This window comes from Sphingomonas sanguinis, assembly GCF_019297835.1.
GTDB lineage: Bacteria > Pseudomonadota > Alphaproteobacteria > Sphingomonadales > Sphingomonadaceae > Sphingomonas > Sphingomonas sanguinis_D.
In genome coordinates this window covers 3,290,001-3,403,234 of record NZ_CP079203.1, presented here as the reverse complement: position 1 = coordinate 3,403,234, position 113,234 = coordinate 3,290,001, and the positions used below count along the sequence as shown (strand labels likewise).

Annotated in this window: 101 protein-coding genes, 1 tRNA gene, 2 rRNA genes and 1 other RNA gene (2 of these 105 cut by a window edge); 58 read left to right on the top strand and 47 right to left on the bottom strand. The window is 66.6% G+C overall.

The genetic code is table 11. The annotated features are described in order from the left end of the window. The 7 genes from miaB to KV697_RS15910 form a co-directional block, all read left to right on the top strand. A protein-coding gene (gene miaB, locus KV697_RS15940; protein WP_219019025.1) for a tRNA (N6-isopentenyl adenosine(37)-C2)-methylthiotransferase MiaB crosses the window boundary here: on the top strand, window positions 1–821 show its 3' portion. The gene continues 502 nt to the left of window position 1, outside the view; 821 of the gene's 1,323 nt are visible here — the last part of the coding sequence; the start codon falls outside the window, past its left edge; it ends in the stop codon at window positions 819–821. Window positions 822–1,235: 414 nt separating this feature from the next. Continuing rightward, window positions 1,236–2,234 carry a PhoH family protein gene (locus KV697_RS15935; protein WP_219019024.1) on the top strand — a complete coding sequence of 333 codons (999 nt, stop codon included), beginning with the start codon at window positions 1,236–1,238 and terminating at the stop codon, window positions 2,232–2,234. Between the two features lie 14 nt (window positions 2,235–2,248). Then, complete coding sequence (locus tag KV697_RS15930; RefSeq protein ID WP_219019023.1) at window positions 2,249–2,515, top strand: type II toxin-antitoxin system VapB family antitoxin; 267 nt, start codon at window positions 2,249–2,251, stop codon at window positions 2,513–2,515. After that, a complete protein-coding gene (locus tag KV697_RS15925) occupies window positions 2,515–2,928 on the top strand; it encodes a type II toxin-antitoxin system VapC family toxin (RefSeq protein WP_219019022.1) in 414 nt (137 codons plus the stop codon). The genes KV697_RS15930 and KV697_RS15925 overlap by 1 nt, the downstream gene beginning before the upstream one ends. Further along, the gene (gene ybeY / locus KV697_RS15920) at window positions 2,925–3,440 is read left to right on the top strand and encodes an rRNA maturation RNase YbeY (RefSeq protein WP_219019021.1); all 516 of its coding nucleotides are present in this window, start codon (window positions 2,925–2,927) and stop codon (window positions 3,438–3,440) included. The genes KV697_RS15925 and ybeY overlap by 4 nt, the downstream gene beginning before the upstream one ends. Window positions 3,441–3,449: 9 nt before the next feature. Continuing rightward, complete coding sequence (locus KV697_RS15915; RefSeq protein WP_219019020.1) at window positions 3,450–4,355, top strand: hemolysin family protein; 906 nt, start codon at window positions 3,450–3,452, stop codon at window positions 4,353–4,355. A 123-nt stretch (window positions 4,356–4,478) separates the two neighbouring features. Next, on the top strand, window positions 4,479–4,790 hold the full coding sequence (locus tag KV697_RS15910) for a GNAT family N-acetyltransferase (protein WP_219019019.1): 312 nt from the start codon (window positions 4,479–4,481) through the stop codon (window positions 4,788–4,790). Between the two features lie 68 nt (window positions 4,791–4,858). On the opposite strand, the gene KV697_RS15905 is transcribed toward KV697_RS15910, so the two are convergent. Beyond that, window positions 4,859–5,131, bottom strand: coding sequence for a hypothetical protein (locus KV697_RS15905; RefSeq protein WP_219019018.1), 273 nt, complete (start codon window positions 5,129–5,131; stop codon window positions 4,859–4,861). A gap of 296 nt (window positions 5,132–5,427) precedes the next feature. Continuing rightward, complete coding sequence (locus KV697_RS15900; protein ID WP_219019017.1) at window positions 5,428–6,261, bottom strand: hypothetical protein; 834 nt, start codon at window positions 6,259–6,261, stop codon at window positions 5,428–5,430. A gap of 237 nt (window positions 6,262–6,498) precedes the next feature. On the opposite strand from KV697_RS15900, the gene KV697_RS15895 reads away from it, so the two are divergent. Beyond that, window positions 6,499–7,824 carry a PQQ-dependent sugar dehydrogenase gene (locus tag KV697_RS15895; protein WP_219019016.1) on the top strand — a complete coding sequence of 442 codons (1,326 nt, stop codon included), beginning with the start codon at window positions 6,499–6,501 and terminating at the stop codon, window positions 7,822–7,824. A 17-nt stretch (window positions 7,825–7,841) separates the two neighbouring features. Next, window positions 7,842–8,333, top strand: coding sequence for a lasso peptide biosynthesis protein (locus KV697_RS15890; protein WP_219019015.1), 492 nt, complete (start codon window positions 7,842–7,844; stop codon window positions 8,331–8,333). A 12-nt stretch (window positions 8,334–8,345) separates the two neighbouring features. On the opposite strand, the gene KV697_RS15885 is transcribed toward KV697_RS15890, so the two are convergent. Together KV697_RS15885 and KV697_RS15880 are read right to left on the bottom strand one after the other, a co-directional pair. Then, window positions 8,346–8,648: a polyhydroxyalkanoic acid system family protein gene (locus KV697_RS15885; RefSeq protein ID WP_076710944.1), complete on the bottom strand. Its 303-nt coding sequence runs from the start codon at window positions 8,646–8,648 to the stop codon at window positions 8,346–8,348. Beyond that, the gene (locus tag KV697_RS15880; RefSeq protein ID WP_219019014.1) at window positions 8,645–9,076 is read right to left on the bottom strand and encodes a VOC family protein; all 432 of its coding nucleotides are present in this window, start codon (window positions 9,074–9,076) and stop codon (window positions 8,645–8,647) included. The genes KV697_RS15885 and KV697_RS15880 overlap by 4 nt, the downstream gene beginning before the upstream one ends. A 142-nt stretch (window positions 9,077–9,218) precedes the next feature. Between KV697_RS15880 and lnt the strand changes: the two genes are divergently transcribed. The 3 genes from lnt (at window position 9,219) to KV697_RS15865 (ending at window position 12,929) form a co-directional block, all read left to right on the top strand. After that, window positions 9,219–10,757 carry an apolipoprotein N-acyltransferase gene (gene lnt, locus KV697_RS15875; RefSeq protein ID WP_219019013.1) on the top strand — a complete coding sequence of 513 codons (1,539 nt, stop codon included), beginning with the start codon at window positions 9,219–9,221 and terminating at the stop codon, window positions 10,755–10,757. A gap of 41 nt (window positions 10,758–10,798) precedes the next feature. After that, complete coding sequence (gene metK, locus KV697_RS15870; protein WP_219019012.1) at window positions 10,799–11,998, top strand: methionine adenosyltransferase; 1,200 nt, start codon at window positions 10,799–10,801, stop codon at window positions 11,996–11,998. Window positions 11,999–12,137: 139 nt separating this feature from the next. Beyond that, window positions 12,138–12,929, top strand: a complete 792-nt coding sequence (locus KV697_RS15865; RefSeq protein ID WP_219019011.1) for a hypothetical protein — start codon at window positions 12,138–12,140, stop codon at window positions 12,927–12,929. 5 nt (window positions 12,930–12,934) lie between these two features. Here KV697_RS15865 and KV697_RS15860 read toward each other — a convergent pair whose 3' ends face one another. After that, a complete protein-coding gene (locus tag KV697_RS15860) occupies window positions 12,935–13,753 on the bottom strand; it encodes a formate/nitrite transporter family protein (RefSeq protein WP_219019010.1) in 819 nt (272 codons plus the stop codon). A gap of 64 nt (window positions 13,754–13,817) precedes the next feature. Here KV697_RS15860 and trmB point away from each other — a divergent pair, with 64 nt between their 5' ends. Next, complete coding sequence (gene trmB / locus KV697_RS15855) at window positions 13,818–14,498, top strand: tRNA (guanosine(46)-N7)-methyltransferase TrmB (RefSeq protein WP_219019009.1); 681 nt, start codon at window positions 13,818–13,820, stop codon at window positions 14,496–14,498. Window positions 14,499–14,569: 71 nt separating this feature from the next. Here the strand turns inward: trmB and KV697_RS15850 are convergent, their stop codons facing one another. After that, window positions 14,570–15,346, bottom strand: coding sequence for a prolyl hydroxylase family protein (locus tag KV697_RS15850; protein ID WP_219019008.1), 777 nt, complete (start codon window positions 15,344–15,346; stop codon window positions 14,570–14,572). A 142-nt stretch (window positions 15,347–15,488) separates the two neighbouring features. Further along, window positions 15,489–15,665: a hypothetical protein gene (locus tag KV697_RS15845; RefSeq protein ID WP_219019007.1), complete on the bottom strand. Its 177-nt coding sequence runs from the start codon at window positions 15,663–15,665 to the stop codon at window positions 15,489–15,491. Window positions 15,666–15,672: 7 nt separating this feature from the next. On the opposite strand from KV697_RS15845, the gene KV697_RS15840 reads away from it, so the two are divergent. Both KV697_RS15840 and KV697_RS15835 read left to right on the top strand, forming a co-directional pair. Further along, on the top strand, window positions 15,673–16,305 hold the full coding sequence (locus KV697_RS15840) for a hypothetical protein (protein WP_257575372.1): 633 nt from the start codon (window positions 15,673–15,675) through the stop codon (window positions 16,303–16,305). A gap of 295 nt (window positions 16,306–16,600) precedes the next feature. After that, window positions 16,601–17,869: a methyltransferase family protein gene (locus KV697_RS15835; RefSeq protein ID WP_219019006.1), complete on the top strand. Its 1,269-nt coding sequence runs from the start codon at window positions 16,601–16,603 to the stop codon at window positions 17,867–17,869. A 112-nt stretch (window positions 17,870–17,981) separates the two neighbouring features. Here the strand turns inward: KV697_RS15835 and KV697_RS15830 are convergent, their stop codons facing one another. Both KV697_RS15830 and KV697_RS15825 read right to left on the bottom strand, forming a co-directional pair. Further along, window positions 17,982–19,355 carry a glutamate--cysteine ligase gene (locus tag KV697_RS15830; RefSeq protein ID WP_219019005.1) on the bottom strand — a complete coding sequence of 458 codons (1,374 nt, stop codon included), beginning with the start codon at window positions 19,353–19,355 and terminating at the stop codon, window positions 17,982–17,984. 45 nt (window positions 19,356–19,400) lie between these two features. Further along, a complete protein-coding gene (locus KV697_RS15825) occupies window positions 19,401–20,144 on the bottom strand; it encodes a 16S rRNA (uracil(1498)-N(3))-methyltransferase (RefSeq protein WP_219019004.1) in 744 nt (247 codons plus the stop codon). Window positions 20,145–20,222: 78 nt separating this feature from the next. Here KV697_RS15825 and ppk2 point away from each other — a divergent pair, with 78 nt between their 5' ends. From ppk2 to KV697_RS15810, 3 genes are all read left to right on the top strand, one after another. Continuing rightward, window positions 20,223–20,978 carry a polyphosphate kinase 2 gene (gene ppk2, locus KV697_RS15820; protein WP_219019003.1) on the top strand — a complete coding sequence of 252 codons (756 nt, stop codon included), beginning with the start codon at window positions 20,223–20,225 and terminating at the stop codon, window positions 20,976–20,978. Window positions 20,979–21,058: 80 nt separating this feature from the next. Continuing rightward, window positions 21,059–22,069, top strand: a complete 1,011-nt coding sequence (locus KV697_RS15815) for a glycosyltransferase family 2 protein (RefSeq protein WP_219019002.1) — start codon at window positions 21,059–21,061, stop codon at window positions 22,067–22,069. 32 nt (window positions 22,070–22,101) lie between these two features. After that, entirely contained in the window at window positions 22,102–23,109 is a 1,008-nt protein-coding gene (locus KV697_RS15810) for a glycosyltransferase family 2 protein (RefSeq protein WP_219019001.1), read from the top strand. Here KV697_RS15810 and KV697_RS15805 read toward each other — a convergent pair. After that, window positions 23,106–23,315 carry a hypothetical protein gene (locus KV697_RS15805; protein ID WP_219021531.1) on the bottom strand — a complete coding sequence of 70 codons (210 nt, stop codon included), beginning with the start codon at window positions 23,313–23,315 and terminating at the stop codon, window positions 23,106–23,108. The two genes, KV697_RS15810 and KV697_RS15805, sit on opposite strands and share 4 nt — an antisense overlap. Window positions 23,316–23,354: 39 nt before the next feature. Here KV697_RS15805 and ubiA point away from each other — a divergent pair, with 39 nt between their 5' ends. The 8 genes from ubiA (at window position 23,355) to glgX (ending at window position 36,752) form a co-directional block, all read left to right on the top strand. Next, on the top strand, window positions 23,355–24,263 hold the full coding sequence (gene ubiA, locus KV697_RS15800; RefSeq protein WP_219021442.1) for a 4-hydroxybenzoate octaprenyltransferase: 909 nt from the start codon (window positions 23,355–23,357) through the stop codon (window positions 24,261–24,263). Between the two features lie 89 nt (window positions 24,264–24,352). Next, window positions 24,353–25,663 carry an Nramp family divalent metal transporter gene (locus KV697_RS15795; protein ID WP_219019000.1) on the top strand — a complete coding sequence of 437 codons (1,311 nt, stop codon included), beginning with the start codon at window positions 24,353–24,355 and terminating at the stop codon, window positions 25,661–25,663. 93 nt (window positions 25,664–25,756) lie between these two features. After that, on the top strand, window positions 25,757–28,189 hold the full coding sequence (locus tag KV697_RS15790) for a glycogen/starch/alpha-glucan phosphorylase (protein WP_219018999.1): 2,433 nt from the start codon (window positions 25,757–25,759) through the stop codon (window positions 28,187–28,189). Beyond that, entirely contained in the window at window positions 28,186–30,339 is a 2,154-nt protein-coding gene (gene glgB, locus KV697_RS15785) for a 1,4-alpha-glucan branching protein GlgB (RefSeq protein ID WP_219018998.1), read from the top strand. Before KV697_RS15790 ends, glgB begins: the two co-directional genes overlap by 4 nt. A 77-nt stretch (window positions 30,340–30,416) precedes the next feature. Next, on the top strand, window positions 30,417–31,679 hold the full coding sequence (gene glgC / locus KV697_RS15780; protein WP_219018997.1) for a glucose-1-phosphate adenylyltransferase: 1,263 nt from the start codon (window positions 30,417–30,419) through the stop codon (window positions 31,677–31,679). An 8-nt stretch (window positions 31,680–31,687) separates the two neighbouring features. Then, entirely contained in the window at window positions 31,688–33,142 is a 1,455-nt protein-coding gene (gene glgA / locus KV697_RS15775) for a glycogen synthase GlgA (protein ID WP_219018996.1), read from the top strand. Continuing rightward, window positions 33,139–34,791, top strand: a complete 1,653-nt coding sequence (locus KV697_RS15770) for an alpha-D-glucose phosphate-specific phosphoglucomutase (protein WP_219018995.1) — start codon at window positions 33,139–33,141, stop codon at window positions 34,789–34,791. Before glgA ends, KV697_RS15770 begins: the two co-directional genes overlap by 4 nt. A 164-nt stretch (window positions 34,792–34,955) precedes the next feature. Next, window positions 34,956–36,752: a glycogen debranching protein GlgX gene (gene glgX / locus KV697_RS15765; protein WP_219018994.1), complete on the top strand. Its 1,797-nt coding sequence runs from the start codon at window positions 34,956–34,958 to the stop codon at window positions 36,750–36,752. Here the strand turns inward: glgX and cyoD are convergent. The 5 genes from cyoD to KV697_RS15740 form a co-directional block, all read right to left on the bottom strand. After that, window positions 36,749–37,132: a cytochrome o ubiquinol oxidase subunit IV gene (cyoD, locus tag KV697_RS15760; RefSeq protein ID WP_056436502.1), complete on the bottom strand. Its 384-nt coding sequence runs from the start codon at window positions 37,130–37,132 to the stop codon at window positions 36,749–36,751. The two genes, glgX and cyoD, sit on opposite strands and share 4 nt — an antisense overlap. Beyond that, complete coding sequence (locus tag KV697_RS15755) at window positions 37,129–37,764, bottom strand: cytochrome (ubi)quinol oxidase subunit III (protein WP_056436499.1); 636 nt, start codon at window positions 37,762–37,764, stop codon at window positions 37,129–37,131. Before KV697_RS15755 ends, cyoD begins: the two co-directional genes overlap by 4 nt. Beyond that, window positions 37,761–39,773 (bottom strand): cytochrome o ubiquinol oxidase subunit I, encoded by a 2,013-nt coding sequence (gene cyoB, locus KV697_RS15750; RefSeq protein ID WP_219018993.1) that lies wholly within the window; start codon window positions 39,771–39,773, stop codon window positions 37,761–37,763. The genes KV697_RS15755 and cyoB overlap by 4 nt, the downstream gene beginning before the upstream one ends. Continuing rightward, window positions 39,770–40,603 carry a ubiquinol oxidase subunit II gene (gene cyoA, locus KV697_RS15745; RefSeq protein WP_257575371.1) on the bottom strand — a complete coding sequence of 278 codons (834 nt, stop codon included), beginning with the start codon at window positions 40,601–40,603 and terminating at the stop codon, window positions 39,770–39,772. Before cyoA ends, cyoB begins: the two co-directional genes overlap by 4 nt. Window positions 40,604–40,707: 104 nt before the next feature. Further along, on the bottom strand, window positions 40,708–41,151 hold the full coding sequence (locus tag KV697_RS15740; RefSeq protein ID WP_219018991.1) for a hypothetical protein: 444 nt from the start codon (window positions 41,149–41,151) through the stop codon (window positions 40,708–40,710). 77 nt (window positions 41,152–41,228) lie between these two features. On the opposite strand from KV697_RS15740, the gene KV697_RS15735 reads away from it, so the two are divergent. Next, window positions 41,229–42,071 carry an HpcH/HpaI aldolase/citrate lyase family protein gene (locus KV697_RS15735; RefSeq protein ID WP_219018990.1) on the top strand — a complete coding sequence of 281 codons (843 nt, stop codon included), beginning with the start codon at window positions 41,229–41,231 and terminating at the stop codon, window positions 42,069–42,071. A 105-nt stretch (window positions 42,072–42,176) separates the two neighbouring features. On the opposite strand, the gene KV697_RS15730 is transcribed toward KV697_RS15735, so the two are convergent. The 9 genes from KV697_RS15730 to KV697_RS15690 all read right to left on the bottom strand — a co-directional run bounded on the left by KV697_RS15730 (window position 42,177) and on the right by KV697_RS15690 (window position 54,022). After that, window positions 42,177–44,174, bottom strand: a complete 1,998-nt coding sequence (locus tag KV697_RS15730; RefSeq protein WP_219018989.1) for an acetyl-CoA carboxylase biotin carboxylase subunit — start codon at window positions 44,172–44,174, stop codon at window positions 42,177–42,179. Window positions 44,175–44,323: 149 nt separating this feature from the next. Further along, entirely contained in the window at window positions 44,324–45,346 is a 1,023-nt protein-coding gene (bioB, locus tag KV697_RS15725; RefSeq protein WP_219018988.1) for a biotin synthase BioB, read from the bottom strand. A 14-nt stretch (window positions 45,347–45,360) separates the two neighbouring features. Next, the gene (gene scpA / locus KV697_RS15720; protein ID WP_219018987.1) at window positions 45,361–47,616 is read right to left on the bottom strand and encodes a methylmalonyl-CoA mutase; all 2,256 of its coding nucleotides are present in this window, start codon (window positions 47,614–47,616) and stop codon (window positions 45,361–45,363) included. A gap of 72 nt (window positions 47,617–47,688) precedes the next feature. Next, the gene (locus tag KV697_RS15715; protein WP_219021441.1) at window positions 47,689–48,447 is read right to left on the bottom strand and encodes an enoyl-CoA hydratase-related protein; all 759 of its coding nucleotides are present in this window, start codon (window positions 48,445–48,447) and stop codon (window positions 47,689–47,691) included. An 8-nt stretch (window positions 48,448–48,455) separates the two neighbouring features. Next, the gene (gene mce / locus KV697_RS15710; protein ID WP_219018986.1) at window positions 48,456–48,875 is read right to left on the bottom strand and encodes a methylmalonyl-CoA epimerase; all 420 of its coding nucleotides are present in this window, start codon (window positions 48,873–48,875) and stop codon (window positions 48,456–48,458) included. 156 nt (window positions 48,876–49,031) lie between these two features. Next, window positions 49,032–50,558: an acyl-CoA carboxylase subunit beta gene (locus tag KV697_RS15705; protein WP_219018985.1), complete on the bottom strand. Its 1,527-nt coding sequence runs from the start codon at window positions 50,556–50,558 to the stop codon at window positions 49,032–49,034. A 279-nt stretch (window positions 50,559–50,837) separates the two neighbouring features. Beyond that, window positions 50,838–51,770 (bottom strand): 50S ribosomal protein L11 methyltransferase, encoded by a 933-nt coding sequence (locus KV697_RS15700; RefSeq protein WP_219018984.1) that lies wholly within the window; start codon window positions 51,768–51,770, stop codon window positions 50,838–50,840. After that, a complete protein-coding gene (locus KV697_RS15695; protein ID WP_219018983.1) occupies window positions 51,760–52,455 on the bottom strand; it encodes an SDR family NAD(P)-dependent oxidoreductase in 696 nt (231 codons plus the stop codon). The genes KV697_RS15700 and KV697_RS15695 overlap by 11 nt, the downstream gene beginning before the upstream one ends. 184 nt (window positions 52,456–52,639) lie before the next feature. Beyond that, window positions 52,640–54,022: a methyl-accepting chemotaxis protein gene (locus tag KV697_RS15690; protein ID WP_219018982.1), complete on the bottom strand. Its 1,383-nt coding sequence runs from the start codon at window positions 54,020–54,022 to the stop codon at window positions 52,640–52,642. Between the two features lie 130 nt (window positions 54,023–54,152). On the opposite strand from KV697_RS15690, the gene sdhC reads away from it, so the two are divergent. The 6 genes from sdhC to KV697_RS15660 all read left to right on the top strand — a co-directional run bounded on the left by sdhC (window position 54,153) and on the right by KV697_RS15660 (window position 61,283). Then, the gene (gene sdhC, locus KV697_RS15685) at window positions 54,153–54,638 is read left to right on the top strand and encodes a succinate dehydrogenase, cytochrome b556 subunit (RefSeq protein WP_306822656.1); all 486 of its coding nucleotides are present in this window, start codon (window positions 54,153–54,155) and stop codon (window positions 54,636–54,638) included. Next, window positions 54,638–55,021: a succinate dehydrogenase, hydrophobic membrane anchor protein gene (gene sdhD / locus KV697_RS15680; protein WP_219018981.1), complete on the top strand. Its 384-nt coding sequence runs from the start codon at window positions 54,638–54,640 to the stop codon at window positions 55,019–55,021. Before sdhC ends, sdhD begins: the two co-directional genes overlap by 1 nt. Then, on the top strand, window positions 55,021–56,829 hold the full coding sequence (sdhA, locus tag KV697_RS15675) for a succinate dehydrogenase flavoprotein subunit (RefSeq protein WP_056433568.1): 1,809 nt from the start codon (window positions 55,021–55,023) through the stop codon (window positions 56,827–56,829). The genes sdhD and sdhA overlap by 1 nt, the downstream gene beginning before the upstream one ends. 490 nt (window positions 56,830–57,319) lie before the next feature. Beyond that, a complete protein-coding gene (otsB, locus tag KV697_RS15670) occupies window positions 57,320–58,093 on the top strand; it encodes a trehalose-phosphatase (protein WP_219018980.1) in 774 nt (257 codons plus the stop codon). A gap of 11 nt (window positions 58,094–58,104) precedes the next feature. Beyond that, a complete protein-coding gene (locus tag KV697_RS15665) occupies window positions 58,105–59,871 on the top strand; it encodes a glycoside hydrolase family 15 protein (protein ID WP_374011372.1) in 1,767 nt (588 codons plus the stop codon). Then, window positions 59,868–61,283, top strand: a complete 1,416-nt coding sequence (locus KV697_RS15660; RefSeq protein WP_219018978.1) for an alpha,alpha-trehalose-phosphate synthase (UDP-forming) — start codon at window positions 59,868–59,870, stop codon at window positions 61,281–61,283. Before KV697_RS15665 ends, KV697_RS15660 begins: the two co-directional genes overlap by 4 nt. An 81-nt stretch (window positions 61,284–61,364) precedes the next feature. On the opposite strand, the gene KV697_RS15655 is transcribed toward KV697_RS15660, so the two are convergent. Both KV697_RS15655 and KV697_RS15650 read right to left on the bottom strand, forming a co-directional pair. After that, window positions 61,365–62,468 (bottom strand): mechanosensitive ion channel family protein, encoded by a 1,104-nt coding sequence (locus tag KV697_RS15655; protein ID WP_219018977.1) that lies wholly within the window; start codon window positions 62,466–62,468, stop codon window positions 61,365–61,367. Between the two features lie 197 nt (window positions 62,469–62,665). Further along, window positions 62,666–63,355: a hypothetical protein gene (locus KV697_RS15650; protein WP_219018976.1), complete on the bottom strand. Its 690-nt coding sequence runs from the start codon at window positions 63,353–63,355 to the stop codon at window positions 62,666–62,668. A 127-nt stretch (window positions 63,356–63,482) separates the two neighbouring features. Between KV697_RS15650 and KV697_RS15645 the strand changes: the two genes are divergently transcribed. From KV697_RS15645 to KV697_RS15630, 4 genes are all read left to right on the top strand, one after another. Further along, the gene (locus KV697_RS15645; protein ID WP_219018975.1) at window positions 63,483–64,151 is read left to right on the top strand and encodes a response regulator; all 669 of its coding nucleotides are present in this window, start codon (window positions 63,483–63,485) and stop codon (window positions 64,149–64,151) included. After that, on the top strand, window positions 64,148–65,506 hold the full coding sequence (locus KV697_RS15640; protein ID WP_306822655.1) for a sensor histidine kinase: 1,359 nt from the start codon (window positions 64,148–64,150) through the stop codon (window positions 65,504–65,506). The genes KV697_RS15645 and KV697_RS15640 overlap by 4 nt, the downstream gene beginning before the upstream one ends. A 26-nt stretch (window positions 65,507–65,532) precedes the next feature. Beyond that, a complete protein-coding gene (gene treF / locus KV697_RS15635) occupies window positions 65,533–67,113 on the top strand; it encodes an alpha,alpha-trehalase TreF (protein WP_374011371.1) in 1,581 nt (526 codons plus the stop codon). A gap of 181 nt (window positions 67,114–67,294) precedes the next feature. Beyond that, entirely contained in the window at window positions 67,295–68,578 is a 1,284-nt protein-coding gene (locus KV697_RS15630) for an Hsp70 family protein (RefSeq protein WP_219018973.1), read from the top strand. Window positions 68,579–68,711: 133 nt separating this feature from the next. Here KV697_RS15630 and KV697_RS15625 read toward each other — a convergent pair whose 3' ends face one another. After that, on the bottom strand, window positions 68,712–71,102 hold the full coding sequence (locus KV697_RS15625; RefSeq protein WP_219018972.1) for a TonB-dependent receptor: 2,391 nt from the start codon (window positions 71,100–71,102) through the stop codon (window positions 68,712–68,714). Between the two features lie 312 nt (window positions 71,103–71,414). Then, window positions 71,415–73,673: an NADP-dependent malic enzyme gene (locus KV697_RS15620; protein WP_219018971.1), complete on the bottom strand. Its 2,259-nt coding sequence runs from the start codon at window positions 73,671–73,673 to the stop codon at window positions 71,415–71,417. Window positions 73,674–74,001: 328 nt separating this feature from the next. On the opposite strand from KV697_RS15620, the gene mutS reads away from it, so the two are divergent. Further along, the gene (mutS, locus tag KV697_RS15615; protein ID WP_219021438.1) at window positions 74,002–76,572 is read left to right on the top strand and encodes a DNA mismatch repair protein MutS; all 2,571 of its coding nucleotides are present in this window, start codon (window positions 74,002–74,004) and stop codon (window positions 76,570–76,572) included. Window positions 76,573–76,968: 396 nt separating this feature from the next. On the opposite strand, the gene ssrA is transcribed toward mutS, so the two are convergent. Next, window positions 76,969–77,319: a transfer-messenger RNA gene (ssrA, locus tag KV697_RS15610) on the bottom strand. 37 nt (window positions 77,320–77,356) lie between these two features. On the opposite strand from ssrA, the gene KV697_RS15605 reads away from it, so the two are divergent. Beyond that, window positions 77,357–77,788 (top strand): RrF2 family transcriptional regulator, encoded by a 432-nt coding sequence (locus tag KV697_RS15605; RefSeq protein ID WP_219018970.1) that lies wholly within the window; start codon window positions 77,357–77,359, stop codon window positions 77,786–77,788. A 176-nt stretch (window positions 77,789–77,964) separates the two neighbouring features. On the opposite strand, the gene mscL is transcribed toward KV697_RS15605, so the two are convergent. Further along, complete coding sequence (gene mscL / locus KV697_RS15600) at window positions 77,965–78,417, bottom strand: large conductance mechanosensitive channel protein MscL (RefSeq protein ID WP_219018969.1); 453 nt, start codon at window positions 78,415–78,417, stop codon at window positions 77,965–77,967. Between the two features lie 108 nt (window positions 78,418–78,525). On the opposite strand from mscL, the gene KV697_RS15595 reads away from it, so the two are divergent. From KV697_RS15595 to KV697_RS15580, 4 genes are read left to right on the top strand one after another with little or no spacing between them, the layout of a single operon-like run. Further along, window positions 78,526–79,119: a LemA family protein gene (locus tag KV697_RS15595; protein ID WP_219018968.1), complete on the top strand. Its 594-nt coding sequence runs from the start codon at window positions 78,526–78,528 to the stop codon at window positions 79,117–79,119. Between the two features lie 10 nt (window positions 79,120–79,129). Next, window positions 79,130–80,029, top strand: a complete 900-nt coding sequence (locus tag KV697_RS15590) for a TPM domain-containing protein (RefSeq protein ID WP_219018967.1) — start codon at window positions 79,130–79,132, stop codon at window positions 80,027–80,029. A 1-nt stretch (window position 80,030) separates the two neighbouring features. Beyond that, a complete protein-coding gene (locus KV697_RS15585; protein WP_219018966.1) occupies window positions 80,031–80,696 on the top strand; it encodes a TPM domain-containing protein in 666 nt (221 codons plus the stop codon). Then, window positions 80,693–81,226, top strand: a complete 534-nt coding sequence (locus KV697_RS15580) for an NUDIX hydrolase (protein ID WP_219018965.1) — start codon at window positions 80,693–80,695, stop codon at window positions 81,224–81,226. The genes KV697_RS15585 and KV697_RS15580 overlap by 4 nt, the downstream gene beginning before the upstream one ends. Before the next feature lie 425 nt (window positions 81,227–81,651). On the opposite strand, the gene KV697_RS15575 is transcribed toward KV697_RS15580, so the two are convergent. The 3 genes from KV697_RS15575 to KV697_RS15565 all read right to left on the bottom strand — a co-directional run bounded on the left by KV697_RS15575 (window position 81,652) and on the right by KV697_RS15565 (window position 85,718). After that, on the bottom strand, window positions 81,652–81,933 hold the full coding sequence (locus KV697_RS15575; protein ID WP_042491340.1) for an ETC complex I subunit: 282 nt from the start codon (window positions 81,931–81,933) through the stop codon (window positions 81,652–81,654). Window positions 81,934–81,945: 12 nt separating this feature from the next. Beyond that, a complete protein-coding gene (gene hrpB, locus KV697_RS15570; protein ID WP_219018964.1) occupies window positions 81,946–84,396 on the bottom strand; it encodes an ATP-dependent helicase HrpB in 2,451 nt (816 codons plus the stop codon). A gap of 311 nt (window positions 84,397–84,707) precedes the next feature. Next, window positions 84,708–85,718, bottom strand: coding sequence for a polyprenyl synthetase family protein (locus KV697_RS15565; protein ID WP_219018963.1), 1,011 nt, complete (start codon window positions 85,716–85,718; stop codon window positions 84,708–84,710). Between the two features lie 110 nt (window positions 85,719–85,828). Here KV697_RS15565 and KV697_RS15560 point away from each other — a divergent pair, with 110 nt between their 5' ends. After that, the gene (locus KV697_RS15560) at window positions 85,829–86,107 is read left to right on the top strand and encodes a chorismate mutase (protein ID WP_056433511.1); all 279 of its coding nucleotides are present in this window, start codon (window positions 85,829–85,831) and stop codon (window positions 86,105–86,107) included. Then, entirely contained in the window at window positions 86,107–86,778 is a 672-nt protein-coding gene (locus KV697_RS15555) for a thymidylate kinase (RefSeq protein WP_219018962.1), read from the top strand. Before KV697_RS15560 ends, KV697_RS15555 begins: the two co-directional genes overlap by 1 nt. A gap of 389 nt (window positions 86,779–87,167) precedes the next feature. Here KV697_RS15555 and KV697_RS15550 read toward each other — a convergent pair whose 3' ends face one another. Continuing rightward, window positions 87,168–87,761: an NADPH-dependent FMN reductase gene (locus tag KV697_RS15550; protein ID WP_219018961.1), complete on the bottom strand. Its 594-nt coding sequence runs from the start codon at window positions 87,759–87,761 to the stop codon at window positions 87,168–87,170. Window positions 87,762–87,872: 111 nt separating this feature from the next. Between KV697_RS15550 and KV697_RS15545 the strand changes: the two genes are divergently transcribed. Then, on the top strand, window positions 87,873–88,721 hold the full coding sequence (locus KV697_RS15545; protein ID WP_219018960.1) for a MipA/OmpV family protein: 849 nt from the start codon (window positions 87,873–87,875) through the stop codon (window positions 88,719–88,721). On the opposite strand, the gene KV697_RS15540 is transcribed toward KV697_RS15545, so the two are convergent. Together KV697_RS15540 and KV697_RS15535 are read right to left on the bottom strand one after the other, a co-directional pair. Continuing rightward, window positions 88,716–88,901, bottom strand: coding sequence for a hypothetical protein (locus KV697_RS15540; protein WP_219018959.1), 186 nt, complete (start codon window positions 88,899–88,901; stop codon window positions 88,716–88,718). The two genes, KV697_RS15545 and KV697_RS15540, sit on opposite strands and share 6 nt — an antisense overlap. 58 nt (window positions 88,902–88,959) lie before the next feature. Further along, window positions 88,960–89,169 (bottom strand): cold-shock protein, encoded by a 210-nt coding sequence (locus KV697_RS15535; RefSeq protein WP_042491318.1) that lies wholly within the window; start codon window positions 89,167–89,169, stop codon window positions 88,960–88,962. Between the two features lie 266 nt (window positions 89,170–89,435). Here KV697_RS15535 and KV697_RS15530 point away from each other — a divergent pair, with 266 nt between their 5' ends. The 4 genes from KV697_RS15530 (at window position 89,436) to nusG (ending at window position 92,891) form a co-directional block, all read left to right on the top strand. Then, window positions 89,436–91,481: a carbon starvation CstA family protein gene (locus KV697_RS15530; RefSeq protein ID WP_219018958.1), complete on the top strand. Its 2,046-nt coding sequence runs from the start codon at window positions 89,436–89,438 to the stop codon at window positions 91,479–91,481. A 10-nt stretch (window positions 91,482–91,491) separates the two neighbouring features. Further along, window positions 91,492–91,674: a YbdD/YjiX family protein gene (locus tag KV697_RS15525; protein ID WP_219018957.1), complete on the top strand. Its 183-nt coding sequence runs from the start codon at window positions 91,492–91,494 to the stop codon at window positions 91,672–91,674. 472 nt (window positions 91,675–92,146) lie between these two features. Beyond that, window positions 92,147–92,344 (top strand): preprotein translocase subunit SecE, encoded by a 198-nt coding sequence (gene secE, locus KV697_RS15520; protein ID WP_042491311.1) that lies wholly within the window; start codon window positions 92,147–92,149, stop codon window positions 92,342–92,344. 10 nt (window positions 92,345–92,354) lie between these two features. Next, window positions 92,355–92,891: a transcription termination/antitermination protein NusG gene (gene nusG / locus KV697_RS15515; RefSeq protein WP_042491307.1), complete on the top strand. Its 537-nt coding sequence runs from the start codon at window positions 92,355–92,357 to the stop codon at window positions 92,889–92,891. A gap of 188 nt (window positions 92,892–93,079) precedes the next feature. Here nusG and KV697_RS15510 read toward each other — a convergent pair whose 3' ends face one another. The 3 genes from KV697_RS15510 to KV697_RS15500 are packed head-to-tail and all read right to left on the bottom strand — an operon-like array spanning window position 93,080 to window position 95,607. Next, window positions 93,080–93,667, bottom strand: coding sequence for a hypothetical protein (locus KV697_RS15510; RefSeq protein ID WP_219018956.1), 588 nt, complete (start codon window positions 93,665–93,667; stop codon window positions 93,080–93,082). Then, complete coding sequence (locus KV697_RS15505; RefSeq protein WP_219018955.1) at window positions 93,664–94,827, bottom strand: M48 family metallopeptidase; 1,164 nt, start codon at window positions 94,825–94,827, stop codon at window positions 93,664–93,666. The genes KV697_RS15510 and KV697_RS15505 overlap by 4 nt, the downstream gene beginning before the upstream one ends. A 12-nt stretch (window positions 94,828–94,839) precedes the next feature. Further along, the gene (locus tag KV697_RS15500) at window positions 94,840–95,607 is read right to left on the bottom strand and encodes a hypothetical protein (protein ID WP_219018954.1); all 768 of its coding nucleotides are present in this window, start codon (window positions 95,605–95,607) and stop codon (window positions 94,840–94,842) included. Between the two features lie 244 nt (window positions 95,608–95,851). On the opposite strand from KV697_RS15500, the gene rplK reads away from it, so the two are divergent. Further along, window positions 95,852–96,283, top strand: a complete 432-nt coding sequence (gene rplK, locus KV697_RS15495) for a 50S ribosomal protein L11 (RefSeq protein ID WP_007407063.1) — start codon at window positions 95,852–95,854, stop codon at window positions 96,281–96,283. A gap of 4 nt (window positions 96,284–96,287) precedes the next feature. Continuing rightward, a complete protein-coding gene (gene rplA / locus KV697_RS15490; RefSeq protein WP_056433483.1) occupies window positions 96,288–96,980 on the top strand; it encodes a 50S ribosomal protein L1 in 693 nt (230 codons plus the stop codon). 370 nt (window positions 96,981–97,350) lie between these two features. On the opposite strand, the gene KV697_RS15485 is transcribed toward rplA, so the two are convergent. Next, on the bottom strand, window positions 97,351–98,250 hold the full coding sequence (locus KV697_RS15485) for a sugar kinase (protein ID WP_219018953.1): 900 nt from the start codon (window positions 98,248–98,250) through the stop codon (window positions 97,351–97,353). Window positions 98,251–98,389: 139 nt separating this feature from the next. On the opposite strand from KV697_RS15485, the gene uxuA reads away from it, so the two are divergent. Genes uxuA through KV697_RS15470 form a run of 3 tightly spaced genes read left to right on the top strand, consistent with a single transcriptional unit; the run spans window position 98,390 to window position 102,374 of the window. Continuing rightward, on the top strand, window positions 98,390–99,592 hold the full coding sequence (gene uxuA, locus KV697_RS15480; RefSeq protein ID WP_257575370.1) for a mannonate dehydratase: 1,203 nt from the start codon (window positions 98,390–98,392) through the stop codon (window positions 99,590–99,592). Then, complete coding sequence (uxaC, locus tag KV697_RS15475; protein WP_219018951.1) at window positions 99,589–101,001, top strand: glucuronate isomerase; 1,413 nt, start codon at window positions 99,589–99,591, stop codon at window positions 100,999–101,001. Before uxuA ends, uxaC begins: the two co-directional genes overlap by 4 nt. Next, window positions 100,998–102,374 (top strand): mannitol dehydrogenase family protein, encoded by a 1,377-nt coding sequence (locus KV697_RS15470; RefSeq protein WP_219018950.1) that lies wholly within the window; start codon window positions 100,998–101,000, stop codon window positions 102,372–102,374. The genes uxaC and KV697_RS15470 overlap by 4 nt, the downstream gene beginning before the upstream one ends. A 135-nt stretch (window positions 102,375–102,509) precedes the next feature. Here KV697_RS15470 and KV697_RS15465 read toward each other — a convergent pair whose 3' ends face one another. From KV697_RS15465 to KV697_RS15450, 4 genes are all read right to left on the bottom strand, one after another. Further along, complete coding sequence (locus KV697_RS15465; RefSeq protein WP_257575369.1) at window positions 102,510–102,854, bottom strand: hypothetical protein; 345 nt, start codon at window positions 102,852–102,854, stop codon at window positions 102,510–102,512. 12 nt (window positions 102,855–102,866) lie between these two features. Further along, on the bottom strand, window positions 102,867–104,414 hold the full coding sequence (locus tag KV697_RS15460) for a L,D-transpeptidase family protein (RefSeq protein WP_219021437.1): 1,548 nt from the start codon (window positions 104,412–104,414) through the stop codon (window positions 102,867–102,869). A gap of 187 nt (window positions 104,415–104,601) precedes the next feature. Further along, on the bottom strand, window positions 104,602–105,894 hold the full coding sequence (locus tag KV697_RS15455) for a sigma-54-dependent transcriptional regulator (protein WP_219018948.1): 1,293 nt from the start codon (window positions 105,892–105,894) through the stop codon (window positions 104,602–104,604). Next, on the bottom strand, window positions 105,891–107,657 hold the full coding sequence (locus KV697_RS15450) for a sensor histidine kinase (RefSeq protein WP_219018947.1): 1,767 nt from the start codon (window positions 107,655–107,657) through the stop codon (window positions 105,891–105,893). Before KV697_RS15450 ends, KV697_RS15455 begins: the two co-directional genes overlap by 4 nt. Window positions 107,658–108,064: 407 nt before the next feature. Between KV697_RS15450 and KV697_RS15445 the strand changes: the two genes are divergently transcribed. The 3 genes from KV697_RS15445 to KV697_RS15435 all read left to right on the top strand — a co-directional run bounded on the left by KV697_RS15445 (window position 108,065) and on the right by KV697_RS15435 (window position 110,740). Next, window positions 108,065–109,369, top strand: coding sequence for an MFS transporter (locus KV697_RS15445; protein ID WP_219021436.1), 1,305 nt, complete (start codon window positions 108,065–108,067; stop codon window positions 109,367–109,369). Window positions 109,370–109,406: 37 nt separating this feature from the next. Then, the gene (locus KV697_RS15440; protein ID WP_257575367.1) at window positions 109,407–110,231 is read left to right on the top strand and encodes an alpha/beta fold hydrolase; all 825 of its coding nucleotides are present in this window, start codon (window positions 109,407–109,409) and stop codon (window positions 110,229–110,231) included. 284 nt (window positions 110,232–110,515) lie between these two features. Further along, window positions 110,516–110,740 carry a DUF4142 domain-containing protein gene (locus KV697_RS15435; protein WP_257575366.1) on the top strand — a complete coding sequence of 75 codons (225 nt, stop codon included), beginning with the start codon at window positions 110,516–110,518 and terminating at the stop codon, window positions 110,738–110,740. Between the two features lie 129 nt (window positions 110,741–110,869). On the opposite strand, the gene KV697_RS15430 is transcribed toward KV697_RS15435, so the two are convergent. From KV697_RS15430 to KV697_RS15420, 3 genes are all read right to left on the bottom strand, one after another. Continuing rightward, window positions 110,870–110,946, bottom strand: a tRNA-Met gene (locus KV697_RS15430). 120 nt (window positions 110,947–111,066) lie between these two features. Then, a 5S ribosomal RNA gene (gene rrf / locus KV697_RS15425) occupies window positions 111,067–111,181 on the bottom strand. A gap of 138 nt (window positions 111,182–111,319) precedes the next feature. After that, window positions 111,320–113,234: ribosomal RNA gene (locus tag KV697_RS15420) — 23S ribosomal RNA — on the bottom strand; it runs 876 nt beyond the window's last position.

The window sequence follows — 113,234 nt, the reverse complement described above, 5'->3', positions numbered from 1 at the left end:
CCTATACGCGCGGCGCGGAGGTCAGCCGGTCCTTCTCGGCCATCGTCGACGAGGCCAAGTCGCTGGTCGATGCGGGCGCGCGCGAGATCACGCTGCTCGGCCAGAACGTCAATGCGTGGAACGACGCCGACGATCGGGGCCTGCACGGCCTGATCCGCGAGCTGGACCGGATTCCGGGGCTGCACCGCATCCGTTACACGACCAGCCACCCCAACGACATGACGCAAGGGCTGATCGACGCGCACCGCGATGTCGAGAGCCTGATGCCCTTCCTCCATCTGCCGGTACAGTCGGGCAGCGACCGCATCCTGAAGGCGATGAACCGCCAGCATACGCGCGACAGCTATATGCGGGTGATGGACCGGGTGCGGGCCGCGCGGCCCGACATCGCGCTGTCGGGCGACTTCATCGTCGGCTTCCCCGGTGAGACCGAGGCGGACTTCGCCGACACCCTCAGCCTGGTCGACGCGATGGGCCATGCCCAGGCGTTCAGCTTCAAATACTCGCCCCGCCCAGGCACCCCCGCCGCGACGATGGCGGATCAGGTTCCGGCCGAGGTGATGGACGACCGGCTCCAGCGCCTGCAGGCCGCGCTCAACCGCGACCAACATGCGTTCAACCTCGCCAGCGTCGGGCGGACCTGCACCATCCTGCTGGAGCGGCGCGGCAAGCTGCCCGGCCAGATGCTCGGCAAGTCGCCCTGGCTGCAATCGGTCCACCTGATCGGCGACCACCAGATCGGCGACCTGGTCGACGTCGAACTGGTCGCGGCGGGCCCGAACTCGCTGACCGGACAGGCCAAGGTGAAGGCGGCGGCGTAAGCCCCAAACTCCGTTCAGGCTGAGCGAAGTCGAAGCCCACGCCCATGCCTCCGCGATTTTGTTCGCGCGGAGGCGCGGAGACGCGGAGGTGTCCGGCTCGTCGATGGTTCATCCGGCCCTCGCGACCGGGAGACCTCTATTGATACGCCTGAAGCAGACAGGCCGAGATCGCGGCGGGATACACCCTCTCCGCGCCTCCGCGTCTCCGCGCGAACAAATCTTCTTAGTCGCGCAGAGGACGTAGAGAAAGAAGAAGGTCTCCCGACCGCCACGCCGGGTTCTTCTTCTCCGCGCCCTCTGCGCCTCTGCGCGCCAAAAACCTTACAAACGTCACACCTATGTCACGCAATTTCGCTGGCGTTCCGATCCTCGCCACCCCATCTTGGGCGAACCCACTGACGGTGAAAGGACCGCATGAGCCGCAAGCCCCTCCCCGCCCAGGCCGGTGAACGCAGCCGGGCGGAACTCAGCTTCGACAAGCCGCAAGTGCTGGCGCAGCTGTTCGGCCAATATGACCGCAATCTGGTCGCATTGGAGAATCGATTGGGCGTCTACATCACCGCGCGCGGTAACCGCGTCGGGCTGGAGGGGACCGCCGAGCAGGTGGCGCTGGCCCGCGACGTGCTGAACGATCTTTATGCCCGCATCCAGCGCGGTGAGGAGATCGATACCGGCCTGGTCGACGCCTCGATCGCGATGGCGTCCGAACCCACGCTCGACGGTATCCTCAGCGCCGAGCGCAGTTCGACCCCGTCGGTCATGATCCGCACGCGCAAGAAGACGATCGTGCCGCGTACCCCCGCCCAGGCGCATTATATGAAGGAGCTCGTGTCCAACGACATGATCTTCGCGCTCGGCCCGGCGGGCACCGGCAAGACCTATCTGGCGGTGGCGCAGGCGGTGGCGCAGCTCATCACCGGATCGGTCCAGCGCCTGATCCTGTCGCGCCCGGCGGTCGAGGCGGGCGAGAAGCTGGGCTTCCTGCCCGGCGACATGAAGGAGAAGGTCGACCCCTATCTCCGTCCGCTCTACGACGCGTTGCACGACTGCCTGCCCGCCGAACAGGTGGAACGGCGGATCGCCAGCGGCGAGATCGAGATCGCGCCGATCGCCTTCATGCGCGGCCGGACGCTGGCCGATGCCTTCGTCATCCTCGACGAGGCGCAGAACACCACGCCCGCCCAGATGAAGATGTTCCTGACCCGCTTCGGCCAGAACAGCCGCATGGTCATCTGCGGCGATCCCAACCAGGTCGACTTGCCCGGGGGCGTCGCGGCCTCGGGGCTGGCCGATGCGGTGCGTCGTCTGGAGGGGGTCGAGGGCATCGCGATGAGCCGCTTCACCGCCGCCGATGTCGTCCGTCACCCGATCGTCGGGCGGATCGTCGACGCCTATGAAGGGCCGAACGCCTGAGATAGGATGCGGTCATGGCCGAACGCGATCCCTATCCCCCGCTGACGCTGGGCACCGAAACACGCGAGCAGGTTGCCCGCGCGGCCCGGCGTCTGGGCGTCAGCGAGGAGGAGGCGATCCGGCGGGCCTTGGCGGAGATGTTGGGCAAGCCAGAACCCGTGCCGACACGGCCCAACCTCCGCGAATGGCTCGCCGAATATCGACGGCAGCATCCTTTGCCGCCTCCCACTGGTTTGGCGGCTGACAAGGCTTTCTACGACGATCTATCCGGCGGACTATAGTGACTTTGTTCGTCGACGCATCGGCGTTGGTCGCCATCCTGGCAGAGGAACCGGGATGGGAGGCGTTTGAACGACGCGTTGCAGAAGCGGATATTCTGCTTTGGTCAGCCATGTCACGGTATGAAGCGATCCTGGGTTTGCGGCGTTCGCGCGGGATTACGCTGGCCGATGCGGAGCGTGACGTGGATGCTCTGGCGACGGCCTTTCGTTTTCAGATGATCGCGATCGGCGAAATCGAGGGCCAAGCCGCGCTCAATGCCCATGCCCGCTACGGCAAGGGGCACCATCCCGCCCGTCTCAATATGGGCGATTGTTGCGCCTATGCTTGCGCGCATAGCCAAAGCGCGGAACTCTTGTACAAGGGCGACGATTTCGCCCTTACAGACCTGGCTGATCCGGAAAGGCCCCGATGATCGAGATTGCGCTGATCCACGAAGAGCCCTGGTCGGGCGACGAGCAGAGCTGGGAGGCGCTGGCCACCCGCGCCGCGCGCGCCGCGATCGAGCGGACGCCGTACGGGCCACTGCTGACCACGCCCGCGCTGATCGAGATTTCGGTGCGGCTGACCAGCGATGACGAGGTTCATGCGCTCAACCGCCAATACCGGCAAAAGGACAAGCCGACCAACGTCCTGTCCTTCCCGATGGTCCAGCCCGATCTGATCGAGACGGTGACCCAGAACTCGGACGATGGCGAGGTGCTGCTGGGCGACATCGTGCTGGCCTACGGCGTCTGCGTCGCGGAAGCGGCCGAGCGCGGGATTTCGGGCGAAACGCACGCCACGCATCTTCTGGTGCATGGCGTGCTGCATCTGCTAGGCTATGACCATATGAACGATGACGAGGCAGAGGCGATGGAGGCGATCGAACGCGACGCGCTGGCCAGTCTCGGCATCGACGACCCTTATCTAGTGCGCGAGGACTGACACCCCCCGATGGCCGACGGCCCCAGTAGCAGCACCGGCAACGGTGACTCCAACGAATCCAGTATCTGGCACGGGCTGAAAAGCCTGATCTTCGGCGGCGAGCAGGAAGAGTCGCTGCGCGACCAGCTGGAAGACGCGATCGACCGGCATGAGGGCGATCCCGGCCCCGATGCCAAGGGCGACCTGACCCCGCTGGAGCGGCAGATGGTGCGCAACCTGCTGCACTTCGGCGAGCGCGACGCGGGCGATGTCGGTGTGCCCCGCGCCGACATCATCGCGGTCGAGGAACAGACGACCTTCGATCATCTCGTCCAAATCTTCGCCGAGGCCGGGCACAGCCGCCTGCCCGTCTATCGCGAGACGCTCGATTCGATCATCGGCATGGTGCATATCAAGGACGTGTTCAACATCCTCGCGACCGGCGCGGAGCATCCCGCCACCATCGCCGGGCTGATCCGCGATCCCCTCTATGTGCCCATGTCGCGCGGGGCGCTCGATCTGCTGGCCGACATGCGCCAGAAGCGGGTGCATCTGGCCGTGGTGCTCGACGAATATTCGGGCACAGAGGGCCTCGTCACCATTGAGGATCTGATCGAGGAAATCGTCGGCGAGATCGAGGACGAGCATGACGACGCCCCGCAGGCGCTGCTCGTGCCACTCGACGGCGGGGCGTGGGATGCCGACGCCCGCGTCGGGCTGGAGGAGGTCGGCCGCGCTGTCGACCCGCAGCTCGAAGAGGCCGAGGACGATGTCGATACGCTGGGCGGCCTGACCGCCGTGCTGGCGGGCCATGTGCCCGAGGTCGGCACCTGCATCGATCATCCCAGCGGCTGGCGGATAGAGGTGACCGAGGCTGACGAGCGCCGCATCCACCGCCTGCGCCTGCATCCGGCGGTGGCGACCGTCGACGAATGATCCGCGCGTATCAGGCGGAGGATCGCGACGCTTGCCTGGCGCTGTTCGACGGCAACAGCGCCCCTATTTCGCGCCGTCCGAATGCGCGGACTTCGTCCATTTCCTCGACCATGAGGCCGGGCAATGGGGGTTCAGGTCGCGGAGCGGGACGGCCGCCTCATCGGCTGCGGCGGCATGGCGATCGGGGCGAACGACGGAACCGCACATTTCTGCTGGGGCATGGTCGACCGCACACTACGCCGACAGGGCATCGGCACTGCGCTGGTCCGAACCCGGCTGGACAGGGCAATCGAAGCAGGCATCCGCGAAGCCCGGCTGGATACCAGCCAACATAGCCGGACGTTTTACGAGCGGCTGGGCTTTCGTACCGAGAAGCCGACGGCGGACGGATATGGGCCGGGGCTGGATCGCTGGGATATGGTGCTGACGCTTTGAAGGCCCGTTCTGAAGCGAGGTAACGGGCGGTTCGTCTAATGACCCAACAAACCGCCCATCTATGGTCTCTACGCCTGCTGGTACCGGAAGCGCATCAGACTGGCGGTCTGGGAACCATCGCGCGGCGCGGCACAGCGCACGGCCGTCTCGCGTTCGACGCAATCGTCATAGCTCGAATAATAGATGTCCAGACGGGGCCGCCCCGCAACGTCATATCCGGAGCAGCGAATCTCCACCTCCTGCTCGCAGGTCGGCATGGCGAGGGCGGGCGTCGCCGTTCCTGCAATGGCAACTGTCGCCAGTGCGGCGAACCCCGGAATGGACAGCGCAATCTTCTTCATCTTGGCCTCCCTGAACATGCCCCATGGCATGGCCGAGTGTAGGCGCGGGCCTGTGCCGGACAACGGCCGATGCGTTCGTTTCGGAGAGGATGCCACTACCCACCCCAAAAATCAGCCGATCGATCACAGACGCCATCTTATTGCATTATCCCGATCGAGCCGCCTGCCCTATGGTCCACTGGATAAGAACATTGAAGACCAAGCTCCCGAGTTCGAGGGCGCGGGAAAACTCCCTGACTTTCGCGCCTTCGACGGCCGCCGGTGCGCTCCCCGTGGCACTGGCGGCCAAATTTCTGTCAGGACTGGAGCAGCGTGCCGACGTCGCGTGCCGCCACGACCCAGCGGTAAAAGGCGTCGTCCAGATAATAGCGGAGCTGAACCGGCTCCATCGTCACCTTTTTGGCATTGCCGACACAGGGGCGGGCCTGGTCGAGCACCATTAGCGTCAAGCGCTCCTGCAACGCAGAATCGCCATGCGCCTGCACCATTCGGGTCACCAAATCAGGGCGCAGCCGCGTCATGCAGATGCCGATCTGGAACAGCAGTCGATCGGTCGGGATACGCCGCGCGTTGCGCCCGGCTTCCCGCATGTTCAGTCGTTGCTGAACGACCGGATTGTTCACCTCCGCCTCGCTCAGCGTCGCATCGGGGGCGTAGCGGGCCATCGCCTCTTCCAGCAGCGCGCCGCGATCATACAGGTTGCGGCACGTCACGATATCGAGCTGCGCGACCGGATTGCACTCGCCCAACTGCGGCGGCGCGCTGGCGAAGGGCAGATCGGAATAGCAGCTCGCATTGGCGCGGATGATCCGGTCCAGCGCGTAGGTCTGCGGCGCGCTGTTCATTTCGCCGTCGATCAGCGGCCCCAGCATCTTCGCATCGATATTCTTCGCACATTTGGCGAAGGCCGCAGAACGACTGGCGACCATGGCAAAGCTTTGCCCGGTGATGATCTTGTTGATCCCCGGCGGCGGCGGTGCCTTGCGATCGTTATTGCCCTGCACGACGACATCGGCTGGCTCACCAGCCTTTTCCTTTGCCGGAGCCTGGGTCTTTTCCTGCGGCGAAGCCGCGACCTGTGCCGTCGGCAGCAGCAGGATCGTCGCCAGGACCATGATTTTCTTCAACACCCCAACACCCCCCAAACGATGAAATCGCAACAGCTATGCCCCCGAATCGCGCATTTTGCGAGAATTTTTCGGAAGGCTCGGAAATACTTGGATTTACTCACTAAGACGCTACGCGCATCTTGATCCTTGCCGATCATATCTGACGCGGGCATGAATTGATCGCGCGTCCCGGCAAAAAAGCAATCCTCACGCACCTTGGTTCTTCCCCCCACGCGCCGCGCCGCCTATCCTCGTACCATGCGCAAACACGTCCTGATCGTCCTTGGCATCATCATCCTGATCGGCATCGGTGTCGTCACCTGGCTCGCCTGGCCCGACACGGCGCGGTTGAGCGTCGATCAGGTCGCGGGCGCGCGTCCGACGATCGAGGCGCCGCGCGAGCAGACCATCCCGACGGTCGACATCGCCAAGCCCATCGGCTGGGCGAACGGCGCCAAGCCCAGCGTGGCGCCGGGGCTGGCCATCCAGCCCTTTGCCAGCGGCCTCGACCATCCGCGCTGGCTGTACCAGCTGCCCAATGGCGATGTGCTGGTCGCCGAGACCAACTCGCCGCCGCGCCCCAGCGCCGGGATCGTGGCCCGCGTGATGAACTTCTTCCTCGGCCGGGCGGGCGCCGCAGTGCCGTCGGCCAACCGGATCACCCTGCTGCGCGATACCAATGGCGACGGCGTGGCGGACGTGAAGACGCCGTTCATGACTGGACTGAACTCGCCCTTCGGCATGGTGCTGTTCGATGGGCAGCTCTACATCGCCGACACCGATGCACTGGTCCGCGTGCCGTATCGCGACGGCGAGACGAAGATCACCGCCACGCCCGAAAAGGTCGTGCCCCTGCGTCCGGCGGGCAATCACTGGGCGCGCAACGTCATCGCTTCGGGCGACGGCAAGACGCTGTTCGTATCGGTCGGATCGTCGAGCAACATCGCCGAGAACGGCCTGGATGCCGAGAAGAACCGCGCCGCGATTCTGCAGGTCTGGCCGCAGGACAAGAACTGGCGCATCTATGCGGCAGGGCTGCGTAACCCGACCGGCATGGCGCTGAACCCGGTCAATGGACGGTTGTGGACCGTCGTCAACGAGCGCGACATGCTCGGCTCCGATCTGGCGCCCGATTATCTGACCCAGGTCGAGTTCGGCGATCACTTCGGCTGGCCCTGGTATTATTGGGGCGGCTATCCCGACAACCGGGTCCAGCCGACCAATCCGCCGCTCCAGCAATATGTGAAGCGCCCCGACTATGCGCTGGGTCCGCACGTCGCCGCGCTGGGCCTGACCTTCTCCGAAGGTGCCAAGCTGGGCGACCGGTTCGCGCGCGGGGCGTTCATCGGCGAGCATGGCTCGTGGAACCGCAAGCCGCCCTCAGGATACAAGGTCGTGTTCGTGCCCTTCGCGGGCGCGTTCCCAGTGCCGAACGCCAAGCCAGTCGAGGTGGTCGGCGGCTTCCTGAACGCCAAGGGCGAGGCGCAGGGGCGGCCCGTGGGCGTGATCGTCGACAAGACCGGTGGCCTGCTGGTCGCCGACGATGTGGGCAATGTGGTGTGGAAGGTCAGCGCGGCGAAGTAAGGTCCGGCGAGCGGGGCGTGACGATCACGCCCGCTTCGCTGATGGACATCGCGGTGGGTGTCCGATCGTTCCTGTTGCCGCATTGGCATCGGTGGCATGCGCTTTGGGGCCCGCCAGAACCGGCAACCCCGTCGCAATGGACGTGCATGAGGTCCAGTTTGCTTCTCGCCCGCGTCTTTGAGCGCTGCGGGATTCGTGCCGTCATACGCAGTGGCCGCTCCCGTTATGACGCCGATTGCGTACCGATGGACCGCGGACTGTTCGCGGCCGGTACGTGGGAGAGCCACGCATGGATCGAAGTCGCTGGTTTCGTGGTCGACATTACCGCCGATCAGTTCGGGCACGCGCCTGTGGTGATGACGTCGGCGTGTAACCCGACCTATCGAGCGGCGGACGATCAGCGATACCAGCTGCCGCAAACCCCGGCCGCGCTGGCGGCGGTGGACGCGATCTGGCCGCTTTGGCGCGATAGCGAAATCGGAAAAGCGGGCGATCAAATAAGCGGATGAACGCCGCCCGCTCTACTTCAACAGCTTCGGCGCCTCCGACCGGATCACCGCTTCCAGCTGACTGGAGAAGAGCGACAGGAAGGCCGGCAGGTTCACCACCGCATGGACTTTGTCCTCATACACCGTCGCCTGCGCACCGATCGACTGGCCCATCGCGCCGACGGTGAAGTGCATCGTGTCGCCGTCCCAGCGATGTTCCACAGTCGCGCCGCCGGGGATCATGCGGCCGATCTTGCCGATGCCGCCGTCCAGACGCTGGCGCACGCCCTCCTTGCCGAGCTTATGCGGGATATCGAGTGAAATGGGGGCGCTCATGCGGTCATCTCCGTGGCGAACAGCATCGCGTCGTCGGCAAAGGCCTTGAACTCCAGCGCGTTGCCGCTGGGGTCGCGGAAGAACATCGTCGCCTGCTCGCCGGGCTGACCCTTGAAGCGGACATAGGGCGCGATGCCGAAGGCCACGCCCGCCGCCTCGACGCGCGCGGCCAGCTTTTCCCAGTCGGCCATGGTCAGGACGACGCCGAAATGCGGCACCGGCACCTGATGGCCGTCGACCGCATTCTCGACCGCGACAGGCTTGGCGGCCGGATCGAGGTGCGCGACGATCTGGTGCCCGAACAGGTCGAAGTCGATCCAATGGTCGCTCGACCGGCCCTCGGGGCATCCCAGCACCGAGCCATAGAAGTGGCGGGCTTCGGCCAGATCATGGACCGGAAAGGCGAGATGAAAGGGGCGCAGGGTCATGAAACGAAGCTAGGGTGGCGGGGTGGATTTTTCCAGCTTTCGCGACGGGATGCCTCTCCACCATCACGTCAACGATGGTGGAGAGGCATTGCCGCCACATCCCGCATTGCTCCTGTCACAGGGGCTTGCCATAGCCGTGCCCGTGACCCGCTATCCCGCCCTCCTCGCGCTGCTTGCCGGTGCCGTCGCCGCCTGTGGCTTTGCCCCGCTCGACCTTTGGCCGCTGTTGCTGGTCGGGCTGATCGTCCTGCTCGCACTGGTGCAGGATGCGCCGAGCATCCGGAGCGCGCTGTGGCGCGGATGGGCGTTCGGGGTCGGGCATTTCACCGTCAACAACAACTGGTTCCAGCACGCCTTCGACTTTCAGGACAAGATGCCGCCGGTGCTGGGCTATTTCGCGGCGGTCGGACTGGCGCTCTACCTCGCCATCTTCCCGATGGCGGCAGCGGGTGTGGCTTGGCGCTTTCGCGGGCGGCGGCCGGATGCGGCCTATGTGCTGATCTTCGGTGCGGCGTGGATCGCGACCGAATATCTGCGTGCGCGGCTGTTCACCGGCTATGCCTGGGACCCTTTTTCGGTGGCGTGGCTGCCGGTGATCGGGGTGGCGCGGATGAGCGCGTTCGTCGGCACCTATGCGCTGTCGGGGCTAACCGTCGTGCTGGCGGGCGCGATCTGGCTGGCGCTTCGGCGGCACTGGCATCTGGCCGCGGTGATGGTTCCCGCCACCGGGCTGGCCGCACTGTCCGCCCCGCTCACCCGCGCGCCCGAGCCTGCCCCCGATGCGCCTCTGGTCCGCGTCGTCCAGCCCAATGTCAGCCAGGACCAGCGCGGGCAGAGTGACGGGCCGTTGCTGCTCGAACGCCTTACCGAGCTGTCGGGGCGGCCCGGCCCCCGCCCGCGCCTGATCGTCTGGCCCGAGGGCGTCGTGCGCGACATGATCGAGGACGGCTACCCCGAATGGGCTTATTTCGGGTTCAACTATGCGCCGCCATTTTGGACCCGCCGCCAGATCGCCCGCGTGCTCGGGCCCCGCGACACCGCGCTGGTCGGGGGGACCGCATTGCTCTTCTCGCCCGACCGCGCGCGGGTGAGCAGCGCGACCAACAGCGTCTTTGCGATCAGTCCGCGCGCGCAGATCACGGGGCGTTACGACAAGGCGCATCTGGTGCCTTACGGCGAGTATCTGCCCATGCCGTGGCTGTTAAAGCCGCTGGGCCTGGCACGGCTGGTGCCCGGCGACATGGACTTCACCCCCGGCCCCGGCCCGCGCAATCTGCGCGTGCCGGGCTTCGGGCCGGTCGGGGTACAGCTCTGCTACGAGATCATCTTCTCGGGCCAAGTGGTCGACGAAGCACATCGCCCGCGCCTGCTCTTCAATCCGTCCAACGATGCCTGGTTCGGCCGCTGGGGCCCGCCGCAGCATCTGGCGCAGGCGCGGATGCGGGCGATCGAGGAGGGGCTGCCGATCATTCGCGCCACCCCGACCGGCATCTCGGCGATCATCGCCGCCGATGGCCGCCTGATCGCCACCGTCCCGCACGAGACGGCGGGCGCGGCCCAGGCCCCCCTGCCCGCCGCGCTGCCGCCAACGGTTTTTTCACGGGTCAGCAATATGCTCGCCCTCGTGATCGCCATGGCGCTGGCCGCGATCGGCGTTGCCATCCGCCGCCGTCGCCGCTAGAGGACATATAAAGCTATCTTTATATCCTTATGAGGACGGGAATGCGGAACTCGTACATCTTTACCTCGGAATCGGTTTCCGAAGGTCACCCCGACAAGGTCGCAGACCAGATCAGCGACTCGATCGTCGACCTGTTCCTGTCCAAGGATTCGGAAGCGCGCATCGCGTGCGAAACCCTGACCACCACCAACAAGGTCGTGCTGGCGGGTGAAATCCGCTGCAAGGGCGTGTTCGAAAACGACCAGTGGGCCGAGGGCGCGCTGGAAGAGATCGAGCGGACCGTGCGCGATACCGTCAAGCGGATCGGTTACGAGCAGTCGGGCTTCCACTGGCAGACCTTCGACTTCTCGAACAACCTGCACGCCCAGTCGGCGCATATCGCGATGGGTGTGGACGAGAGCGGCAACAAGGACGAAGGCGCGGGCGACCAGGGCATCATGTTCGGTTACGCGACCGACGAGACCCCCGGCCTGATGCCCGCGACCCTCTATTACAGCCACAAGATCCTGGAAAAGATGGCGGCCGACCGCCACTCCGGCGCGGCGCCGTTCCTGGAGCCCGACGCCAAGAGCCAGGTCACGCTGCAATATGAGAATGGCGTGCCGGTCCGCGCGACCGCGATCGTCGTGTCGACCCAGCATTCGGCCGAACTGTCGAACGAGGCGGGCCAGGCCAAGCTTCGCGACTATGTAAAGTCGGTGCTGACCGACATCCTGCCTGAAGGCTGGCTGCCCGAAGAGAAGCAGATCTACGTCAACCCGACCGGCCTGTTCGAGATCGGCGGCCCGGATGGTGACGCCGGCCTGACCGGCCGCAAGATCATCGTCGACACGTACGGCGGCGCAGCCCCGCATGGCGGCGGCGCGTTCAGCGGCAAGGACCCGACCAAGGTCGACCGCTCGGCGGCCTATGTCGCACGCTACCTCGCCAAGAACGTCGTCGCGGCGGGTCTGGCCAAGCGCTGCACCATCCAGCTCTCCTACGCCATCGGCGTCGCCGAGCCGCTGTCGGTCTATGTCGACCTCCACGGCACCGGCCAGGTCGAGGAAGCCAAGCTGGAGGCCGCGCTGCCGAAGCTGGTTCGCCTGACGCCGAAGGGCATTCGCGAGCATCTGAAGCTGAACGCGCCGATCTATTCGAAGACCGCCGCGTATGGCCATTTCGGCCGCGAAGCCGAAGGCGCGCTGTTCACCTGGGAAAAGACCGACCTGGTCGACCAGATCAAGGCCGCCGTCGCCTGATCCGACGCACCGGCAAGTGAAAAACGCCCGTGCGGGGATGCCCGCGCGGGCGTTTTTCTTTTTCGGGCAATGCGCTTGCCCTTTGGGACACGGCACGTCAGCCTCCCTCCGATCGGTAGGGGGATGGACGATGCTGGCGATGGCGATTCTGGTAGCGGCAGCGCAGGTGGCGGCGGCACCGCCCGTCATCGCAACCCAGGACAGCCGTTCCGAGCAACAGCGTCTCGCCGACGCCTCGATCTTTGGCGCGATGATCTACGCCTTCGATCGCGCGGCCTGGGTCAGCACCGACTCGCTGATGGAGGTGGTCCCCAGAGACCAACTCGTGGGTGCGGGCGGCTATGTCATCGAGCCGGTCGACAAGGACACGCTGCGTGCGACCTATTTCAAGGGCGACGCCGCCAGCGCGCGTGCCTTTTTCGTCGCCGATGTGCGCGGCGGAAAAGTCGTCCGGCACGACATCCTGCCCGAGCCTGCGCCGTTGACGCCCGTACAAATGATCCTCGCCCGCGCCCGCGAAATCGCCAAGCAGGAGGCCGGGGCGAAGGGCTATCGCCCCTGTACCGCCGCACCGTTCAACACCGTCGTCCTGCCGTCCGTAAATGGTGGCCCGGTTACCGTCTATCTGCTCTCACCACAGGTCACGAACGCCAACTATATGATGGGTGGCAATTACCGCGTGACGATCGCGCCGGATGGGCGGATCGTCGGCAGCCGCGCGTTCAACACCAGCTGCCTCAACCTGAAGCTGCCCGACCGAGACACGGAGAAGGTCGCCGGGCTGTTCGTCAGCCATCTGCTCGATCCGGTGCCGACCGAGATTCACGTCTTTGCCTCTTACAGCGTCCAGCAGCCCGTCTTTGTGCTGACACCCGATAAGCGAACATGGCAAGTGCGGGGTCGGGACATCTCGATCCTTTCCCCGCGCTGAGGCCGCTACCCCCGCGTCTCGCCCTGCACCTGTCCGTGGGCGAGCAGGGTGAACAGTCCCGCGCCGCCGACCAGATTGCCGAGGATCGCCGGGATCAGCAGGCCGAACACGGTCCGCGCCAGATCGGCATGGCCGGTGAACAGCAGCAGGAACGCCTCGTCCGCGCCGACGATCGAGTGGCTGAACCCCGCGATGGAAATGACATAGGTGATCGCCAGGATGATCCAGAAGGCCTGGGTCCGGCCATTGGGCAGGATCCAGGCGACGACCGCGATCAGGAACCCGGCGGGGATGGCATTCACGAACGTATCCCATCCGCCCAGCTCCAGAATACGCGCCGATACCGACACCATTGCCTCGCGTATCTCGGCATTGCCCAAGGCCCCCGCCGCCACCATTCCGGCGGCCAGCGCGGTGCCGATCAGATTGGCGACCAGCACGATGGCCCAGAGTCGCAGAGTTCGCCGGAGGGCCCAGACCGAGGGCTTCGTCACCAAAGGCAGCATCGCGGTGATCGTGCTTTCGGTGAACAGCTGCATCCGCCCCAGAATGACGACCAGGAACCCCACCGGATAGCCGAGCGCGGCGACCAGCCCGCGCCACGGCGCGTCGGGCAGCCCCGCGTGCAGCGCGCCCTCGGCGATCAACGAGCTGTGGATCGCGATCCCCGCCGCCAGCCCCGACCAGAACAGCGCACCGGCGGGCCGGTCCAGCTCGCTCTCCCCCGCCTCGCGCACCGCACGGTGGAGATCTTTGGCATCGGCGGCCTTTTGCGCCTTGCCCTCGTCTTGCGAGCCATCGGGTTGGGGAGCATCGTCATCCATGGTGCCAGGGCAACGAGCGGCCCCGCCCTTGGCTCCCTCCCCGACCCGCGCTAAAGGCCCGGCGATGAACGATCCGACGACGATCCGCCGCCTTTACGGTCGGCGCCAGGGCCATAAGCTGCGCCAAGGCCAGGCCGCGCTGGTCGAGGAGATGCTGCCGACGCTCAGCGTGCCCGAGGAAGGCCCGCTGGATGCCATGCGCCTGTTCGGCGAGGATCGGCCGCTTCAGGTCGAGATCGGCTTCGGCGCGGGCGAGCATCTGGCCGGACAGGCCGAGGCGACGCCGGGCACCGGCTTTATCGGCTGCGAGCCTTTCCTGAACGGCGTGGTCGGCGCGCTCGGTCATATCCGTGACCGCGAGTTGACCAATGTCCGCCTGCACATGGGCGACGCGCTGGAGGTGATCGAGCGGCTGCCCGATGCCAGCCTGAGCCGCGTGTACCTGCTCCACCCCGATCCCTGGCCCAAGGCCCGCCATGCCAAGCGGCGGATGATGAACCACGGCCCGCTCGACACCATCGCGCGCAAGCTGAAGTCGGGCGGCGAATTCCGCCTCGGCACCGATGACCCGACCTATTGCCACTGGTCGATGATGATCATGAACGGCCGGGACGATTTCGAATGGCAGGCGCGCACGCCCGCCGACTTCCTCACCCGCCCCGCCGACTGGCCCGAGACGCGCTACGAACGCAAGGCCCGCCGCCAGGGGCATGAGGTGTGGTATTTCCGGTATATCCGGCGGTAAGCCGTACCCAGCTTCGCTGCACCCTCTTCAGCAAGCCAACAGAGATAAGGGGTATAAAACGAAAAGAGAGGTTAGCGACGGCCCTTGATGGCACGCTTGACCTTCGCTTTCGCGTTGCGCTGCGGGGCCGCGGCGGGCGGGACATAGCCGACCGGACCAAGCCAGGCGCGTTCGCGGAACCACTTGGTGATGATATATTTGTCGCCCCGGATCACCGGCTTGCCCTGATGCAGCGTATAGCGGTTGGGCTTGCCGTCGAGGCCGACATTGTTCCAGCATACCGCCATGCCCTGGCGCGGTTTGAAGTCGTGCTGGAGATAGGCGAAGCCAGTCTCGCCGCCCTCCTCCGGCTCGTTGAGGTAGATCATCGCCGTCCAGGTGCGGTTGCCGCAACGGTGACGATTGCTCGCCGTATCGGGATGGTGATCCTCGAAATAATCGTGATGCAGCTTGAATTCCTGCCCAACGGCATAGCGCTGCCCCTGAATCGGCTCGCCGCACTCCGGAGGTATTCCGAGCAACAGGGACAGCTTCAGGTCGAGCAACTGAATGACAGGCGCAGTGTCGTCTAGGACGCACGTCTCGCTGCTGCGCACTGTCGCGTCGAAAATGCACGTTTCGCTGGTGCGCGCGTTCGGTTCGCCATAGGCGACGCGAGACGGCGCTTTGTTGGCGTCGATGGCGCGCATCAAAACGTCGCATTCCTCAGGTGTGAGGAAACCGGGCATCGTCCACAATTCGACATGCGGACTGGGGAAACGCTCCGAACCCCGCAGCATGTCCTCGGTGATGAGCGAGGCGATGAAGGCGGCATCGCTGTCGGCGGCGATCGGTTGCTGAACGGTCACGCACTATCTCCGTTGCGGTCGCAAAACGCCCCCGCAGTATGGCGGGCGTAGGCGGACAGGGTAAAATGCGCGTTAATGACGTTTGAGCAAAGCGTGGGTCTGAGATTCCACCATGCTCGGCGAATGGAATAGCCCTGGACGCCTACCGGTGCAGCGTTCCACTTCCATGGTCCGTGCGCACCGCGCCGAGCAGGCCGGGCATGGCCGCGATCGGGCGCAGGCCCCGTCGGGTCATCTCGGCCTGGATCGCCTGAGCCTCGCCGCCGCCGGGTTCGGCACTCGCCATCGCAAAGGCCAGCAGCAGCGACTCGTCGTCCATGAATTCCATGAGATCGGGGTCCAGCATCGGGTTCATCACCATCCTCCCAGTCTATATCTGCATCAATAACAAGCGGATCGCCCGCTGGTTGCGAGATGCCGCCGGTTTCGGAAAGGATGCGTCGCGCCCTCTGGCGGGTATGAATGGCCTCGTTATAGACGGCGGCCTCGAAATTCTGGGGCAAGAGATGGTCGATGACAGCTGGGGCGTGACGCCGCCGCGTGGCGGACTGCGCGTGCGAACGAATGACAGTTTGGAAGAGCGCGCCGCCGCACGGGCCAAAGCGCGCGAGGCGCGGGCGGGCGAGCGGGGCGCTCTGATGGCCGGGCGGATGGAGGCCCGCGCTGCGCTGCGCGAACGCGAGACGCTCGCCCGCGAAGCCGAACGCGCCGCCCGTCGCGAGGCCGAGGAAGCCGCCGCCGCCAGGGACCCCCATGCCGCCGCCGCCAAGCGCCACCGCACCTCGGGCCGCAAGGATGTGGTGCGCGAGCAGCGCGATACGCGGGGATACGCCACGGTGGTCGACGAGGGGCGGATTCGCGAATTGTCGAAGCGGGGCGCGTCCCTGTCGGGGCTGGCGGCAGCGTTCGGGATTACGGCCGAAAAGGTCGCGCAGATTCTGGCGACGGCGGAGGAATGATCCTTTTGAAACCGATCGACATTCATCTCCCCTCTCCCCTGGAAAGGAGAGAGGGTTGGCGAAGCTTGCCAGCGTGCTGGCTAGCGCAGCTTGGGTGAGGGGTTGAGCGAGCCGAACGGCTCGCGCGCTCGCCTTTGCGAGCGCTCCACCCCTCACCCAGCTCCGACTAAGCCTTTGCTTTCGCAAAGGCCAAGTCTGCGCAACCCTCTCCCCTCTGCGAGGGGAAGAAGGGCATAGCTGCCTGTCGATCCACCCTAACGCCTTGCTTACCGAATTACGCTAAAGCCCGCATTCCATGGCCGATTCCGCCCCGCACTCCCCGCGCCCGCCGCGTCCCCGCTCCGCCGTCAGCCGGGGTGTCGGGCTGGCCGGGCTGGCGGGTTCGCTGGGCTGGATCGCTTATGCCCGGTGGCGGCATCTCGACGGGCCTTATGCGGCGTTGCTGCATCTGGTCTGTGCGGGTGTGCCGATGCTGCTCTGGTCGGTGCTGGTCGACAAGGTGCATCGCCATGCCTCGACCGGGATCGACTGGGCGAATCCCCGTCCCGCCCGCGAGACGCTGGACATCAGCCTGACCAAGCTGGCCGGGCTGTGGGCGACATTCGGCGGGATCGCGCTGATCTTCGCGACGGGGCGCTTCTATTGGCAGGGGATTTTCGCCTTTGCGATGTGGTGTCTGGGCTGGATCGCGCCGGTGCTGTTCCTGCTGTCCATTCCCTATGTGATCTGGCTCGACCGGCGGCTGTTCGAACCGAAGGACGGCGCGTGGATGCTAGGCGCATGGCTGACTGGGCAGCCGGGCGTGGATCGGCACGCCATCTACGCGCATCTGCGATCCTGGGCGGTGAAGGCGTTCTTCCTGCCCTTCATGCTCGGCGTCGTGCCGGGCGGGTTCGGCATGTTCGTGCGGACCGACCTGAGCGTCGCGCTGCACGATCCGGTGGCGCTAGCCAATGGGCTGATCACACTGATGTTCCTGATCGACGTTGCCTTTGCGACGATCGGGTACATGCTGACCATGCGGCCGCTCGATGCGCATATCCGCTCGGCCAATCCTTATGCGGCGGCCTGGGCGGCGGCGCTGATCTGTTATCCGCCGACGATCCTGATGGGCGATAACGGGCCGCTCAACTATCGGCCGGGGACCGCCGAGTGGAGCTACTGGTTCGCGGGGCACCCGATGGTGCTGGCGGTGACGGGCACGGTGCTGGTCGCCCTGACCGCCATCTATGCCTGGTCGACCGTAGCGTTCGGCATCCGCTTTTCCAACCTGACGCACCGGGGCATCCTGACCCACGGGCCCTATGCGGTGTCGCGGCATCCGGCCTATCTGTCGAAGAACATTTTCTGGTGGATCGCGACGATCCCGATCCTGTCGACCGGGACCTGGGTGGACGCAGCCCGCAGCACGTTGCTGCTCGGGGTGGTCAGCGGAATCTATTACTGGCGGGCGCGGACCGAGGAGCGGCATCTGTCGGCCGATCCGGCGTATCGGGATTATTATGACTGGATGGAGCGGTATGGAGTGGTACCGCGATTCTTCAGATGGGTTTTGGGGCGGTAGGTTTTCCCTTGGCCTTCGACTTCGCTCAGGCTGAACGGAGTTTGGGGATTTATAGGTCATCCATACCAAACCGCCGTTCAGGCTGAGCGAAGTTGAAGCCCACGCTGCTCCATCAGAAACTCGCCTCGCCATAAACCCGCGAGATGTCGCCATTCCACTCACCATGATAGCGGTCGAGCAGCACCTGCGCAGGCACCTTGCCCGAGCGGACGATCTCGCGCAGCGGATCGAGGAAGCCGGTCTCGTTATCCCCCGCCCCGTTCAACCGCCCGCGCGCCGCCAACCCGGCATGCGCGATATCGAGCACCTCGCCCGCGATGTCACGCAGACGCCCGCCACCCGGCAGCGGCGCATCCAGTGCCAGTTCGGGCACCGAGTCGCGCAAGCTCTGCCGCTCGTCCAGCGACCAGCCCTTGACCAGATCCCAGGCCGCATCGAGCGCGCCGCCGTCGTACAACAACCCGACCCAGAGCGCGGGCAGCGCACAGATGCGGTTCCACGGACCGCCATCGGCCCCGCGCATCTCCAGGAAGGTCTTCAGCCGCACCTCGGGAAAGGCGGTCGAGAGGTGATCATTCCAGTCGTCGATCGTCGGCAGTTCGCCGGGCAGGACCGACAGCTCGCCCTTCAGGAAGTCGCGAAACGACAGCCCCGCCGCATCGATATATTTGCCGTCGCGGTAGACGAAGTACATCGGCACATCGAGCGCATAGTCGGCGTAACGCTCGTAGCCGAACCCGTCCTCGAACACGAAGGGCAACATGCCGGTGCGCGCGGGGTCGGTGTCGGACCAGATATGGCTACGGAAGGACAGCATGCCGTTGGGCTTGCCCTCGGTAAAGGGCGAGTTGGCGAACAAGGCGGTCGCCAGCGGCTGGAGCGCGAGGCCGACGCGGAACTTCTTCACCATGTCCGCCTCGGACGCGTAGTCGAGGTTCACCTGGATCGTCGACGTCCGCAGCATCATGTCGAGGCCGAGCGACCCGACGCGCGGCATGTGGCGTAGCATGATCGCATAGCGACCCTTGGGCATGATCGGCAGCTCGGCGCGGGTCTTGTCCGGCCACATGCCCAGCCCCAGGAAACCGACGCCCAGCTTGTCGCCCGCCGCCTTGACCTGTTGCAGGTGACGCCCCGTCTCAGCACAGGTCTGGTGCAGATTGTCGAGCGGCGCGCCCGACAGCTCGAACTGGCCCGCAGGCTCCAGGCTGATCGATCCGTCCGCGCCGGTCAGCGCGATGACGTTGCCGCCTTCCAGGACCGGCTGCCAGCCATATTGCTCCAGCTCGCCGAGCAGCGCGCGGATGCCCGAGGCCTCGTCGTAGGAGGGCGCGTGATGGTCGCCCAGCGCATAGACGAACTTCTCGTGCTCGGTCCCGATCCGCCAGTGATCGCGGGATTTTTCTCCCCGCGCGAAGCTCGCGATCAGCTGATCGCGCGACTCGATGATGGCGCCCTTGGCGGTGCTCGCGGTCTTGGTGCTCATGAACCGCGCCTTACGCGGGCGGAAGCCTTCACGCCATAGGCTGAATCAACGCCAGTCGCCCGCCGCCGCCATCCAGAGCGACACCGCCGCCGCCGCCGCCGTATCGGCACGCAGGATGCGGGGGCCGAGGCCGATGCCGATGGCCGACGGATGCGCGCGGATCGCCTCGCGCTCCTCGGCATCGAAGCCGCCTTCGGGGCCGATCAGGATCGCCGCCGCCCCCGAATGTGCGCGCATCGCCTCCAGCGCAGGGAGACCGCCGGTTTCGTCGGCGAAGAACAACGCACGGCCCTCGGGCCAATCGCGCAGCAGCGCGGCCAGCTTCACCGGTTCGGCGACTTGCGGAAGCGCGGTGCGGCCGCATTGCTCAGCCGCCTCGATCATGTGGGCGCGAAGCCGTTCGGTATTGGGCTTGTCGACCACGGTGCGGCGGGTGACGACCGGCACCAGTTTTGCCACGCCCAACTCGCACGCCTTTTCGGCCAGCCAGTCGACCCGGCCCTTCTTCAACGGCGCGGCGCACAGCCACAGATCCGGCACCGCCTCCCGCTCGCGCAGGCGCGTCGTCACGTCCAGCGTCAGGTCGCGCTTGCCGACCGACGCCGCGACGCCCAGCCACTCGCCGGTCCGGTCGTCGAACAGCTTGACCGGATCGCCGACCTTGGTGCGCATCACCGACACCAGATAATGCGCGGCGGGTCCGTCGATGCGGATCGGTCCTTCGCCCAGCATCTGGTCGACGAACAGGCGGGGCGTGGATTGCGGCGGCCAGGCGGGGGTAGCGGTCATGGGCTGCGCTTACACGCCCACGCCGCATCATGCCACTTTTGCCGCGCGGTCGCGTTCTTCGGCGCAAAGGAGGTGACGATGGCGAAACATTATCAGGAGGAGCTGGAGGCGCTGCAGCTCGCGCTGGTCCGCACCCAGATGGCGATGATCGGCTCCGACGAGCGCGTCGTCATCGTGCTGGAGGGCCGCGACGGTGCGGGCAAGGACGGCACGATCAAGCGGATCACCGAACATCTCTCGGTCCGCGCCACCCGCGTCGTCGCGCTGCCCAAGCCGTCCGACCGCGAACGTACGCAATGGTATTTCCAGCGTTATGCCGGCCACCTGCCCGCCGCCGGGGAAATCGTGATCTTCAACCGCAGCTGGTACAACCGCGCGGGGGTCGAGGTCGTGATGGGCTTTTCCACCGCCACCGAGCAAGAAGCATTCCTGCGCGACGCCCCCGATTTCGAGCGGATGCTGGTCGAAAGCGGCATCAAGCTGGTCAAGATCTGGCTCGACATCTCGAAGAAGGAGCAGGAGGAACGGCTGGAGGCACGGCGCACCGATCCGCTCAAGGCGCTGAAAGTGTCCGACATGGACAAGGTGGCGCAGGCGAAATGGGCCGATTATTCGGCGGCGCGCGACACGATGCTGACCCGCACCCACACGCCCTTCGCGCCCTGGCATATCGTGCGCGCCGACGACAAGAAGGACGCGCGCATCGCGATCATCCGCCATATCCTGCATGGCATCGCCCCCGCCGACATCGCCGATGAGGTGAAGGCGCCCGATCCCGACATCCTGTTCCCGTTCGACATGGCGGCACTGGAGGACGGGCGGCTGGCGAAATAGGGTTATCGCCGCGTTAGCCAAATCTTCACGGGGCGGGGGGTAATCCGGGCGCAAATCCCCAGCGTCGAGGACTGCCCAGGATGTTGCCCCCTGCCCCCCGTATCGCTGCGACGCTGATCGTCCGCAACGAGGAGCGCTGCCTCGCGCGTTGCCTGGAAAGCGTCGCCCCGTTCGTCGACCGCATCGTGGTGCTCGACACCGGCTCGACCGACCGGACCGTCGCCATCGCCAAGGCGGCGGGGGCCGAGGTGCATCACCTGCCCTGGCCCGACGATTTCGCCGAGGCGCGCAACCATGTGCTGGCCTGCGCCGATGCCGACTGGAACCTGATGCTCGACGCCGACGAGTGGATGAGCGCGGGCGGCGAGCAGCTGCGCCGCTGGTGCGCCGGGCCGCCACGGCTGGGGTCGGTCTGCATCGAGAACGCGGTGGACGGCAGCCCCGACCCGACGCGCAGCTGGATTCCCCGCCTGTTGCCGCGCGGCGCCTATTATCAGGGGCGTATCCACGAACATGTCGTCTCATCCCTCCCGATCGTCCGCACCCCGATCCATGTCGGGCATGACGGCTATCTCGCGGCGCAGAAGGCGAAGAAGATCGATCGCAACTATCAGCTATTGCAGCGCGAACTCGCCGCGCAGCCGGACAATCCCTATCTGATGTTCCAGTTCGGCATGGAGGCGCAGGCGCGGCGCGACCTGCCGACCGCCTGCGACTATCTGGAGCGCGCACTGGCGACCGCGCCGCGCGATGCCGGTTGGCGGCACCCGCTCGTGACGAGCGCCATGACGTTGATGGCCTATATGGGGCGGCGCGACGAGGCACTGGCGCTGGCCGATGCCGAGTTTCCGCATTGGCCGGACTCGCCCGACTATTTCTATGTGCTGGGGGACATATTGTTCGACCGGGCGCTGGCCGATCCCGCACAGGCGATCGACCATTGGCTGCCGCTGGCGCAGATCGCCTGGGAACGCTGTTTGGCGATCGGCGAGCGCCCCGACCTGGACGGCAGCGTGGCGGGGCGCGGCAGCTATCTGGCGCAGCAGAGCCTCGACATCGTCCGCTCGCAGCTGGCGACGCTGGCCGCGTGACGTCGCCCGTGACTCAAGGCTCAACCCACGCCATGCCCCCTTCCCCATCGATCGCCGCGACGCTGATCGTCCGTAACGAAGCACGCTGCCTCGCGCGCTGCCTGGACAGCATCACGCCCTGGGTCGACCGCATCGTCGTGCTCGACACCGGATCGACCGACGACAGCGTGGCGATCGCGCAGGCCGCCGGAGCCGAGGTGCATCATCTGCCCTGGCCGGACAGCTTTTCGATCGCGCGCAACCATCTCCTCGATCTGGCCGACAGCGACTGGTCCTTGATGCTCGACGCCGACGAATGGCTGATGACGGGCGGCGAAGCCTTGCGCGACTGGTGCAACGGCCCGGCGCGGCTTGGGCGGGTGTGCATCCACAACCAGCATGACGATGGCGAAACCGCGACGCGCAGCTGGATCACTCGGCTGATACCACGCGGTGCGCGCTATGAGGGCCGCGTACATGAGCAGGTCGCCTCGCCGTTGCCGCGTGTCGCCCTGCCGGTGCATCTGGGTCATGACGGCTATCTGGCGGCGCAGATCGCGCCGAAGCGCCATCGCAACCATATGCTGCTGCAACGCGATCTGGCCGAGCAGCCGGACGACCCGTATCTTCATTACCAGATCGCCCGCGACGCCCGGATGCGCGACGATCTGGACAGCGCCTGTACCCATTTCGCGCAGGCGCTGGCGTTGACCCCGACGCAGGCGAACTGGCGACACGAGCTGGTCTGGACCGCGATCACGATCCAAACCCAGGCGGGACGGCTGGACGAGGCGCTGGCGCTGGCCGACCGGGAGATGCCGCTTTGGCCCGAATCCCCGGATTTCTTCTTCGTGCTGGGCGACCTGCTGCTCGATCGTGCGATGGCCGATCCGGCGAATGCGATCGCACATTGGCTACCGCTGGCGGAGGGGGCGTGGCAACGCTGTCTGGCGATCGGCGAGCGGCCCGAACTGGAAGGCAGCGTGGCGGGACGCGGCAGCCATCTGGCGCAGCATAATCTGCACGTGATCCGCTCGCAGCTCGCGATGCTGGCCGCCTAGCGCCGCCGCCGGATCGCCCACCACATCACAGCGAGCACCATACCGACGAGCAGCACCACGCCGCCGACCATACCCGCCACGCGCAGGATCGCCCAGAACAGCGCCTCGACGAAACGGCCGACCGCGACCGACAGGCCGATCATGAAACGGAAGCGCGCGGGAGGATCACGTTGGCCACGATAGCCGCGAACGGGCTTGCGCGCCACGGGTCGCGCCCATAGGCCACCGCGATGACCATCGAGCCCATGACCGTCGAGATCGTACCCGATAGCGAGCATAAGGGACTGGTCGGGCGTCTGCCGCCCCGGCTGAGGGGGCTGGCGCTGCTGGCGCGGTTCGACCGGCCGATCGGCTGGTGGCTGCTGTTCTGGCCGGGCGTCTGGGCGATCGCGCTGGCGGGCGGACTGCCGGATCGCTGGCCGCTGGTCCTGTGGTTCCTGCTCGGCTCGATCGCGATGCGTGGGGCGGGCTGCGTGTTCAACGACATCGTCGACCGCGATCTGGACGCTCAAGTGGCGCGGACACGGGCGCGGCCGATCCCGTCGGGGCTGGTGTCGGTGAAGCTGGCGGCGATCTGGCTGGTCGCGCTGTGCCTGATCGGGCTGGTCGTGCTGGTGCAGCTTCGCCCGCTGGCCGCCATCGTTGCGGTGGCCAGCCTGGCCCCGGTCGCGGCCTATCCGTTCATGAAGCGGATCACCTGGTGGCCGCAGGCATGGCTGGGCATGGTGTTCAGCTGGGCCGCGCTGGTCGGCTGGGCCGAGGTGGCGGGTTCGCTCTCGGCGCCACTGTGGCTGCTCTATGCGGGGTCGATCGCCTGGGTGATCGGCTATGACACCATCTATGCGCTGCAGGACCGCGAGGACGATGCGCTGATCGGCGTGCGCTCCTCGGCGCTGCGCATGGGGGCGCATGTGAAGCCGGGGGTCGGGGCGTTCTATCTGGCGGCGGTGCTGTGCTGGGCGGGGGCGATCTGGCTGGTGCGGCCCGATCCACTGGCTGTCGCGGCGCTGGTTCCCGTGGCGCTGCATCTGGGCTGGCAGGTGGCGACGCTGAAGCCCGACGACGGCGCGGGCGCCCTGTACCGGTTCCGGTCGAACCGTTTTGCCGGGTTGCTGATGGCGCTGGCCTGCGCAGTCGTGGGGTCGTCCCTTTAAATCCTCCCCGGCACGGGGAGGATTGTTGACCTGCGGCAACGCTTTGGCGGGTTGTCGGTTCTCGGAAACTCCGTCACATCTGAAGGTCGATGACCGTAGCCACGCCCGCCACCCGCTCGCTTGCCGAAAGCCATCGTTCGATCGCCATACCGGAGGGCGCGTCCTTCCTGCGGCGGTTGTTCGCCTTTGCCGGGCCGGGCTATCTGGTCGCGGTCGGCTATATGGACCCGGGCAACTGGGCCACCGACATCGCGGGCGGATCGGCCTATGGCTATGCGCTGCTGTCGGTCATCCTGCTGTCCAACATCATGGCGATGATCCTGCAGGCTTTGTCGGCGCGCCTCGGCATCGCGGCCGGGCTGGACCTGGCACAAGCATGCCGGGCGGCTTACTCCAAGCCGGTCTCGCGCATCCTCTGGCTGCTCTGCGAGATCGCGATCATCGCCTGTGATCTGGCCGAGGTGCTGGGCACCGCCATCGCGCTGCAACTGCTGTTCGACCTGCCGCTTGTGTGGGGCGTGCTCATCACCGGGTTCGACGTCTTCCTCATCCTCGCGCTCCAGCGTTACGGGTTCCGCAAGGTCGAGGCGTTCATCATCGCGCTGCTCCTCATCATCGGTGGTTGTTTCCTCTATGAGCTGATCGCCTCGCGCCCCGATCCCGGCGCCGTCATGGCGGGCTTCATCCCCACTGCCCGCATCGTGACCGACCCGGCGATGCTCTATATCGCGATCGGCATCCTCGGCGCGACGGTGATGCCGCATAACCTCTACCTCCACTCCTCGGTGGTGCAGACCCGCGCCTTCAACCTGACGACCGAGGGCAAGCGCGACGCGATCAAGCTGGCAACGATCGACAGCACCGTTGCCCTGTTCTTCGCCTTCTTCATCAACGCCGCGATCCTGATCGTGGCGGCGGCCACCTTCCATGTCGCAGGCCGCACCGATGTCGCCGAGATCGATCAGGCATACCGGCTGCTCGCCCCGATGCTGGGCGCGGGCGCGGCGAGCGTGGTGTTCGGCGTGGCGCTGCTCGCCTCGGGCCAGAACTCGACCGTCACGGGGACGCTCGCCGGGCAGATCGTGATGGAGGGATTCCTCGACCTGCGGCTCGCCCCCTGGCTGCGGCGGCTCATCACGCGCGGGCTTGCGATCGTGCCCGCCGTGCTGGTCGTGGGGGCCAGCGGTCAGGCGGGCGCGACGAAGCTGCTGGTCCTCAGCCAGGTGATCCTCAGCCTGCAACTGCCCTTCGCCGTGGTGCCGCTGGTCCGCTTCACCGCGAACAAGGGGATGATGGGGCCCTTTGCCAGTCCCGTATGGCTGCGCATCTTAGCGTGGATCATTGCGGCAATTATCATCGGCCTTAACCTGACCTTGTTGTGGGGTCTGGCAACGGGCTGATCTCGTTTTCGCAGTTGCGAAGGAATGCCGCGTGACTTCACCCCTTACGCGGCTAATCTGGGTGCAACTGGATCGACAGGGACGCCCGAATCAATGACGACCACCATCACCACCCTGCATGTCGACGACACCGGGCCGCTGGCCGACGCCATTGTCGACACGCTGGTGCACCGGATCGGCAAGGACGCCGCCAATGCGCGGCGGCACGACTGGTTGGCCGCGACCATCCTGACCGTCCGCAACGACATCATCGAGCGCTGGATGGCCTCTACCCGCGAAGCCCATGCGGCGGGGGCCAAGCGGGTCTATTATCTCAGCCTGGAGTTCCTGATCGGCCGGCTGCTACGCGATGCGCTGTCCAACATGGGCGTGATGGCGCAGGTGGCGGGGGCGCTCCAGACCCTGGGCGTCGATCTCACCGAGCTGGAGGAGATGGAGCCCGACGCGGCGCTGGGCAATGGCGGCCTCGGCCGACTGGCCGCGTGCTTCATGGAAAGTCTCGCCAGCCTCGATCTGCCCGCCTATGGCTATGGCATCCGTTATGTGAACGGCATGTTCCGCCAGCGCATCGACGATGGCTGGCAGGTCGAACTGCCCGAAACCTGGCTCAGCCATGGCAACCCCTGGGAGTTCGAGCGTCGCGAGAGCGCCTATTTCGTCGGCTTCGGCGGCGAGGTGATCGGCACCGAGAGCGGCGCGGTCCACTGGAAACCCGCCGAGGCGGTCGAGGCGGTGGCGGTCGACACGCCCGTCGTCGGCTGGCGCGGCAAGCGGGTCAACACGCTGCGCCTGTGGACGGCGCAGGCAATCGACCCCATCCGGCTCGATCGCTTCAACGCGGGTGATTATACCGGCGCGCTGGCGGGGCAGCTGGCGGCGGAGACCTTGGTCCGCGTCCTCTATCCCTCGGACAGTTCGCCCGCGGGGCAGGAATTGCGGCTGCGGCAGGAATATTTCTTCTCCTCTGCCTCGCTCCAGGACATCGTCCGGCGGCATATCCAGTATTTCCACGACATCCGCACCCTGCCCGACAAGGCGGCGATCCAGCTCAACGACACCCACCCCGCCGTCTCGGTCGCCGAGCTGATGCGCCTGCTGGTCGATCATCACGATCTGGGCTTCGACGAGGCGTGGGACATTACCCGCCGCACCTTCGGCTATACCAACCACACGCTGCTGCCCGAGGCGCTGGAAAGCTGGCCGCTCCACCTGTTTGAGCGGCTACTGCCGCGTCACATGCAGCTGATCTATGCGATCAATGCCAAGCTGCTGCGCGAGGCCCGTGGCCTGGAGGGCATGGACGACCGCGCCATCGCCGCGATCAGCCTGATCGACGAAGGCGGCGAGCGCCGGGTGCGCATGGCGAACCTGGCCTTTGCGGGCAGCCACAGCGTCAACGGCGTCGCCGCGCTCCACACCGAGCTGATGAAGAAGACGGTCTTCGCCGACCTGCATCGCCTCTATCCGACGCGGATCAACAACAAGACCAACGGCATCACCCCGCGCCGCTGGTTGCAGCAATGCAATCCGCAACTGACCGCGCTGATCCGCGAGGCGATCGGACCGGGTTTCGAGGATGACGCGGAAAAATTGATAGCGCTCACGGAATTTGCTCAGGACGCGAATTTCAGGGAACGCTTTCTGGCGATCAAACGTTCCAACAAGGTGGGGCTGGCAAATTATCTCCGGGAATCGAGCGGGCTGCGCATAGACCCCGATGCGCTGTTCGACGTCCAGATCAAACGCATCCACGAATATAAGCGCCAGTTGCTCAACATCATCGAAACGGTGGCGTTGTACGACCAGATCCGCAGCCATCCCGAGCGTGACTGGACGCCGCGCGTCAAGCTGTTCGCGGGGAAAGCGGCCTCCAGCTACCACAACGCAAAGCTGGTCATCAAACTGGCCAATGACGTGGCCCGCCGGATCAATTCGGACCCCAGCGTCGGTCATCTGCTGAAGGTCGGGTTCATCCCGAACTACAATGTCAGCCTGGCCGAGAAGATCATTCCCGCCGCCGATCTTTCCGAACAGATTTCGACCGCAGGCATGGAGGCGTCGGGCACCGGCAACATGAAGTTCGCCCTCAACGGCGCGCTCACCATCGGCACGCTCGACGGCGCCAATGTCGAGATCAAGGAACATGTCGGCGACGATCATATCGTCATCTTCGGCCTGACCGCCGACGAGGTCGCCGCCAAGCGCCGCGACGGCTACAACCCGCGCGAAGTGATCGAGGGTAGCCCGGAGCTGCGCCAGGCCGTCTCCGCCATCGCCTCGGGCGTGTTCTCGCCCGACGATCCCGGCCGTTATGCCGGATTGATGGGCGGGCTGTATGATGGCGACTGGTTCATGGTCGCCGCCGATTTTGATGCCTATGCCGCCGCGCAACGCAGCGTCGACACACGCTGGCAGGACCAGGCGGGCTGGGCGACCTCGGCCATCCATAATGTCGCGAAAGTCGGATGGTTCTCCTCCGATCGCACCATCCGGCAATATGCCGAGGAAATCTGGAACGTGATGTGAAGCCACCCCGTGCCGCTCTGGATGCCCTGATCGAGGGCCGCAACGCCGATCCCTTCGCGTTGCTGGGGCCTCATGAAGGGCCGGGCGGCACGTTCCTGCGGGCGCTGGTGCCGGGTGCGGAGGCGGTCAAAGCCTTCGACCTGTCCGGCAAGAGCCTGGGCGAATTGAAGCGGGTCGATACGCGCGGTCTGTTCGAGGGCGCGGTCGACGGCCCGGCCCAGCCGGTCAAATATCATGCGCGCGGATCGGGCGCGGAATGGTGGATCACCGATCCGTACAGCTTCGGCCCCGTGCTCGGCCCGCTCGACGACTTCCTGATGGGCGAAGGCAATCACTTCCGCCTCTATGACAAGATGGGCGCGCATCTGATCGAGCATCAGGGCGTGGCAGGCGTGCACTTCGCCGTCTGGGCCCCCAATGCCGAGCGGGTCGCGGTGGTCGGCGACTTCAACGACTGGAACCCCGGCCGCCACGTCATGCGCCGCCGCCTGGATGTCGGCGTCTGGGAAATCTTCATCCCCGATATCGGCGAGGGCCGCGCCTACAAGTTCGCCATCACCGGCCCGCATGGCGCGGAACAGCCGATGAAGGCCGACCCCTTTGCCTTCGCCGCCGAGTTGCGACCCAAAACCGCCTCGGTGACGACCGCGCCGCCCCAGCATGTCTGGAAGGACGCCCCCCACCGCGAGCATTGGTCGAAGATCGACCCGCGCCGCGTGCCGATCAGCATCTATGAGGTTCATGCCGGGTCGTGGGACCGCGACGAGAATGGCTGGTATCTCAGCTGGGATGCGCTGGCCGACCGGCTGATCCCCTATGTGGTCGAGATGGGGTTCACCCATATCGAATTCCTGCCCATCTCCGAGCATCCATACGATCCGAGCTGGGGCTATCAGACGACCGGGCTCTATGCTCCGTCGGCCCGGTTCGGCGATGTCGAGGGCTTCTCGCGCTTCGTCGACGGTGCGCACCGCGCCGGGGTGGGCGTGATCCTCGACTGGGTGCCCGCCCACTTCCCCACCGACGCGCATGGCCTGTCGCATTTCGACGGCACCGCGCTCTACGAGCATGAGGACCCGCGCCAGGGTTTCCACCCCGACTGGAACACCGCCATCTATAATTTCGGGCGGCGCGAGGTTTCGAGCTTCCTGGTCAACAACGCGCTCTTCTGGCCCGAGCGTTATCATATCGACGGGCTTCGCGTGGATGCCGTCGCCTCGATGCTCTACCGCGATTACAGCCGCAAGGACGGCGAGTGGGTGCCCAACGAGCAGGGCGGCCGCGAGAATTGGGAAGCGGTCGAGTTCCTCCGCCAGGTTAACCGACAGGTTTACGGCCAGCATCCCGGCGTCTTCACCGTCGCCGAAGAGTCCACCGCCTGGCCGGGTGTCTCGGCGCCCGCGCATGACGGCGGGCTGGGCTTCGGGTTCAAGTGGAACATGGGCTTTATGCACGACACGCTCCAGTATATGGCGCGCGAGCCGGTGCATCGGCGGCACCATCATGGCGAGATCCTGTTCGGCCTGCATTACGCCTTCGACGAGAATTTCGTCCTGCCGCTCAGCCATGACGAGGTGGTGCACGGCAAGGGCAGCCTGCTGACCAAGATGGCGGGCGACGACTGGCAGAAATTCGCCAACCTGCGCGCCTATTACGCCTTCATGTGGGCCTATCCGGGCAAGAAGCTGCTGTTCATGGGCCAGGAATTCGCCCAGCGCGAGGAATGGTCGGAAGACCGTCCGCTCGACTGGCATCTGCGGTGCAGCCATGCCCATGAGGGCGTCCGCTCGCTGGTCCGCGACCTCAACCATCTCTACCGCGACACGCCCGCGCTCCATGCCCGCGACTGCGAGCGCGAGGGGTTCGAATGGCTGGTCGCCGACGACAGCGCGCACTCGGTCTTCGCCTGGCTGCGCAAGGCCCCCGGCAAGCCGCCGGTGGCGGTCATCGCCAACATGACGCCGGTCGCCCGCGCCCCCTATCGCCTGCCGCTGCCGCAGGACGGCCGCTGGACCGAGGTACTGAACTCCGACGCGACCCAATATTGGGGCTCCGGCCTGGGTAATATGGGCGGGGTGGATGCGAAGGACGGCGCGGCCTGGGTGACGCTGCCGCCGCTCGCCACCGTCATCCTGCGTTTCGACGGCTGAACCGCAATCGAATTTGCCTGGAATAACAACGCGCCGATCAAGCGTTGCGACACTAACATACGGACAGGAGACGGACGATGGACCTGAGGCGCGGACAACCGCTGGCGCGCGATGCCATGGCCTATGTGCTGGCGGGCGGCCGTGGCAGCCGCCTCATGGAAATGACCGACACCCGCGCCAAGCCCGCCGTCTATTTCGGCGGCAAGGCCCGGATCATCGACTTTGCCCTGTCCAACGCGATCAACTCGGGCATCCGCCGCATCGGCGTGGCGACCCAGTACAAGGCGCATTCGCTGATCCGCCACCTCCAGCGCGGCTGGAACTTCCTGCGCGACGAACGCAACGAGAGCTTCGACATCCTGCCCGCCAGCCAGCGGATCAGCGAATTCCAATGGTATGAGGGCACCGCCGACGCGGTGTTCCAGAATATCGACATCATCGAAAGCTATGCGCCCGAATTCATGGTCATCCTGGCGGGCGACCATGTCTACAAGATGGACTATGAGCTGATGCTCCAGCAGCATTGCGACAGCGGTGCCGACGTCACCGTCGCCTGTCTGGAAGTCCCCTGCGCAGAGGCCAGCGCGTTCGGCGTGATGCATGTTGACGAGACCGACCGCATCGTCGATTTCGTCGAAAAGCCCGCCGATCCGCCCTCCATTCCCGGCAATCCGGGCGTGTCGCTGGCGTCGCTGGGCATCTATGTCTTCCGCACCGCCTTCCTGTTCGAGCAGCTGCGCCGCGATGCCGCCACCCCCGGCTCGTCGCGCGACTTCGGCAAGGACATCATCCCCTATCTGGTCGAGCACGGCAAAGCGCAGGCGCACCGCTTCTCCGCCAGTTGCGTCCGTTCCGACGACGAACCCGGCGCCTATTGGCGCGATGTCGGCACGGTCGATGCCTATTGGGAGGCCAGCCTCGACCTGACCGACGTGGTGCCGCAGCTCGACCTCTACGACCGTAGCTGGCCACTCTGGACCTATGCCGAGATCACGCCGCCCGCCAAGTTCGTCCATGACGTCGAGGGACGGCGCGGGTCGGCGGTGGCCAGCCTCGTCGCGGGCGACTGCATCGTGTCCGGCTCGACCATCAACCGCTCGCTGCTGTCGACGGGGGTGCGCACGCACAGCTTCGCCTCGCTCAACGAGGCGGTCGTCCTGCCCTTCTGCCAGATCGGACGCGGCGCGCAGCTGCGGCGCGTGATCCTCGACCGCGGCGTCAGGATTCCCGACGGGCTGGTGGTCGGGGAAGACCCGGTGCTCGACGCACACCGGTTCCGGCGCACCGACAAGGGCATCTGCCTGATCACCCAGCCGATGATCGACCGTCTGGCCAACTGAAAGTCCCCATGACCCTTTCCGTCCTGTCGGTCGCCTCGGAGGCGTTCCCGCTCATCAAGACCGGCGGCCTCGCCGATGTGGTCGGCGCGCTGCCCGAGGCGCTGGCGCCGCACGACATCGCCGTCACCACGCTGATCCCCGGTTTCCCCAAGGTGATGCGCGCGATCGGTGAGGACGCGCCGCGCGTCCATCACTGGACGCACATCATCGGCACCGAAGCATATTTGCGCGAGGCGATGATCGGCACGCACCGACTGCTGGTGATCGAGGCGCCGCAGCTTTGGGAGCGCGAGGGGCTTCCCTATGTCGATACCGACGGCAATGACTGGCACGACAATTGGCGGCGCTTCGCGGTGCTGGCGCGGGCGGGCGCGGACCTCGCCTCGGGTGCGGTGCCGGGTTATGACTTCGACCTGCTCCACGCGCATGACTGGCAGGCGGCGCTCGCCCCCGCCTTTCTCCATTACGCGCCCGGCCCCGGCAAGGTCGCCAAGAGCATCGTCACCATCCACAACATCGCCTTTCAAGGCTCGTTCGCGGCCCACCATTTCCCCGATCTGGGCCTGCCCCCCGAGGCGTGGAGCGTCGACGGCGTCGAATATTACGGCCAGATCGGCTATCTGAAGGCGGGATTGCGGACGGCGGATGCGATCACCACGGTCAGCCCGACCTATGCCGAGGAAATCCACCGGGTTCAGTATGGCATGGGGCTGGAAGGGCTGATCGCCGCGCGTGCCGAGTGCGTCAGCGGCATCGTCAACGGTATCGACCCCGCCATCTGGAGTCCCAAGGCCGACCCCGCCCTGCCCGCCCCCTTCACCGTCGACACGCTGGACGATCGCATCGCCAACAAGCGCGCGGTCGAGCAGGCGTTCGGGCTGGACGAGGATGACAGCCCGATCTTCACCGTCATCAGCCGCCTGACCTGGCAAAAGGGCATGGACGTGCTGGTCGAGGTGATCGACGATCTGGTGGCGCTGGGCGGACGGCTGGTCGTACTCGGCACCGGCGACCCGGCGCTGGAGATCGCCTTCGCCACCGCCGCCCTTCGCCATCCGGGCCGCGTGGCGGTGCGCATCGGCTATGACGAGCCGGTCTCGCATCTGCTCCAGGGCGGCTGCGACGCGATTTTGATCCCCTCGCGCTTCGAGCCGTGCGGGCTGACCCAGCTTTACGGCCTGGCCTATGCCTGCGTGCCCGTCGTCGCGCGCACCGGCGGGCTGGCCGACACGATCATCGACGCCAACGAGGCGGCGCTGGCCATGGGTGTTGCGACCGGGCTTCAGTTCGATACTGTCACCACCGACAATATCGTCGCGGTCCTGCGTCGCACGATGAGACTTTATGCCGACCAAGACCAATGGCGGACCATCCAGGTCAATGGCATGAACGCCGACTATAGCTGGCACCATAGCGGCCGCCACTATGCAGAACTCTATCGATCCGTGCTGGGGAACCCATGATCAAGACCGTCGCGACCGAGCCTTATCTCGACCAGAAGCCCGGCACCTCGGGCCTGCGCAAGAAGGTTCGCGTCTTTCAGCAGCCCAACTATGCCGAGAATTTCGTCCAGTCGGTGTTCGACGCGCTGGGCGATGAAAAGACCGGCCAGACGCTGGTGATCGGCGGCGACGGTCGCTTCCTGAACCGCGAAGTGATTCAGGTCGCGATCCGCATGGCGGCGGCGAACGGCTTTGCCCGCGTCGTGGTCGGCCAGGGCGGCATCCTTTCGACCCCGGCGGCCAGCAATGTGATCCGCCAGCGCAAGGCATTGGGCGGTCTGGTCCTGTCGGCCAGCCACAATCCCGGCGGGCCGGACGAAGACTTCGGCATCAAGTACAACATCTCCAACGGCGGCCCCGCGCCGGAGAAGGTGACCGACGCGATCCACGCCAACACCAAGTCGATCAGCCGCTGGCTGACCGTCGAGGCCGACGACATCGACCTCGACACGCTGGGCGAGGTGACGGTCGGCGACATGGTGGTCGAGGTGACGGTCGGCGACATGGTGGTCGAGGTGATCGATTCGGTCGCGGACTATGCCGCGCTGATGGAAAGCCTGTTCGACTTCGCCGCGATCCGTCGCGCGGTCGAGGGCGGCTTCACCATGTCGTTCGACGCGATGAGCGCGGTGACCGGGCCGTACGCGACCGAGATTCTGGAGAACCGGCTGGGCTTCGCCAAGGGCACGGTAAAAAACGGCACGCCGCTTCCCGATTTCGGCGGGCATCACCCCGACCCCAATCTGGTCCATGCCAAGGAATTGTACGACCGGATGATGGCGCCTGACGCGCCCGATTTCGGCGCGGCGTCGGACGGCGACGGCGACCGCAACCTGATCATCGGACGCGGCCGCTTCATCACGCCATCGGACAGCCTGGCGATGCTGGCGGCGAACGCGCATCTCGCGCCCGCCTATGCGGGGGGCCTGAAGGGTATCGCCCGCTCGATGCCGACCAGCGCCGCCGCCGACCGCGTGGCCGAAAAGCTGGGCATCCCGGCGTACGAGACGCCGACCGGCTGGAAGTTCTTCGGCAATCTGCTCGACGCGGGCATGGCGACCATCTGTGGCGAGGAAAGCGCGGGCACCGGCTCGGACCATGTGCGCGAGAAGGACGGACTGTGGGCGGTGCTGCTCTGGCTCAACATCCTTGCCGCCTCGAGCAAGTCGGTCGACCAGATCGCGCGCGATCACTGGGCGACCTATGGCCGCAACTATTATGCGCGCCACGACTATGAGGGCGTCGAGAGCGAGCGCGCCGATGCGCTGATGGCCGATCTGCGCGCCAAGCTGGCCACCCTGCCGGGCGAGACGTTCGCGGGGCTAACGGTCGAGACGGCGGACGACTTCGCCTATACCGATCCGACCGACCAGTCGGTCAGCCGCAACCAGGGCATTCGCGTGTTGTTCGTGGGCGGCAGCCGCGTCGTGTTCCGCCTGTCGGGCACCGGCACCAGCGGCGCGACCCTGCGCGTCTATCTGGAACGTTATTCGGCCGATCAGCTCGACCGCGAAACGCCGGAGATGCTGGCGGACATCATCGCGGCGGCGGACGAGATTGCAGGGATCACCCAGCATACCGGCCGTACCGAACCCGATGTGGTGACATAAGGCCCCTACAATTCCTCCCCTGCAAGGGGAGGTGGCAGCGCAAAGCGCTGACGGAGGGGTGTCCCCGGTTTCGAGGTCATACCGCACGCACCAGCGGTGACACCCCTCCACCAGCTTCGCTGGTCCCCCTCCCCTTGCAGGGGAGGATTTGAAATGATCGCACCATGACGAATCAGTCTGCCCAGCCCCTTGGCGCCACCCCCGTCCCCGGCGGCACCCGCTTCGCCGTGTGCTCGACCGCCGAGCGGGTGGAGCTATGCCTGTTCGACGGCGCAGACGAACGCCGTCTCACGATGACCCGCGACGGCGATGTGTGGGTCGCTACCGCCCCGGGCACGAACCATCTCTATGGCTACCGCGCCCACGGTGAATACGACCCGGCCCGCAACCTGTGGTTCGACCCTGCCAAGCTGCTGGTCGATCCTTACGCGCTCGAACTCGACCGCCCCTTCATCCAGTCGCCGCGTCTGGCGGCCTATGGCGAAGACACCGCCGACATCGTCCCGCGCGCCCGTGTCGTCACGCCGCTGAATGACACCCCCGCTCCGCCGCTGTTCCGGCCGGGCGGACTGATCTACGAACTCAATGTGCGCGGCTTCACCATGCGCCACCCCGCCATCCCGCCCGAACAGCGCGGCACCTTGGCGGCGCTCGCCCATCCCGCCGTGCTGGACCATCTGCGCAAGCTGGGCGTCGCGGCGGTCGAGCTCATGCCGATCACCGCCGCCATCGACGAGCGCCATCTGCCACCGCTCGGCCTGCGCAATGCCTGGGGTTACAATCCGGTGGTGCCGATGGCGCTGTGCCCGGAGCGGGTGCCGGGCGGCGTCGCCGAATTGGTCTCGACCGTCGCGGCGCTGCGGCAGGCCGGGATCGGCATCATCCTCGACCTGGTGTTCAACCATATGGGCGAAAGTGACGTCCATGGCGGCACGCTCTCCTTTCGCGGGCTGGACCCGGATGCCTATGCGCGGACGGACGGCACGCTCATCAACGACGCAGGCACCGGCAACACGCTCGACGCCAGCCGCCCCGGCGTCCGTGCGATGATCCTCGACAGCCTGCGCCATTTCGCGCGGGCAGGCGTGGACGGCTTCCGCTTCGACCTGGCGCCGGTGCTGGCGCGCGGACCAGGCTTCGACGCCCGCGCGCCGATCTTCGCCGAGATCGCCGCCGACCCGATCCTCTCGACCCGCGTCATGATCGCCGAGCCCTGGGACATCGGCCCAGGCGGCTATCAGCTCGGAGCTTTCCCCGAGCATTGGCTGGAGTGGAACGACAAGTACCGCGACCAGGTCCGCCGCTTCTGGCGCAGCGACGGTAGGGCGGGCGATCTGGCGACGCGAATCGCAGGCTCGGCGGATGTGTTCGCCAGCGCCGCCAGCCGCTCGGTCAACTTCGTCGCGGCACATGACGGCTTCACCCTCGCCGATCTGGCCGCCTATGCCGGGCGCCACAACCACGCCAATGGCGAGGACAATCGCGACGGGCATGGCGACGAGGTGTCGTGGAACCATGGGCAGGAAGGGCCGACAGACGATCCCTCCATCCGCGCCGGCCGCACCCGTTCGGTCCGCGCGATGCTCGCGACCCTGTTCCTGTCGCGCGGCACGCCGATGCTGACCGCAGGCGACGAGTTCGGCCGCAGTCAGAACGGCAACAACAACGGCTATGCCCAGGACAACGAGACGACATGGCTCGACTGGGAGGCTCGCGACGAGGCGCGGGAGGATTTCGTCGCACAGCTCAGCGCCTTCCGCAGAGATACGCCGGTGGACTGGACCGACTGGCTGGCCGGGGCCGAATGGCGCACCCTGTCCGGGGTGCCGATGACGCCGGGGGATTGGGACAAGGGCGACGGCTTTGCCCTTCATCTGCCGATGGGCGACCAGAGCCTGATCCTGCGCTTCGACCGCACGCATGGCGTCTCCGCCATCCGGGGCACTGCACTGGAAAGCTAAGGCGTCGCCATCGGTCCCATCAGATTGTGGTTCAGATGCCCCATGATCCAGATCGAGCCCAGCAGCACCAGTGCCACGATCAGGATGCCGAACAATAGCGCCAGCACATTGTTGCTGTTGTCCGGCCCGGTCGTGATGTGGAGGAAGAACACCAGGTGCACCCCCATCTGCCCGATCGCCAGCGCGACCAGTGCGGCGGGGACGGCGGGCCCCCAGACGATATCGAACTGAACCAGTGCAAAGGACGCCGCCGTCAGGATCGCGGCGGCGACCAGCCCGATCGCATAGCTGCGGATGCCGCCTACGACCGAGTCCTTCTCGCTCTCCACGCCCGGCGCGGTTTCGTCGCGGGCCATTTCCTCGTCGGGCCGCTCGCTCATCCGCGCACTCCCATCAGGTAAACCATGGTGAACAGCGCCACCCAGATGATGTCGAGCGCGTGCCAGAACAGGCTGAAGCACAGGATGCGGCGCAGGATATCCTCGCGGAACCCCTTGGCCCAGGCCTGCGCCATCATCGTCGTCAGCCAGAGCATGCCCAGCAGGACGTGCAGCCCATGGCATCCGACCAGCGCAAAAAAGGCCGACAGGAACGCACTGCGCCCCGGCCCTGCCCCCTCGCCGATCAGGTGCAGGAACTCATAGGTCTCCAGCGCCAGGAAGCCCGCACCGAGCAACCCGGTCGCCGCCATCGCGATCTGGAACCAGCGCATGTCGCGCGCCAGCGTGGCAATCCCCGCCAGCCCGCAGGCGAAGCTGGACAGGAGCAGCAGCACCGTCTCCGTCTCGACCAGCTTCAGCTCGAACAGGTCCTTGCCCGAGGGACCGCCCGCCGTCGCATCCTTCAGAACCGCATATCCGGCAAAGAAGCAGGCGAACAGGATGAAGTCCGACAGCAGGAAGATCCAGAAGCCATAGGACACCACCACCCGCTTGGGCGCGGGGCCGTCCGGGTTCGGCTCGGCCGAACGGCCCAGCTTGTTGGGATCATGCGTCTGCGCCGCCCCGCTCATGACAGTGCCTCTTCGGGCAGGTCGAGCAGCGTCGCCTTGCTGCGGCGGCGGGCCTGGTCCAGCCGTTCGACCTCCTCGACCGGGATTTCATACTCGGCCTTGTCCCGCCATGCGAAGACGATGAACGTCCCCCACGCGCCGAAGAAGCCCAGAACGACCAGCCACCAGATATGCCAGATCAGCGCAAAGCCCATGGCCGTGGCAAAGAAGGCCGCGACGATCCCCGTCGGCGAATTGCGCGGCATCTCGATCGGCTCGTAATCGGGGCGATCGGACAAGGCGCGGTTCTCGCGCGCCTTCGCCTTGATGCCCCAATAGGCTTCCTCGCCCTTCACATCGGGCAGCACCGCAAAGTTGAAGGCGGGCGGCGGCGAGGTGGTGATCCATTCCAGCGTGCGCCCGTCCCAGGGGTCGCCGCTTTCGTCGATCCGGTCGGCCCGCGTCTTGATCGAGACGTAAAGCATCATGACCTGACACGCGATGCCGGCGGCGATCAGCAGCGCGCCGACGCCCGCGACCAGCAGCCAGGGATGCCAGCCCGGCACGTCATAATGCTGCATCCGGCGCGTCATGCCCATCAGGCCGAGGACATAGAGCGGCATGAAGGCGACGTAGAAGCCGCTGATCCACAGCCAGAAGGCGCGCTTGCCCCAGGTCTCGTCCAGGGTGAAGCCGAACATCTTGGGGAACCAGAAGGTGAAGCCCGCAAAGGCGCCGAACAGCACGCCGCCGATGATGACGTTATGGAAATGCGCGACCAGGAACAGCGAGTTGTGCAACACGAAATCGGCCGGGGGCACCGCCAGCATCACGCCGGTCATGCCGCCGATCACGAAGGTCACGATGAACCCGATCGACCACAGCATCATCGACGTATAGCGGATGCGCCCGCCATACATGGTGAACAGCCAGTTAAAGACCTTCACCCCCGTCGGCACCGCGATGATCATCGTCGTGATGCCGAAGAAGCCGTTTACATCGGCCCCGGCCCCCATGGTGAAGAAATGGTGCAGCCAGACCATGAAGGACAGGATGCAGATCACCATGGTCGCGATGACCATCGATCGATAGCCGAACAAAGGCTTGGACGAGAAGGTCGAGATGATCTCGGAAAACACCCCGAAGGCGGGCAGGATGAGGATGTAGACTTCCGGGTGCCCCCAGGCCCAGATGAGGTTGACGAACATCATCTGGTTGCCGCCCGCTTCGGGCGTGAAGAAGTGGAAGCCGAGATAACGGTCGAGGATCAGCATGCCGAGCACGGCGGTCAGCACCGGAAAGGCCGCGACGATCAGCAGGTTGGAGGCCAGTGACGTCCAAGTGAACATCGGCATCCGGCTGTAACCCATGCCGGGTGCGCGCATCTTCAAGATGGTGGTGACGAGGTTCACGCCCGATAGCAGCGTCCCCATCCCCGATATCTGGAGCGCCCATAGATAATAATCGACGCCCACGCCGGGCGAGAAACGCAGCTCCGACAGCGGCGGATAGACCAGCCAGCCGGTCTTGGCGAACTCGCCGATGACCAGGCTCATATTGATGAGCAGCGCGCCGCTGGCGGTCAGCCAGAAACTCACAGAGTTGAGCGTCGGGAATGCCACATCGCGCACGCCCAGTTGCAGCGGCACGACGAAATTCATCAACCCGATCATGAACGGCATCGCCACGAAGAAGATCATGATCGTGCCATGCGCCGAGAAGATCTGGTCGTAATGATCGGGCGGCAGATAGCCTTCATTACCGTAGGCGATCGCCTGTTGCGACCGCATCAGCAGCGCGTCCGAAAAGCCGCGCAGCAGCATGACGCCCGCCAGCAGACAATACATGACGCCGATCCGCTTATGGTCGACGCTCGTGATCCATTCGTTCCAGATGTAGGGCAGATGCCCACGCCGCCACACCCAGATGAAGACGCCCAGCAGGACCAGCCCGATGACGCCCGCCGACACCAGGGGCAGCGGTTCGTGGAACGGGATCGAGTCCCAGCCGAGCTTGCCCGTGAAACTCATTGCTCGCGCCCGTCCTTGGCTTTTTCACCCTCGGGCGCGCCGTTCCTCATGACGATCTGGTCGTAAAGGCCAGGCTGGAGCCTGGGATAGCTGGCGGGGCGGACGTTGCGGCTGGGATGCGCCATGGCGACGAACTCATTCCAGTCGAGCGTCTTGCCCTGTCCTCCCTGCGCGGTCGCGACGAAGCGATCGAAGCTGGCCTGCGGCACCGCATCGACGAAGAAGTCCATATCGGCAAAGCCCTCCCCGCTATAATGCGCCGACAGCCCGCGATAGCGCCCGGCGTTGTCGGCGCGCAGGTGGAGCGTCGAGTCCATGCCCGACATGGCGTAGATCTGGCTGCCCAGCTGCGGCACGAAGAAGCTGTTCATCACGCCTGCCGAGGTGATGCGGAACTTGACCGGCGTGCCGACCGGCACGACCAGCCGGTTTATCGTCGCGATCCCCTGTTCGGGATAGAGGAACAGCCATTTCCAGTCGGTCGCGACGACCTCGACGGTCATCGTCCTGGCCTTGGACGCGATGGGCTTGGGCGGGTCGAGATCGTGGCTGCCGATCCAGGCAATGCCGCCCAGGAACATGATCGCCAGCGCGGGGATCGACCAGACCAGCAGCTCCAGTCGCCCCGAATAGGCCCATTCGGGCAGATGCTTGGCACGGGTATTACCCGCCCGGAACCACCAGCCGAACGCGAAGGCCAGGATGATGACCGGCACCACGATGGCCAGCATCACCGCCAGCGAGTTGAAAAAGATGCTGCGCTCGCCCGCCGCGATCGGCCCGGCGGGGTCCAGGATGCCCGGCTCACAGGCGGAAAGGACGACGCACAACCCAAGGCACGCAAAACGCGCGGGAATTTGGGCGAGGCGCGGATCGCGGAACATTCACCGAGTGAACGGCGGCCTGCTGCTTTCGTTCCGCCCCCGCAAAGGGATCAGGCGGCGAGTCTTCGCCCCTCGCTGTCGTCGCTGTCATTGGCGGGTCGCTCCACCCGGCGCGGGCGAGCGGTCCGGCTCGCGGACATCCGCCCGGCCCAGCGGCCGAAAACAGGCCAGCGCGCCAGCATCGAGGAGGACAGCACCGCCACCATGGCCAATTCGGCCACCCCGCCCCATTCGATTGCCGAGGCGAGCATGACCAGATCGCCCATCGGCGCGGCCGCCGCGGCCAGCATGCGAATCTCGTCGATTTCGAACCAGATGGCGAGGCCCAACAGCGCGATCCCCAGCGCCATCATCGCCCAATGCCCCGGACGGACCCGGCCGAGCAGCCGCGCGGGGGCCTCGACCAGCATGGCCGCCAGCCAGCGGCTGATGGGCAGATCCGGCCAGACGTAAAGCGTGATCGTCAGCCCCAGCAGCAACAGCGTCGCGATCATATCATCCCCCCTCGAGGTTTCGATTATGGAGCGCCCCCGCCATTTTACCAGAGGCGTGACGCCGCTATGCTCGCACCATGACCCTGCGCAGCGCCCTGTTCCTCCCCGCCTCCAACCCCCGCGCCATCGCCAAGGCGCGTAGGCTGGACAGCGATGCGGTGATCCTTGACCTGGAGGACGCGGTCGCGCCCGACGCCAAGGCCGTGGCGCGCGGCGCGGCGGTGGCGGCGGTGCGCGAGGGGGGCTTTGGCGAGCGGGTGCTCGTCGTGCGGACGAACGGGTTCGACAGCCCCCATGCAGCCGAAGACCTCGCCGCGCTGGCAGAAACGCCTCCGGCGGCTGTGCTGATCCCCAAGGTCGACGATGTGGCGACGCTGGCCGCCGCACGGGCGGCGCTCGGGCCGGACGTGCCGCTCTGGGCGATGATCGAGACGTGTCGCGGAATCCTGTCGCTAGGCGCGATCGCAGGGGCCGCGAGGGAGTTGGGGCTGACCGCCCTGATCGCGGGGACGAACGATCTGGCGAAAGAGATGCGCCTGCCCTCGCCCCCCGCGCCCGAGGCGTTGCTGCCCTTGCGCGTCCAGATCGTCGTCGCCGCCCGGAGCGCTGGGCTGGTCGCGCTGGACGGCGTATGCAACGCCCTCGACGCACCCGATCGGCTGGCGGCGGAATGTGCCGAAGGGCGGCGTCTGGGCTTCGACGGCAAGACGCTGATCCATCCCAATCAGATCGCTGCGGCGAATACCGGATTCGGCCCGGACGCGGCCGAGATCGCTTGGGCGCGGAGGGTGGTGGAGGCCTTCGCCGATCCCGCGCAAGCGGCGCTGGGCGCGATCCGGCTGGATGGCCAGATGGTCGAACGCCTGCATCTGATGGAGGCGGAGCGAATCTTGGCGCTTGTCCAGCGACCGGCCGAATGATCCGCCCTCACCCTTCCCACCCGCTTGCAGCGGGCGGGCCCCTTCCCTCTCCCGCCGGGAGAGGGAGGGAGGCGCAAAGCGCCGGAAGGGTGAGGGTGTGTCGGCTTACTCCAACTCCAAAATCACCGCATCCACCGCAAGGCTGTCGCCGGTTTTCGCGGAGATTGCCTTGACGGTGCCCGTCTTGGCGGCGCGGAGGATGTTTTCCATCTTCATCGCCTCGACCACCGCCAGCGGCTGTCCGGCCTCGACCTTGTCACCCTCGGCGACGTCCAGCCGGACGAGCAGGCCCGGCATCGGGGCGATGAGGAACTTCGACAGGTCGGGCGGCACCTTTTCGATGAGGTGCTGCGCGTAGGGGGCGGCGCGGGCGGGGAGCACGCGGACCAAGTGGCTGGCCCCGCGCGTGGTCAGCTTGAAGCCGGTGCGGGTCTTGGCGATGCGGACGTGGAGCGTCTCGCCCGCTTCATCCTCGACCGCGATCATCCGGTCGCCGGGGGTGTAGGCGATGGCGAGGTCGAGGTCCGCACCATCGACACTGATGCTATCGGTCGAGACGTTGACCTGATGATCCGTGCCGCCGATCCGCACCGTCCAGTCGGCGGGCGGTTGCAGCCGGTGACCGAGTTGGCCGTCGATGCGGCGGGCGCGGTCGGCCTCGGCGGTGGCGGCGAAGGCGGCGACGGCGGCGAGGGTCTGGGTCAGTTCGGCAGAGGCGGGCGCGCCGTGGAAGCCCTCGGGATATTCCTCGGCGATGAAGCCGGTCGACAGCGCGCCGCTTCGGAAGCGCGGATGCTGCATCAGCGCGGACACGAAGTCGATATTGGTCCCCGGCCCGACGATCTCGAACGCGTCGAGCGCGGCGATCTGCGCGTCGATCGCGGCTTCGCGGGTCGGCGCCCAGGTGACCAGCTTGGCGATCATCGGGTCATAGAACATGCTGACCTCGCCACCCTCGGCCACGCCGTCATCGACGCGCACGCGCACGTCGTCATCGGCATGCTCGGCGGGCGGGTTGTAGCGCACCAGCCGCCCGGTCGAGGGCAGGAAACCGCGATACGGGTCCTCGGCATAGACGCGGTTCTCGATCGACCAGCCGGTCAGGGTCACATCGTCCTGGCCGAACGCCAGCGGCTCTCCGGCGGCAACGCGGATCATCTGCTCGACCAGATCGAGCCCGGTGATCTCTTCGGTGACGGGATGCTCGACCTGGAGCCGGGTGTTCATCTCGAGGAAGTAGAAGCTCTGGCCGGTGGTATCCGCCCCCGACACGATCAGCTCGACAGTGCCCGCCGAATAATAGCCGACCGCGCGCGCCAGCGCGACCGCCTGCTCGCCCATGGCGCGGCGCATCTCGGGGGTGACGAAGGGCGACGGGGCTTCCTCGACCACCTTCTGGTGGCGGCGCTGGACCGAGCATTCGCGCTCGCCGAGATAGACGATATTGCCGTGCTGGTCGCCGAGGACCTGGATTTCGATATGGCGGGGGCTCTCGATGAACTTCTCGATGAAGACCCGGTCGTCGCCGAAGCTGGCGAGCCCTTCGCGCTTGGTCGCCTCGAAGCCCTCCCGCACATCCGCCTCGGACCAGGCGAGTCGCATGCCCTTGCCGCCGCCACCCGCGCTGGCCTTCATCATGACGGGGAAGCCGATGTCGGTGGCGATGCGCACCGCCTCTTCCGTATCGGCGATCTCGCCCAGATAGCCGGGGACGACGTTGACGCCTGCGGCCTTGGCGAGCTTCTTGGATTCGATCTTGTCACCCATCGCGGCGATGGCGTTGGGCGGTGGGCCGATGAACGCCACGCCCGCCTCTGCGCAGGCGCGGGCGAAGCTCTCGCGCTCCGACAGGAAGCCATAGCCGGGGTGGATCGCGTCCGCACCGGTCGCGTGCGCGGCGGCGAGGATCAACTCGGCCTTGAGATAGCTTTCGGCGGCGGGTGCGGGGCCGAGGCGGACCGCTTCATCGGCCAGCCGGACATGCGGTGCGCTGGCGTCGGCGTCGGAATAGACCGCGACGGTCGCGATGCCCATGGCCCGCGCCGTGCGGATGACCCGGCACGCAATTTCCCCGCGATTGGCGATCAGGATTTTCTGGAACACGGGGAAACCTCTCCTTTTATGTCGTTGGTCCGTGTCACTTGTTCCCCGGCGAAGGCCGGGGTCCAGTTTCTTTATGGCCGGTGGCGCGCCATCTTGAGTTCACCGCAACTGGGCCCCGGCCTTCGCCGGGGAACAGGGCCGTGGAAGGGTCACTCCGCCGCGACCCGCATCGGCTCGGCACCTTCCATCGGCTTCAGGCCCAACTTGGCGAACAGCGCCGCATCCGCATCGTCGCCCGCATTGCCCGCAGTCAGCAGCTTGTCGCCGGTGAAGATCGAGTTCGCCCCCGCCATGAAGCACAAAGCCTGCGTCGCCGCCGACATGCTCTCGCGCCCCGCCGACAGGCGGACCATGCTCATCGGCATGGTGATGCGCGCGACCGCGACGGTGCGGACGAACTCGATATCGTCGATGCGCGCCAGCGGCGTGTCGGCCAGCATGTCGCCCAGAACCGTGCCCTTGACCGGGACCAGCGCATTGACCGGCACGCTTTCGGGATGGCGCGGCAGGGTGGCGAGCGCATGGACGAAGCCGACCCGGTCGCCGCGCGTCTCGCCCATGCCGACGATGCCGCCGCAGCAGACCGAAATCCCCGCCTCGCGGACGTTGGACAGCGTCTCCAGCCGGTCCTCGAAGCAGCGCGTCGTGATGACGTTGGCGTAGTTTTCGGGCGAGGTGTCGATGTTATGGTTGTAATAATCGAGCCCCGCCTCGGCCAGCCGCTGCGCCTGGGGGGCGTCGAGCATGCCGAGCGTCATGCAGGTCTCCAGCCCCATGGCCTTCACGCCCTCGACCATGGCGACGACCTTGTCCATGTCGCGCTCCTTGGGACTGCGCCACGCCGCGCCCATGCAGAAACGCTGCGAGCCCGCCGCCTTGGCCTCGGCCGCCGCCGCTAGCACGGCCTGAACGTCCATCAGCTTTTCGGCCTTCACGTCGCTTTCGGCGGACGCGCTTTGCGAGCAGTAGCCGCAATCCTCGGGGCAGCCGCCGGTCTTGATCGAGCAGAGCGTGCACAGCTGCACCTCGTCCGCCGCATGATGCGCACGGTGGACCTCGGCCGCGCGGAACAGCAGCTCGGTGAAGGGCAGGTCGAACAGCGCGGCGATCTCGGCGCGGGTCCAGTCGGTGCGGAGGCTCGCCTCGGGGCGGATCGCGGTGGTCGTCGTCATCACGTCGTGTCCTGTCATTCGCCCGTCTCGGGCGGCATATTATGGCCCAGCAGCCTCAGCACATCTTCGGCCGCTTTCACAAGATTGGTGCCGGGGCCGAAAATCGCCTGCACCCCGGCATCGTAGAGCGCCTGATAGTCCTGCGCGGGAATAACGCCACCCGCGATGACCTTGATATCGGCACGGCCCGCGTCGCGCAGATGGCCGATCAGTTCGGGGATCAGCGTCTTGTGCCCGGCCGCCAGGCTGGAGGCGCCGACCACGTCGACGTCACGGGTCAGCGCCACTTGCGCGGCTTCCTCCGGCGTCTGGAACAGCGCACCGGGCACCACCTCAAAGCCCAGATCGCCGAACATCGAGGAGACGAGGTTCGCGCCCCGGTCATGCCCGTCCTGGCCCATCTTGGCAACGAACAGCCGGGGCTTGCGGCCCAGACGCCGCTCGACCGCCTCGACGCCCCGGATCAGGCGCGCCCAGCGCTCGTCCTCGGCGTAAGCACCGCCATATACACCCGATACCGGGGTCGGCTGCGTACCGTAACGGCCGAATACATCCTCCAGCGCGGCAGAAATCTCGCCCAGGGTCGCCCGCGCCCGCGCCGCTTCCACGGCGAGTGCCAAGAGGTTCGCCCCCATTCCTCCCCCGGCGGGGGAGGTGGCAGCGGCGTCAGCCGCTGACGGAGGGGTGTCCACGCTCGAGAGGGGTGACACCCCTCCGTCATCGCTGCGCGATGCCACCTCCCCTTGCAGGGGAGGAATTCGGGCGGCGTTACGCAAGGCATCGAGTGCCGCTTGGGCCGCCGCTTCGTCGCGCGCGGCCTTCACCGCCGCGATCCGCGCCACCTGACCCGCGCGCACCGCGTGGTTGTCGATATCGAGAATCTCGACCGGCGCTTCATCCTGAAGCCGGTATTTGTTGACCCCGACGATGACATCCTCGCCGCGATCGACCTTGGCCGCACGTGCCGCTGAGGCTTCCTCGATCATCGCCTTGGGCCAGCCCGCCGCGACCGCCTTGGCCATGCCGCCCTCGGCCTCGATCCGCTCGATCAATTCCCACGCACCATCGACCAGGCTCTGCGTCAGGTTCTCGACATAATAGCTGCCACCCAGCGGATCGACGACCTTGGTCATCCCCGTCTCCTCCTGCAGCACGATCTGCGTGTTGCGCGCGATCCGGGCGGAAAAGTCGGTGGGCAGCGCGATGGCCTCGTCCAGCGCATTGGTGTGCAGGCTCTGCGTGCCGCCCAGCATCGCCGCCATTGCCTCGATGGTGGTGCGGATGACGTTGTTATACGGGTCCTGCTCAGTCAGCGACACGCCCGACGTCTGGCAATGGGTGCGCAGCATCTTGGAGCGCTCGTCCTTCGCCCCCAGTTGCGTCATCGCCCGGTGCCACAGCACGCGCGCGGCACGCAGCTTGGCGACCTCCATGAAGAAGTTCATGCCGATCGCGAAGAAGAAGGACAGGCGGCCCGCGAACTTGTCGATATCCAGGCCCGACGCCACGCCATACTTCACATATTCCATGCCATCGGCGATGGTGAAGGCCAGCTCCTGGAGCTGCGTCGCCCCGGCCTCCTGCATGTGATAGCCCGAGATCGAGATGCTGTTGAACTTCGGCATCTCGGCCGAGGTATAGGCGAAGATGTCCGAGATGATCCGCATGCTCGGCTCGGGCGGATAGATATACGTATTGCGGACCATGAACTCCTTGAGGATGTCGTTCTGGATGGTCCCTTCCAGCTTCGAGCGGTGAACGCCCTGTTCCTCAGCCGCGACGATGAAGAAGGCCAGCACCGGGATCACCGCGCCGTTCATCGTCATCGAGACCGACATGGCATCGAGCGGAATGCCGTCGAACAGGATCTTCATATCCTCGACCGTGTCGATCGCGACGCCCGCCTTGCCGACATCGCCCGTCACGCGCGGGTGGTCGCTGTCGTAACCCCGGTGCGTCGCCAGATCGAAGGCGACCGACAGCCCCTTCTGCCCCGCCGCTAGATTGCGGCGGTAAAAGGCGTTCGACTCCTCGGCGGTCGAGAAGCCCGCATATTGCCGGATCGTCCAGGGGCGGCCTGCATACATGCTGGCGCGCACGCCGCGCGTGAAGGGCGCGAAGCCCGGCAGGCCGGGATCGGTCGTCACATCCTCGGCCGTATAGAGCGGCTTGACCGTGATCCCCTCGGGCGTCTGCCAGTCGAGATCGCGACCCTTCACCTCCTTGGCGGCAAGGGCTTCCCACTCGGACAGCTCAGGGCGTTCGGCCATCGGCCACTCCTCATCCACTCTTATTTTGTTTCACTAGAGCGAAATCATCGTGCGCGCGCAAGAGGCGGCATCTTACCGCCCCAGGAAACGCGGCGGGCGCTTTTCGAAAAAGGCCCGGCCGCCTTCCTCGCCGTCCTGCGTCGCGCGGGCGGCACGCTGGTCCTCCGCCTCGCGGGTCAGCGCGGTGGCATAGTCGCTGTCGAACCCGGCATGGAGCGCGCGGCGCATCAGCCCCAGCGCGACGCTCGGTCCCGCCGCCAGCCGCCCGGCAAGGACCAGCGCTTCGGCATCGAGCGCATCGTCGGTCACGACCTTGTGGACCATGCCCCAATCGAGCGCACGGGTCGCCGGAACCCGCTCGCCCAGCATCATCATCTCGGCGGCACGCGCACGGCCGATCAGGCGGGGCAGCATCCAGCTCGCCCCGCCGTCGGGCACCAGCCCGATATTGACGAAGGCGTGGAGGAAATAGGCATTCTCGCTCGCGACGCAGAAATCGGCGGCGAGCGCCAGGCTGCACCCGATCCCCGCCGCCGCGCCCCGCACCGCGCTGACCACGGGAATGGGCAGATCGGCGAGCGCCAGCATCGCGGGGTTGTAATGCTCGACCAGCGCGGTGTGGACGGTATCGGGGCCGACATCGCCGCCCGATATGTCCGCCCCCGAACAAAAGGCCCGCCCCTCGCCCGCGACCAGCACCGCGCGGGCATCGCCTCGCTCGTTCAAGGCCTGCCGGATCGCATCGAACAGCGCGGGCGGCGCGGCGTTCAGCCGCTCGGGCCGGTTGAGGGTCAGGACCAGGACATCGCACCGGCGTTCGACGCGCAGCATGGCTTCGCTCAATGCCCCTCTCCCGGCGTTTCCATCAGTTCGACCAGCACCCCACCCATGTCGCGCGGATGGAGGAAGACGACCGGCGTGCCATGCGCACCGATGCGCGGCTGGCCCAGCAGCGTCGCGCCTTTTTCCTGAAGCTCGGCGACGGCGGCGGCCATGTCGGCCACCTCGAAGCAGAGGTGATGCTGTCCACCCGCCGGGTTCTTCCTGAGGAAGTTGGCGATGGGCGAGCTTTCGTCCAGCGGCTGGATCAGTTCGATCTGCGTATTCGGCGCGTCGATGAAGCACACCCGCACACCCTGCGGCGGCAGGTCGAACGGCGCACCGATCGCGTTGGCACCCAGGATATGGCGATAGGTTTCGACCGTCTTGTCGATCGAAGGGGTGGCGATGCCGATATGGTTGAGATGGCCCAGGGTCATGCGCGCTTCCGATCGGTTTGCGTGACGAGAGCGCCAGCCCTCCCCCATCCCCTCCCGCTTGCGGGAGGGGCGTGTTTGGGGGCAGCTCTCGCCCAGAGCTTCTCCCCTCCCGCAGGCGGGAGGGGATGGGGGAGGGCTCCCCCGCCCGCGACCAGCTCAGAGCGGCAGATTGTCATGCTTCTTCCACGGGTTCGCGAGGTCCTTGTTGCGCAGCTTGCGCAGACCCAAGGCGATACGGCGGCGGGTCGAGTGCGGCTGGATCACCTCGTCGACAAAGCCCTTGCTGGCCGCCACGAACGGGTTGGCGAAGCGTGCCTCATATTCGGCCGTGCGCTCGGCGATTTCCTCCGGCGTCTTGCCGCGGAAGATGATCTCGACCGCGCCCTTGGCGCCCATCACTGCGATTTCGGCGGTCGGCCAGGCATAGTTGAGGTCGCCGCGCAGATGCTTGGACGCCATCACGTCGTACGCGCCGCCGTAAGCCTTGCGGGTGATGACCGTAATCTTCGGCACCGTCGCCTCGGCATAGGCGAAGAGCAGCTTGGCGCCATGCTTGATGATGCCGTTATGCTCTTGGGCGGTACCGGGCAGGAAGCCGGGTACGTCGACGAAGGTCACGATCGGAATCTCGAACGCGTCGCAGAAGCGCACGAAGCGCGCCGCCTTGCGGCTGGCATTGATGTCGAGCACGCCCGCCAGCACCATCGGCTGGTTGGCGACGAAACCGACCGTCCGCCCCTCGATCCGGCCGAAACCGGTGATGATGTTGGCGCCGTGGGCGGGCTGCACCTCGAAGAAATCGCCCTCGTCGACGACCTTGGCGATCAGCTCGTGCATGTCATAGGGCTGGTTGGCGCTGGCCGGGATCAGCGTGTCGAGGCTTTCCTCGATACGGTCCCAGGCGTCGGCGGTCGGCCGCTCGGGCACGCCTTCGCGATTGTTGGCGGGCAGGAAGTCGATGAAGTCGCGCGCCGCCAGCAGCGCCTCGATATCGTCCTCGAACGCGACGTCGGCGACCCCGGTCTTCGTCGTGTGCGTCACCGCGCCGCCGAGCGCTTCCTGGGTGACGACCTCGTTCGTCACCGTCTTCACCACATCGGGTCCGGTGACGAACATATAGCTCGAATCCTTCACCATGAAGATGAAGTCGGTCATCGCCGGGCTGTAGACCGCGCCACCCGCGCAAGGGCCCATGATGAGGCTGAGCTGCGGCACCACGCCCGATGCCAGCACGTTGCGCTGGAACACCTCGGCATAACCGCCGAGGCTAGCCACGCCCTCCTGGATGCGCGCACCACCGCTGTCGTTCAGGCCGATGACGGGCGCGCCGACCTTCATCGCCATGTCCATGATCTTGCAGATCTTCTGCGCATGGCGCTCGGAGAGCGAGCCGCCGAAGACGGTGAAGTCCTGGCTGAAGACGAAGACCAGCCGCCCGTTGATCGTGCCCGAGCCGGTCACGACGCCGTCGCCGGGGATGACCTGTTCGGTCATGCCGAAGTCGGTGCAGTTATGCTCGACGAACATGTCGAGTTCCTCGAAGCTGCCCTCGTCCAGCAGCACATCGAGCCGCTCGCGCGCGGTCAGCTTGCCCTTGGCGTGCTGCGCGGCGACGCGCTTTTCGCCACCACCGGCCCGCGCGCCTTCGCGGCGGCGTTCCAGTTCGACCATCGTCGATGCCATGACCTCTCCTTACGTCTTTGCCGGGGCTTATGCCCGACTGGCGTAGGGGATGGCAATCGCGGGGATTTCCGTTTTCGTAAGGGGAAGGAGGGTGAACTAAGCTCCCCCTCCCGCAGGCGGGAGGGGGTTGGGGGGAGGGTTGGGAGTCTCACCGAGACCATCGCTCGTGGCCTTGCCCTCCCCCAGCCCAGTTTCAGGTAAACGATGCCCCGCATCGTTTAGGTCATGCCGGGGGCATGACCGACCTGAAACTCGCCTGCGGGAGGGGAGTAAAGAAGGTCAGATATCCAACGCCCAGCCGTTCCGCCCCTTGGGATCGAAAGGCGCGTTCGGCACGAATCGCTCCGCTCCCGCCCGCAACCGCAACACGCTCCAGTCGCCGCGCCGGTCGACCGTCTCCAGCGCACAACCGCACGCCTCATAGGCGGCGACCACATCGGCGCGCTGCGTCTCCAGCAGGCCCGCCAGCACCAGAGTCGCCCCCGATCCCGCGATCGCCGCCAGTTCGGGCGCCATGGAGATCAGCGGACCGGCCAGGATATTGGCAATGACCAGATCATAGGGCGCGCCCGCCATGATCGGGTCGGCCAGCGCCCCATCGGCGACGATCAGCTCGACGCCGTCCACGCCGTTGATCGCCGCATTCTCGGCGGTCACGTCGATCGCGATGGGGTCGATATCGGTCGCGACGACCTTGGCCTCGGGCCAGAGATGCCGCGCCGCAAAGGCGAGCAGGCCGGTGCCGGTGCCGACATCGATGGCGTTCCCAACCGTCTGCGAAGCCATCCCGTCGAGCATCGCGAGGCAACCGCTGGTGGTCTCGTGATGCCCGGTGCCGAATGCCCGGCCCGCCGGGATATGGAAACCGCGCAAGCCCTCCGGCACCGCCTCGTCGCCGGTGTGGACGAAGAAGCGCCCGACCGAGAGCGGCGCCAGCCCCGCCTGGCTCATCGTCACCCAGTCCTGCGCCGCCAGATGCTCGACCGTGGCGGGATGGTCGCCCGCGCTCGGCACCAGCGCGCGGATCGCTTCGATGGTGGCGGCATCTGGCTCGGCCTCGAAATAGGCGTCGAGTCGCCAATGCTCGCGATCGTCCTCCACCTCCTCGGTGGTCATGATAACCGCCTCGATCGCCAGGTCGTCGGCGGCGTCGATCGCCTCCGCCTCGTCGCGGGTGCAGGGCAGGGTCAGCTTCCAGCTGTCAGCGGACATAGCTGGCTCCATTCAAGTCGAGGACCGCGCCGGTCATCGAAGGGGGTGCGTCGATGCACAGGAAACGGACGGTTGTGGCGACTTCCTCAGGGCTGGCGACCCGGCCCAGCGGAATGTCGGCGAGCAGCTTGTCGCCGCCCCGGCTGGCCAGATAATCGTCCGCCATGCCGGTCATGGTGAAGCCGGGGCAAACGGCGAAGGCCAGGATTCCTTGCGCGGCATAGCCCCGCGCGATGGTCTTGGTCATCGCGACCATACCGCCCTTGGACGCGGCATAATGCCAGTGGGCGGGCGAGTCGCCGCGATAGGCGGCGCGACTGGCGATGTTGACGATGCGGCCCCCGACGCCCCGCCCCTGCCAGTGCAGCACGGCCAGGCGGCACAGCTCGGCCGAGGCGGTCAGGTTGATCTGCATGGTCCGCGCCCAGCTGTCCGACCAGTCATCGGCGTCGAGCGGGCTGGCCTCGAAAATCCCGGCATTGTTGACAAGGATGTCGATCGCGCCGCCCGCTTCGGCCAGCGCGGCGGCCCAGAGCCGCGCGGCGGCGCCCTCCTCCGACAGGTCCGTCGCGATGCCGGTGCGTGTGGCATGGCCCAGGACCCGCGTGTCGGGCAGGTCGCCCAGGCTCGATGCGATGGCTGCGCCGATGCCTCGGCTGCTGCCCGTTACCAATATCGTCGTCATGCCCCTGCCGTGCCGGGCGAGGGCCGATGCGTCAACCAGCTGGATCGATCCTCCCCGGCACGGGGAGGGGAACCGCCGCGAAGCGGTGGTGGAGGGGGCGTGCCGCTAGGGGTACCCGTTGAGGAAGCCCCCCTCCGTCAGGGCTACGCCCTGCCACCTCCCCGTGACCGGGGAGGATCAGGGATCAGGCCGCGACTCGCGCGACGAACTGGCTGGCGCTAGTCTTCAGGTCGCCCAGCTGCGTATCGAGATGGTCGAAGCCGCGCCCGACCCGGTCGATCTCCTGCGCGACATGCTCGGTATCCTGGCGGATCGCGGCGATGGTGTGCGACATCGAGTCGGCGGCCAAAGCGGTTTCGTCGACCGCCGCCGTGATCGCGGTGACGGTCTGAGCCTGCGCCTCCATGGCGTGGCGGATGCGCTCGGCCGAGACCTGCACCTCATGGACCGTGGCCTTGATCGAGGCGTTGGTCTCGACCGTCGAGCGGGTCGCGGCCTGGATCGCGGCGATCTTGGTGGCGATGTCGTCGGTGGCGCGCGCGGTCTGGCTGGCGAGGCTCTTCACCTCCTGCGCGACGACCGCGAAGCCCCGGCCCGCATCGCCCGCGCGCGCCGCCTCGATGGTGGCGTTGAGCGCAAGGAGGTTGGTCTGCCCGGCGATGTCGCGGATCAGGCCCAGGATCGATTCGATCGACTTGGCATGGTCGGACAACATCTCCGACATGCCGACCGCCTGCCCTGCCTGATCGGCGGCGCGGTTGGCAACATCGGCAGCCTGGTCGACCTCGGTCCGGGCATCCTCGATCGCGCGGATCAGCCCGGCGGCGGTCTGTGCCGCCTCGCGCATCGCGACGGCCGACTGTTCGGCGGCGGCGGCGACTTCGCTCGACTTGCCCAGCATCCCGCGCGTCGACATCGACGCCTCCTGCGCCTGGCGTCGCAGATCCTGCCCCTCGACCGACGCATTTTCCACCACCGCGGCGATGCCGTTGCGGAAGTCCCCCGCCAGCCGCTCGCGCTCGCGCTCGGCGCTCCAGTCGGCAAAGCCCGCGAATAGCTCGACGGTCAGCTCGGTCTCCATGCCGAACAGGCGGAGCAGCGTGTCGATCATCACCTCGCGGCGCGGGTCGTCGAGGGGCACCTCTTGCAGCAGCACCTTCAACGCCGCCCGGTCGCTGGCGCAGGACATGGCCAGCACATCCATCGGCGGCACCCCGGCGCCATAGGCCGAGGCGACCGAACGCCCCAGCGACTCGACCCAGTCGCGTCCCGACAGATTGCAAAAGCGGTTGCGCAGATAGGCGCGCCCTGCCGTCAGCTGCCGCTCGCGGTCCAGCTTGGTCCAGTCGGGCTCCCCCGGATTGGCAAGGCGCCAGTGATTCCAATACGCCTCGGTCACCTCATCAGCGCGCGCCTCGATGGCAGGCCAGAGATCGGCGGCGAGGCGCGTCAGCGAGCCGTCGCCTCCGTCGAAGGCACGAACCCGCGCGTCGAGATCGATCCCCGCGGTAATCTCGGTGGGCGGCGGCAGATCGGTCCTGGCAACATTATTTTCCCGCTCGGGCATATCGGCTTCCGCTTTCAGGCAATCGGAACGTGATCGCGCCGACTGTGCCGCGCAAAGCGTTAAGGGCGGGTTAGCCGCGTTCGCCTCCTGCCGTTCCCATCGCCTCAGGGCACGAATCTCGCCTCGCGGCTTGCATCCTGACGACGTCTTCACCATAGGCGTATCCGCAAACCAGCCCGACTTTAGACTGTTCGAGGATCTGCCCTTGGCCGCCCGCAACACCGCACGCCCGCTCTCCCCGCACCTCCAGATCTGGAAATGGGGTCCCAACATGCTGGTCTCCATTCTGCATCGTGCCACCGGCACGGGCATGGCGACCGTGGGCGCGGCGCTTCTCGTCTGGTTCCTGGCGGCTATCGCTGCCGGTCCCGAAAGCTATGCGACGTTCCGCGACGTCTTCACCGTATCGTCGGGCAAGCTGAACATCCTGGGCTATGTGGTCGGCATCGGCCTGACCGCCTCGCTGTTCCAGCACATGGCCAACGGCATCCGCCACCTGTTCATGGATGTGGGGGCGGGCTTCGAGCTGAAGTCGAACAAGCTGCAGGCGCAAGCCACCATCATCTTCGCCGTCGTAATGACGGTGGCCTTCTGGCTCTATCTGGGGATCAAGTGATGCGTTCCGGAACCGCGATCGGCCGCGTGCGCGGCCTGGGCTCGGCCAAGTCGGGCACCCATCACTGGCTGAACCAGCGCCTGACGGCGGGATCGAACTTCCTGCTGGTCGTCTGGCTGCTGATCTCGATCCTGCGTCAGCCTTCCTACGACTATGCCGCGATGCGGCTGTGGCTGGCCAATCCCTGGGCCGCCATCCCGATGGTGATGCTGGTCGCCTCGGTCTTCTATCACATGCGCCTCGGCCTCCAGGTCGTGATCGAGGATTACGAGCAGGACCAGAACCGGGTCGCGATGCTCGTCGTCATGAACCTGTTCGTCTTCACGATCGCCGCCGTCGCCATCTTCTCGATCCTCAAGATCGCCTTCGGAGCCGCTGCCTGATGTCCGCTGCCGCCTACAAGATCATCGACCACACCTATGACGCCGTCGTCGTGGGTGCGGGCGGCTCGGGCCTGCGCGCCACCATGGGTATCGCCGAGGCGGGTCTGAAGACCGCCTGCATCACCAAGGTGTTCCCGACGCGCAGCCATACCGTTGCCGCGCAGGGCGGCATCGCCGCCTCGCTGGGCAACATGGGTCCGGACCACTGGACCTGGCACATGTACGACACCGTCAAGGGGTCGGACTGGCTGGGCGACCAGGACGCGATCGAATATCTGTGCCGCGAGGCGCCCGCCGCCGTGTACGAGCTGGAGCATGCGGGCGTGCCGTTCAGCCGCACCGAAGAGGGCAAGATCTATCAGCGCCCCTTCGGCGGCATGATGCAGAATATGGGCGAGGGTCCGCCTGCGCAGCGCACCTGCGCCGCCGCCGACCGTACCGGCCACGCCATGCTGCACGCGCTGTACCAGCAGTCGCTGAAGTATGACGCGGACTTCTTCATCGAATATTTCGCGCTCGACCTGATCATGGACGATCAGGGCAATTGCCGCGGCGTCATCGCGCTGTGCATGGAAGACGGCTCGATCCACCGGTTCCGCGCGCATAACGTCGTGCTGGCGACCGGCGGCTATGGCCGCTGCTATTTCTCGGCCACCTCGGCGCACACCTGCACGGGTGACGGCGGCGGCATGGTGCTGCGCGCAGGCCTGCCGCTCCAGGACATGGAGTTCGTGCAGTTCCACCCGACCGGCATCTACGGCGCGGGCGTCCTCATCACCGAGGGTGCGCGTGGCGAAGGCGGCTACCTGACCAACTCCGAGGGCGAGCGCTTCATGGAGCGCTATGCGCCGTCGGCCAAGGATCTCGCCAGCCGCGACGTCGTGTCGCGTTCGATGGCGATGGAAATCCGCGAAGGGCGCGGCGTCGGCAAGGAGGGGGATCATATCTACCTCCATCTCGATCATATCGACCCGAAGGTCCTGGCCGAGCGCCTGCCCGGCATCACCGAGACCGGCAAGATCTTCGCCGGTGTCGACCTGACCCGCCAGCCGCTGCCCGTCACGCCGACCGTCCACTATAATATGGGCGGCATTCCGACCAACTATCACGGCGAAGTCGTCCGCCTGAAGGACGGCAACCCGGATTCGGTCGTCCCCGGCCTGTTCGCGGTCGGCGAAGCGGCCTGCGTATCGGTGCACGGCGCGAACCGCCTGGGCTCCAACTCGCTGATCGACCTCGTCGTGTTCGGCCGTGCGACCGGCCTGCGCATCAAGGACACGCTGAAGCCCGGCACGCCGCATGCGCCGCTGCCCGCCGGTTCGGAAGAGCTGGCGCTGGGCCGCCTGGACCACTTCCGCAACGCCGCCGGCAGCTCGACCACCGCCTCGGTGCGCAGCGAGATGCAGAAGACGATGCAGCGCCACTGCGCCGTGTTCCGTACCGACGAGCTGCTGACCGAAGGCCGCCAGATGATCCGCGCCACCTATGACCGGATGAAGGACATCGGCATCAAGGATCGCTCGCTGATCTGGAACACCGATCTGGTCGAGACGCTGGAGCTGGACAATCTGATCAGCCAGGCGGTCGTGACGATGGAATCGGCGCTGAACCGCAAGGAAAGCCGCGGCGCGCATGTGAACGAGGACTTCCCCGATCGCGACGACGCCAACTGGATGAAGCACACCGTCGCGACCTTCGACGGATGGGGCGGCCAGGGCGGCGGGGTCGAGATCGACTATCGCCCGGTGCATGATTACACGCTGACCGACGATATCGAGTATATCAAGCCGAAGAAGCGGGTGTACTAAGGCCTGTATCCAAGGTTCGGAAAAGAGGGGCTGGCGAGCGATCGCCAGCCCTTTTTTCTTCTTACTCCCCTCCCGCAGGCGGGAGGGGTTGGGGGAGGGAAAGTCACAAGCGATGTCGCCCGTGGGAACGACCCTCCCCCCATCCCCCTCCCGCCTGCGGGAGGGGGTGTGCCAAGCGGCAAGCGCCGGAATTGATCCACACCGCCAGCCCCCTTCTTCTCCCCTCCCGCAAGCGAGTTTCAGGTCGGTCATGCCCCCGGCATGACCTAAACGATGCGGGGCATCGTTTACCTGAAACTGGGCCGGGGGAGGGAAAAGCCACAAGCGACGTCGCCCGTGGAAAGGCCCCTCCCCCATCCCCCTCCCGCTTGCGGGAGGGGGTGCGCCCAGACTCCAGCGATGGAACCTGCTTGTTCTCCCGGCGCCCCCCCTTCCGTAATCATTTCGGCAGCGCAGCGGAACGCCAGCGGCGGGGATGGGTTCACTTGGCATGTCCGCATCCGCTATGCTTTCGCCCATGCTGGCCGACCTTGCCCCGCCCCCGCCCCGCCTGTCCGCCACCGACAGCCTGTTCCTCGACTTCGACGGCACGCTGGTCGACCTCGCCGACAACCCGGAGGGGGTGCATGTCAGCACCGAGCTCGCCGACCGGCTGGACGCGCTGGCCGCACATATGCCGGGCCGTCTCGCCATCGTCAGCGGCCGTTCGATCGCACAGCTCGACGCGCTGTTCGGCCCCCAAGCCGAGCATTTCACCCTCGCTGGGAGTCACGGCGCCGAACGCCGCTCGCCGGAGGACGGCCATGTCCAGCCCGACAAGCCCGACCATCTTGCCACCGCGACCGACGAAATGCGCGCCGTCGCCGAGGCCAACGACCTGTATTTCGAAACCAAGAGCTTCGGTGCGGGCCTCCATTATCGCCGCAATCCGCAAGCCGAACCGCTCGCGATCCGCGAAGCCACCGCCATCGCCGAGCGTCACGGCCTGACCTTGCAACCCGGCAAGATGATGGTCGAGATCCGCCTGCCCGGCGACAAAGGCCGGGCGATCGAGACGCTGATGCAGGCCCCCGCGATGCAGGGCACGGTCCCGATCTTCTTCGGCGACGACGTGACCGACGAGGACGGCTTCGCCGCCGCCGCCGCGCTGGGCGGCGCGGGTGTGCTGGTCGGCCCGATGCGTCAGACCGCCGCCCGTTACCGCCTGCCCGATGTCGCCGCCGTCCATATATGGCTCGCCCAAGCGCTGGAGAATGCCAAGTAATGCAACAGGACATGAACCTCTGGCCGATCGGCAATTGCCAGGTTTCCGCGCTGGTCGATTCGGCAGGCCGCTTCGTCTGGGGCTGTGTGCCGCGCGTCGATGGCGACCCGGCCTTTTGCGCATTGCTCGGCGATGGCGAGCCGGAGACCGGCTATTGGGCGATCGACCTGGAGGACCGGGTCTCGACCACGCAAGGCTATCTGCGCAACACGCCGATCCTGGTCACCACGCATATGGACGACCGGGGCAACGGCATCGAGATCACCGATTTCTGCCCGCGCTTCTCGCGTGAGGGCCGCGTCTACCGCCCGACCAGCTATGTGCGGATCGTCCGGCCGATCGGCTCTCCGCGTATTCGCATCGCGCTCCGCGTGGCCACCGACTGGGGCAATCCGACCGAGCGGACCCAGGGGTCCAACCATATCCGCTATCTGATGACCCAGCAGACGCTGCGCCTGACCACCGACGCACCGGTCGGCCATATCGCCGCCGAACAATGGTTCCGCCTCGAACGCCCGATCCACATGTTCCTCGGCCCGGACGAGAGCTTTGCAGGCGTGCTCAGCGAGGCGAGCCGCGCCATGCTGGAGCGCACCACCCATGAATGGCATCACTGGGTGCGCGGTCTCGCCACCCCCGTCGAGTGGCAGGCGGTGGTCATCCGCGCCGCGATCACGCTGAAGCTGTGCCAGCATGAGGAAACCGGCGCGATCGTCGCCGCGCTGACGACCTCGCTGCCCGAACATGCCGATTCGGGGCGCAACTGGGACTATCGCTACTGCTGGATTCGCGACGCCTATTACACGGTACAGGCGCTCAACCGATTGGGTGCGCTAGACGTGCTGGAGGGGTATCTGGAATATCTCCGCAATATCGTCGATGCCGCGCGCGGCGGACATATCCAGCCGCTTTACGGCGTCGGTGGCGAAGCGACCCTGGTCGAGCGGATCGAGACCAAGCTCCCCGGCTATCGCGCGATGGGACCGGTGCGCATCGGCAACCAGGCCTATGAGCAGATCCAGCACGATGCGTACGGCCAGATCGTGCTGTCCGACGTGCAGGCGTTCTTCGACACCCGCCTGTTCCGCATGTCGGGCGTCGAGGACTTCCACTCGCTGGAGCGCGTCGGCGAACGGGCCTGGGCCAAATACGACCAGCCGGACGCGGGGCTGTGGGAACTGCGCACCAAGAGCCACGTCCATACCTATTCCGCCGCCATGTGCTGGGCGGCGTGCGACCGCCTCGCCAACGCCGCGCAGGCGCTGGGCCTGGAGGAACGCCGCGCCTTCTGGCAGGAGCGGGCTGACCTGATGCGCGAGACGATCGAGCAATCGGCGTGGCGCGAGGAAACGCAGCGCATGTCGGCGACCTTCGGCGGCGACGATCTGGACGCCAGCATCATCCAGCTGCTCGACCTGCGCTTCCTGTCGCCCGACGATCCCCGCTTCCGCTCGACGCTGGATGCGGTCGAAAAGGGACTACGCCGGGGCAGCCACATGCTGCGCTATGCGACCGAGGATGACTTCGGCCTGCCGCATACCGCCTTCAATGTCTGCACTTTTTGGCTGATCGAAGCGTTGTATGTCACCGGGCGTCATGAGGACGCCCGCGCGCTGTTCGAGGAGATGGTGGCGCGCTGCACCCCCGCCGGGCTTCTGTCCGAGGATATCGACCCGAATACGGGCGAGCTGTGGGGGAATTATCCGCAAACCTATTCGCTGGTCGGCCTGATCAACTGCGCCGTCCTGCTGAGTAAACCATGGAGTGCCGTGCGATGAGTCGCCTGATCGTCATCTCGAACCGGGTCCAGCCGCCCACCACCGGGCCGGGCGGAAATCAGGGCGGGCTGGCGGTCGCACTCCTCGCCGCCTTGCGCGAACAGGGCGGCATCTGGTTCGGCTGGTCGGGGGAAACCACCGACCAGTTCAGCGGCCATATCAACTTCCAGCAGGGCGGCGGCGTGACGACTGCCACCATCGACCTGGAAGAGCAGGATATCGACGAATATTATAACGGTTACGCCAACCGGACGCTCTGGCCGCTCTTCCACTACCGGATCGACCTGACCGAGTTCGAGCGTGATTTCGATTCCGGCTATGCCCGCGTCAACGATCGCTTCGCCGAAACGGTGCAGCCGCTGATCGAGCCGGACGATCTGGTCTGGGTGCATGACTATCATCTGATCCCGCTGGGCCGCGACCTGCGCAAGCGGGGGTTCAAGAACCGGATGGGCTTTTTCCTCCACATCCCGTGGCCGCCGGTACGGCTGCTGATGTCGCTGCCCAGCCATCGCAAACTGGTCGAGTCGCTGTTCGCCTATGACGTGGTGGGTTTCCATACCGAGGACTGGCTGGACAGCTTCCGTGACTATGTGACCAAGGAACTGGGCGGGACGCTCGGCGAGAATGGCGAAGTGACGTGGAACGGCAAGACGATCCAGGCGATCCGCGCGCCGATCGGCATCGAGACCCGGGAGTTCGAGGACGCCGCGAACGGCCATGATGCCCGTTTCGCGCGCGAGCGCATGTATATGTCGGCCACGGGGCGCAGCCTGATCGTCGGCGTCGACCGGCTGGATTATTCCAAGGGACTGGCCGAGCGTTTCCTGGGTTACGAGCGCTTCCTGGCACAGAATCCGGAACGGCGGGCGCTGGTCTATATGCTTCAGATCGCACCGCCCAGCCGCGAGAAGGTGAATACCTATCAGGAGATTCGCGCCAATCTCGATTCGCTGTCGGGGCGGATCAACGGCGAATATGCCGATATCGACTGGGTACCGATCCGCTACGTCAACAAGGGCTTTCCCCGGCCGGTGCTGGCGGGCATCTACCGCGCGGCGCGGATCGGGCTGGTCACGCCTTTGCGCGACGGGATGAACCTGGTTGCCAAGGAATATGTCGCGGCGCAGGACCCGGAAGACCCCGGCGTGCTGATCCTGTCGCGCTTCGCCGGTGCCGCCGAGCAGCTGAAGGACGCGGTGCTCATCAACCCGTACAGCGCCGAGGAAATGTCCGACGCGATCGTCCAGGCGCTGGCCATGCCGCGCGCCGAGCGTATCCGGCGCTGGGAAAGCCTGATCGACAATGTCCGGCGCGAGGACGTGTTCTGGTGGTGCGAACTTTTCCTCGCCGCGCTGCGCGGGGATGGGGTGAAGGAAGAAGCCAAGGCGATCGAGGCGGCGGCATCCTAAAAATTCCTCCCCTTTAAGGGGAGGTGGCGCGCATAGCGCGTCGGAGGGGTGTCCCCCTCTCGATAGCGTGACACCCCTCCGTCAGGGCTGACGCCCTGCCACTTCCCCTTGCACGGGAGGAATTTGCGGATGGTGCTCCAGCCGTCGCCGGGGCAAGGCCTCCGGCATCTCGCGCCGGATATAGTCCAGCAACCCTTCCCGAATCTCACAGCGCAGATCGAACGCGATCGCGGCATCGCGCGCGGTCATCAGGCCGCGCACCTCGATCGAGTCCGGCTTCACATCCGTCACCTGCATGTTGAAGAACCGCCGGTCCCAGCGCGGGCTGGCCTCGACCAGCTGACCCATCTTCTCGCGCAGGCGTGGAATGTCTGCCGCCGGATCGAGATACCAGAAGACCGATCCCAGCAACTGGCTGGTCTCGCGCGTCCAGTTCTGGAAGCTGTTCTCCAGGAACTTGGCGACGGGCACGACCAGCCGCCGCTCGTCCCAGATGCGGACCACGACGAAGGTCAGGTGGATCTGCTCGATCCGCCCCCATTCATTGTCGATGATGACCACATCGTCGAGGCGGATCGGCTCGGTAAAGGCCATCTGCACGCCCGCGATCAGGTTCTTGAGCGCAGGCTGCGCGGCGGCACCGACGACCAACCCTGCGATACCCGCCGAGGCCATCAGCGTGACGCCGATGGTGCGGATGCCCGGCACGCTGAGCAGCATCAGGCAGACGGTCAGGAACACGATCAGGAAGATGCCGATCCGCCCCAATATCTCCGCCCGCGTCCGCTTTCGCCGGGCGCGGAGATTGTCCTCGACGCTGATATCCGCGCGCAGATAGACCACGCCCTGAAGCGCGCGCAGCGCGGATACCGCCAGCCAGCCGAGCAGGGCGGGCACACAGAAACCCAAGGCCTGCCGCCAGATTTCACGCCCGTCGCTCGACATCGGAACGAGACGCATCGCGAAGCTGACCGCGATGGCGATCGCGACCCAGCGCAGGGGCTGACGGATATGGGCCAGGACCAGATCGTCGCTCTGGCTGGCCGTCCGCCGCGCGGCGTGCCCGGCGATCCGCATCGCGATGCTATGCACCAGCACGGCGACCAGGATCGCGACCGCAATGATTGTTACGTTTTGGAGCCACAGCCATTCGGCCGGAATGTCGAGCGATCGAAGCCAGCGCATGGGGAGCTAAAGGGTGGGAGGGGCGAAGGTTCCTTGTGGGGGCGGGATTCCCTTGGCCTTCGACTTCGCTCAGGCTGAACGGACATAGGTACTGAAACCCGTTCAGCCTGAGCGAAGTCGAAGGCCACGCCACTACCTTGCCCCAAGACAAAAACGCCCCCCGACCAAAGCCGGAAGGCGTCTTCGTCAAATCCCGATCACCGCGCCGGACGCACCGCCCCGGTGGGGGCAGGAGCCGGAGCACCGGCGGGCGGCGGGGGCGGCGGAACCGGCGCACCCTGTGGTGCCGCACCGTTCACCGGCGCAGGCGGAGGTGGCGGGGGCACGGCACCCGGTGCGCAACCACCCGGCGGGGGCGGCGGCGGGGCGCCCGGACCACCCGGGGCACCGGGTCCGCCCGGACCGCCGGGGGGCGGCGGAGGCGGCGGCGGGCCGTCACCACGCGGGCCACCGGGGCCGCCATCGGGGCCACGCGGACCGCCCGGCGGGGGCGGAGGCGGGCCGACCGGGGTGACCGTCCCCTGCGGGCCAACCAGATATTGGGCGTGCATGATGCCGTCGTCATAGCGGCCCTGCACCATCACATTGCTGCCGACCGCCGGCATCGCGTCGCGGTTGCTGGCGACCATCGCCCGGCCGGTGCCGTCCTGCACCACGAAACGGTCGCCGAAGACTTCGGCCACCCGCCCCTTGGCGGTGACGACGCCGCTGGTCGAGGCCAGCTTGGCGATCGGCGTCTGGACGGTCGGCGCCATGGTGACGCTGGGCCGGGTCATCGAGACGGCGGCGGCGCCACCGCCAGCACCCAGTGCGATCAGGACCGCAGCGGCGGCGGCCAGCGGTGCCTTGCCCTGCAAGCGGGGGGTCGGAATATGGAAACGAGACATTGTCGATCTCCTTGGTTGATGGAGATGCTTTTAGGTGATTCGCCCCGATGCCCGCTGAACCGCGCGGTTCAGATTGGGTTTAGGCTATGCGACGATAGCGGGGCGATAAGGGGATAACGGACACGTCATGCGGATTCTGCTGGTCGAGGATGATCCCGCACTGGGCCCCGCCATCGCGCGAGCCTTGCGTGCCGAGCAATGCGCGGTCGACCTGTTCGACAGCGGCGTCGATGCCGGCCATGCGGGCGATACCGAAATCTATGACGCCGCCGTGCTCGACCTGGGCCTGCCCGATGGGGACGGCATGACCTTGTTGCGTCAATGGCGAGAGGCGGGTCGCGCCCTGCCCGTGCTGATCCTGACCGCACGCGATGGCTGGTCGGACAAGGTGGCCGGGTTCAAGGCGGGCGCGGACGATTATCTGACCAAGCCTTTCCGCATCGAGGAACTGGTCATGCGCCTGCGCGCGCTGGTCCGCCGTGCGGCGGGCCATGCCCAGCCGCGCCTGACCTGCGGGCCCCTCTCCTTCGACAGCCAGACCGGGCAGTTCGAGCTGGACGGCCTGCCGCTGAAGCTGACCGCGTTCGAGTGGCGCGTCCTGTCCGCGCTGATGCTGCGCAAGGAGGCGGTCATTCCCCGGCTGGAACTGCTGGAGCGCGTCTATGAAGGCGATGCCGATGTCGATTCCAACAGCCTGGAGGTGATCGTCGGCCGCCTGCGCAAGAAGATCGGTGCCGACCTGATCGAGACGGTGCGGGGCATGGGCTATCGCCTGACCGCCGGAGACGCGGCGTGAGGCTGCCCCAGTCGATACATGGCCGGATGATCCTGATTTCGGGCGCGGCGATTCTGGCAGCGTTGCTGCTGGCGGGCTGGGGGCTGGCGGGGGCGCTGGAGGGGATCGTCACGCGCGGGCTGGACCAGAGGCTCGATTCGGAGATCGCCGTGCTGGCGTCGGCCGTCGACAGACAGGGTAAGGTGGACCGGGGGCGCATCGACCAGCGACGCGGTTTGCTGGAGCCCGAACCCGGCTGGCGCTGGCGGATCGCGGGACCGGACGGGGTGATCGGATCGGGCGACTTTCCGCCACTCGCCGCGCCGCATCCGCCGGGGCCTGTCGAGGGCGGTCGGCCCCCTGCCCCTCCGCCCGGCGGTCCCACGCTCGTCGAGCCGCCCCGCCCCGCCGAGGGCCGCACCGAACAGGGCGTCCGCGTCCATGCCCGACAGGTCACCATCCCCTCGACACGCGGGGCGGTGACGATCACCGCCGCCGCGCCGCGCGCGGTCGTCGCGCGGCCGATCCGTGCCGCGCTGGTGCCGCTGCTCGCGATGCTGGCGGGGCTGGGCGTGCTGCTCGCCGCCGCCAGCCTGATCCAGCTGCGGCTCGGCCTGCGCCCCTTACGGCGGCTGCGCGAACAGGTCGCCGCCATCCGTACCGGCGAGCGGACCCGCGTCGACGAGGATCAGCCTGCCGAACTCCAGCCGCTCGCCGCCGAGCTGAACGCGCTGACCGCCGACAGCGAGCGCGCGCTGGCGGCCGCCCGCGCCTCGGCGGCCAATCTGGCGCATGCGCTCAAGACGCCGGTGGCGACGCTGGCGCTCGATCTGGCGGACGATCCGCCCCGCGCCGCGCAGGTCGCGCGGATCGATGACACCATCCGCCACCACCTCGCGCGCGCGCGGGTGCAGCTGGGCACGAGTCGCGCCGCAACGCTGCTGCGCCCCGCAATGGCCGACCTTGCCGATGCGATCGCACGCATCCATGCCGAACGCGGCGTGCGCATCACCACCGACATCGCCGACGATCTGTCGGTCACGATGGACGCGCAGGATCTGGACGAGGTGGCGGGCAATCTGGTCGACAATGCCGCCCGCCATGCCCGCAGCCAAGTGACCATCGCGGCGATGGTGGAGGGGCGGCAGGTTCGCCTCAGCGTCACCGATGACGGCCCCGGCATCCCCCAGGCCGACCGGCTTCGCGCGACGCAAGCCGGTGCGCGGCTGGACGAGCGTGGCGACGGACATGGCTTCGGCTTGGCGATCGCGCGCGAACTGGCCGAACTGCATGGCGGTCGGCTAGTCCTGGACGAAGCACCGGGCGGCGGCCTGTCCGCCAGCGTCCTGCTGCCCCGCGCCGCGCGCGCCGAATAATCAGGCCGAATAATCAGGAGAGGATGATGATCGCCAACCGCTTGCGCCCGCTGGTCCTGCTGCCCGCACTGGCCCTGCTGCTCCAGGCGCAGAACGCGCCGCCCTCCCCTGCCGATATTTATGGCCCGCTCTTCGGCGCGGTGCAGGAGGCGCAGGTGTTTCCCGACGGCAAGACCTTTGCCGACGCGGTGCCGCGCGAGGACCCGAAAGCGATCATGGCCGCCTATGCCCGCGAAAAGCCGGTCGGTAAGGCGGCGCTGGCCGCCTTCGTCCACCAATATTTCTCGGTGCGCGGCGACACGCAAGGAAAGCCGCCGCTCCGCGAGCGAATCCGCGAACTCTGGCCGATCCTGGGCCGCGCGCCTTTTGCGCCGGTGACGGGATCGTCGGCGCTGGGGCTCGACCATGGCTATGTCGTGCCCGGCGACCGGTTCCAGGAGATTTATTACTGGGACAGCTATTTCACGATGCTGGGCCTGAAAGCGGACGGTCAGGCCCCGCTGATCGAGGCGATGCTGGCCGATTTCGTCGATCTGGTCGAGCGTTACGGCCATGTCCCCAACGGCACGCGGACCTATTATCTCAGCCGGTCTCAGCCGCCTTTCCTCGCGCTGATGATGGACCTGTCGGACAATCGCGATCCCGTACTGGCGAAGCGGCGGCTGGCGGCGCTGGTGCGCGAGCATGATTACTGGATGGCGGGGACAAGCTGCCTCAATGCCTCAGGGGCCTGCGCCCATGTCGTGCGGATGCCCGATGGCAGCCTGCTCAACCGCTATTGGGATGCGCGCGAAAGCCCTCGCGACGAAAGCTGGCGCGAGGACCGCGAAACCGCCGCCAAGGCCGCGCCGCGTGCCGCTGGCGTCGTCCAGCGCGACCTGCGGGCGGCGGCGGAATCGGGCTGGGACTTCAGTTCGCGCTGGCTGGCCGATCCGATGCGGCTGGAGACGATTCATACCACCGATATCGTGCCGATCGATCTCAACAGCCTGTTGTGGATGGCCGAAACCCGTATCGCCGCCCGCGCGACCGCTGCCGGAGATGCGGCGACGGCGAAGCGCTTCACCGAGATGGCGGCGCGGCGCAAGGCGGCGATCGATCGCTATCTCTGGGTCGCGGGCGAGAAGCGCTATGCCGACTGGGACCGGGTGGCGCGGCGGCCCACCCGGGCGAAGACCGCCGCCTCGCTCTTTCCGCTGTTCGCCGGACTCGCCAGCGCGGACCAGGCGCGTGCGGTCGCCGCCACGACCCGTGCCACGCTGATCGGCGAAGGCGGCCTGCGCACCACGGGCCTGCGCACCGGTCAGCAATGGGATGCGCCCAATGGCTGGGCGCCGCTGCAATGGATCGCGGTCGAGGGGCTGGGGCGGTACGGTGATGAGGCGCTGGCCAAGGACATCGCCCGCCGCTGGATCGCCACCGTCGCGCGCACCTATGCCGAGACGGGCAAGCTGCTGGAGAAATACGACGTTGAGGAACGCAAGCCCGGCGGCGGCGGAGAATATCCGACGCAGGACGGCTTCGGCTGGACCAACGGCGTGACGGCGGCGATGCTGGAGCGGTGGCCGGATTTGGGGGTGGTGGAGGCGCCAACAACTGCACGCTGACCTTCTTCTCCCCTCCCGCAAGCGGGAGGGGCCGGGGGAGGGCAAGGCCACAAGCGTTGGTCTCGGTGAGACTCATGCCCCCCCCCCCACCCCCCTCCCGCCTGCGGGAGGGGGAGCAGAAGAGCCTTGTCGCGAACAAAACCCCCTCCCCTCAGCGCCCGCATCGTGTAGCGGACGCCGCATGACCGACACTCCGCCCCGCAGCCTCGGTATCGACTTCGGCACCACCAATTCGGTCGTCGCCCGCGCCGACGGGGGCGAATCGCATCTCGTCCCCCTCAAGGCACCGAAGGGCGAAGACCCCGTCTTCCGTTCGGCCCTGTGCTTCTGGGAGGATGACGGGATCGAGGTCGAGGCGGGGCCATGGGCCATCGCCGAATATCTCGACTTTCCGGGCGGCAGCCGGTTCATCCAGTCGTTCAAGTCGGTCGCCGCCTCGCCCGTCTTCGAGCACGCGACCGTGTTCGACAAACGCTATCGCTTCGAGGAACTGGGTCGCGCCTTTCTGGACCGGATGGCGGCACGCAGCGGCGGTGCGCTCGACGGCAGGGCGACACGGATCGTCGTCGGGCGACCGGTCGAATATGCCGGGCACCGGCCCGACGAGGCCTTGGCCCGCCAGCGTTACGACGCGATGTTCGCGCGGCTCGGGGCCGAAATCCATTATGTCTATGAACCGCTGGGCGCGGCATTCAGCTATGCTTCGCGGATCACCGAGCCTGCCACCGTGCTGGTCGCCGATTTCGGCGGCGGCACCAGCGACTTTTCGGTCGTGCGTATCGCCGCCCCCGGCGCGGATCGGCGGTGCGAGCCGCTGGGCCATGCCGGTGTCGGGATCGCGGGCGACCGGTTCGACCAGAAGCTGATCGACCATCTGGTCCTGCCGCTGCTGGGCGCAGGCGGAAAATATCGCTCGTTCGACAAGGTCCTGGAAATTCCGCGCGGTTATTTCGCCGATTTCGGCGACTGGTCGCGGCTGGCGCTGATGCGCAATCGCAAGACGCTGGCGGAACTGGAAAAGCTGCGCCGCGCCGCGCTCGACCCCGACGCCATCGGACGGATGATCGCAATCATCGAGGAGGAGCAGGGATACCGCCTCTACGATGCGGTCGGCCGGGTGAAGCGCGACCTGTCGGCGGCGGAGGAGGCGAAGTTCCGCTTCGAGGGCGGCGGCCTGTCGATCCAGGCGGATGTGGCCCGCAAGGATTTCGAGAGCTGGATCGCGCCCGACCTGGCGCGGATCGAGCAGGCGGTCGACCGGGCACTGACCGCCGCCGCGACCGAGGCGGGCGCGATCGACCGGGTTTTCCTGACCGGCGGCACCTCGCTGATGCCCGCGATCCGGCGAATGTTCGAGCTGCGCTTCGGGGGCGAGAAGATCGCAACCGGGGGGGAACTGACTTCGATCGCGCATGGCCTGGCGTTGATCGGGGAGCAGGCGGATATCGGGTCTTGGGCGGTGTAAAAGCCCCTCCTCCCGGCAGGGGGGAGGGGTTTGGGGTGGGGGCAAGCCGCAAGCGATGGTCTCGGTGAGACTCCTGCCCTCCCCCATCCCCTCCCGCTTGCGGGAGGGGAGCGTCATACGGATAGGTTGAGGCTCAGAACCCCTTCTTCAGCGTCACGAACCACTGGCGCGGCGCGCCCGCGAGCAGCGTCTGGTTGTCGCCGCTGGCGGTGTAGCCGTTGGTGCCGATGGTCGAGATGTACCGCTTGTCGGTCAGGTTAATCACGCTGCCCTCGATCGAGAAGGCGCCCCATTCCTTGGGGAAGCGATAGCCGATGCTGGCATCGACCAGCACGCGGCCCGCGACCGACTGGTCGTTCAGATAGGTGAAGTAGCGCTTCGACATATAGTCCGCGCCGACCCGGCCGAAGAACCGGCTGTCGTCATAGACCAGCTCGCCCTTGACCATGTTCTGCGGCGTGTCGACGACGTAACGCCCCTTTTCGGCGAGCAGATTGCCCGAGCCGTCGCGCACCGTCTGCTGATAGGTGGCATGGTTGTAGGAATAGCTGGCCAGCACCGAGAAGGCCGAGGTCAGGCGGTAAAAGGCCGAAACCTCCGCGCCATAGCTTTCCACGCCGCCGACATTGTTCAGCGTCGGCGGAATTCCCTGGATCGCGGTGCCGACCGAATAGGTCAGAAGACGGTCGGAAAAGTCGATATAATAACCGACCGCCGACAGCTGCAGCCCGCCGGTACGGTAGCGGACGCCGCCTTCGGCCGTCTTCGACTTTTCAGGCCGCACGGTGCCCGCGACCGAATTGAACGCCGCCTGGCTGATCGAGAAGGGCGCCGCCGTCGCCGCCGCGATGAAGGCGCGCATATTCTCGGTATAGCTGGCGAAGACTTCGGCCTGGTTGCCCAGGTGCAGCACCGCGCCGACCTGGGGCAGGAACCAGTCCTCGCTCTTGATCCGGCCGCGTGCCAGCGTGCCGGCCAGCGTATTCGCCTGATTGCGGACCCGCATCCCCTTCCAGCCGCCGTTGAGGGTCAGCTGGCCGATGTCGAGCGTGTCGCCGACCGAATATTGCAGCGTCTCGGTGTCGTACTTGCCGTTCCAGGTGGTCGCCATCGGATTGCTCTGGAAATCCAGTGCGTTGCGGTTCGGCGTCGCGGTGTCGGTCATGCCATAGAGGCGACGCGCCTGGTGCAGCGTGTTGCTCTCATACCAGCCGGTCAGTTCCAGCTTGTTCGCGCCGGTGGTCAGTGCCAGCTTGGCGATCGTGCCCGCGCGGTCGAGGCTGTACTCGGTCGTGCGGAACGACAGCGGCGCGGGGTTGGTGATCGGCGTGCCATCGGCATTGGGCGCGCCCGCTACCGTCGGGCTGTAGGGCGTGATCCACGAACCCTGGCCCTTGTTATGGTGATAATAGCTGGTCGAGGTCAGCGACAGCGCCTCGGTCAGCTTGGCCGCAAAGGTCACGCCGCCCAGATAGTCGCGGCGCAGCCCCGCCGCGTCATAATAGCCGTCGTCCAGCGTGATGCCGGTCGGCAGGCCGATGCCGATCCCTGCATAGGGCGCGGAAAAGCCGGTCAGCGACCCGTTATTGGCGCGCGCATAGGCCGCGGCCGCCGCGCCGTTGGTCGCCTGCTTGGCATAGAGGATCGCGAGCGGATAATCGTTGGTGATGTTGTCGTTATAATAGCCGCGACGCTTGATGATATCGAGGCTCAGGTCCTGATAGTCGTTCTCGCGACGATCCGAGAAATTGAAGAAGCCGGTGATCGATCCCCGGTCGCCGAAGTCCTTCACGATCTTGGCATTGGCCTGATGCTGGCGCTGGCTGCCGAAACCCTTCCACTTGTCGGTGGTCAGATAGGAATAGCTCAGATAGCCCTTCAAGCCGCCGCCCAGATCGCCGCTGTCGGCACGGACGAAGGCGCGGATCGTGTCGTTGCTGCCATAGGTGCCCGAGGCGGCGAGCGCGGCGGTGTCGGACGGCGCGCGGCTGGTGAACTGGATGGTGCCGCCCAGATTGCTGGTCGAGGCGGTGCCGAGCGCGCCCGCGCCCTGCGCCACGCTGGTCGAGGCGATATTCTCGGAAATGATCGCGCGGCTGATGTGCAGGCCGTTCGTCGGGCCATAGCTCATGTCGCCCAGCGGCACGCCGTCGAGCGTGAAGCCCAGCTGGTTCTGGTTGAACCCGCGAAGCGAGATGCGGGTCGACCATTCATAGGCACCGAACGGATCGGCCGACTGGAAATTGACGCCCGGCAGCTTGGAAATGGCCTTCAGCGGCGAGGTGCCCGGAGTCAGCCGGTCGAGATCGGCGGCGGTGATCGTCTGCACCTGGCGGCTCTGGCCGAAGCCGAGCACGACGACATCGGCCGGTATATTGGCCTGCTCCCCCTCGGGCGGCGTGGGGTCGGTCGCGACCGGATCGGCGGTGGCTCCGGTAACGGCGGCTTGTGCGGGCAGCGTCTGCGCCGACGCACCCGATGCGATCAGCGCCAGCGGCGCGACACCGATCAGAAACTTTACCATCTACTCTGGCCCCCAATGGCTTTTGTTAACCTATGGGGCGGGCGCATGGGGCCGGTGCGTGACACGCGCACGACAGCGTAATGACCGGAATGTGACTGGGTAGAGTTGTGGTTTTACGGGCACAATCCTCCCCGACACGGGGAGGTGGCAGGGCGCAGCCCTGACGGAGGGGGGCTTCCACAAGGATCTACCTTTGTGGCGATCCCCCTCCACCATGCTGCGCATGGTCCCCCTCCCCGTGCCGGGGAGGAATAAAAAGGGGGCCGGGCAACCCTCGCTACCCAGCCCCCCTTTCCTAACGTCCGACGAAGATCAGCGCGCGATGCCGCCCGCCGCCAGCACCGCCAGCGTCACCAAGTCCCCCGCCGTCGAGGTCATCGGCGCGATCTGCACCGGCTTTTCCATGCCGATCAGCATCGGGCCGATCATGCTGTCGCCGCCGAGTTCGCGGAGCAGCTTGGCCGAAATATTGGCCGACTGGAGACCCGGCATGATGAGGACGTTCGCCGGACCCGACAGGCGCGAGAAGGGGAAGTTCGCCATCTGCTTCGGGTTCAGCGCGACGTCGGGCGACATGTCGCCTTCATATTCGAAACCGACCTGCCGCTTGTCGAGCGCCGCCACGCCGTCGCGGACATTGTCGATCCACTGGCCTTCGGGATTGCCGAAGGTCGAATAGGACAGGAACGCTACGCGCGGCTCATGCCCCATGCGACGCGCCACCGCAGCGGTGCGCTCGGCGATGTCGGCCAGTTCCTCGCCCGAGGGACGCTCGTTGACCGTGGTGTCGGCGATGAAGACGGTGTGGCTCTGCCCGACGAGCAGATGGATGCCGAACGGCACCTTGCCATCGACGGGATCGATGACCCGGCGGATTTCGCGGAAGCTCTGCGCATAGGTGCGGGTGATGCCGGTGATCATCGCATCGGCCTGGCCCAGCTGAAGCATGACCGAGCCGAAAATGTTGCGGTCCTGGTTGATCATCCGCTCTGCGTCGCGACGCAGATAACCGCGGCGCTGGAGACGCTCGTAGAGGAAGTCGACCATCTGCGGCACCATCTCGGAGGTGCGGCTGTTATGGACTTCATATTCCTTGGGGTTGGTGACGCCCAGCGCGGCCAAGCGGTCATAGACGTCGTCGCGACCGACCAGCACCGGCGTGCCGTAACCGCCCTCCTTGAAGGCGATGGCGGCGCGCAGCACGACTTCCTCTTCGCCCTCGGCGAAGAGCACGCGCTTCGGGTGCGCGCGGGCCCCCTCGTAAGCGAGTGTCAGCACCGAGGTCGTCGGGTTCAGGCGCGCACGCAGCTTCTGGCGATAGGCATCCATGTCCAGGATCGGTCGCGTCGCCACGCCCGAGTCCATCGCCGCCTTGGCCACCGCCGAGGGGACCAGCTCCATCAGGCGCGGATCGAACGGCGCCGGGATGATATATTCCGGGCCGAAGCTGTGCTGCGTGCCATAGGCCAGCGCCACTTCCTCCGGCACGCGCTGGCGCGCCAGTTCGGCGATCGCGTTGGCGGCGGCGATCTTCATCTCGTCATTGATGCCGGTCGCGCGCACGTCGAGCGCGCCGCGGAAGATGAAGGGGAAGCCGATGACGTTGTTGACCTGGTTCGGATAGTCCGAACGCCCGGTCGCCACGATCGCGTCGGGGCGCGCGGCCTTCGCCAGCTCGGGGCGGATTTCCGGCTCCGGATTGGCCATCGCGAAGATGATCGGCGAGGGGGCCATGTCCTTGACCATCTCGGGCTTCAGCGCACCCGCCGCCGACAGGCCCAGGAACACGTCGGCGCCGTGCAGCGCCTCGGTCAGGGTGCGGCGATCGGTGGCGGCGGCGTGCGCCGACTGCCACTGGTTGATGTCGTCGCGACCCTGATAGATCACGCCGGTGCGGTCGCACATGATGACGTTGTCGTGGCGCACGCCCATCGCCTTCATCAGCTCGGTGCAGGCGATCGCCGCCGCGCCCGCGCCGTTGACGACGACCTTGATCTCGTCCAGCCGCCGCTTGGTCAGCAGACAGGCATTGATGAGGCCCGCCGCGCAGATGATCGCGGTGCCGTGCTGGTCGTCATGGAAGACCGGAATGTTCATCCGCTCGCGCAGGGTCTGCTCGATGATGAAGCATTCGGGGGCCTTGATGTCTTCCAGGTTGATGCCGCCGAAGCTCGGCTCCATAAGCTCGATCGCGTCGATGATCCGGTCGACATCCTCGGTCTTCAGCTCGATGTCGATCGAGTCGACATCGGCGAAGCGCTTGAAGAGCACCGCCTTGCCTTCCATCACCGGCTTGGACGCCAGCGCGCCCAGATTGCCGAGACCCAGGATCGCGGTGCCGTTGGAGATGACCGCGACCAGATTGCCCTTGGCGGTATAGTCGTACGCGGTGGCGGGGTCTTCGGCGATGGCCAGCACCGGCACCGCGACGCCGGGCGAATAGGCCAGCGCTAGATCACGCTGCGTCGCCATCGGCTTGGACGCGATGATCTCGATCTTGCCGGGGCGTCCCTCGGAATGGAACAGCAGGGCCTCGCGCTCGGAGAACTGGTCGGTGGGTTCGTCGGACATGCGCGCGGCCTTCGATGCTGTGGATACAAGGACGCTACGGCTCTTGAAGCTTTCGGGCGTGGCTGACAACCCTGTCACGCGGGAGTTTTGCCGTTCGAACAAGCCGGATTATGGTGGCGATTGGCTCAGCTGTTTCATGACCAGTGATGCTGCGTCGCAACATCGACAAGCTGGATAGCGAGGAGACTGGAGCTGAGCCTCGCCAGTCGATCCACCCGCCGCTATAGCCGGCCATCCCCTTCCATGGACCGGGCCGTCGCGATCGATCGGCCCTTCCAATGGCCGTTTTGAATCTGGAACCGACGTCTCGATGACCACCCCCACCCCGATGATGGCGCAGTATCTGACGCTGAAGGCCGAGGCCGAGGATTGCCTGCTCTTTTACCGGATGGGCGATTTCTTCGAGTTGTTCTTCGACGATGCGCGCATCGCCTCGGGCGTGCTCGACATCGCGCTGACCTCGCGCGGGGAGCATGAAGGCGAGAAGATTCCGATGTGCGGCGTGCCGGTCCATGCCGCGACTGCCTATCTGCAGCGCCTGATCAAGGCCGGGCACCGCGTCGCCATCGCCGAACAGACCGAGACGCCTGCCGAAGCCAAGGCACGCGGCGGGTCCAAGGCGCTGGTCGCGCGCGGAATCGTGCGGGTTGTCACCGCGGGCACGCTGACCGAAGAGGCGCTGCTCGATGCCAAATGCGACAATTGGTGCGTCGCGATCGGCGAAGCGGGCGGCGCGGTGGCGCTGGCCGCCGCCGACATCTCGACCGGGCGGTTCGTCGTGATCGACGTGAAGGCCGACGCACTGGGGGCCGAACTCGCCCGCCTGGCCGCCGCCGAAGTGGTCGCCGCCGAGAACGCGGCCCATGCCGATGCCGCGACGACGTTGCGCCCCTCTTCGACCTTCGACAGCGGTAGCGGCGAGGACCGGCTGAAGCGGCTGTACGGCGTCGCCACGCTCGACGGGTTCGGCCAGTTCAGCCGTGCCGGGCTGTCGGCGGCGGGCGGACTGGTCGCCTATCTCGACCACACCGCCAAGGGGGCCCTGCCCTTCCTCCGTCCGCCCGTGCTGAGCCAAGCGGCCGGAGCCATGGCGATCGACGCGGCGACGCGCGAGAGCCTGGAGCTGACCCAGACCGCCAACGGCCAGCGCAAGGGCTCGCTGCTCGATGCGGTCGACCGGACGGTGACGGGCGCGGGTGCGCGGGCGCTGGCGGGGGATATCGGCGCACCGCTGATGGACCCCGATGCGATCGAGGCGCGGCTCGATCTGGTGCAGCATTTCCATGACGATGCCGCGCTTCGCGAGCGTTTGCGTGCGGCCTTGCGGGCGCTGCCCGATATCGGCCGTGCCATCGGCCGGATCGCGGCGGGGCGGGGGTCCCCGCGCGATCTGGGGCAGCTGCGGGATGGTCTCGATGGGGCCTGGGCGTTGTCCGAGCAACTGACCGACGGCCCTCCCCTGCTCCGCGAGACGACACCCCGTTTGCGCGGCCATGGCGCCCTGATCGACCTGCTCCGCCGCGCGCTTGTCCCCTCGCCGCCGATCGAGGCGAGCGAGGGCGGCTATATCGCGGCGGGCTATGACGTGGCGCTCGACGATCTGCGCGATGCGGGTGCGGGCGGACGCCGCGCCATCGCCGCGCTGGAGGCCGAGTTCCGCCAGAAGACCGGCATCACCGCGCTGAAGATACGCCATAACGGCGTGCTGGGCTATCATGTCGAGGTGCCCGCGCGCTCGGCCGATGCGCTGATGAAACCGGACTCGGGCTTTACCCATCGCCAGACGCTGGCGGGGGTGGTCCGCTTCAACACGCCCGAGTTGCATGAGGTCGCCAGCAAGGTCGCGCAGGCAGGCGCCCATGCTCTGGCCGCCGAGGCCGCGCATCTGGAGGAACTGACCGCCGCCGCGCTCGCCTCGCGCGAAGGGATCGCCGCGACGGCGGATGCGCTCGCCCGGCTGGACGTCGCGAGCGGCCTTGCGGAACGTGCGGTCGAGGGCGGCTGGGTCAGGCCCGAACTGGTCGACCATGCCTGGTTCGATGTGACGGGCGGCCGTCATCCGGTGGTCGAGGCCGCGGTGGCGCGCTCGGGCGAGCGGTTCGTCGCCAATGACTGTTCGCTGTCGGAAAGCTCGCGGCTCTGGCTGGTCACGGGGCCGAACATGGGCGGCAAGTCGACCTTTTTGCGCCAGAACGCGCTGATCGCGGTGCTGGCGCAATCGGGGTCTTATGTGCCCGCCACCCATGCTAGGATCGGCCTGGTCGACCGGCTGTTCAGCCGGGTCGGCGCCTCGGACAATCTCGCACGCGGACGCTCGACCTTCATGGTCGAGATGGTCGAGACCGCCGCGATCCTCGCCCAGGCGACGCCGCGCAGCTTCGTGATCCTCGACGAGGTCGGGCGCGGCACCTCGACCTATGACGGCCTGGCGATCGCCTGGGCGGTGGTCGAGGCGATCCATGAGGATAATCGCTGCCGCTGCCTGTTCGCGACTCACTATCACGAGCTGACCCGGCTGGCCGAGCGGTGTGAGGCGCTGTCGCTCCACCATGTCCGTGCGCGTGAGTGGAAGGGCGAACTGGTCCTGCTGCACGAGGTTTCGGAAGGGCCGGCCGATCGCTCCTACGGTCTGGCGGTGGCGCGCCTCGCTGGGATGCCGCCGACGACGGTGGCGCGCGCCAAATCAGTGCTGGCGAAGCTGGAGGCGGGGCGCGCCAAGACCGGCGGGCTGGCCGCGGGGCTGGACGACCTGCCCCTGTTTGCGGCCGCTGCACAGATCGAAGAGGAGCAATGCGACGCGATCCGGGCGGAGGTGGAGAAGCTCGACGTCGACAGCCTGTCCCCGCGCGAGGCACTGGATGCACTGTATAAGCTGAAGGCGTTAACGCGGGAGGGGTAAGTCCCTTTTCGTGCCCCGGAGGAGGCCGGGGCCCAGTTGCGATGAATGTGCAGTGGGCCGGTGCGGTTTGCCTCCCCCGCGCCGGATAGCGCGCCATAAACTTGGTGGCACCTGGGCCCCGGCCTTCGCCGGGGTACGGAAAGGGGAAACTTCCCCCGTTCAGCCTGAGCGAAGTCGAAGGCCACGCCCCTCGCCCAGCCGCACGCGAATCCCGTGCACTTCGACTTCGGCGCTATCCGCCGAAGTTTATCCTGAGCGGCTGGCTTGCCAGCCAGCCGAAGGGCTAAGTGCGAACGGAGGGTGGGAAGCTGATCGGGCATGAATGGAGCGCCTCGGCCCGCATCACAAAAAACAGGAAAGTGGGGAGCTTCTGTTGCCCGGTGCTCCCCGTACCGCTGGATTCCCCTTCTGTTGCCCGGTGGGGTCCGACCGCGCTATTTTGGTGTAATGTCAGGCCGTGAGGCCCTCAATTACGCCGCAATCGCGAGTGCTTCGTTATCGTTGGCACTTGTGTGTAATGGGCCGTTACGGTGGTCCCATTCCGAACGAAAACAGCGCTTTTCAACACACGTCGATCCTGGTTCGGCCCCGTCAGAAACGGTGTCCAAGTACACCACCTTTTATGGTGGAGCCGCCGGGTACTGCCCCCGGGTCCGCTGCGTCTATTACTCGCCGCAGTTTATCGTCATAGCCGGGTGAAACCCGGCAATCGGGGATATAGGAAGCCCGGCGGCATTACGCAAATGCCTTTCGCTCGCCCCAATTTAGGTTCATGGGGAACCGCATGTTGACCCAGCGGTCCCGTTATGCACTGCGCGCGATGCTGTTCCTGGCGGAGATGCCGCCTGCCGGTCCGCCGACCTCGATGACGCGCATCGCGGCCGAGGCGAACGTGCCGCGCAAGTTCCTGGAGCTGATCCTCGCCGATCTGAAGGGCGCGCAGCTGCTCGACAGCCAGCGGGGCAAGATGGGCGGGTATCGCCTCGCCCGCGCGGCGCACCTGATTTCGCTCGGCGACATCATCCGCACGATCGAGGGGCCGCTGGCGCTGGTCCCCTGCGTCAGCCGGACGGCGTACCGCCCGTGCAACGACTGCAAGAGCGAAGCCGACTGCGCCATCCGCCATGCGATGATGCGCGTGCGCGACGAGACGGCGCGAATCCTGGACGGTACCAGCCTGGCGGATGCGACGGCCAAGAAGCTGGCGGCGGCGTAACTTTCCTCACCGCTTAGGCAAAACGCGCCACCCCGGCGAAGGCCGGGGTCCGGTTTCGGTGAAGTAGCGAAGGCGGGATGCCTTTCCCTCCCACGCAACTTCGACACGCGCCATCAGCTTCGTGGCGACTGGACCCCGGCCTTCGCCGGGGAACACCAGCCTTCCAATCGGGCAACTTAAGAACGCCGCGCGCGCAGTTCGTCGCGAATTTCGCGGAGCAGCGCGACATCGGCGGGTTCCGCCTTGGGCTCGGCGGGCACTTCGGCCTTCTGCTTCTCGAACATCGCGGTCGCCCGGTTCACCGTGCGGATCAGCAGGAAGATGATGAAGGCGACGATCACGAAATTGACCGCCTGCGTCACGAACGCCCCGTATCCGAGCAGCGGCACACCCGCTTTCTTCAAGGCGGCATAGTCGGTCAACGATCCGGTATAGGTCGCCGGGATCGGCCCCATGCGCAGGAAATAGCTGCTGAAATCCAGCCCTCCGAAGATCTTGCCGATCACCGGCATCAGCACATCGTCGGTCAGCGAGGTCACGATCTTGCTGAACGCCGCCCCGATGATGACCGCCACCGCCAGGTCGAGGACATTGCCCCGCGCGATGAAGGCGCGAAATTCCTTGAGCATCGCCAAATCCCTCTGATTTCCGTTGCTTCAGGGTATCGTCGCTTTTGCCCTTCGCCAAGCGCATCGTGCGTCTTATATAGACCAGACAGTTGACGGAGGAATATTCGAATGCGTCGTCCCGTTCTTGCCCTGACCCCGGTCGTGATGGCCGTCGCCCTGTCCGGCTGCGGCATGAACAGCGTGCCCACGGCGGAGGAAAATGTGAACGCGAAATGGGCCGACGTTCAGGCCGCCTATCAGCGCCGCGCCAACCTGATCCCCAATCTTGAGGCGACCGTGAAGGGCGCCGCCGCCTCGGAAAAGTCCATCCTGACCGAGGTGGTCAACGCGCGCGCCAAGGCGACCTCGGTCCAAGTGAACAGCGCCGACCTGTCCGATCCCGCCAAGATGCAGCAGTTCGCCCAGGCCCAGGGTCAGCTCAGCGGTTCGCTCGGCCGTCTGCTCGCCAATGTCGAGGCCTATCCGAACCTGAAGAGCCAGGACAATTTCCAGACACTGATGAGCCAGTTAGAGGGCACCGAAAACCGCATCAACATCGCGATCGGCGACTACAACAAGGCGGTGCAGGCCTATAATACCCGCATCCGCACCTTCCCCGACGCGATCGGTGCCAAGGTGTTCTACGGCGCCAAGCCCAAGACCCCCTATCAGGCGACCACGCCGGGCGCCGAGAATGCGCCCAAGGTGAATTTCGGCGCCTGATCGTATCCTCATGCCACGGCTCACCCGGTTGTTTCGCCCGGTCCTCGGGTTCTGGCTGATCCTCTGCGCCGTCCCCGTGATGGCGCAGACCTTTCCCAAGCTCGACGGGCTGGTCGTCGACGCGGCGGGCAAGATCGACCCCGCGACCAAGGCGCAGTTAGAGGCGAAGCTGGAGTCCCTGCAAAAGGATACCGGCCGCCAGCTGGTGGTCGCGACGATTCCCGACCTGCAGGGCTATCCGATCGAGGATTATGGCTATCGGCTGGGCCGGGCCTGGGGCGTCGGCCTGAAGGACGCGAACAACGGTGCGATCCTGTTCGTCGCGCCCAATGAGGGCAAAGGCCAGCGCGGCCCCCGGTTGGAGGTCGGGCGTGGACTGGAGCCGATCCTGACCGACGCCTGGTCGTCGCAGATGATCCGCACGTTGATGATCCCACGCCTTCGGGAATCGAGCGACATATCGGGTGCCCTGAACGCGGGCGCGGATGCGGTCATCGCCCAGCTTCGCGCCTCGCCCGAGGAAGCCCAGGCCAAGGTGGCCGAGGCCGCCAAGCAGTTCGACCGCGAGCATCGCCGCGGCGGCAGCGATTCCAACGGCTTCCCGATCGTCATCATATTGGTGATCTTCATCGGCGGCTTCGTCCTTCTGTCGATCCTGCGCCGCAGACAGGGCCAGCGTTTCCACGACGATGACGACGATGATCGTGGCGGCGGCGGTGGGCGTCGCGGCGGCGGCTGGCCGATCATCCTCTGGGGTCCAGGCTGGGGCAGCGGCGGCGGATCGGGTGGTGGCTGGAGTTCGGGCGGCGGATCGTCCGGCGGCGGCAGCGACGGATCATGGTTCGGCGGCGGCTTTACCGGCGGCGGCGGCGGCGATTTCGGCGGCGGCGGCGCATCGGGGGATTGGTGAGATGTTGAGCGAAGCCGATAGCGACTTGGTCACCGCCGCCGTCGCGCGCGCGGAGGCGACGACCGACGCGGAGATCGTCACCATCGTCGCGCCCCGGTCGGACCAATATCGCGATATCGCCTTGTGGTATGCGGCCGCCGCCATGCTGCTGGTGCCGCTGCTCGCCGCACTATTTCCCGATCTGGGGTTGAAGCTGCTCGCACTGGTCCATGACGCATGGAGCGCGCCGGGCGAGGACCTGATCCTGGGCGCCGTGATGATCGCGCAAATTCTGGTCTTCGGTCTAGTCTTCGCGCTGCTCGCCCCCGTGTCGCGCCGGATCGCGCTGGTGCCCAAGAGCATCCGCCATGCCCGCGTCCGCGCCCGCGCCGTCCTGCTGTTCCGCGTCTCGGCCGAGCGACGGACCGACAGTCGCTACGGCGTTCTGCTCTACCTCTCGGAGGACGAGCATATGGCCGAGATCGTCGCCGACTCCGGGCTGACCGGCAAGGTCGGGCCAGAAACCTGGGGCAAGGTGATGGCGGTGATGCTGCCGCATGTCGCCAAGGGCCATGTCGGCGAGGGGCTGAGCGCGGCGGTCGAGCGCATCGGGCTTGTGCTGGCGACACATTTCCCCAAGACGGCGGCCGACACCAACGAACTGCCGGACAGACCGATCTCGCTATGACCGATCCCCGTATGGACGCCCCCCTCGAAACCCTGGCCGAGGGGCGTTTCCTCGCGCTGCGCAAGCGCGGCACCTGGGAATATGCCGACCGACCCCGCGACATCCGCGCTGCGGTGATCCTGGCGATCGAAGACGACCATATCCTGCTGGTCGAGCAATTTCGTATTCCGCTGGGCGCGCCCTGTCTGGAAATGCCCGCCGGATTGATCGGTGACGAGACCGAGGGCGAAGCGGTGCTCGACGGCGCCGCACGCGAGCTGGAAGAGGAAACCGGCTATCGCCCCGCCCGGATCGAGCCCCTGGGGGAGTTCTGCTCCTCACCGGGCATGACGTCGGAGCGTTTCACTTTGGTCCGTGCGAGCGGCTTGGTGAAGGTCGGAGACGGCGGGGGCGATTCGGATGAGCAGATTACCGTCTACCGGGTAAAGTTGTCGGAGGTTCCTACCTTCATCGCCGAACGACGTATGGCGGGCGTGGTGATGGACGCCAAGCTGCTGCTGTTGCTGGGGGGCGGCATACTGGGCCTTTGAGTTCACGCGAAGCCGCGAGGACGCGAAGACGATTTATCGCGCGGAGGCGCGGAGAGGCCGTGCTCGCGGCAGCCATATATCTCTTCAACACGCCGTTTGTCGTGCGTGTCCGATGCCACCGGACACGTCACGTCCGGGTGCTCTGCGCCTCTGCGCGAACCAATTTAAAAATTCTTCGCGGCATCGCGGCTTCGCGTGAACGAATGGCGACACGCCGGAACTGACAGAAGGCACCAAGAAGGTCTGTTCGCGCAGAAGCGCAGAAAGGATGGGGTCGCGCAAGTGACACACCGGTCCAACAGGCCGTTTATGATGCTATCCCGATGCCGTCGGGCGAGACACCTCCGCGTCTCCGCGCTAACCGGCCTTCTTAGGCGCTGCGCGCGAAAGGAAAGCGCCCCGGTTTCAACCGGAGCGCTCCAAGCTCAGCGGAAATTGTCGGCGTAGCTCTGCAGCTTCAGCGTCTTTTGCGGTGTCGGCACGACATGGTGGTCGAGCCCTTCGCGCTGGCAATAGGCGATCGCCTCTTCCAGCGTCGCGAAGGTCAGGCGGACCTGCTCCTGCGTGTCGCCGCTGCCGGCCCAGCCGGTCAGGGGATCGGGCTTTTTCGCCTCGGTCGGTTCGAATTCGAGTTGCCAGCGATCGGTCCGGTACTTGCCGGATTGCATCGCGTTCTTGGGGCGCTGGAAGATGCGAGCAGTGGCCATAATTCTTGTCCCTTATCGCGAACCGGCGGCTCTTGCATCCGCCTTTTTCGTGCGCAGCGTCGCGGAGGCCGCTGCGGGGTCGTCGGGCCAGGGATGGCGGGGATAGCGGCCGCGCATTTCCTTGGCCACCGCGCTCCAGCTTCCCGCCCAGAAACCGGGCAGGTCGCGCGTCGTCTGGATCGGCCGCCCGGCGGGTGAGGTGAGGCTGAGGACCAAGGGCACGCGCTGCGTCCCGATCACCGGATGCTCGGCGAGGCCGAACAGCGCCTGCACGCGCAGTTCGACGCGCGGCCCACCTTCGGCTGCATAATCAATCGCATGGCTACTGCCCGCCGGACTGGTGAAGTGCGACGGCGCCATCGAGTCGATCCGCCTTTGGTCGTTCCAGTCCACCAGATTGCGGATCGCCTCGGTCAGCGCGCCCGGTGCCAGCGCATCCAGCCGTCGCTTGCCCGCGACCAATGCGGGCAGCCAGTCGTCCAGCCGTTCGAGCAGCGTCTCGTCGTCCAGCGCCACCCCGGCATAGGCCGCCCGCGCCCGGTAAGCCCCCGCCCCGTCGCTCCAGGGCAGCAGCGACAGCCCATGCGTCCGCACTACCTCGACCAGCGCCTCAGCGATGGTGTCGGATGACGCCCCCGAATCGGGGCCGCTCGACAGGCGAAGCCCGCCCAGCCGCCGTTCGCGCAACGCCTCGATGCCGCCCGTTGCCGGGTTGAAGGTGACGGTCCGCCGCGTCTCGATCAGATCGGCGAACAGCGCCTCGACGATGGCGAGGTCGAGCGGCGCGGCGGACAGGATGCGTGCGCCCGAGGCCGCGCCTTGCGTCTCGCCCACCGCCAGCCATTCCGAACTGGCCAGCCCAGAGGCGGGATCGAGCCGGAAGCCCCTGCCCCCCACACTCGCCCAATTCTCGCCCGTGGCGTCACGCCGCCGCGCCACCCGATCGGGATAGGCGAGCGCGAGGCAGACGCCCGCCGCATGGTCCCAAACCTCCTGCTCGACCGGTTTGGGGGCGAGGCCGGTCCAGCGTTTCGCCATCGCCCGCGCCGCCTCCGCCTTGGGGCCACGCTCGGTCCGCCAGCGACGCAGGCGCTGTTCGACATCGACATCCTGCCCGCCGATGCCACGCTCGCCGAGCAGCACCGCGACCTCGGCGGCGGTCGACGCCAGCCCGCGCTCGCCGCTGCGGATCAGCATATGCGCCAGGCGCGGCGGCATCGGCAGTTTCGCGATCGCCTTGCCATGCGCGGTGGGGCGGCCAGTGTCGTCCAAGGCCTCCAGGACGGTGAGGCGCGCACGGGCTTCGGCGACGGCAGCTTCAGGCGGCGGGTCGAGCCATGGGAGCGAGCGCGGATCGCTGACGCCCCAGAGCGCGGTGCCGAGCAGCAGCGCCGACAGGTCCGCCTCAAGGATCTCGGGCGGGTCGAAGCGCGGCAGGCCCGCCGTCGCGGCCTCTTCCCACAGGCGATAGGCGACGCCGGGCGACTGGCGCGCGGCGCGGCCCGCACGCTGGATGACGGCGGCCTGGCTGGCGCGCTCGGTGACGAGGCGGGTCATGCCCGCCGCACGGTCGTAGCGCGGACGGCGGGCCAGCCCCGAATCGACGACGATCCGCACGCCGTCGAGCGTCAGGCTGGTCTCCGCGATCGAGGTGGCCAGCACGATCCGCCGCCGTCCCTCCGGATCACGCCTGATCGCCGCGCGCTGCGCCGCCGGGTCGAGCGAGCCGTGGAGCTCGTGGATCGCGATGGCGGAGGGCAGGTTCGTCAGTCGCTCGGCGGTACGCGCGATCTCGGCGGTGCCGGGCAGGAAGGCGAGGATGTCGCCCTCCGCCTCGTCCTGCAACGCGCGGCGGATGGCGGCGGCGACCGAATCCTCGATTCGCGCCTCCGCCGCCCGGCCGAGATGGCGCAGGGTCAGCGGATAGCTGCGCCCCTCGCTCTCGATCACGGGCGCGTCGCCCATCAGGCTGGAGAAGCGGCGACCGTCGAGCGTCGCGGACATCGCGACCAGCCGCAGGTCGGGGCGCAGGCCCGCCTGCGCGTCGAGTGCCAAAGCCAGACCGAAATCGCCGTCGAGGCTGCGTTCATGAACCTCGTCGAACAGCACCGCCGAGACGCCCGCCAGTTCGGGATCGGCCTGGATGCGCGCGACGAAGATGCCTTCGGTGACGACGGTCACGCGCGTCGTGGCGCTGACCTTCGTATCCATGCGCGTGGCATAGCCGAAGGTGCGGCCGACCGGCTCCTCGGCCAGCGCCGCCATGCGCTCGGCGGCGGCGCGGGCGGCAAGACGGCGGGGGGAGAGGAGCAGGACTTCGCCGGTACACCAGGGCTGGTCGAGCAGCGCGGGCGCGACGGCGGTGGTCTTGCCCGCACCGGGGGGCGCGACGAGGACGGCGTTGGGGGCGTCGGCGAGCGCGGTCAGCAGATCGGGCAGGACGGCGGTGACGGGCAGGGTCATGCGGGTGCGATAGGGGGTTTGGGGGGCGGGGTGAAGGACCTCGCCATTCCCCCCTTCCGTTCAGGCTGAGCGAAATCGAAGCCCACGCCCCTACATTCGCCCAGCGGACGGGGATTCCCTTGGCCTTCGACTTCGCTCAGGCTGAACGGGGGGTAGGATATGCTCGCAGCGAAGCCGTTCCCCGGCGGAGGCCGGGGCCCAGGCTCCATCAAGCTTGTGGCGCGCCACACGACGCGGGGGAGGCAAACTCCGTCGCGCCTTCGACACTGCACAACAACTGGGCCCCGGCCTCCGCCGGGGTCGAAAGAGGGTCAGTAAGCCCGCGCCACCGCGAATTCGACGGCTTCGATCATCGCCGCCTTAGCCGGACCATCCGCGAACCCCCGGATCGCCTCGATCGCCAGGCCGCCATAATGCCGCGCACGCGCCATCGTGTCGTCGACCGCCCGGCTCTTGCGGACCAGCGCGATGGCGTGGGCGAAGTCCTCGTCCGACGTCCGCCGCCCCTCGACCGCGTCCTTCCAGAAGGTACGCTCTTCGTCGTTCGCCCGCGCATAGGCCAAGATCACCGGCAGGGTCATCTTGCCCTCGCGGAAGTCGTCGCCCGCGTCCTTGCCCATGGTCCCTGCGTCCGAGACATAGTCGATCGCATCGTCGATCAGCTGGAACGCGATGCCCAGGTTCCGGCCATAGGCCTCCAGCGCCAGTTCCTCCGCCTCGGGCCGCTCGGCGATGACCGCCGAAATACGACAGGCGGCGGCGAACAGCGCGGCGGTCTTGGCGTCGATGATCGACAGATAACGTTCTTCGGCCAGACCCACCTGCCGCACGGCGGTCAGCTGGTTCACCTCGCCCTCGGCGATCACCGCCGAGGCACCCGACAGGATGTTCAGCACCTTCAGGCTGCCCGCATCGACCATCAGCTGGAACGACCGGCTGAACAGGAAGTCGCCGACCAGCACGCTGGCGGGATTGCCCCAGATGATGTTGGCGGTACGCCGTCCGCGCCGCAGGTCCGATCCGTCGACGACATCGTCGTGCAGCAGCGTGGCGGTGTGAATGAACTCGACCGCCGCCGCCAGGACATGGTGGCTGGTGCCCTGATAACCCAGCAGCTGCGCGCTTGCCAGCGTCAGCATCGGGCGCATCCGCTTGCCGCCGCCCGAGATCAGGTGCCCGGCCAGTTGCGGGATCAGCGGGATCTCCGACCGCATCCGGTCGATGATGACCTGGTTCACGGCGTTCATGTCGTCGGCCACCAGCCGGATCATCGGGTCCAGCGAGGGCGCGGGCTTGGCGAGGCGGGTGGCGGTTACGGTCATGGGCAGGTAAGAGCCTCTGGCGACAACGCTTGCCGAACGCAAGCCTAAGCGCGAAAGGGCCCGCGCGAATTCATGTGCGGCGCGGGCCGCCAGAGGGAGACAGACCGATCATGTCCGACACCGTGCTGACCGGCTATCGCCAGTCGATCGACAATATCGACGCCGCGCTGGTCTTCATGCTGGCCGAGCGGTTCAAGATCACCCAGGCGGTCGGACGCTACAAGGCGGAGAACGAACTGCCCCCGGCCGATCCCGGCCGCGAGGAATCGCAGATCGCCCGGCTGCGCCAGCTGGCGAGCGATGCGCAGCTGGACCCCGAATTTTCCGAGAAATTCCTGCGCTTCATCATCGACGAGGTGATCCGCCACCATGAGCGACTGCGCGGCTGATGGCCTTTCTGCTGGCGATCGAGGGTGCCGACGGTGCAGGCAAGGCGACCGCGACGGCGGCCGTCACCGAGCGGCTGAACGCCGCCGGGCTGTCGGCGGCGGGGCTGTCCTTTCCGCGCTATGCCGAGACGGTCGGCGGCTGGGCGCTGGGCGAGTATCTGGCAGGCCGCCTGCCCCATGCCGCCGCGCCCGAGACGGCGGCGACGCTCTATGCACTGGACCGATTCGAATCGCGCCCGCATCTGATCGAGCTGGCGGAGGCGCATGACGTCATCGTGTTCGACCGCTATATCGCGTCGAACATGGCCTATCAGGCGGCGCAGGTGGCGCCCGACCAGGCCCCCGCGCTGCTGCAATGGATCGAGCAACTGGAGACGGTGCAGTTCCGCCTGCCCGCCCCGCATCTGTCGGTCTATCTCGACACGCCGCTCGACGTCGCGCGCGACCTGATCGCCCGCAAGCGCAAGCGGACTTATACCGACGACACCTATGACGCGTACGAGGCCGATCTGGGGCTTCAGGCGCGGGTGCGCTCCAATTACGCCGCGATGGCGGACGGGGCGATGCTGGGGGAATGGGTGACGGTGTCGACCGTCGCGGGCGGCGCCTTGCGCGACCCGGCGGTGATTGCGGACGAGATCACGGCGCTGGCGATGGAACGCCTTCGCTAGCTGTTTCCCGGCGACTTAACTGTTCCCCGGCGAAGGCCGGGGTCCAGTTTCTAGGCGCTATCGATATGCGCAAGGCATTGGCCTCCCACGCAACGTTTCGACGCGCTACCGGCTTGGAAGGAACTGGGCCCCGGCCTTCGCCGGGGAACGGATGTAATCTCTATCTCACGCGAAGCCGCGATGCCGCGAAGAGAGAAGATTTGGTTCGCGCGGAGGAGGCGGAGGTGTCGTGCTTGCGGCTCTTGCAGCCCGTCCCCCTCAAGCGATCAGGGAAAGGGGACTGCGCGCCGCCGCGCGCGATACTTCTCCGCGTCCTCCGCGACTCCGCGCGAGATAAAACTCTTCGCGGCTTCGCGGCTTCGCGTGAACCAAAATCCCGGCCCTACCCCTCAATTCGACGCGCGGATCGTCCCCGCCAGCGGCGCGAAGCGGGCGACCTGTTGGCCGACGAGGCGCAACTGCCCCTCGACCGCCGGATCGCTGATCCGCCCTTCCGCGTCGAAGCGCGTCTGCTGCGTGTTCACCGCCGCCGCGAAGGGTGTCGGCCAGCCCCGCAGCGCATGGACGATCGAGCGCAGCGCCGCGATGGTCGAACCCGTCGCCTGCCAGCCATAGGCGGTGGCGATCAGCCCCACGGGCAGGTCGGCGAAATAGGGCCGGTCGTCCTTCGCCGTTTCCTCGAGCAGGTCGAGCGCGTTCTTCACCAGCCCCGAGATGCTGCCATGATAGCCGGGGCTGGCGATGATGATCGCCGACGCCTGTCGCACGGTGTCGACGAACACGCGCTCCGCCTCGGTCCGCTCGCCCGCGCGCGGGTTGTAGAGCGGCAGGCGCGCCAGATCCTCGCCGCCAAAGACATGGGTGCGGAACCCCTCGTCCGCCGCCGCCGTCATCGCGGTGCGCAGCGCGCGCTCGGTCGAGGAGACGCTGCCGATCGTGCCGCCGATGCCGACGACGAGCGGGGAAGAGGATGCGCTGGCCATGCCGAGCCTTTCACCCCGGACGGCATGGCGGAGCAAGCGCTAAGTTTGCGGCCTGCGTCCGGTTGCGAGCGTGGAGGTCTCGCCCTATCCCAGATGACAGGGAGATGAAGGATGCGTGTCTGGGCTTTGGGGATCGCCACGCTATGCGCCTGTCCGGCGGCGGCGCAGGAGGTGCGTCAAAGCGGCCCGCCCCCCGGCGTCGCGGCCGGCGCACCCGCCGCCCCCGGTGGCTGGAGCATCACCATCGGCGCGGCGCCCGTCCTTGGCCCGGCTTGGCAAGGATCGCGCGACATGGCGCTATCGCTGTTTCCCGACCTGAGGGTGAATTACGGCGACACGCTCTTCGCATCGGTGCCCGACGGGATCGGCTGGAATGCGGTGCGCCGCGACGGCTGGCGCGGCGGGCCGCTGGTGAAGATCCGCTTCGGCCGCAACGAGCGCAATGGCGGCTCGCCCTTCCTGATCACCGGCGGCAGCGACGCGCTGGAGGGCATGGGCAATATCAAGGCGGCGGGCGAAGTCGGCGGCTTCGTCGAGAAGTCGTTCGGCCCGCGCCGGGCGTGGCGCGCACGGGCAGAGGTGCGGCAGGGCTTTGGCGGGCATGACGGCGTGGTCGCGGACCTGTCGGCGGCCTATCGCACCCGGATCGGCCGTGCGATCGTCAGTGCGGGGCCGCGCATGACGCTGGCCAGCGCGACTTTCATGCAGACCTATTTCGGTATTTCGGCAGCGCAATCGGCGCGCACCGGCTTGACGCCCTATCGCGCGGATGGCGGGGTGCTGTCCTATGGCCTGGGCGGCAATGTCGTTCGCCCGCTGAACCGGCGCAGCGCGCTGACGCTGTTCACCAGCCTGGAGCGGCTGGGCGGCCCGGCCGCCGATTCTCCGCTGATCCGTCAGCGGGGGCAGCGGCTGCAGACGACGCTGGGGCTGGGTTACGGGTTTCGCTTCGGCCTATAGCGCCGAGCGGGCCGCGGCGGCGGCGCGTCCCAGTTCCGCGCGCTCGGCCCGGACGGCCATGGCGTCCCAGGAAGCGGCGGCACGCTCGCAACGGTCGCGGACATTCTGCAATGTCGCATCGGCGGCGTTGTTGCGTTCGATTTCGGCCTGGTTGCGGAAGAAGATGGCATCACGCGACATGGATTATCCTTTCGACCACAAAAAAAGCGGTAGCCGGACCGGCTACCGCTTTCGACATTCAGGCGGGCTGAAGGTTGACCGCCGCCATCTTTCCGCGGCGATCCTGCTCCAGTTCGTAGCTGACCCGCTGATCCTGGTTCAGCGTGATCATCCCTGCGCGCTCGACCGCGCTGATATGGACAAAGGCGTCCGCGCCGCCGTTTTCGGGGGCGATGAAGCCATAACCCTTGTCGGCGTTGAAGAATTTGACGGTTCCGGTGATGCTCATTTTCGTTCCTTCATAGTGTTGAACCAGACGCTGGGCCGGATTCGGGGCCGCGGTGCAGGGAAAGAAGGAACGAGCCGCAAAGCAGAGAACCGTCGATTTGCGACTTTAGCAGCCTGATATGTGGGCCTCCTGATCCAAATCTACAAGAGCGGCCGGAAAATAACCCGCGTTGGCCCATCATGATCGAAGCTGACTTTCGGGGTGGCGCCCGCCCGCCGGGGGGTTAGAAGGGCCAATAACAGCATAACGGGAGGACCGAGCGGGGCATGACGAAACACCTTCCCTGGATCGCACTGGCGATCGTCGGAGCAGGCGCGCTGGGCGTGGTCGCCACGGTACGGGGCGAACCGATCAACGCGCTGTGGATCGTGGCCGCCGCCGTCTCGGTCTATCTGATCGCCTATCGTTACTATGCGCTGTTCATCGCGCGGGTGATCGGCATCGACCCCAGCCGCCCCACCCCGGCCATCCGCCGGGCCGACGGCCTCGACTATGTGGCGACCGACCGGACGGTGCTGTTCGGCCATCACTTCGCGGCGATCGCGGGTGCCGGGCCGCTCGTCGGGCCGGTGCTGGCGGCGCAGATGGGCTATCTGCCCGGAACCTTGTGGATTTTGGCGGGCGTGGTGCTGGCCGGGGCGGTGCAGGATTTTCTCGTCCTGTTCCTGTCGATGCGGCGTGACGGACGTTCGCTGGGCGAGTTGATCCGCATGGAGATGGGCCCCGTGGCGGGCACCATCGCGCTGTTCGGTGCCTTCATGATCATGGTCATCATCCTGGCGGTGCTGGCGCTGATCGTCGTGCGGGCATTGGCCGAAAGCCCCTGGGGCCTGTTCACCGTGGCCGCCACCGTGCCGCTGGCGATGCTGATGGGCGGCTATACCCGTTGGGTGCGACCGGGGAAGATCGGCGAGGTGTCGATCATCGGGTTCATCGGCCTGATCCTGGCGATCGTCTATGGCCAGTCGATCGCGCAGTCGGCGGTGCTCGCGCCGCTGTTCACCTTCACGCCGGTGCAGCTCTGCTTCCTGCTGATCGGATATGGCGCGGTCGCCTCGGTCCTGCCGGTATGGCTGTTGCTCGCGCCGCGCGACTATCTGTCGACCTTCCTCAAGATCGGCGCGATCGTGGCGCTGGCCATCGGCATCGTCATCATGGCGCCGCCGCTGAAGATGCCTGCCCTCACCAAATTCATCGACGGCAGCGGCCCGGTCTGGGCGGGGCCGCTCTTCCCCTTCCTGTTCATCACCATCGCGTGCGGCGCGGTGTCGGGCTTCCACGCCCTCATCGCCAGCGGCACCACGCCCAAGCTGATCGCCAGCGAGAAGGACGCGCCCTTCATCGGCTACGGCGCGATGCTGATGGAAAGCGCGGTCGCGATCATGGCGCTGGTTGCCGCCTCGATCCTCGATCCGGGCATCTATTTCGCGATGAACGCGCCCGCCGCCGTGCTGGGCACCGATCCGGCCAGCGCCGCCGCCGCCGTCACCGCGATGGGCTTCCCCATTTCGGCCGATACGCTGGCGCAGGTCGCCAAGGACGTCGGTGAGCATACGATCATTTCCCGCGCGGGCGGCGCGCCGACGCTGGCAGTGGCGATGGCGGAAATCTTTAGCCACCTGTTCGGCGGACAGGCGATGAAGGCCTTCTGGTATCACTTCGCCATCCTGTTCGAGGCGCTGTTCATCTTGACCGCCGTCGATGCAGGCACCCGCGCCGGGCGTTTCATGCTCCAGGACCTGATCGGGCTGGTCGTCCCCAGCTTCCGGGGATCGAGCAAGGTCGCGCCGGGTCTGATCGCGACCGGCCTGTGCGTCGCAGCCTGGGGCTTCTTCCTCTATCAGGGCGTCACCGATCCACTGGGCGGGGTGAATACGCTGTGGCCGCTGTTCGGCATCTCCAACCAGATGCTGGCGGCCGTGGCGCTGATGCTGGCGACGGTCGTGCTGTTCCGCATGAAGAAGGATCGCTACGCTTGGATCACGGTGATCCCGACCGTCTGGCTGCTCGCCTGCACGCTGACCGCCGGGTGGCTGAAGATCTTCTCGGCCGACCCGCGCGTGGGTTTCCTGGCCCATGCCGACAAGTTCGCCAGCGCCGCGGCGTCGGGCAAGGTGCTGCCGCCCGCCAAGACCATGGCGGAGATGGGACGGATCGTGTTCAACGACCGGATCGACGCCGGGCTGTGCGCGATCTTCCTGGGCGTGGTGCTGGCGATCCTGATCTATGCGGTGCGCACCTGCCTGATCGCGCGCCGTATCGACCGGCCGAGCGTGACCGAGGTGCCGCCCGAACTGGTGGCGGCCGAATGAGTTGGCCCGAATGACTTGGCTCAGCCGCCTGCGCGAGATCGGCAATGCGATGGTCGGGATGCCCAGCTATGACGCCTATGTGGCGCACATGGCGGTGAAACATCCCGACCGGGAGCCGATGGACGAGGTGACGTTCTTCCGCGAGCGGCAACAGGCGCGGTATGGCGGGAAAAATGGCGGGCGCTGCTGCTGATTGTTCACGCGAAGCCGCGACGACGCAAAGAAGAAAAAAGGTTGGTTCGCGCGGAGACGCGGAGGGAAAGATTGGGCGCATTCCACCACCTCCGTTCGGCCTGAGCGCAGTCGAAGGCCACGGGATAACACCCGCCACGCGCGCGCAGAACGCTCCAGCGTTCCTTGAGCCTACGACTCGAAAATCTTCGGGGCTGCGCCTTCCCTTGGCCTTCGACTGCGCTCAGGCTGAACGGAGGTTTGGAAGAGGCGGTAAGAGCCTGCCGCTCACCCTCTGCGTCGCCATCGCGGCTTCGCGTGAACCCAAAATCCCGTCTCCGCCCCCACCCTTGCCTTTTACCCGAGCCACAGCTACATCGCGTTCCCATCCGAACAGCGCGGACGGACCTTTCGTCGCAGGCCCCCTGGGGCAGGCGACGGCGGACCCATGCCCCGCTGACAGTAATTTCAACGCAGGTGCGGGAACGGCACGAGTGGCGAAGACGACCCCCATCGAATTCCTCAACCAGGTCAAGACCGAGACTAAGAAGGTCGTCTGGCCGACGCGGCGTGAGACGGTGATGACCGGTGTGATGGTGGTCGTGATGACCACGATCCTGGCCATCTTCTTCCTGGCGGTCGACTCGTTCTTCGAGACGCTGGTCCGCACCCTGCTGTCGCTCGCGAAGTAAAAGGGTTCTCATGGCGCGCTGGTACATCATCCACGCTTATTCCGGTTTCGAGGGCAAGGTCCGCGACTCGATCATGGCCGAGGCGACCCGTTTGGGCCTCGACCATCTGGTCGACCAGATCGAGGTCCCGACCGAGACCGTGACCGAGGCCCGTCGCGGCAAGAAGATCGCGGTCGAGCGCAAGTTCATGCCCGGCTATGTGTTGGCCAAGCTCGACATGACCGACCAGGTCTATCACTTGGTCAAGAACACGCCGAAGGTGACCGGCTTCCTGGGCGCGATGGGCAAGCCGCAGGCGATCAGCGAGGCGGAAGCCACGCGGATGCTGAATTCCAAGGAAGAAGCCGCCGCCGCCCCGAAGCACAAGGTCAAGGTCGATTACGAGATCGGCGACGCGGTCAAGGTGCTGGAAGGCCCCTTCGCCAGCTTCAATGGCGTGGTCGAGGAACTGGATTTCGACAAGTCCAAGGTCAAGGTGTCGGTGTCGATCTTCGGTCGCGCCACCCCGGTGGAACTGGACTTCGAGCAGGTCGAACGCTCGAAGTAAGTTCGGACCATCCGACGAAAACGGGGCCGGGGCGGCGACGCCACCGGCCCTTTTTCGTATCCGGCACTCCCCCACCCCCGTTCAGGCTGAGCGAAGTCGAAGCCCACGCTCCCACCTCACCGCTGAGCGAATCCCATACACTTCGACTTCGCTCAGTGCGAACAGAGGGCTGGAAGAAACACCCCCCCTTACAATTTCGCGCTGTCCGCCACCTGACGAAACGCCGCGACCCCGGCGTCGAAATAATGCAGCCGGGGCGCCTCGAAGGTGATCAGGTACAGCTTGCCGCCGATCATCGCGCCGCGCCCCTCGCCCTTGCGCGGCAGGTCCTCGCTCGGCCGGGTGAAACTATAGGTGAAGCGGATGCCGGGCTTCCCCGCAAAGGCCATCGGCTCCATCCCCTCCACGGTGAACAACGGCGTATTGAGCGCGATGCGATAGCTGTTCTCGACCAGCGTCGGTATGTCGGTTACGAGCATGGTCGCCTTGACGCGCGGCAGCGGCTTGGTGCGCTTGCTGACCTCGCGGAACAGCGTCTGTTCGGGTTCGATCCCGCCATAGAAGGTCAGGTCGTTCAGCGCGTCGCCATCGAAGGTCCACGTCTCCGAATTGCGCCCCGGTCGCGCGCCCAGCTTGTTCCATTCGACCGAAGGCGTGACCGTCAGCACCGATTTGGCGACCGCCACGGGCTGCCCCGCCGGAATCAGCTTGTTGCCCGCCAGCACCGGCGCCGCAACCAGTGCCAGTCCGATCGTCGCGATCCTCAAACCCTTCATTGCACGCCCCCTTCCCCGATCAACATCGCCATGGCCGCGCGGTCGCTCGCCTGCGGTGCGCGCTCCAGATAGGTTTTCAATGCGGCCCGCCCCGCCGCCTCCTGCTGCCCGCGCAGCAGCGCCAGGCCCAGCCCGCGCCAGGCGATCGGGTCAGTGCAGCCCGCATCGATCGCCTGTTGGTAGAATTGCGCCGCGCTCACCAGATCGCGGGGGTTACCGCGCTCGCGATAGAGTTCGCCGCGTGTCAGCAGCAGATCGGGCGTCCACTGCCCACCCGCCAGCTCGCCGAGCAGATATTCCGAGCCGCCGAAGTCGTTGAGCTTGATCTGGTCGGCCAGGAAGCTCGCGCGCCACGGGCGCATCGCTGTCAGGAACGCGTCCCGTGCTTCGTCGCCCTGCTCTCCCCCCGTGCCCACGACCTCGCGCAGATAGGTGGCGCGGGTCAGTTCGGTCGGGTGGCTGGCAAAAAAGCCTGCGGCATAACGATGGGTAACGCGCCGCTTGCGTCCCAGCGCGGTTGCATCCTCCTCCGCCATCAGCCGCTCCCAGATATGCGACGCGGCGAGCGGCCGATATCCGGCCGCCGTCAGATAGCGCAGGCCCATCAGATCGGCCTCGGTCTCCTGCGCGCGGTTATAGGAGAAATGCAGCCGGATCAGGCTGACCGGCAACAGGCTGTAGGGCGAGACCACACCCGTCCAGGCGATGATGTCGCCGATCGTCCGCGCCCGGCGAAAGCTCGCCAGGCTGTGCCGCATCTCGAAATGGCCGAATTCGTGACCCAGCACGGATGCCAGTTCAGCCTCGTCGCGCAACCGCAGCAGGGCGCCGGTCCAGACCACCATCATGCCGTTGGGCGCCATGAACGCGTTGAAATAGGGCGCGCGCACCACATAAATCCGCACGCCCCGACACCGATCCGCGCCCACTGAACGGCAGAGAACCTTGGTCAGATAGGCGTTCAGCGCCGCATCGCGTACCACGGCGGGCGAGTCGCGCAGGTCGCGCTCGGCCTCATCCGCCTGTTGCCACAGCCCGCGCTCGTCTACAGTCGTCGGCGTATAAGCCGCGCCGTAAGGCGGCAGCGGGGCGAGCCTGTCGGACGCGCCTGCGCCCAGAGCCGCCCCTGCGAGCGCAGCGGCGATGATCCATCCGGCCATGATCGCCTCCCGTCAGCGTGCGGCGGTCTTGGTCGGGGCCGCCGGAGCGACCGGCGCCTCGACCGGCTTGCCCGGAAAACCCTCCAGCAATTGCGACACGCGCTTCGCCGCCCCCTCGGGCGTGCGGACATCGCCGCCCATCGCCAGATCGGCGTTGAGCCAGACCAGATCGCCGGTCTTTAGATCAATCAGCCCTGCATAGCCCTTGTGCACGCCCGCGCTGACCCCAATACCGGCCACCCCGGCGGCAAAGACTTGCAACAGCTTACGCCCGGTCGAGCCGTAATGATCCTCGGTCGTCACGAAGAGCGCATAGTCCGCTCCCTGCACGCCAGGCAGCCTGGCCACCTCGGACCCGATCGACCACAGGAAGCTGTCGTCGCGCTTCTTGGTCGGCAGACGATTGCCGGGAAAGAACTGATAGGTGATGACCGAATCGGCCAGCGCGGTAAACAGCGCGCGATATTCATGCGCCGTGGCCGCACCCTGCCCGACCGGCTCGACATGAGTGACGACCCGGTTGCCCAGCTTGCCCTGCGTCTCGGCCAGCGCCCTGCCCAGATTCTCGCGCGCCTGATCGGTCCAGTCGGCATTGGGTTCGTACGATCCGCCGGTCGACTGCGCACCGACCGCGATTTCGGGCCGCATCAGGACGATGGTCGCAGTGCCCGGGGCCAGCGTGAAACCGGGCTTGTTGCCGGTCTTTTCCTGCGCCGCCAGCGGTGCGGCCACCAACGTCAGCGCCGCCGCACAGGCCAGCGCACCCCATCCCCGTCGCATGTGTCGAACCCCCGTTCGAGCGATGGCGGAACCGGTCGCTCCCTCGACCGAGTCGTCCATCATGAACCCAGAGTGACATGGCCGGATCGGCCGTGACAAGCGCAATGCTGGCCTTGCCATTTCTCCCCTTTTCGGCTATCGGCCCGCGCTTCCCTAGCATCTTGCGACGGAACCCTTGCGGGAGGGTGCGCTGGCTCATGCCTCGCGTGCCCGTCACGACCGCTAGACTCGAGAAGAGAGTGACATGGCAAAGAAGATTACCGGCTATATCAAGCTGCAGGTCCCTGCAGGCGCCGCCAACCCCTCGCCGCCGATCGGCCCGGCGCTGGGTCAGCGCGGTGTGAACATCATGGAATTCTGCAAGGCGTTCAACGCGCAGACCGGTGAAGTCGAAAAGGGCACGCCCCTGCCGACCGTCATCACCGTCTATGCCGACCGTTCGTTCTCGTTCGAGACGAAGACCGCGCCTGCGACCTACCTCATCAAGAAGGCGGCCAACCTGAAGTCGGGCTCGAAGGAGCCGGGCAAGGTGTCGGCGGGCAAGATCGCGCGCTCGAAGCTCGCGGAAATCGCCCAGGTCAAGATGAAGGACCTGAACGCCAACGATATCGAGGCTGCGACCAAGATCATCGAAGGCTCCGCCCGCGCGATGGGCCTCGAAGTGGTGGAGGGCTAAGATCATGGCGAAGCTGACCAAGAAGCAGAAGGCCGTCCAGATCGACGCCGAGAAGCTGCACGGCATCGACGAAGCGATCACGCTGGCTCGTACCAACGCGACCTCGAAGTTCGACGAGACGATCGAAGTCGCCGTCAACCTGGGCGTTGACCCGCGCCACGCCGACCAGATGGTCCGCGGCGTCGTCACGCTGCCCAAGGGCACCGGCAAGACCGTTCGCGTCGGCGTGTTCGCCAAGGGCGCGAAGGCCGACGAGGCACGCGCCGCTGGCGCCGACGTCGTGGGCGCCGAGGACCTGATGGAAACCATCCAGGGCGGCACCATCGACTTCGATCGCTGCATCGCGACCCCGGACATGATGGGCGTTGTCGGCCGCCTCGGCAAGGTGCTGGGCCCCAAGGGCCTGATGCCGAACCCGAAGCTGGGCACCGTGACCATGAACGTCGCCGAAGCCGTAAAGGCGGCCAAGGGCGGCCAGGTCGAGTACCGCGTCGAAAAGGCCGGCATCATCCATTCGGGCATCGGCAAGGCGTCGTTCCCGGCGGAAGACCTGCGCGCCAACTTCGACGCGCTGGTCGATGCGCTCATCAAGGCCAAGCCGTCGGGCGCCAAGGGCAAGTATGTCCGCAAGGTGGCCGTCTCGTCGACGATGGGCCGCGGCATCAAGGTGAACGTCTCGGAAATCCCGGGCGCGTAAAACCAGCCGCCAGCGCATGCTGATAGGATCAGGGGGTCGGAACCGAGGTTCCGGCCCCCTTTTTCGTGTGTGAGGGGGAGGCGCCCCCCACCTCCCCCCGCTCCGTTCAGCCTGAGCGAAGTCGAAGGCCACGCTTCAGCCTCGCCGCAAACGAATCCCGTGCACTTCGACTTCGCTCAGTGCGAACGAAGGGTGGGTTGGGCGATGGGGGCAAGCGCAATTGGCTCCCCTCCCCTTCAGGGGGGCGGGGGGCGCTTCAAAAGGCCCGACATTGAATGGAAAGGCCCACCCCAACCCCTCCCCTGAAGGGGACGGGCTTAACGGACTACCCCATACCACCAGATCGATTTTGGTCAGTCCAAAATACTCCTCAGCGCGGCATGTCATCATCCCGCGCAGGAATCGCGCCCGAGCGCATGACTGTCCAGCCGGCCAGCCGATGCCCCCGCACCGCCGCCTCGGCCGGTGACAAACCGTCCAGCCGCGCCCCCAGATAGCCTGCGTTGAACGCGTCCCCCGCCCCGCTGGTATCGCGGGGGCTCAGGCGCTCAGGCGGAGGCACGATGCCGACCCCGGTGACCAGACAGCCATCGGCACCCAGCTTCACGACGACCTCGCCTGCGCCCAGCCCCTGCCAGCGATCGCGCACTTCTTCGGCGGACTTGGCGTCGACCAGCATCGCCTCGTCCTCCAGCGTCGGCAGGCCGATGTCACAGCCGCTGATCGCCCGGCGGCATAGTTCGCGCGCCTCATCCTGGCTGGTGAACAGGCGGGGGCGGTAATTGCCGTCGAACGCGACCCGCCCGCCCCGCGCGCGGACCCGCTGCGCCAGATCGAACAGATGCTCGCGGCTGGGCTCGTCCAGAATCGCCAGCGTGATGAGCGAGTAGAGCAGCAGGTCGGCCTGCTCGGCCTGCACCATCACCGCTTCGCTGCCCGGCAGGGACAAGGTACGCCGCGCCGCACTCTGTCCGCGCCAATAGGAGAAGCTGCGCTCGCCCGCATCGTCGGTGGTGATCGCGTACAGGCCCGGCATCCGGGTCGGATCGCGCAGGGTCAGGCTGGTATCGATGCCCTCCGCCGCCCAGTCCTGGAGCAGCGTGGCGCTGAACGGATCGTCGCCCAGTGCGGTCACATAGCGGACGTCGCGGTCCATCCGCGCCAGATGGATCGCGGTGTTCAGCGTATCGCCACCATGACCCAGCCACCAAAGGCCGCCCTCGGCCCGCGACAATTCGATCATCCCTTCCCCGACGACGACGATCCGCATTCCACTTCTCTCCTATCGATTTTCGACCGTGCCCGCATAGTGGCAAGGCCAAAATTTGTAACTGGTCAATCCGAATGTCGAATGCTACCGCTAACCCCAGCAAAAATGCGATATGGGACGAGGAATAGCGGACGTGTTGATGATCCAGTCTATGCGGTGGTTCGGACCCGCCGACCCGATCGCCTTGTCCCATATTCGCCAGGCGGGCGCCACCGAGGTCGTCACCGCACTGCATGAAATCCCCAACGGCGTCGTCTGGCCGCGCGAGGCGATCGCCGAGCGGCGCGCGATGATCGAGGCGGCCGGGCTGGGCTGGTCGACGGTCGAGAGTCTGCCGGTGCATGACGCGATCAAGCGCGGCGAACTGACCAACGAACTCGTCCAGGCTTATGGCGACAGCCTGCGCAATCTGGCGGCCGAGGGCGTGCGGACCGTCACCTATAATTTCATGCCGTTGCTCGACTGGACGCGCACCGATCTGGACTGGCAGCTGCCCGACGGCGCGACCGCACTGCGCTTCGAATGGGCGGCAGTGGCCGCCTATGACATCCATATCCTGCGCCGTCCGGGTGCCGAGGCGGATTATTCGGAAAGCGTCCGCGCCGCCGCCGCCGAGCGCTTCGCCGCGATGACGCCCGAGGAGCGCCACAAGCTCGAACGCACGATCATCGCCGGGCTTCCGGGCAGCGAGGAGAGCTTCGACTCGCCCGCCTTCCAGCGTGCGATCGACACCTATGCGGGGATCGACGCCGAGGCGCTGCGGGCGAACCACATCGCCTTCCTGCGCGCGGTCTGCCCGATCGCCGAGGAGGTCGGGATCAAACTGGTCGTCCATCCCGACGATCCCCCCTTCCCCATTTTCGGCCTGCCGCGCGTGGTCAGTACCACGGAGGATCTGGATCACCTCTATGCCGCCGTGCCCTCGCTGGCGAACGGACTGTGCTTCTGCACCGGCTCGTTCGGCGCGCGGCCGGACAACGACCTGCCCGCGATGGTCCGCCGCTTTGCCGAGCGGATCGACTTCCTCCACCTCCGCTCGGTCGGATGGGAAGCGGGCGAGCGCAATTTCCATGAGGCCGAGCATCTGGGCGGCCATGCCCGCATGACGCAAGTGATGCAGGCGGTGGTCGAGATTTCGCATGCGCAAAACCGTGCGATCGTGATGCGCCCCGACCATGGCCACCGGATGATGGACGACCTTCATCGCAGTTCCAATCCCGGCTATTCGCTTCTCGGCCGGATGCGCGGGCTGGCCGAGCTGCGCGGGCTGGAGCAGGGGATCGTGCATATGCTGGGCTTGAACGCGAACGCGGCTCCGGCCGAACTGGAGCTGACCGCATGACCCGCAAGCTGGAGCTTCACCCCGACCGGCTGCTGCCCGCCGACCCGACAACGCGGGGCATCGCGCGGACGCTTTACGCCGAAGTCGCGGACCTGCCGATTATCAGCCCGCATGGCCATACCGATCCGCGCTGGTTCGCCACCGACGAGCCCTGGGCCGATGCCAGCGACCTGCTGCTCGCACCCGATCATTATGTCTTCCGCATGCTCTACAGCCAGGGCATCGCGCTCGACGATCTGGGCATCCCGCATCGTGGCGGCCGCCCCACGACCGATCCGCGCGCGGCTTGGAAGCTGTTCGCTTCGAACTATCACCTGTTCCGCGGCACGCCGTCGCGCATGTGGCTGGACCATGTCTTTGCCGAGGTATTCGGTTTCACCGAGGCGCTGGAGGCGGCGACCGCCGACCGCTATTTCGACGCGATCGGCGAGGCGCTGGCCACCCCCGCCTTCCGCCCGCGCGCGCTGTTCGAGCAGTTCCGTATCGAGTGCCTGGCGACGACCGAAGGCGCCGACGATCCGCTGGTCCATCACCAGGCGATCCAGGCCTCGGGCTGGCAGGGTCGCGTCATCACCACCTATCGCCCCGACAGCGTGATCGATGTCGAGCATGAACAGTTCACAGGCGCGATGCAGCGCTTCGCCGAGCTGACCGGCGAGGATGTCCATAGCTGGTCGGGCTATCTCGCGGCCCATGCCAAGCGCCGCGCCGCCTTCCGCGCGCTGGGCGCGACCGCGACCGATCATGGCCATCCGACGGCGGCGACCGCGAACCTGTCGACCGCCGAATGCGAGGCGCTGTTCGCGCGCATCGTCGGCGGCCACTGGACGCCCGCCGATGCCGAACTCTTCCGCGCGCAGATGCTGACCGAGATGGCGAAGATGAGCGTCGCGGACGGCATGACGATGCAGATCCATCCGGGCTCGTTCCGCAACCACAATGCGGGCCTGTTCGCCAGCCATGGGCGCGACAAGGGCGCGGACATGCCGATGCGCACCGATTACGTCCATGCGCTGAAGCCCATGCTGGACGTGGTCGGCAACGAGCGCGACCTGACCATCATCCTCTTCACGCTCGACGAGAGCGTCTATGCGCGCGAACTGGCGCCGCTGGCCGGGCATTATCCCTGCCTGAAGCTCGGCCCCGCCTGGTGGTTCCATGATAGCCCGGAGGGGATGCGCCGCTTCCGCGAGATGACCACCGAGACGGCGGGCTTCTACAACACGGTCGGGTTCAACGACGACACCCGCGCCTTCCTGTCGATCCCAGCGCGGCACGACGTCGCGCGGCGGATCGACTGCGGCTTCCTCGCGCGCCTCGTCGCCGAGCACCGGCTGGAGGAGGATGAGGCGGTCGAGCTAGCCCATGCGCTGACCAACGGTCTGGTCCGCACGGCGTACCGACTGTGACGCGGCTGAGCGAGGCGACCGCCGCGACGTTGCCCGACGCCGTGGCGCGCCCCGGCTATGACCGGGCAGGCCAGCGGATCGGCATCGTCCATATCGGGCTGGGTGCGTTCCACCGCGCGCATCAGGCGGTCTATACCGACGACGCGATGGCGGCGGGCGACCGCCACTGGGGAATCGCGGCGGCATCGCTGCGCTCGGGCGGCGTGCATGACCAGATGGCGCCGCAGGACGGGCTCTATACCGTCACCGAACGGTCGAGCGAGGGCGAAGCCGTCCGCCTGATCGGCGCGATCCGCGAGGTGATCGTGGCGGCCAGGACGCCCGAGCGACTGGCCGGACGCCTCGCCTCACCCGACACGCGGGTCGTGACGCTGACCGTCACCGAAAAGGGCTATTGGAGGCGGCCCGATGGTGCGACCGATCTGGCGGGCATCGTCGCGGACGGGAACAGCATCTATCATTATCTGGCGCAGGCGGTGGTCGCGCGGGCTGCGGCGGGGCACGGCCCCCTCACGCTGGTCAGCTGCGACAACCTTCCCGACAATGGCCGGGTGCTGCGCGCCGGTCTGGCGGCGTTTCTGGACCATCAGGGCGAGACGGCGGCACGGCAATGGTTCGAGCGCGACTGGCGCTGCCCCAACACCATGGTCGACCGGATCGTCCCCGCCGTCACCGAGGCCGATCGTGCGGCCGTCGAGGCGGTGCTGGGGATGCGCGACGAGGCCGCCGTCATCACCGAGCCCTATCGCCAATGGGTGATCGAGGATGATTTCGCGGGCGACCGTCCGCGTTGGGAAGCAGGCGGTGCGCAGTTCGTCGCCGATGTCGCGCCCTATGAGACCGCCAAGCTGCGCATGCTCAACGGCGCGCATTCGGCACTCGCCTATCTGGGCCTGGAGCTCGGGCATGAATTCGTCCACCAGGCGGTCGCCGATCCTGCCATCCGCCCGGTGGTCGAGCGGCTGATGCGGGACGAGGCGGCGACCAGTTTCACCGCCGCCGAGGGGCAGGCACTGGAGCCTTATGCCGACGCGCTGCTCGCCCGCTTCGCCAACCGCACGCTGGAACACCGCCTGTCGCAGATCGCCAGCGACGGATCGCAAAAGGTTGGCCCACGCTGGCTGTCCTCGCTGGCGGCGCATGGCGGGGAGGCGCCTGCGACGGTGACGGCACTGGCAGCGTGGCTGCGCTTCATCCGAACAGGGAATGACGCCTCGCCCGATCCGCGCCGGGCGGAACTCGCCGCACTGTGCGAACGGGGCGATGCGGCGCAGGTCGTGGATGCGCTCTTTGGGGACGGCGGTTCGATGGCGGGCCTGTGGCAGCCGACCGAGGCGCAGCGAGCTGCGCTGGTCCGCGAGATCGCACAATAAATCCTCCCCGGTACGGGGAGGGGGACCATCCGAAGGATGGTGGAGGGGGATCGCCGCACGGGACGTCCCTTGAGGAAGCCCCCCCTCCGTCAGGCCTACGGCCTGCCACCTCCCCGTGCCGGGGAGGATCTTATGTTACTGCCCGTCCTTCGGCTCGATACCCTCGCCAGGCGCATCGCCACTGGGCGTGCGCTGGACACGCGAGGTCATGCCGGTGGCCGAGGCATCGTCCAGCATCTGCTGGTCGACCGTGCGTTCGGGCGGAGGCGGCGGGATGGTGTCGACGGCCATATTGACCGGCGCGACCGACTCCGCATCATCGGTCATGACCGGGGTTTCCTCCGGCACGCTCATATTCTCTTCCACGACCGGCGTATCGTTTTCGACCGGCACGGGCGGGTCCTCCGACGAGCGCGAGCAGCCCGCCAGCAACAGCCCGGCAGCGAACAGCGCCATGGCGCTCTTGGTGGCAATCTTCATCATCTGTACCCTTTAGTCCTTGGTCGCCTGTGCCCGCTCGGCCGAGCGCGCCTCGATCTTGCTCGCCAGCTGCGCATCCCAGCTATACGGGTCCTCGCGGAAGCCCACCTGCCCATCGGCATTCGCAAAGGCGGTCCAATAGAGCAGATAGACCGCCACCGGCTCCGCCATGGTCGCGCGCACCGTCTTGCCAGAGGCGATGACCGCATCGATCTGCGGCTGTTGCCATTCGGGCGTGGTCTTCAGCATCAACGAGGCCAGATCGGCGGGCTTTTCCAGCCGGACGCAGCCATGGCTGGCCAGACGGTCGAACTTGGAAAAGCCCGACTGGGCGGGCGTGTCGTGCAGATAGACCGCGAAGTCGTTGGGGAAGTCGAACTTGTACCGGCCCAGCGCGCTCTTTTCCGACGATTGCTGCAACCGCTTGGAGCCGTCGCCATTGTCGATGATGCGGAAACCCGCGCGCTTCAGATAGCCGGGATTGGCCCGCTCCTTGGGCCACAGCTCCTTGTTCGCGATCGAGCTGGGCACGTTCCAGGGCGGGTTCAGCACGATGCTGCGGATGGTCGAGACCAGCATCGGCGTCTCGTTGCCCGGACGCCCCGTCACCGCCTTCATCGACATGACCGGATTGTCGCCGTCGAACACGGTCAGCACGGCGGCGGCGATGTTCACCTGGACGCGCTTGGCCTCCAGCTGCTGCGGCAACCAGCGCCAGCGCTCCATATTCGCCATGATCTGGCGGATGCGCTGCGCCACCGGCACGTTGAGCACGGCGATGGTCCGGCTGCCGACGGTGCCGACCGGGTTCAGGCCATAGCGACGCTGCGCCCGCCGCGCCGCCGCGAGCAGATCGTCGTCGAACTTCTCGCCGGTGGCGCTGACCGCCGGGTCTTCGACCGCCAGCCGCTTGCGCAGGGCCAGCACCTGCGGCCCGCTCGCGCCGAAGTTGATGGTGGTCGACGGGAGCGACGACCAGCCGCCCGCCGCCGCCATGGCGCGATAGCGGGCCAGCCCCTTCACCAGCGCGTCATAGCCCGCATAGGGCGGCGGCAGCGAGGCGATCCACGCCGACAGCCGGTCGCGCCGCACCGCCTCGGCAAAGCCGGGGGCCGGATCATAGGGCTGCGGCCGGATGCCCCAGTCCTTCGTAAAGTCCGCCGCATCGAGTCGCCCGACATGCACGGCATGGGCGTAATCCAGCGCCACGCGGGTCAGCGCGGCGGGCGACAGGGTCGACAGGTCGCGCGGCGGCCCCTGTCGCAAGCCCTGCGCCACCTCGCCTTGGGCGATCAGCGTCGCGAGCTGTCGCGCCTGCGCGTCCGAGAGCGCAGGGATGGCGATAGCGGGCGCCGCCTGCGGCAGGGGCTGCACGATCGCGGGCGGCGCGACCTGGGGCTGCGACGCGGGGGTCTGGGTCTGCGCCGGAGCGGGGGGCACCATGACCGGCGGCGGGGTAACCTGCGCCAGCAGCGGAGTCGCGATCATCGACCCCGCCGCCAACGTACCGAGCAGCCGGGCAACGGACGGGCGGGAAACGGAGAAAGGCAATATGGTCATGCGGATATGATAGCCCCTGTTCGTCGGCATGTCGTCGTCGGACCGGCGCTTTAATTCACGCTATCCTACGCCAAGCTGAACCGATCGACAGCCGAACGGCGATCAACGCCGCTTGATCCCCCCGATCCACCAACATGGATCAGGAACCGGGCTGCACCTCCCCGGCTTTCCCCATGGGAACGATGGGTCAGCCCGACCGGCGGTGCTCGCTGGCGTCCAGACCGTAGCGCTGGAGCCGGTCGTAAAGGCTGCGCTTGGACATCGACAGCGCTTCGGCGGCGACACCGACATCGCCCGCCGCCTTTTGCAGCGCCTCCGCGATGACCGCCGCCTCGAACCGGGCGACCCGGTCGGCGAGCGGCAGGCCGTCCTCGTCGCCCTCCGTGTCCGGCAGGGCGAGCACGGTCTGGACGGCGAAGTTGCGCAGCGCCCGGACATTGCCGCGCCAGGGATCGGTCATCAGCCGGGCCTCGACCGTCGCGGTCAGCGGCGGGACCGGGCGCGCGAAACGCTCCGCCGCTTCGTGCAGGAAATAGCTGAACAGCAACGGCACATCCGCCCGGCGTTCGCGCAAGGGCGGGATGCGGACGCGCACGGTTTCCAGACGATAGAGCAGATCCTCGCGGAACCGCCCCTCGGCGACCGCCTGGGACAGGTCGCCCTTGGCCGCCGCGACGATGCGCAGGTCGACGCTGCGCGGCGATCCGCCGCCGATGGGGGGCAGTTCGCGCTCCTCGATCACGCGCAGCAGCTTGCCCTGCACCGCGCTGGACATGCTGTCGATCTCGTCGAGGAACAGCGTTCCGCGATTGGCATCGTCGATACGGCCGCCCTGCATACGCCCGCCGAACAGCGCTTCGTCGGCCAGTTGATCGGGCAAGGCGGCGCAGTCGATCGCCACGAATTCGCGCCCGCGCCGCTTGCTCCAGCGATGCAACATCCGCGCGACCAGTTCCTTGCCGGTGCCGGTCTCCCCCTCGATCAGCACATCGACCTCGACCTGCGCCAGCTGGCGCACCGCGTCGCGCAAGGCCGACATGGCGGGCGTCGTGCCGATCAGCGGGAAGTCCTCTTCGGCCGCCGGCAGCGCGGCGCGCAACCGCCGGTTCTCCAGCACCAGCCTGCGCGTCTCCAGCGCGCGGCGGACGCTGGCGACCAGATGATCGCTGGCGAAGGGCTTGGCGATGAAGTCGAACGCGCCCTGCCCCATGGCCGCGACCGCCATCGCGATGTCGCCATGCCCGGTCATCAGCAGGACGGGCAGCTCGGGATCGCTGGCATGGACCGCGTCGAACACGGCATGGCCGTCCATGCCCGGCATCCGGATATCGGTGACGACCACCCCTTCATAGTCCGGTACCAGCGTGCCGAGTGCGCCGCGTGCGTCGGCATGGGGCTCGACCGCGATCCCCGCAATTTCGAACGTATCGGCGATGGCGGCGCGCAGTTCGTCATCGTCGTCGATCAGCAGAACCTTCATGCCATCTCCTCCTTGGCGCGTGCGACGGTCACCCGGAAGGCCGCACCGCCCAGCGGCGACGGCACCACCGATACCGTGCCGTCGAACGCCTTGATGATGTCGCGGACGATGCCCAGCCCCAGGCCCAACCCCTCGGGCTTGCCGGTAACGAAGGGCTCGAAAATCTGGTCGGCGATGGCCGGATCGATACCGGGGCCATTGTCGGCGACGGTCAGCGCGACCCGGTCGCCGTCGACCGCAATGGTCAGCGCGATCCGCGGCGCCTCTTCCCCGGCCACCGCATCGAGCGCATTCTGGAGGAGGTTGACCAGCACCTGTTCCAGCCGCACCCGTCCCGCAATCACGCCCGGCTGGCCCGCCCCCGGCCAATCTAGCGCGACCCCGGCTGCGCGGAACCGGTCGCCGATCAACAGGCGCGTGCCCGCGATCACCGCATCCAGCGGCACGGGTTCGATCGTGCCCGTGCCCCGCCGCGCGAAACGCCGCATCTCCTGCGTGATGGCACCGATCTTCGCGGTCAGCCCGATCGCGGTGTCCAGATTGGCCGCGACCCGGTCCGGCCGCCCACCTGCCAGATGCGCAAGGGCATTCTCCGACAGGGTACGGATGGTGGCGACCGGCTGGTTGATCTCATGTGCCAGCCCGGCGGTGATCGACCCCAGCGAGCCGAGCCGGTTGGCCTGCGCCAGTTCCTCGCGCGCCTCGCGAAAGCGCAGGTCGATCCGGGTCCGCTCGGCGATCTCGGCACGCAGCTCGGCGGTGCGGTTCGCAACGGCGGCCTCCAGCCGGGCGCGTTCGCGCGCGGCATCGGCGGCGCGGGTGACGCGCCAGAGGACGAATGCCGCGACCAATCCGCTGACCAGCGCCGCGACCAGCCCGATCAGCCGCGCCAGATTGGCCGCTTTGCGCAAGGCGGTCGCGACCGGCATGACATGGACCAGCTTCCAGCCCGGCACCGGCATCGCCACCGATCCGGCGACCGACCGTACCCCGCCCGGCATGACCGCAGAGCCGTCCCCCGACAGGCTGTAGCGGCTGGGTCGCAGCGGCGCCTGCCCGAACTGTGCGGCGCTGGCGATGGCGGCCCGCTCGGCCGGGGTCAGTGGGCGGGTCGTGCGGAACCGCTCGGTCGGGTCGGTCGCGAACAGGACGATGCCGCGCCCATCCATCACCAGCGTCTGCCCCGGATCGGTGCGCCAGATCCGCACCAGCTTGTCGAATTCGACCTTCACGACGATCACGCCGTCCGGCCTGGCGGCGGGACCGATGCGGCGGGCGAGGAACAGGCCGGGGCGACCGCTGACATTGCCGACCGCATAATATTCCGCCGCCCCCTCCCGCATGGCGTGCACGAAATAGGGGCGGAACCGGTAATTGCGTCCGACGAAGCTCTCGGCCGTATCCGCGTTGGAGGCGGACACCGTCTTTCCCGCCCGGTCGATCAGATAAAGGACCGGCGCGCCGGTGCGCTCGGCGAGCAGACGCAGCTTGCCGTCCATGCGGCGCCGCGCGGCCGGGTCGCCCTGGCGCAGCGCATCGCCCAAATCGTTATACTCGCCCAACACCAGCGGGAGCAGCCGGAACTGCGCCAGATCGCTGGCAAACAGGCGCACCTGCTGCCGCGCCACGCGCCCCGCCTCCTCGCGCACATCGTCCTGCGCGGTTCGGCCCAGCCAGGCGGAGGCAGCGAGCCAGGCCAGCAGCCCGATCAGGCCGGAAAAAATCCCGGCCAGAATCAGAGGAAGGATGCGGCGAGCGGGCATTTTTGCAGGATGCTGCACTTTGCTTTCCGACGCCATGCAGAATTTTGCACAGGATCGAGTGGATCAAGACACAATTCACCTTTTAACATACTGTTATATCTACATTAATACGATTTTCTCGCGGTCAATTTACCCCGTGCACACTCTCGCGCATCCTGACCCGGCACCGAAATCATCGGGCGTGAAAGGACGGGATGGCGAGGTTCGCGGATCATAATGACAGGCGTTCGACCCTATCGCTGGTCGCCAACAACGACGCGCTCATTCCGCCCATCATCACCGCCCATGACGACCATCTGATGGCTGCGCAGGCTGGTGCCCGCGCCGCTCTCCGGCCCTACGCGGTCACTTCCGATACCGAGAGAACAATGAACCATAATGGGAGAGACGACATGGCGACGATACCCATGACACCCCCTCTGGCGGCCGCCACGCCGCCCAGCACCAACACCCGGCTGAAATCGATCATCGGCGGATCGACCGGCAATCTGGTCGAATGGTTCGACTGGTATGTCTATGCCGCCTTCACCCTCTATTTCGCGCCGCACTTCTTCCCCAGCGACAACCAGACCGCCCAACTACTGAGCGCGGCCGCCGTGTTCGCGGTCGGTTTCGTGATGCGGCCGATCGGGGCCTGGGTGATGGGCGTCTATTCCGACCGCCACGGCCGCAAGGCGGGCCTGACCCTGTCGGTGACGCTGATGTGCCTCGGCTCACTCATCATCGCGCTGACCCCCGGTTACGCCACGATCGGCGTGATGGCGCCCGCACTGCTCGTCCTCGCGCGCCTGATGCAGGGCCTGTCGGTGGGCGGCGAATATGGCGCCAGCGCGACCTATCTGTCCGAAATGGCGGGCAAGGATCGGCGCGGCTTCTTCTCGTCCTTCCAATATGTCACGCTGATCTCGGGCCAGCTGCTCGCGATCCTGCTGCTGCTGCTGCTCCAGAACGTCATGGGCAAGCCCGCGTTGGAGGAATGGGGCTGGCGTATCCCGTTCGCGGTCGGCGCGGTGCTGGCTGTCGTCGTGTTCCGCCTGCGCCGTGGCCTCGCGGAGACCGAGAGTTTCAAGAACGCCAAGGCGGCCGACGCGCCCAAGTCGGGCTTCCTGACCCTGCTGCGCTATCACCCGAAGGAAACCGCGCTGGTCATGCTGCTGACCGCCGGCGGTACGCTCGCCTTCTACGCCTATTCGATCTACATGCAGAAGTTCCTGGTCAACACCAGCGGCTTCACCAAGGAAGCTGCGACGCAGATCAACGCCGTCACGCTGTTCATCTTCATGCTGCTCCAGCCGGTCGCCGGTGCGCTGAGCGACAAGATCGGGCGCAAGCCGCTGATGATCGCCTTCGGCATCTCGGGCGTGCTGTTCACCTATCCGATCTTCACCGCGCTCCAGCACACGCAGGACATGTTTACCGCAGGCCTGCTGGTCATGGCCGCCCTCATCATCGTGACGGGCTACACCTCGATCAACGCGGTGGTGAAGGCCGAGATGTTCCCCGCGCATATCCGGGCCTTGGGCGTCGCCCTGCCCTATGCGCTGGCCAACACCATCTTCGGCGGCACCGCCGAGTTCGTCGCGTTGAAGTTCAAGGCCGCCGGGTGGGAGCAGGGCTTCTATTGGTACGTCACCGCGATGATCGGCATCTCGCTGATCGTGTATCTGCGGATGCGCGACACCCGCCAGGACAGCCTGATCACCGAAGACTGAGCCGCCATTGCCGCCGTTTCGAGAAGGACGCAGGGTCATGCAAGCCATGTTGGATCATCATCGGGACGGCGGCCCTTTCACTCCCTATATTGGCGGCGAAGAAATTCCCGCTACCCCGTCGCCCAGCACGACGCGACGAACCGCCCAGGCGCCCCTAGAGCCGGTGGTGTTCCTGCCCGGCCTGCTTTGCGACCAATCGTTGTGGCGCAGCCAGATCGACGCCCTGGCGGATCGCTGCGCCCCCTTCGTCGCGGACCTGACGCTCGACGACGACATAGCGGCGATGGCGGTGCGAACACTGGCCGCCGCGCCGCCCAGCTTCTCGCTCGTCGCGCTGTCCATGGGCGGTTATGTCGCGCTGGAAATCATGCGGCAGGCCCCCGAACGGGTCCGCCGCCTCGCCCTGATCGACACCAGCGCCCGCGCCGACACGCCCGAGCGAACCCATGAGCGACTGCGAGGGATCCAATCGCTCGAACGCGGCAGATTCCTGGGCGTATCCCGCCCGCTGCTCCGCAATCTCGTCCATCGCAATCATTGGGAAGACGATGTCGCCACCGCCATGCAGGCCATGGCAGGCCGCGTCGGCAAGACCGCCTTCCTGCGCCAGCAACGCGCGATCATGAATCGCCCCGACAGCCGCGGCCATCTCGGCGACATCGCCGTGCCCACCCTGATCGTCGTCGGCCGGCAAGACCGCATAACGCCGGTCGATCATGCCCGCGAATTGCACGACGCGATCCCAGGATCGTCGTTCCATATCTTCGACCAGTGCGGACATATGGCGGCTCTTGAAGAGCCCGAGCGTATCAACGGGCTTTTGCGAGAATGGCTCGACCTGACGGCTTCCAAGGTTAGGTAGCCCGGGAACGCCGGAAACCGGCACCCCAGCAGCGGATGTAGCGCCGCCAAGCAATGAGGCGGCATCTATTGTGCGCCCCTCATCTTGGCGGGCAGTCACGTTACCTGTTGAAGCGAAACCGCCTCGCATACCCCCTTAAAACGCTTGATAAAGCCGTTCCGCATGGGACGCCTGGTGGGAATTCAGCGTATCTCCATCACTACCTCTCCCGGTTGGCTCAGCATTACGTTTGAGGTCAGTTCACTTCCGCCGGCCTGACGCCTGCTCTCACGCCTGAGGCGGTATTGAACGCGGAGCAGCAGGCGGTGGTGGAGCGTTTGAGGTCGCTGCGGGGCGAGGCGTTCGACGCGGCGTATATAGCGGCGCAGAGGTCGGGGCATCAGCAGACGCTGGATGCGCTGAAGGGGTATGCGACGACGGGAGACGTGGCGTCTTTGAAGAGCTTTGCCAGCGACCTCATCCCGACGGTGACGGCGCATCTGAACATGGCGAAGGGCCTGAAGGCGTAACTTCGGCCGCTGGCCCGCAAACGGGGCGGACATGGCGAATGCCATGTCCGCCCTTGGCGTATGGGGAGCGTGGGCAAACGCAAAAAGCCGCCACGGGGTATGCCGGGCGGTTATGGTAGTGGGGAGGAATGGTTGCGGGGGCAGGATTTGAACCTGCGGCCTTCAGGTTATGAGCCTGACGAGCTACCGGGCTGCTCCACCCCGCGACGCTAGCTGAGCCGCACGGCGGCACGCTTCACGCGTGGTGTCGTGGGGCTTAGCGCCCCGGGCTGGATTGGCCCGAGGAGACGAGTGAATGGGTTTTGTGTGTATTCGCGGACTGTAATGCCTGGCGACGCCCTACTCTTCCACTGCTTGAGCAGTAGTACCATTGGCGCAGTCGGGTTTCACGGCCGAGTTCGGGATGGGATCGGGTGGGACACCGACGCTATGGCCACCAGGCAATAGAGTCCGCGAATACTGACCCTCGAGGGTTGGCTCGAGGGTGTGTGGGTATAAAATCGATGCGTGCACTGGCTGTATTGATGACCGCACCCGTATTGCCATCTAGCCCAGGGCTGATGGTGGGGGTGTGGAGCTCTCAAGCGCGAATAGGACAATTAGTATCGGTTAGCTCCATGCGTTACCGCACTTCCACATCCGATCTATCAAGGTCGTGGTCTTCGACCGTCCTGAGAAATCTTATCTTGAGGGAGGCTTCCCGCTTAGATGCTTTCAGCGGTTATCCCGTCCGTACATAGCTACCCTGCTGCGCCGTTGGCACGACGACAGGTACACCAGAGGTACGTTCAACCCGGTCCTCTCGTACTAGGGTCAACTCCTCTCAAATTTCGACGCCCACGGCAGATAGGGACCAAACTGTCTCGCGACGTTCTGAACCCAGCTCACGTACCACTTTAATTGGCGAACAGCCAAACCCTTGGGACCTGCTCCAGCCCCAGGATGTGATGAGCCGACATCGAGGTGCCAAACAACCCCGTCGATATGAGCTCTTGGGGGTTATCAGCCTGTTATCCCCGGCGTACCTTTTATCCGTTGAGCGATGGCCCTTCCACGAGGGACCACCGGATCACTATGACCGACTTTCGTCTCTGCTCGACTTGTCAGTCTCGCAGTCAGGCTGGCTTATGCCATTGCACTCTAACAGACGGTTTCCAACCGTCCTGAGCCAACCTTCGCGCGCCTCCGTTACTCTTTAGGAGGCGACCGCCCCAGTCAAACTACCCGCCACAGAGGGTCCCTGTACCGGTTTCACGGTACGAGGTTAGACATTAAACAACAACAGGGTGGTATTTCACCTATGGCTCCACATCGGCTGGCGCCAATGCTTCAAAGCCTCCCACCTATGCTACACAGTTCTTGTCCAATGCCACTCTGAAGCTGCAGTAAAGGTGCACGGGGTCTTTCCGTCTAACCGCGGGTACTCCGCATCTTCACGGAGAATTCAATTTCGCTGAGCATGTCCTGGAGACAGTGGGGAAGTCGTTACGCCATTCGTGCAGGTCGGAACTTACCCGACAAGGAATTTCGCTACCTTAGGACCGTTATAGTTACGGCCGCCGTTTACCTGGGCTTCATTTCAGAGCTTGCACTCCTCCACTTAACCTTCAGGCACCGGGCAGGCGTCAGGCCCTATACGTCGTCTTGAAGCCGACTTAGCAGAGCCCTGTGTTTTTGCTAAACAGTCGCTACCCCCTGGCCTGTGCCCCCCATGAGAGCTTGCGCTTACATGGGGCCTCCTTCTTCCGAAGGTACGGAGGCAATTTGCCGAGTTCCTTCAGGACACTTCTCTCAAGCGCCTTGGTATACTCTACCTGACCACCTGTGTCGGTTTCGGGTACGGTCTATACGGTGGGGCTATTTCCCGGGACAGTTTCGAAGCCTGACCAATCCGATAAGGTCAGACAACACACACCATCCGTCACACACCACCAGGCCCACGAATATTAACGTGGTTCCCATCGACTACCCCCTTCGGGCTCGTCTTAGGGGCCGGCTCACCCTGCGCGGATTAGCCTTGCGCAGGAACCCTTGGTCTTTCGGCGAGAGGGCATCTCACCCTCTTTATCGCTACTCATGTCTGCATTCGCACTTCCGATACCTCCACGACCCATTACCAGATCGCTTCGCAGGCTTACGGAACGCTCCGCTACCGCGTGCACAAAGTGCACACCCTAAGCTTCGGTGCGTGTCTTGAGCCCCGTTACATCTTCGCCGCAGAAACCCTTGTTTAGACCAGTGAGCTGTTACGCTTTCTTTAAAGGATGGCTGCTTCTAAGCCAACCTCCTGGTTGTTTTGGGATTTCCACATGCTTTCCCACTTAGACACGACTTGGGGACCTTAGCTGTAGGTCAGGGCTGTTTCCCTTTTGACGACGGACCTTAGCACCCGCCGTCTGTCTCCCGAGTATCACTCATAGGTATTCGGAGTTTGGTTAGTATTGGTAGATCTCGCGACCCCCGCAACCATCCAGTGCTCTACCCCCTATGGTGT

What these genes read in the sequence shown, in the direction of transcription:
- KV697_RS15845 (WP_219019007.1), bottom strand. Translation starts at nt 15,665, where the DNA reads ATGGACGACGAGTCGCTGCTGCTGGCCTTTGCGATGGCGAGTGCCGAA.
- KV697_RS15860 (WP_219019010.1), bottom strand. Translation starts at nt 13,753, where the DNA reads ATGGATGACGATGCTCCCCAACCCGATGGCTCGCAAGACGAGGGCAAG.
- uxuA (WP_257575370.1), top strand. Translation starts at nt 98,390, where the DNA reads ATGATCCAGTCTATGCGGTGGTTCGGACCCGCCGACCCGATCGCCTTG.
- KV697_RS15885 (WP_076710944.1), bottom strand. Translation starts at nt 8,648, where the DNA reads ATGAGCGCCCCCATTTCACTCGATATCCCGCATAAGCTCGGCAAGGAG.
- otsB (WP_219018980.1), top strand. Translation starts at nt 57,320, where the DNA reads ATGTCCGCATCCGCTATGCTTTCGCCCATGCTGGCCGACCTTGCCCCG.
- KV697_RS15810 (WP_219019001.1), top strand. Translation starts at nt 22,102, where the DNA reads ATGCCCCCTTCCCCATCGATCGCCGCGACGCTGATCGTCCGTAACGAA.
- KV697_RS15455 (WP_219018948.1), bottom strand. Translation starts at nt 105,894, where the DNA reads ATGAAGGTTCTGCTGATCGACGACGATGACGAACTGCGCGCCGCCATC.
- mce (WP_219018986.1), bottom strand. Translation starts at nt 48,875, where the DNA reads ATGACCCTGGGCCATCTCAACCATATCGGCATCGCCACCCCTTCGATC.
- rplK (WP_007407063.1), top strand. Translation starts at nt 95,852, where the DNA reads ATGGCAAAGAAGATTACCGGCTATATCAAGCTGCAGGTCCCTGCAGGC.
- KV697_RS15650 (WP_219018976.1), bottom strand. Translation starts at nt 63,355, where the DNA reads ATGTCTCGTTTCCATATTCCGACCCCCCGCTTGCAGGGCAAGGCACCG.
- sdhA (WP_056433568.1), top strand. Translation starts at nt 55,021, where the DNA reads ATGTCCGCTGCCGCCTACAAGATCATCGACCACACCTATGACGCCGTC.
- KV697_RS15530 (WP_219018958.1), top strand. Translation starts at nt 89,436, where the DNA reads ATGACGAAACACCTTCCCTGGATCGCACTGGCGATCGTCGGAGCAGGC.
- KV697_RS15555 (WP_219018962.1), top strand. Translation starts at nt 86,107, where the DNA reads ATGGCCTTTCTGCTGGCGATCGAGGGTGCCGACGGTGCAGGCAAGGCG.
- KV697_RS15655 (WP_219018977.1), bottom strand. Translation starts at nt 62,468, where the DNA reads ATGCGCTGGCTTCGATCGCTCGACATTCCGGCCGAATGGCTGTGGCTC.
- metK (WP_219019012.1), top strand. Translation starts at nt 10,799, where the DNA reads ATGCGGAACTCGTACATCTTTACCTCGGAATCGGTTTCCGAAGGTCAC.
- KV697_RS15935 (WP_219019024.1), top strand. Translation starts at nt 1,236, where the DNA reads ATGAGCCGCAAGCCCCTCCCCGCCCAGGCCGGTGAACGCAGCCGGGCG.
- uxaC (WP_219018951.1), top strand. Translation starts at nt 99,589, where the DNA reads ATGACCCGCAAGCTGGAGCTTCACCCCGACCGGCTGCTGCCCGCCGAC.
- KV697_RS15645 (WP_219018975.1), top strand. Translation starts at nt 63,483, where the DNA reads ATGCGGATTCTGCTGGTCGAGGATGATCCCGCACTGGGCCCCGCCATC.
- KV697_RS15770 (WP_219018995.1), top strand. Translation starts at nt 33,139, where the DNA reads ATGATCAAGACCGTCGCGACCGAGCCTTATCTCGACCAGAAGCCCGGC.
- cyoD (WP_056436502.1), bottom strand. Translation starts at nt 37,132, where the DNA reads ATGAGCGAGCGGCCCGACGAGGAAATGGCCCGCGACGAAACCGCGCCG.
- KV697_RS15705 (WP_219018985.1), bottom strand. Translation starts at nt 50,558, where the DNA reads ATGGCATCGACGATGGTCGAACTGGAACGCCGCCGCGAAGGCGCGCGG.
- KV697_RS15525 (WP_219018957.1), top strand. Translation starts at nt 91,492, where the DNA reads ATGACTTGGCTCAGCCGCCTGCGCGAGATCGGCAATGCGATGGTCGGG.
- mscL (WP_219018969.1), bottom strand. Translation starts at nt 78,417, where the DNA reads ATGCTCAAGGAATTTCGCGCCTTCATCGCGCGGGGCAATGTCCTCGAC.
- KV697_RS15575 (WP_042491340.1), bottom strand. Translation starts at nt 81,933, where the DNA reads ATGGCCACTGCTCGCATCTTCCAGCGCCCCAAGAACGCGATGCAATCC.
- KV697_RS15580 (WP_219018965.1), top strand. Translation starts at nt 80,693, where the DNA reads ATGACCGATCCCCGTATGGACGCCCCCCTCGAAACCCTGGCCGAGGGG.
- KV697_RS15605 (WP_219018970.1), top strand. Translation starts at nt 77,357, where the DNA reads ATGTTGACCCAGCGGTCCCGTTATGCACTGCGCGCGATGCTGTTCCTG.
- KV697_RS15625 (WP_219018972.1), bottom strand. Translation starts at nt 71,102, where the DNA reads ATGGTAAAGTTTCTGATCGGTGTCGCGCCGCTGGCGCTGATCGCATCG.
- KV697_RS15840 (WP_257575372.1), top strand. Translation starts at nt 15,673, where the DNA reads ATGAGATCGGGGTCCAGCATCGGGTTCATCACCATCCTCCCAGTCTAT.
- KV697_RS15440 (WP_257575367.1), top strand. Translation starts at nt 109,407, where the DNA reads ATGCAAGCCATGTTGGATCATCATCGGGACGGCGGCCCTTTCACTCCC.
- KV697_RS15590 (WP_219018967.1), top strand. Translation starts at nt 79,130, where the DNA reads ATGCCACGGCTCACCCGGTTGTTTCGCCCGGTCCTCGGGTTCTGGCTG.
- KV697_RS15660 (WP_219018978.1), top strand. Translation starts at nt 59,868, where the DNA reads ATGAGTCGCCTGATCGTCATCTCGAACCGGGTCCAGCCGCCCACCACC.
- KV697_RS15815 (WP_219019002.1), top strand. Translation starts at nt 21,059, where the DNA reads ATGTTGCCCCCTGCCCCCCGTATCGCTGCGACGCTGATCGTCCGCAAC.
- hrpB (WP_219018964.1), bottom strand. Translation starts at nt 84,396, where the DNA reads ATGACCCTGCCCGTCACCGCCGTCCTGCCCGATCTGCTGACCGCGCTC.
- KV697_RS15735 (WP_219018990.1), top strand. Translation starts at nt 41,229, where the DNA reads ATGACCCTGCGCAGCGCCCTGTTCCTCCCCGCCTCCAACCCCCGCGCC.
- KV697_RS15930 (WP_219019023.1), top strand. Translation starts at nt 2,249, where the DNA reads ATGGCCGAACGCGATCCCTATCCCCCGCTGACGCTGGGCACCGAAACA.
- KV697_RS15535 (WP_042491318.1), bottom strand. Translation starts at nt 89,169, where the DNA reads ATGAGCATCACCGGAACCGTCAAATTCTTCAACGCCGACAAGGGTTAT.
- rplA (WP_056433483.1), top strand. Translation starts at nt 96,288, where the DNA reads ATGGCGAAGCTGACCAAGAAGCAGAAGGCCGTCCAGATCGACGCCGAG.
- KV697_RS15550 (WP_219018961.1), bottom strand. Translation starts at nt 87,761, where the DNA reads ATGGCCAGCGCATCCTCTTCCCCGCTCGTCGTCGGCATCGGCGGCACG.
- bioB (WP_219018988.1), bottom strand. Translation starts at nt 45,346, where the DNA reads ATGACGACGACCACCGCGATCCGCCCCGAGGCGAGCCTCCGCACCGAC.
- KV697_RS15560 (WP_056433511.1), top strand. Translation starts at nt 85,829, where the DNA reads ATGTCCGACACCGTGCTGACCGGCTATCGCCAGTCGATCGACAATATC.
- KV697_RS15545 (WP_219018960.1), top strand. Translation starts at nt 87,873, where the DNA reads ATGCGTGTCTGGGCTTTGGGGATCGCCACGCTATGCGCCTGTCCGGCG.
- KV697_RS15825 (WP_219019004.1), bottom strand. Translation starts at nt 20,144, where the DNA reads ATGACCGCTACCCCCGCCTGGCCGCCGCAATCCACGCCCCGCCTGTTC.
- glgA (WP_219018996.1), top strand. Translation starts at nt 31,688, where the DNA reads ATGACCCTTTCCGTCCTGTCGGTCGCCTCGGAGGCGTTCCCGCTCATC.
- KV697_RS15540 (WP_219018959.1), bottom strand. Translation starts at nt 88,901, where the DNA reads ATGTCGCGTGATGCCATCTTCTTCCGCAACCAGGCCGAAATCGAACGC.
- KV697_RS15450 (WP_219018947.1), bottom strand. Translation starts at nt 107,657, where the DNA reads ATGCCCGCTCGCCGCATCCTTCCTCTGATTCTGGCCGGGATTTTTTCC.
- KV697_RS15740 (WP_219018991.1), bottom strand. Translation starts at nt 41,151, where the DNA reads ATGATCGCGACGCTGTTGCTGCTGGGGCTGACGATCACGCTTTACGTC.
- scpA (WP_219018987.1), bottom strand. Translation starts at nt 47,616, where the DNA reads ATGGCCGAACGCCCTGAGCTGTCCGAGTGGGAAGCCCTTGCCGCCAAG.
- KV697_RS15665 (WP_374011372.1), top strand. Translation starts at nt 58,105, where the DNA reads ATGAACCTCTGGCCGATCGGCAATTGCCAGGTTTCCGCGCTGGTCGAT.
- KV697_RS15630 (WP_219018973.1), top strand. Translation starts at nt 67,295, where the DNA reads ATGACCGACACTCCGCCCCGCAGCCTCGGTATCGACTTCGGCACCACC.
- KV697_RS15830 (WP_219019005.1), bottom strand. Translation starts at nt 19,355, where the DNA reads ATGAGCACCAAGACCGCGAGCACCGCCAAGGGCGCCATCATCGAGTCG.
- ppk2 (WP_219019003.1), top strand. Translation starts at nt 20,223, where the DNA reads ATGGCGAAACATTATCAGGAGGAGCTGGAGGCGCTGCAGCTCGCGCTG.
- KV697_RS15465 (WP_257575369.1), bottom strand. Translation starts at nt 102,854, where the DNA reads ATGAAGATTGCCACCAAGAGCGCCATGGCGCTGTTCGCTGCCGGGCTG.
- ubiA (WP_219021442.1), top strand. Translation starts at nt 23,355, where the DNA reads ATGACCGTCGAGATCGTACCCGATAGCGAGCATAAGGGACTGGTCGGG.
- KV697_RS15895 (WP_219019016.1), top strand. Translation starts at nt 6,499, where the DNA reads ATGCGCAAACACGTCCTGATCGTCCTTGGCATCATCATCCTGATCGGC.
- KV697_RS15695 (WP_219018983.1), bottom strand. Translation starts at nt 52,455, where the DNA reads ATGACGACGATATTGGTAACGGGCAGCAGCCGAGGCATCGGCGCAGCC.
- KV697_RS15905 (WP_219019018.1), bottom strand. Translation starts at nt 5,131, where the DNA reads ATGAAGAAGATTGCGCTGTCCATTCCGGGGTTCGCCGCACTGGCGACA.
- KV697_RS15565 (WP_219018963.1), bottom strand. Translation starts at nt 85,718, where the DNA reads ATGACCGTAACCGCCACCCGCCTCGCCAAGCCCGCGCCCTCGCTGGAC.
- KV697_RS15690 (WP_219018982.1), bottom strand. Translation starts at nt 54,022, where the DNA reads ATGCCCGAGCGGGAAAATAATGTTGCCAGGACCGATCTGCCGCCGCCC.
- KV697_RS15795 (WP_219019000.1), top strand. Translation starts at nt 24,353, where the DNA reads ATGACCGTAGCCACGCCCGCCACCCGCTCGCTTGCCGAAAGCCATCGT.
- ybeY (WP_219019021.1), top strand. Translation starts at nt 2,925, where the DNA reads ATGATCGAGATTGCGCTGATCCACGAAGAGCCCTGGTCGGGCGACGAG.
- KV697_RS15585 (WP_219018966.1), top strand. Translation starts at nt 80,031, where the DNA reads ATGTTGAGCGAAGCCGATAGCGACTTGGTCACCGCCGCCGTCGCGCGC.
- KV697_RS15755 (WP_056436499.1), bottom strand. Translation starts at nt 37,764, where the DNA reads ATGAGCGGGGCGGCGCAGACGCATGATCCCAACAAGCTGGGCCGTTCG.
- KV697_RS15445 (WP_219021436.1), top strand. Translation starts at nt 108,065, where the DNA reads ATGACACCCCCTCTGGCGGCCGCCACGCCGCCCAGCACCAACACCCGG.
- KV697_RS15715 (WP_219021441.1), bottom strand. Translation starts at nt 48,447, where the DNA reads ATGCTGCGCGTCGAACGCCGGTGCGATGTCCTGGTCCTGACCCTCAAC.
- KV697_RS15700 (WP_219018984.1), bottom strand. Translation starts at nt 51,770, where the DNA reads ATGTCCGCTGACAGCTGGAAGCTGACCCTGCCCTGCACCCGCGACGAG.
- KV697_RS15880 (WP_219019014.1), bottom strand. Translation starts at nt 9,076, where the DNA reads ATGACCCTGCGCCCCTTTCATCTCGCCTTTCCGGTCCATGATCTGGCC.
- mutS (WP_219021438.1), top strand. Translation starts at nt 74,002, where the DNA reads ATGATGGCGCAGTATCTGACGCTGAAGGCCGAGGCCGAGGATTGCCTG.
- glgX (WP_219018994.1), top strand. Translation starts at nt 34,956, where the DNA reads ATGACGAATCAGTCTGCCCAGCCCCTTGGCGCCACCCCCGTCCCCGGC.
- KV697_RS15835 (WP_219019006.1), top strand. Translation starts at nt 16,601, where the DNA reads ATGGCCGATTCCGCCCCGCACTCCCCGCGCCCGCCGCGTCCCCGCTCC.
- nusG (WP_042491307.1), top strand. Translation starts at nt 92,355, where the DNA reads ATGGCGCGCTGGTACATCATCCACGCTTATTCCGGTTTCGAGGGCAAG.
- KV697_RS15910 (WP_219019019.1), top strand. Translation starts at nt 4,479, where the DNA reads ATGGGGGTTCAGGTCGCGGAGCGGGACGGCCGCCTCATCGGCTGCGGC.
- KV697_RS15510 (WP_219018956.1), bottom strand. Translation starts at nt 93,667, where the DNA reads ATGAAGGGTTTGAGGATCGCGACGATCGGACTGGCACTGGTTGCGGCG.
- KV697_RS15500 (WP_219018954.1), bottom strand. Translation starts at nt 95,607, where the DNA reads ATGCGACGGGGATGGGGTGCGCTGGCCTGTGCGGCGGCGCTGACGTTG.
- KV697_RS15915 (WP_219019020.1), top strand. Translation starts at nt 3,450, where the DNA reads ATGGCCGACGGCCCCAGTAGCAGCACCGGCAACGGTGACTCCAACGAA.
- KV697_RS15865 (WP_219019011.1), top strand. Translation starts at nt 12,138, where the DNA reads ATGGCGATTCTGGTAGCGGCAGCGCAGGTGGCGGCGGCACCGCCCGTC.
- KV697_RS15505 (WP_219018955.1), bottom strand. Translation starts at nt 94,827, where the DNA reads ATGGCCGGATGGATCATCGCCGCTGCGCTCGCAGGGGCGGCTCTGGGC.
- KV697_RS15790 (WP_219018999.1), top strand. Translation starts at nt 25,757, where the DNA reads ATGACGACCACCATCACCACCCTGCATGTCGACGACACCGGGCCGCTG.
- KV697_RS15460 (WP_219021437.1), bottom strand. Translation starts at nt 104,414, where the DNA reads ATGACCATATTGCCTTTCTCCGTTTCCCGCCCGTCCGTTGCCCGGCTG.
- sdhD (WP_219018981.1), top strand. Translation starts at nt 54,638, where the DNA reads ATGCGTTCCGGAACCGCGATCGGCCGCGTGCGCGGCCTGGGCTCGGCC.
- trmB (WP_219019009.1), top strand. Translation starts at nt 13,818, where the DNA reads ATGAACGATCCGACGACGATCCGCCGCCTTTACGGTCGGCGCCAGGGC.
- cyoB (WP_219018993.1), bottom strand. Translation starts at nt 39,773, where the DNA reads ATGAGTTTCACGGGCAAGCTCGGCTGGGACTCGATCCCGTTCCACGAA.
- KV697_RS15485 (WP_219018953.1), bottom strand. Translation starts at nt 98,250, where the DNA reads ATGCGGATCGTCGTCGTCGGGGAAGGGATGATCGAATTGTCGCGGGCC.
- glgC (WP_219018997.1), top strand. Translation starts at nt 30,417, where the DNA reads ATGGACCTGAGGCGCGGACAACCGCTGGCGCGCGATGCCATGGCCTAT.
- KV697_RS15620 (WP_219018971.1), bottom strand. Translation starts at nt 73,673, where the DNA reads ATGTCCGACGAACCCACCGACCAGTTCTCCGAGCGCGAGGCCCTGCTG.
- treF (WP_374011371.1), top strand. Translation starts at nt 65,533, where the DNA reads ATGATCGCCAACCGCTTGCGCCCGCTGGTCCTGCTGCCCGCACTGGCC.
- KV697_RS15595 (WP_219018968.1), top strand. Translation starts at nt 78,526, where the DNA reads ATGCGTCGTCCCGTTCTTGCCCTGACCCCGGTCGTGATGGCCGTCGCC.